General features: G+C 63.0%; 88 protein-coding genes, 1 pseudogene and 2 riboswitches. Of the genes and pseudogenes, 37 read left to right on the top strand and 52 right to left on the bottom strand.

Going from position 1 to position 98,932, the window contains the following annotated elements; translation table 11 throughout:
* The first annotated feature begins 279 nt into the window (after positions 1 to 279).
* Entirely contained in the window at positions 280 to 522 is a 243-nt protein-coding gene (locus tag AC1DFE_RS14480) for a hypothetical protein (protein WP_476906565.1), read from the top strand.
* A gap of 110 nt (positions 523 to 632) precedes the next feature.
* Here the strand turns inward: AC1DFE_RS14480 and AC1DFE_RS14475 are convergent, their stop codons facing one another.
* The 3 genes from AC1DFE_RS14475 to AC1DFE_RS14465 form a co-directional block, all read right to left on the bottom strand.
* A complete protein-coding gene (locus AC1DFE_RS14475) occupies positions 633 to 1,880 on the bottom strand; it encodes an ABC transporter permease (protein ID WP_476906564.1) in 1,248 nt (415 codons plus the stop codon).
* Between the two features lie 4 nt (positions 1,881 to 1,884).
* Positions 1,885 to 2,814 carry an ABC transporter ATP-binding protein gene (locus AC1DFE_RS14470; protein ID WP_476906563.1) on the bottom strand — a complete coding sequence of 310 codons (930 nt, stop codon included), beginning with the start codon at positions 2,812 to 2,814 and terminating at the stop codon, positions 1,885 to 1,887.
* Between the two features lie 62 nt (positions 2,815 to 2,876).
* Positions 2,877 to 3,518, bottom strand: a complete 642-nt coding sequence (locus AC1DFE_RS14465; protein WP_476906562.1) for a GntR family transcriptional regulator — start codon at positions 3,516 to 3,518, stop codon at positions 2,877 to 2,879.
* A gap of 123 nt (positions 3,519 to 3,641) precedes the next feature.
* On the opposite strand from AC1DFE_RS14465, the gene AC1DFE_RS14460 reads away from it, so the two are divergent.
* The 5 genes from AC1DFE_RS14460 to AC1DFE_RS14440 all read left to right on the top strand — a co-directional run bounded on the left by AC1DFE_RS14460 (position 3,642) and on the right by AC1DFE_RS14440 (position 8,189).
* Positions 3,642 to 4,694, top strand: coding sequence for a succinylglutamate desuccinylase/aspartoacylase family protein (locus AC1DFE_RS14460; RefSeq protein ID WP_476906561.1), 1,053 nt, complete (start codon positions 3,642 to 3,644; stop codon positions 4,692 to 4,694).
* Between the two features lies 1 nt (position 4,695).
* Positions 4,696 to 5,637: an ABC transporter substrate-binding protein gene (locus AC1DFE_RS14455; RefSeq protein WP_476906560.1), complete on the top strand. Its 942-nt coding sequence runs from the start codon at positions 4,696 to 4,698 to the stop codon at positions 5,635 to 5,637.
* A 122-nt stretch (positions 5,638 to 5,759) separates the two neighbouring features.
* Positions 5,760 to 6,623: an amino acid ABC transporter permease gene (locus AC1DFE_RS14450; RefSeq protein ID WP_476906571.1), complete on the top strand. Its 864-nt coding sequence runs from the start codon at positions 5,760 to 5,762 to the stop codon at positions 6,621 to 6,623.
* On the top strand, positions 6,620 to 7,423 hold the full coding sequence (locus AC1DFE_RS14445) for an amino acid ABC transporter ATP-binding protein (protein WP_476906559.1): 804 nt from the start codon (positions 6,620 to 6,622) through the stop codon (positions 7,421 to 7,423). The genes AC1DFE_RS14450 and AC1DFE_RS14445 overlap by 4 nt, the downstream gene beginning before the upstream one ends.
* A gap of 334 nt (positions 7,424 to 7,757) precedes the next feature.
* A complete protein-coding gene (locus AC1DFE_RS14440) occupies positions 7,758 to 8,189 on the top strand; it encodes a hypothetical protein (protein WP_476906558.1) in 432 nt (143 codons plus the stop codon).
* Positions 8,190 to 8,285: 96 nt separating this feature from the next.
* Here the strand turns inward: AC1DFE_RS14440 and AC1DFE_RS14435 are convergent, their stop codons facing one another.
* The 7 genes from AC1DFE_RS14435 to AC1DFE_RS14405 form a co-directional block, all read right to left on the bottom strand.
* Entirely contained in the window at positions 8,286 to 8,690 is a 405-nt protein-coding gene (locus tag AC1DFE_RS14435; RefSeq protein ID WP_476906557.1) for a VOC family protein, read from the bottom strand.
* A gap of 175 nt (positions 8,691 to 8,865) precedes the next feature.
* Positions 8,866 to 10,116 (bottom strand): MFS transporter, encoded by a 1,251-nt coding sequence (locus tag AC1DFE_RS14430; RefSeq protein ID WP_476906556.1) that lies wholly within the window; start codon positions 10,114 to 10,116, stop codon positions 8,866 to 8,868.
* Positions 10,117 to 10,165: 49 nt separating this feature from the next.
* Positions 10,166 to 10,534 (bottom strand): fluoride efflux transporter FluC, encoded by a 369-nt coding sequence (locus AC1DFE_RS14425; protein WP_476906570.1) that lies wholly within the window; start codon positions 10,532 to 10,534, stop codon positions 10,166 to 10,168.
* 5 nt (positions 10,535 to 10,539) lie between these two features.
* Positions 10,540 to 11,154 carry a fluoride efflux transporter FluC gene (locus AC1DFE_RS14420; RefSeq protein WP_476906555.1) on the bottom strand — a complete coding sequence of 205 codons (615 nt, stop codon included), beginning with the start codon at positions 11,152 to 11,154 and terminating at the stop codon, positions 10,540 to 10,542.
* Entirely contained in the window at positions 11,154 to 11,705 is a 552-nt protein-coding gene (locus tag AC1DFE_RS14415; RefSeq protein WP_476906554.1) for a universal stress protein, read from the bottom strand. Before AC1DFE_RS14415 ends, AC1DFE_RS14420 begins: the two co-directional genes overlap by 1 nt.
* Positions 11,698 to 11,949, bottom strand: coding sequence for a hypothetical protein (locus tag AC1DFE_RS14410; protein WP_476906553.1), 252 nt, complete (start codon positions 11,947 to 11,949; stop codon positions 11,698 to 11,700). The genes AC1DFE_RS14415 and AC1DFE_RS14410 overlap by 8 nt, the downstream gene beginning before the upstream one ends.
* Positions 11,950 to 11,970: 21 nt before the next feature.
* Positions 11,971 to 12,061, bottom strand: a riboswitch (Fluoride riboswitch).
* 43 nt (positions 12,062 to 12,104) lie between these two features.
* Positions 12,105 to 12,965 carry a hypothetical protein gene (locus tag AC1DFE_RS14405; RefSeq protein ID WP_476906552.1) on the bottom strand — a complete coding sequence of 287 codons (861 nt, stop codon included), beginning with the start codon at positions 12,963 to 12,965 and terminating at the stop codon, positions 12,105 to 12,107.
* A 22-nt stretch (positions 12,966 to 12,987) separates the two neighbouring features.
* Positions 12,988 to 13,069: riboswitch (Fluoride riboswitch) on the bottom strand.
* A 217-nt stretch (positions 13,070 to 13,286) separates the two neighbouring features.
* Between AC1DFE_RS14405 and rox the strand changes: the two genes are divergently transcribed.
* On the top strand, positions 13,287 to 14,777 hold the full coding sequence (gene rox, locus AC1DFE_RS14400) for a rifampin monooxygenase (RefSeq protein WP_476906551.1): 1,491 nt from the start codon (positions 13,287 to 13,289) through the stop codon (positions 14,775 to 14,777).
* Here the strand turns inward: rox and AC1DFE_RS14395 are convergent.
* The 3 genes from AC1DFE_RS14395 to AC1DFE_RS14385 form a co-directional block, all read right to left on the bottom strand.
* Positions 14,750 to 16,084 carry a right-handed parallel beta-helix repeat-containing protein gene (locus tag AC1DFE_RS14395; protein ID WP_476906550.1) on the bottom strand — a complete coding sequence of 445 codons (1,335 nt, stop codon included), beginning with the start codon at positions 16,082 to 16,084 and terminating at the stop codon, positions 14,750 to 14,752. The genes rox and AC1DFE_RS14395 overlap by 28 nt on opposite strands.
* A gap of 277 nt (positions 16,085 to 16,361) precedes the next feature.
* A complete protein-coding gene (locus AC1DFE_RS14390) occupies positions 16,362 to 17,966 on the bottom strand; it encodes an ABC transporter transmembrane domain-containing protein (protein ID WP_476906549.1) in 1,605 nt (534 codons plus the stop codon).
* A 53-nt stretch (positions 17,967 to 18,019) separates the two neighbouring features.
* Positions 18,020 to 19,168, bottom strand: coding sequence for a P-loop NTPase family protein (locus AC1DFE_RS14385; RefSeq protein ID WP_476906548.1), 1,149 nt, complete (start codon positions 19,166 to 19,168; stop codon positions 18,020 to 18,022).
* 120 nt (positions 19,169 to 19,288) lie between these two features.
* Here AC1DFE_RS14385 and AC1DFE_RS14380 point away from each other — a divergent pair, with 120 nt between their 5' ends.
* Complete coding sequence (locus tag AC1DFE_RS14380) at positions 19,289 to 20,773, top strand: sensor histidine kinase (RefSeq protein ID WP_476906547.1); 1,485 nt, start codon at positions 19,289 to 19,291, stop codon at positions 20,771 to 20,773.
* Here AC1DFE_RS14380 and AC1DFE_RS14375 read toward each other — a convergent pair.
* Positions 20,770 to 21,441: a response regulator transcription factor gene (locus AC1DFE_RS14375; RefSeq protein ID WP_476906546.1), complete on the bottom strand. Its 672-nt coding sequence runs from the start codon at positions 21,439 to 21,441 to the stop codon at positions 20,770 to 20,772. The two genes, AC1DFE_RS14380 and AC1DFE_RS14375, sit on opposite strands and share 4 nt — an antisense overlap.
* A 254-nt stretch (positions 21,442 to 21,695) precedes the next feature.
* On the opposite strand from AC1DFE_RS14375, the gene AC1DFE_RS14370 reads away from it, so the two are divergent.
* Together AC1DFE_RS14370 and AC1DFE_RS14365 are read left to right on the top strand one after the other, a co-directional pair.
* Positions 21,696 to 22,802 carry an alkaline phosphatase family protein gene (locus AC1DFE_RS14370; RefSeq protein WP_476906545.1) on the top strand — a complete coding sequence of 369 codons (1,107 nt, stop codon included), beginning with the start codon at positions 21,696 to 21,698 and terminating at the stop codon, positions 22,800 to 22,802.
* An 88-nt stretch (positions 22,803 to 22,890) separates the two neighbouring features.
* A complete protein-coding gene (locus tag AC1DFE_RS14365) occupies positions 22,891 to 23,121 on the top strand; it encodes a hypothetical protein (protein WP_476906544.1) in 231 nt (76 codons plus the stop codon).
* A gap of 96 nt (positions 23,122 to 23,217) precedes the next feature.
* Here AC1DFE_RS14365 and AC1DFE_RS14360 read toward each other — a convergent pair whose 3' ends face one another.
* Positions 23,218 to 24,156 carry an undecaprenyl-diphosphate phosphatase gene (locus tag AC1DFE_RS14360; RefSeq protein ID WP_476906543.1) on the bottom strand — a complete coding sequence of 313 codons (939 nt, stop codon included), beginning with the start codon at positions 24,154 to 24,156 and terminating at the stop codon, positions 23,218 to 23,220.
* Positions 24,157 to 24,337: 181 nt separating this feature from the next.
* Between AC1DFE_RS14360 and AC1DFE_RS14355 the strand changes: the two genes are divergently transcribed.
* Positions 24,338 to 24,769 carry a hypothetical protein gene (locus tag AC1DFE_RS14355; RefSeq protein WP_476906542.1) on the top strand — a complete coding sequence of 144 codons (432 nt, stop codon included), beginning with the start codon at positions 24,338 to 24,340 and terminating at the stop codon, positions 24,767 to 24,769.
* Between the two features lie 153 nt (positions 24,770 to 24,922).
* Positions 24,923 to 26,374 carry a cutinase family protein gene (locus tag AC1DFE_RS14350; protein WP_476906541.1) on the top strand — a complete coding sequence of 484 codons (1,452 nt, stop codon included), beginning with the start codon at positions 24,923 to 24,925 and terminating at the stop codon, positions 26,372 to 26,374.
* Positions 26,375 to 26,541: 167 nt separating this feature from the next.
* Here AC1DFE_RS14350 and AC1DFE_RS14345 read toward each other — a convergent pair whose 3' ends face one another.
* Complete coding sequence (locus AC1DFE_RS14345; protein ID WP_476906540.1) at positions 26,542 to 27,873, bottom strand: S1C family serine protease; 1,332 nt, start codon at positions 27,871 to 27,873, stop codon at positions 26,542 to 26,544.
* Between the two features lie 272 nt (positions 27,874 to 28,145).
* Between AC1DFE_RS14345 and AC1DFE_RS14340 the strand changes: the two genes are divergently transcribed.
* The 3 genes from AC1DFE_RS14340 (at position 28,146) to AC1DFE_RS14330 (ending at position 38,153) form a co-directional block, all read left to right on the top strand.
* Positions 28,146 to 33,356 (top strand): hypothetical protein, encoded by a 5,211-nt coding sequence (locus tag AC1DFE_RS14340; protein ID WP_476906539.1) that lies wholly within the window; start codon positions 28,146 to 28,148, stop codon positions 33,354 to 33,356.
* Positions 33,353 to 36,394, top strand: coding sequence for a hypothetical protein (locus AC1DFE_RS14335; protein ID WP_476906538.1), 3,042 nt, complete (start codon positions 33,353 to 33,355; stop codon positions 36,392 to 36,394). Before AC1DFE_RS14340 ends, AC1DFE_RS14335 begins: the two co-directional genes overlap by 4 nt.
* A 280-nt stretch (positions 36,395 to 36,674) precedes the next feature.
* Positions 36,675 to 38,153 (top strand): hypothetical protein, encoded by a 1,479-nt coding sequence (locus AC1DFE_RS14330; protein ID WP_476906537.1) that lies wholly within the window; start codon positions 36,675 to 36,677, stop codon positions 38,151 to 38,153.
* Here AC1DFE_RS14330 and AC1DFE_RS14325 read toward each other — a convergent pair.
* The 3 genes from AC1DFE_RS14325 to AC1DFE_RS14315 are packed head-to-tail and all read right to left on the bottom strand — an operon-like array spanning position 38,135 to position 40,164.
* Positions 38,135 to 39,550: a purine-cytosine permease family protein gene (locus AC1DFE_RS14325; protein WP_476906536.1), complete on the bottom strand. Its 1,416-nt coding sequence runs from the start codon at positions 39,548 to 39,550 to the stop codon at positions 38,135 to 38,137. The two genes, AC1DFE_RS14330 and AC1DFE_RS14325, sit on opposite strands and share 19 nt — an antisense overlap.
* Positions 39,547 to 39,711 carry a hypothetical protein gene (locus AC1DFE_RS14320; protein WP_476906535.1) on the bottom strand — a complete coding sequence of 55 codons (165 nt, stop codon included), beginning with the start codon at positions 39,709 to 39,711 and terminating at the stop codon, positions 39,547 to 39,549. The genes AC1DFE_RS14325 and AC1DFE_RS14320 overlap by 4 nt, the downstream gene beginning before the upstream one ends.
* A gap of 42 nt (positions 39,712 to 39,753) precedes the next feature.
* A complete protein-coding gene (locus tag AC1DFE_RS14315; protein ID WP_476906534.1) occupies positions 39,754 to 40,164 on the bottom strand; it encodes a cupin domain-containing protein in 411 nt (136 codons plus the stop codon).
* Between the two features lie 448 nt (positions 40,165 to 40,612).
* On the opposite strand from AC1DFE_RS14315, the gene AC1DFE_RS14310 reads away from it, so the two are divergent.
* The 3 genes from AC1DFE_RS14310 to AC1DFE_RS14300 all read left to right on the top strand — a co-directional run bounded on the left by AC1DFE_RS14310 (position 40,613) and on the right by AC1DFE_RS14300 (position 43,302).
* Positions 40,613 to 40,990, top strand: a complete 378-nt coding sequence (locus AC1DFE_RS14310; RefSeq protein WP_476906533.1) for a cupin domain-containing protein — start codon at positions 40,613 to 40,615, stop codon at positions 40,988 to 40,990.
* A gap of 81 nt (positions 40,991 to 41,071) precedes the next feature.
* Positions 41,072 to 42,472: an NAD(P)-binding domain-containing protein gene (locus AC1DFE_RS14305; RefSeq protein WP_476906532.1), complete on the top strand. Its 1,401-nt coding sequence runs from the start codon at positions 41,072 to 41,074 to the stop codon at positions 42,470 to 42,472.
* A gap of 242 nt (positions 42,473 to 42,714) precedes the next feature.
* Positions 42,715 to 43,302: a TetR/AcrR family transcriptional regulator gene (locus AC1DFE_RS14300; protein WP_476906531.1), complete on the top strand. Its 588-nt coding sequence runs from the start codon at positions 42,715 to 42,717 to the stop codon at positions 43,300 to 43,302.
* Positions 43,303 to 43,323: 21 nt separating this feature from the next.
* Here the strand turns inward: AC1DFE_RS14300 and AC1DFE_RS14295 are convergent, their stop codons facing one another.
* From AC1DFE_RS14295 to AC1DFE_RS14285, 3 genes are all read right to left on the bottom strand, one after another.
* Complete coding sequence (locus AC1DFE_RS14295; RefSeq protein ID WP_476906530.1) at positions 43,324 to 43,965, bottom strand: LysE family translocator; 642 nt, start codon at positions 43,963 to 43,965, stop codon at positions 43,324 to 43,326.
* A 215-nt stretch (positions 43,966 to 44,180) separates the two neighbouring features.
* Positions 44,181 to 44,645, bottom strand: coding sequence for a hypothetical protein (locus AC1DFE_RS14290; RefSeq protein WP_476906529.1), 465 nt, complete (start codon positions 44,643 to 44,645; stop codon positions 44,181 to 44,183).
* An 829-nt stretch (positions 44,646 to 45,474) separates the two neighbouring features.
* Positions 45,475 to 46,965 (bottom strand): NCS1 family nucleobase:cation symporter-1, encoded by a 1,491-nt coding sequence (locus AC1DFE_RS14285; protein ID WP_476906528.1) that lies wholly within the window; start codon positions 46,963 to 46,965, stop codon positions 45,475 to 45,477.
* Between the two features lie 273 nt (positions 46,966 to 47,238).
* Between AC1DFE_RS14285 and AC1DFE_RS14280 the strand changes: the two genes are divergently transcribed.
* Together AC1DFE_RS14280 and AC1DFE_RS14275 are read left to right on the top strand one after the other, a co-directional pair.
* Complete coding sequence (locus AC1DFE_RS14280) at positions 47,239 to 48,033, top strand: hypothetical protein (protein ID WP_476906527.1); 795 nt, start codon at positions 47,239 to 47,241, stop codon at positions 48,031 to 48,033.
* Positions 48,034 to 48,052: 19 nt separating this feature from the next.
* Complete coding sequence (locus AC1DFE_RS14275) at positions 48,053 to 48,808, top strand: class I SAM-dependent DNA methyltransferase (protein WP_476906526.1); 756 nt, start codon at positions 48,053 to 48,055, stop codon at positions 48,806 to 48,808.
* Positions 48,809 to 48,957: 149 nt separating this feature from the next.
* On the opposite strand, the gene AC1DFE_RS14270 is transcribed toward AC1DFE_RS14275, so the two are convergent.
* The 14 genes and pseudogenes from AC1DFE_RS14270 to AC1DFE_RS14205 form a co-directional block, all read right to left on the bottom strand.
* Positions 48,958 to 51,189 (bottom strand): S8 family serine peptidase, encoded by a 2,232-nt coding sequence (locus AC1DFE_RS14270; RefSeq protein WP_476906525.1) that lies wholly within the window; start codon positions 51,187 to 51,189, stop codon positions 48,958 to 48,960.
* Between the two features lie 199 nt (positions 51,190 to 51,388).
* A complete protein-coding gene (locus AC1DFE_RS14265; protein WP_476906524.1) occupies positions 51,389 to 51,523 on the bottom strand; it encodes a hypothetical protein in 135 nt (44 codons plus the stop codon).
* A 54-nt stretch (positions 51,524 to 51,577) separates the two neighbouring features.
* On the bottom strand, positions 51,578 to 52,681 hold the full coding sequence (locus AC1DFE_RS14260; RefSeq protein ID WP_476906523.1) for an acyltransferase family protein: 1,104 nt from the start codon (positions 52,679 to 52,681) through the stop codon (positions 51,578 to 51,580).
* Positions 52,682 to 53,071: 390 nt separating this feature from the next.
* Positions 53,072 to 54,316 carry a MinD/ParA family ATP-binding protein gene (locus tag AC1DFE_RS14255; protein ID WP_476906522.1) on the bottom strand — a complete coding sequence of 415 codons (1,245 nt, stop codon included), beginning with the start codon at positions 54,314 to 54,316 and terminating at the stop codon, positions 53,072 to 53,074.
* Positions 54,317 to 54,579: 263 nt separating this feature from the next.
* Complete coding sequence (locus tag AC1DFE_RS14250; protein WP_476906521.1) at positions 54,580 to 54,726, bottom strand: hypothetical protein; 147 nt, start codon at positions 54,724 to 54,726, stop codon at positions 54,580 to 54,582.
* A gap of 193 nt (positions 54,727 to 54,919) precedes the next feature.
* Positions 54,920 to 55,063 (bottom strand): hypothetical protein, encoded by a 144-nt coding sequence (locus AC1DFE_RS14245; protein ID WP_476906520.1) that lies wholly within the window; start codon positions 55,061 to 55,063, stop codon positions 54,920 to 54,922.
* Between the two features lie 90 nt (positions 55,064 to 55,153).
* Positions 55,154 to 55,417 (bottom strand): hypothetical protein, encoded by a 264-nt coding sequence (locus AC1DFE_RS14240; RefSeq protein WP_476906519.1) that lies wholly within the window; start codon positions 55,415 to 55,417, stop codon positions 55,154 to 55,156.
* 93 nt (positions 55,418 to 55,510) lie between these two features.
* Positions 55,511 to 56,326, bottom strand: coding sequence for an MBL fold metallo-hydrolase (locus AC1DFE_RS14235; RefSeq protein WP_476906518.1), 816 nt, complete (start codon positions 56,324 to 56,326; stop codon positions 55,511 to 55,513).
* Positions 56,327 to 56,980: 654 nt separating this feature from the next.
* Positions 56,981 to 57,166, bottom strand: a complete 186-nt coding sequence (locus tag AC1DFE_RS14230; RefSeq protein ID WP_476906572.1) for a hypothetical protein — start codon at positions 57,164 to 57,166, stop codon at positions 56,981 to 56,983.
* A gap of 169 nt (positions 57,167 to 57,335) precedes the next feature.
* Positions 57,336 to 57,416, bottom strand: a pseudogene (locus tag AC1DFE_RS14225) (hypothetical protein); the annotation flags it as partial.
* A gap of 1,318 nt (positions 57,417 to 58,734) precedes the next feature.
* Positions 58,735 to 59,364, bottom strand: a complete 630-nt coding sequence (locus AC1DFE_RS14220; RefSeq protein ID WP_476906569.1) for an SGNH/GDSL hydrolase family protein — start codon at positions 59,362 to 59,364, stop codon at positions 58,735 to 58,737.
* 239 nt (positions 59,365 to 59,603) lie between these two features.
* Positions 59,604 to 61,085 (bottom strand): dihydrolipoamide acetyltransferase family protein, encoded by a 1,482-nt coding sequence (locus tag AC1DFE_RS14215; protein ID WP_476906517.1) that lies wholly within the window; start codon positions 61,083 to 61,085, stop codon positions 59,604 to 59,606.
* A 4-nt stretch (positions 61,086 to 61,089) separates the two neighbouring features.
* Positions 61,090 to 62,196 (bottom strand): alpha-ketoacid dehydrogenase subunit beta, encoded by a 1,107-nt coding sequence (locus AC1DFE_RS14210; RefSeq protein ID WP_476906516.1) that lies wholly within the window; start codon positions 62,194 to 62,196, stop codon positions 61,090 to 61,092.
* A complete protein-coding gene (locus AC1DFE_RS14205; protein WP_476906515.1) occupies positions 62,193 to 63,452 on the bottom strand; it encodes a thiamine pyrophosphate-dependent enzyme in 1,260 nt (419 codons plus the stop codon). The genes AC1DFE_RS14210 and AC1DFE_RS14205 overlap by 4 nt, the downstream gene beginning before the upstream one ends.
* A 159-nt stretch (positions 63,453 to 63,611) precedes the next feature.
* On the opposite strand from AC1DFE_RS14205, the gene AC1DFE_RS14200 reads away from it, so the two are divergent.
* From AC1DFE_RS14200 to AC1DFE_RS14180, 5 genes are all read left to right on the top strand, one after another.
* Positions 63,612 to 64,076 (top strand): Lrp/AsnC family transcriptional regulator, encoded by a 465-nt coding sequence (locus AC1DFE_RS14200; RefSeq protein WP_476906514.1) that lies wholly within the window; start codon positions 63,612 to 63,614, stop codon positions 64,074 to 64,076.
* Positions 64,077 to 64,345: 269 nt separating this feature from the next.
* Complete coding sequence (locus AC1DFE_RS14195) at positions 64,346 to 65,848, top strand: tyrosine-protein kinase domain-containing protein (RefSeq protein WP_476906513.1); 1,503 nt, start codon at positions 64,346 to 64,348, stop codon at positions 65,846 to 65,848.
* A gap of 141 nt (positions 65,849 to 65,989) precedes the next feature.
* Positions 65,990 to 66,499, top strand: coding sequence for an acyltransferase (locus tag AC1DFE_RS14190; protein WP_476906512.1), 510 nt, complete (start codon positions 65,990 to 65,992; stop codon positions 66,497 to 66,499).
* Between the two features lie 118 nt (positions 66,500 to 66,617).
* Positions 66,618 to 67,853: a glycosyltransferase family 4 protein gene (locus tag AC1DFE_RS14185; RefSeq protein ID WP_476906511.1), complete on the top strand. Its 1,236-nt coding sequence runs from the start codon at positions 66,618 to 66,620 to the stop codon at positions 67,851 to 67,853.
* A 2-nt stretch (positions 67,854 to 67,855) separates the two neighbouring features.
* The gene (locus tag AC1DFE_RS14180; RefSeq protein WP_476906510.1) at positions 67,856 to 69,118 is read left to right on the top strand and encodes a glycosyltransferase family 4 protein; all 1,263 of its coding nucleotides are present in this window, start codon (positions 67,856 to 67,858) and stop codon (positions 69,116 to 69,118) included.
* Positions 69,119 to 69,336: 218 nt separating this feature from the next.
* On the opposite strand, the gene AC1DFE_RS14175 is transcribed toward AC1DFE_RS14180, so the two are convergent.
* Positions 69,337 to 69,492: a hypothetical protein gene (locus tag AC1DFE_RS14175; RefSeq protein ID WP_476906509.1), complete on the bottom strand. Its 156-nt coding sequence runs from the start codon at positions 69,490 to 69,492 to the stop codon at positions 69,337 to 69,339.
* A 785-nt stretch (positions 69,493 to 70,277) separates the two neighbouring features.
* Here AC1DFE_RS14175 and AC1DFE_RS14170 point away from each other — a divergent pair.
* Positions 70,278 to 70,649 (top strand): tyrosine-type recombinase/integrase, encoded by a 372-nt coding sequence (locus tag AC1DFE_RS14170; RefSeq protein ID WP_476906508.1) that lies wholly within the window; start codon positions 70,278 to 70,280, stop codon positions 70,647 to 70,649.
* Positions 70,650 to 70,849: 200 nt separating this feature from the next.
* Here the strand turns inward: AC1DFE_RS14170 and AC1DFE_RS14165 are convergent, their stop codons facing one another.
* Positions 70,850 to 71,401, bottom strand: coding sequence for an ATP-binding protein (locus AC1DFE_RS14165; RefSeq protein WP_476906507.1), 552 nt, complete (start codon positions 71,399 to 71,401; stop codon positions 70,850 to 70,852).
* 65 nt (positions 71,402 to 71,466) lie between these two features.
* Here AC1DFE_RS14165 and AC1DFE_RS14160 point away from each other — a divergent pair, with 65 nt between their 5' ends.
* Entirely contained in the window at positions 71,467 to 72,756 is a 1,290-nt protein-coding gene (locus AC1DFE_RS14160; RefSeq protein ID WP_476906506.1) for an ISL3 family transposase, read from the top strand.
* 468 nt (positions 72,757 to 73,224) lie between these two features.
* Here AC1DFE_RS14160 and AC1DFE_RS14155 read toward each other — a convergent pair whose 3' ends face one another.
* Positions 73,225 to 74,574, bottom strand: a complete 1,350-nt coding sequence (locus AC1DFE_RS14155; RefSeq protein WP_476906505.1) for a hypothetical protein — start codon at positions 74,572 to 74,574, stop codon at positions 73,225 to 73,227.
* Positions 74,575 to 74,853: 279 nt separating this feature from the next.
* Between AC1DFE_RS14155 and AC1DFE_RS14150 the strand changes: the two genes are divergently transcribed.
* Complete coding sequence (locus AC1DFE_RS14150; RefSeq protein ID WP_476906568.1) at positions 74,854 to 75,336, top strand: acyltransferase; 483 nt, start codon at positions 74,854 to 74,856, stop codon at positions 75,334 to 75,336.
* Here the strand turns inward: AC1DFE_RS14150 and AC1DFE_RS14145 are convergent.
* From AC1DFE_RS14145 to AC1DFE_RS14135, 3 genes are read right to left on the bottom strand one after another with little or no spacing between them, the layout of a single operon-like run.
* The gene (locus AC1DFE_RS14145; RefSeq protein WP_476906504.1) at positions 75,297 to 76,613 is read right to left on the bottom strand and encodes a lipopolysaccharide biosynthesis protein; all 1,317 of its coding nucleotides are present in this window, start codon (positions 76,611 to 76,613) and stop codon (positions 75,297 to 75,299) included. The genes AC1DFE_RS14150 and AC1DFE_RS14145 overlap by 40 nt on opposite strands.
* Positions 76,600 to 77,694 (bottom strand): glycosyltransferase family 4 protein, encoded by a 1,095-nt coding sequence (locus AC1DFE_RS14140; RefSeq protein WP_476906503.1) that lies wholly within the window; start codon positions 77,692 to 77,694, stop codon positions 76,600 to 76,602. Before AC1DFE_RS14140 ends, AC1DFE_RS14145 begins: the two co-directional genes overlap by 14 nt.
* A gap of 23 nt (positions 77,695 to 77,717) precedes the next feature.
* Positions 77,718 to 78,836 carry a glycosyltransferase gene (locus AC1DFE_RS14135; RefSeq protein WP_476906502.1) on the bottom strand — a complete coding sequence of 373 codons (1,119 nt, stop codon included), beginning with the start codon at positions 78,834 to 78,836 and terminating at the stop codon, positions 77,718 to 77,720.
* Between the two features lie 777 nt (positions 78,837 to 79,613).
* Between AC1DFE_RS14135 and AC1DFE_RS14130 the strand changes: the two genes are divergently transcribed.
* The 7 genes from AC1DFE_RS14130 to AC1DFE_RS14100 all read left to right on the top strand — a co-directional run bounded on the left by AC1DFE_RS14130 (position 79,614) and on the right by AC1DFE_RS14100 (position 88,492).
* Positions 79,614 to 80,912, top strand: coding sequence for a glycosyltransferase (locus tag AC1DFE_RS14130; protein WP_476906567.1), 1,299 nt, complete (start codon positions 79,614 to 79,616; stop codon positions 80,910 to 80,912).
* Positions 80,913 to 80,948: 36 nt separating this feature from the next.
* Positions 80,949 to 81,977: a GDP-mannose 4,6-dehydratase gene (gene gmd, locus AC1DFE_RS14125; RefSeq protein ID WP_476906501.1), complete on the top strand. Its 1,029-nt coding sequence runs from the start codon at positions 80,949 to 80,951 to the stop codon at positions 81,975 to 81,977.
* A complete protein-coding gene (locus AC1DFE_RS14120; RefSeq protein WP_476906500.1) occupies positions 81,977 to 82,951 on the top strand; it encodes a GDP-L-fucose synthase family protein in 975 nt (324 codons plus the stop codon). Before gmd ends, AC1DFE_RS14120 begins: the two co-directional genes overlap by 1 nt.
* Before the next feature lie 55 nt (positions 82,952 to 83,006).
* On the top strand, positions 83,007 to 84,443 hold the full coding sequence (locus AC1DFE_RS14115; protein ID WP_476906499.1) for a sugar transferase: 1,437 nt from the start codon (positions 83,007 to 83,009) through the stop codon (positions 84,441 to 84,443).
* Between the two features lie 48 nt (positions 84,444 to 84,491).
* On the top strand, positions 84,492 to 85,805 hold the full coding sequence (locus AC1DFE_RS14110; RefSeq protein ID WP_476906498.1) for a UDP-glucose dehydrogenase family protein: 1,314 nt from the start codon (positions 84,492 to 84,494) through the stop codon (positions 85,803 to 85,805).
* A gap of 284 nt (positions 85,806 to 86,089) precedes the next feature.
* Entirely contained in the window at positions 86,090 to 87,691 is a 1,602-nt protein-coding gene (locus AC1DFE_RS14105) for a DUF4012 domain-containing protein (protein ID WP_476906497.1), read from the top strand.
* A 168-nt stretch (positions 87,692 to 87,859) separates the two neighbouring features.
* On the top strand, positions 87,860 to 88,492 hold the full coding sequence (locus AC1DFE_RS14100) for an LPXTG cell wall anchor domain-containing protein (RefSeq protein WP_476906496.1): 633 nt from the start codon (positions 87,860 to 87,862) through the stop codon (positions 88,490 to 88,492).
* Between the two features lie 148 nt (positions 88,493 to 88,640).
* Here the strand turns inward: AC1DFE_RS14100 and galU are convergent, their stop codons facing one another.
* Complete coding sequence (gene galU, locus AC1DFE_RS14095; RefSeq protein WP_476906495.1) at positions 88,641 to 89,531, bottom strand: UTP--glucose-1-phosphate uridylyltransferase GalU; 891 nt, start codon at positions 89,529 to 89,531, stop codon at positions 88,641 to 88,643.
* 110 nt (positions 89,532 to 89,641) lie between these two features.
* On the opposite strand from galU, the gene AC1DFE_RS14090 reads away from it, so the two are divergent.
* The gene (locus AC1DFE_RS14090) at positions 89,642 to 90,073 is read left to right on the top strand and encodes a VanZ family protein (RefSeq protein WP_476906494.1); all 432 of its coding nucleotides are present in this window, start codon (positions 89,642 to 89,644) and stop codon (positions 90,071 to 90,073) included.
* Between the two features lie 21 nt (positions 90,074 to 90,094).
* Here AC1DFE_RS14090 and AC1DFE_RS14085 read toward each other — a convergent pair whose 3' ends face one another.
* Genes AC1DFE_RS14085 through paaA form a run of 6 tightly spaced genes read right to left on the bottom strand, consistent with a single transcriptional unit; the run spans position 90,095 to position 95,018 of the window.
* A complete protein-coding gene (locus AC1DFE_RS14085) occupies positions 90,095 to 90,874 on the bottom strand; it encodes an enoyl-CoA hydratase/isomerase family protein (RefSeq protein WP_476906493.1) in 780 nt (259 codons plus the stop codon).
* 35 nt (positions 90,875 to 90,909) lie between these two features.
* Complete coding sequence (gene paaE, locus AC1DFE_RS14080) at positions 90,910 to 92,136, bottom strand: 1,2-phenylacetyl-CoA epoxidase subunit PaaE (RefSeq protein WP_476906492.1); 1,227 nt, start codon at positions 92,134 to 92,136, stop codon at positions 90,910 to 90,912.
* A gap of 11 nt (positions 92,137 to 92,147) precedes the next feature.
* Complete coding sequence (gene paaD, locus AC1DFE_RS14075) at positions 92,148 to 92,684, bottom strand: 1,2-phenylacetyl-CoA epoxidase subunit PaaD (RefSeq protein WP_476906566.1); 537 nt, start codon at positions 92,682 to 92,684, stop codon at positions 92,148 to 92,150.
* Positions 92,685 to 92,686: 2 nt separating this feature from the next.
* Positions 92,687 to 93,616 (bottom strand): 1,2-phenylacetyl-CoA epoxidase subunit PaaC, encoded by a 930-nt coding sequence (gene paaC / locus AC1DFE_RS14070; protein ID WP_476906491.1) that lies wholly within the window; start codon positions 93,614 to 93,616, stop codon positions 92,687 to 92,689.
* Positions 93,613 to 94,002, bottom strand: a complete 390-nt coding sequence (gene paaB / locus AC1DFE_RS14065; RefSeq protein ID WP_476906490.1) for a 1,2-phenylacetyl-CoA epoxidase subunit PaaB — start codon at positions 94,000 to 94,002, stop codon at positions 93,613 to 93,615. Before paaB ends, paaC begins: the two co-directional genes overlap by 4 nt.
* Entirely contained in the window at positions 93,999 to 95,018 is a 1,020-nt protein-coding gene (gene paaA, locus AC1DFE_RS14060; protein ID WP_476906489.1) for a 1,2-phenylacetyl-CoA epoxidase subunit PaaA, read from the bottom strand. Before paaA ends, paaB begins: the two co-directional genes overlap by 4 nt.
* A gap of 236 nt (positions 95,019 to 95,254) precedes the next feature.
* On the opposite strand from paaA, the gene AC1DFE_RS14055 reads away from it, so the two are divergent.
* On the top strand, positions 95,255 to 95,653 hold the full coding sequence (locus tag AC1DFE_RS14055) for a nuclear transport factor 2 family protein (protein WP_476906488.1): 399 nt from the start codon (positions 95,255 to 95,257) through the stop codon (positions 95,651 to 95,653).
* Positions 95,654 to 95,703: 50 nt separating this feature from the next.
* On the opposite strand, the gene AC1DFE_RS14050 is transcribed toward AC1DFE_RS14055, so the two are convergent.
* The 3 genes from AC1DFE_RS14050 to AC1DFE_RS14040 all read right to left on the bottom strand — a co-directional run bounded on the left by AC1DFE_RS14050 (position 95,704) and on the right by AC1DFE_RS14040 (position 98,359).
* Complete coding sequence (locus AC1DFE_RS14050) at positions 95,704 to 96,936, bottom strand: NAD(P)-binding domain-containing protein (RefSeq protein WP_476906487.1); 1,233 nt, start codon at positions 96,934 to 96,936, stop codon at positions 95,704 to 95,706.
* Between the two features lie 333 nt (positions 96,937 to 97,269).
* A complete protein-coding gene (locus AC1DFE_RS14045) occupies positions 97,270 to 97,728 on the bottom strand; it encodes a hypothetical protein (RefSeq protein WP_476906486.1) in 459 nt (152 codons plus the stop codon).
* Positions 97,729 to 98,176: 448 nt separating this feature from the next.
* Positions 98,177 to 98,359 (bottom strand): hypothetical protein, encoded by a 183-nt coding sequence (locus tag AC1DFE_RS14040; RefSeq protein WP_476906485.1) that lies wholly within the window; start codon positions 98,357 to 98,359, stop codon positions 98,177 to 98,179.
* Positions 98,360 to 98,932 lie beyond the last annotated feature (573 nt).

The following is a 98,932-nucleotide window of genomic DNA, read 5'->3' as shown; positions in this document are numbered from 1 at the left end:
GGAAAACACGGCTACGATTAGACACCGGAAGGGTGCTCCTTCGCTCGGCAGAATAACGGTCTCGACAACCACTATTTTCCCAGCTCAGAGCACCCTTCCCCTGTTTAAACACGCACCCAGAAACGCCGCCTCATGAAAAGCCGAGGCTAGAGGAGGACGCCGCTCCACGTGGGGCGGCGCCATTTCCTCCGGTGCCGGGTTCCGGGAGGGTAACGGGCCCGGATGTACAGTGGTGCTGGCGGGCAGATTCCACATGTCCAGTACCGAGAAATCCGGGGTATGAGTGTGAACGAGTACGAGGCTTCACTGATCATCAGGGCCGGAGCAGAGCTGCTGCGCGCGGCTTCGTCTGATCCCCGCTCGGAGGAAGGCTACGATGCCGTCAAGGCCAACATCTCGGAGGCCCTGGAAGGCATAGCGGAAGCCCTTTCGAACTTTGAGGCCGGCTCGGGAGCACCCAGCCGTTCAATCGGCTGGGTTCAGGACCTTCACCGGGTGGCGGACGACATAGTGCAAAGGTAGCGGCCGCCGAAGGACCGGCCGCAGCCCTTTCCCCAGGCCTGGCAGCGCAACCCGTAGCCCAGTTCCGGCTGGACCGCGGGCATTCCCGCGCCGGGCGCCAGGTGCGTCAGCTACTTGGCCGTCAGTTCCTTCCGGCGGAACGTCCCGCCGATGGAGAGCTTGCGGCCGTATTCGATGGAACCGTAGCGGAACAGGTGCACGGCCAGGCGCAGGATCAGGATCCCGACGATAAACACTTCGGCGATCACGATGGCTGATTCGACGGGCCCGAGGGTCCCAAAGCCATTGCGGAGCAGTGCGGTGACGGGGGCGGTGAGCGGGAAGTAGGTGAAGACCTGGACGATCAGGGCGGTTGGGTCGCTGATGATGAGGCTGACGGCGTAGAAGGGAACGAAGATCAGCGCCATCAGCGGCCCGAAGATGGTGCCGGCTTCCTTGGCCGTGGGCATGATCGCGCCGATGGCAACGAGCACACCGGTGAACAGCGTGAACCCGCCCAGCAGCAGCAGCGCCCCGGTGATCATCGGGACGGGCTCGAACACCAGGGAGGACAGGTCGAGGTCGGGCAGGGCCACGGAGTCGCGGAACGCGAAGTAGCCGACGGCGATCGGGGTGAGGAACACCGCCACCTGGAGAAGCCCGACGGCGAACAGGGAGATGATCTTGCCGGTCACCAGGGTGGTGGGGTTCAGGGTGGTCAGGATCATCTCCGTGACCCGGTTTTCCTTTTCCTCCAGCGTGCTGTTGAGCATCTGGTTGGACAGCAGAATCATGCTGACGTAGAAAATGACCAGGAAGATCAGCGGCGGAATTACTGAGCCGATCCCGCCGGAGACGCGGCCGTCCCGGTACGTCTCGGCGTCGAACTTCACTCCCCCGGTCAGTGCGGCGGTGACTTCCGGCGAGTTGACCCGGGACTGGGCTGCGGTGACGAGAAGCTGCTTGGCCACGGCCTCGTACTTGCCGTTCTCGAACATGCCCTTGTCCGCGCCATAGACCTTGACCGGTTCTGTGGCCGGGTTTGCCGGGTAGGCGAAGTAGGCCTCGCTGCTGCCGTTCTTCACCGACTGGAGTGCGGCGCCGGGGTCGGACGTCAGACTCCCGCCGGCGGCCTTGGCCAGGGGTGCCGGGATGAGACCGGAGGCGTCGGTGTAGGCGAAAGTCAATGCCGAGTTCTTCTGGGCGTCGGCGTTCGCGGAGGTGCTGGAGTTGCTGGCGTAAACGAGGGCGAAGATGATCGCGAAGACCACCGGGATGGCCAGGGTGGCGATCACGAACCCGCGCTTCTTGATGGTGCGCATGAATTCGAACCCGACGACGGTGCCCAGGTTGTGCTGTTTGAATGCTGTGCGTGCCATCGTCCTAGACCTCTGCCATTTCGTGCTGTTCCCCGTACACCTGGATGAAGATCTCCTCCAGCGACGCCCGTGCGGTGGCGAAGCTGCGCACCGCGACCCCGGCTCCGATCAGTTCCCGCAGGACCGCTGTTTCGCTGGCCCCGTCGGCCGGGGCCAGCTCGGCCTGCCCGGCGGCGTCGCGCACGACGTTGTAGAGGGCCGAGGCGGGCAGGATCCCGTCGTAGCCCAGCCGGTAGACGGTGCCGCCGAACTGGTCCTGGACTTCGGCGACGGTCCCGTAGGCCCGGGACGTGCCGTCCTTGAGCAGGATGACCCGGTCGCAGAGCCGCTCCACTTCCTCCATCTGGTGCGTGACCATGATGACCGTGGCCCCGGCGAGTTTCTGTTCCTCGATGATGTCCATCAGCAGCCGGCGGTTCACGGGGTCGAAACCCTTCGTGGGCTCGTCGAGGATGAGCAGGTCGGGGTCGTTCATGATGGTCACGCCGAGCTGGACCTTCTGCTGCTGGCCGCCGGAGAGCTTGTCCAGCCGGACGGCGGCCTTGTCGGCGATGCCGACCCGCTCCAGGTAGGTCTGGGACCAGGCGCGGGCCTGGTGTTTGCTCAGGCCCTTGAGCCGGCCGAAGTAGACCATCACGTCCAGGACGTGCTCTTTCTTGTACAGGCCGCGCTCCTCCGGCAGGTACCCCAGCCGCGCCCCGTCCCGGGGCTCGAAGACCTTCCCGCCGATGTGCAGGGTCCCGGCGGTGGGCTGGTAGATGCCCAGCAGCGCCCGCAGCGTGGTGGTCTTCCCGGACCCGTTGCTGCCCAGGAACCCGAAGGTTTCGCCTGCCCGGACATCGAAGGACAGGTCTTTGACGACCGTCGTCTCCCCGAAGTCCATGCGGAAGTTTTTGATGTGCACCAGCGGCTCTACCGCGTCCCCCAACGTCATGGACCCAGCCTAGCTGAAGCGGGTTCGGCTACCCAGGCTCCGGCGGCCCGCGCGTGGGAGCCCTACGGCGAGGTCACGGGGCTGTGGCAGCTGGCCAGGTGCTCGATCAGTTGGTCGGTCTGACCCTTGCGTGCCATGTCCAGGAGGCGGCGGTGCTTGGCCACGACACCAGCGGCCTTGGCTGCATCATTCTTGTATGAGCGGATGATTCGACGCTGCACAGGGTTTTCCCAAATGCCCCGCAGGGACTGCAAAAGGTATTTGTTGGGACATGGCTGCGCCAGCGCCAGGTGGAAGTCGGTGCTGGTGCGGAAGATTGCATCGAAATCGGTGTCCTGGACCGCGTCGGCCTCAGCCAGCGTCATTTCCAGGACGGCCAGCTCCATCGGGGTGTACTTGCCGTTGAAACGGCGGATGGCCAGTGCCTCAATCTCGCGTCGCACCTCGTAGACGTCCACGATCTCCGCTTCGCTGAGGATCTTCACAAAATAGCCGCGGCCGGGGATGAAATCGGCCATGCCCTCGTGGACCAGGCGTGTAAGTACGTCCCTGACCGGCATGCGGGAAACCCCGTACTGTGCGGCCAACTGGTCCTGGACCAGTTGCGCCCCGGGGGTGATGACCTCGTTGATGATGTCGTCACACACCCGCTCGTAGACGCGTTCACCCAATGGCCGGGCGTCGCGGACACCGACACCATTCATGTTTTGTTCCTCCTGGAAACTTGGCCGTCCAGAAGTTTTCCTGAACAACTTTGGGAAAGTGTTGCACTTCACTGTATCCCTTGGCTACGGTGTATCCAATCTCAAAGATTGGATACAGGAGCAATGGAGTCCCTACCCCACACGATCGAACGGATCCGCGGCATCGATTTTGCCGCTACCGGCAAGCAGCTCGGCCACCTGGTGATCGAGCATTCAAACAACGAGTACGACGGCGCCATTATCCCCGTCCCTATTGCCGTATTTGCCGGGTCCAAGGGCCCCACCGTCCTGCTGACGGCCGGCACCCATGGTGATGAGTACGAGGGCCAGCTCCTCCTCCACGAACTCGTCCGCGAGCTCGATGCGGAACGCGTTCAGGGGAGAATAATCGTCCTGCCATCGCTGAATGTGTTGGCGGTTCGCGAAGGCACGCGAGTATCCAAGGTGGACGGGGCGAACCTTAACCGTGCGCTGCCTGGCAGTGCGGCCGGGGGGCCGACCGCTCAGATTGCCCGGATCGTTGACACTGCTTTGTTGCCGCTGGCGGACTTCGCCTTTGACATCCATTCAGGAGGGGCCGTCAACGAATACGTCCCCTCGGCCTTTGTTTATGCCGGACCCAACCAGGATGCATGGGAGCGCAAAGTTGCGGCAGTCGAGGCGTTTGGACAGCCATATTGTGTGGTGGTCAAGTCGGACTTTGTTTCGGGCTCCCTCAGCGGGGCCGCGGACCGGGCGGGTGTCACCATGATCTCCACGGAGCTAGGTGGTCGCGGGACGGTCAATCGCCGGCTGCTCGCCGAGGCCCGTTCGGGCCTCTACCGGCTGTTGGCCCATGTCGGCGTCCTCCGCACCACCGGCGCCGGCGGCGCTCCTGTCAAAGACGTCGAGCTCCGCGAAGACGTCACCTATCTCCAGCTCGGTCCAGATGCGGCTGTCATGGCCCGTGCAGGGGGATTGTTTGAACCCGCCGTCGACCTTGGCCAAAGCGTGGCCGCCGGCGACCTGATCGGCCGTATCCACTTCATCGAGGAGCTGGACCGGCCGGCCCATGAATATCGGGCTCACACCGATGGACTCGTTACAACGCTGCGCCACCCGACCTTAGTACATACCGGCGGCACCCTGGTGAACATCGCCGTTCCCCTGGACTGTCCTTCACGATTGGAAAACTGACATGGCTTCATCACGACCGCACCGCATTGCCTTCACGGCGGCGGTGGCACTGGCGACCTTGCTCGCCGCCACCGGCTGCACCACCGCCTCACAATCCCTCAATAACGGATTGCCCACCCAGTCCGATGCCACCGCCTTCGACCCCTCCTCGGTCTCCAAGGACAATGCACTGGCGGCACTGGTCCCAGAGGCCATCAAAGCCAAGGGCACCCTGATCATCGGCTCGGACACCACCTATGCTCCAGCGGAATTTCTCGGCGGCGCCGACGGGCATACGCCCATGGGATTCGACGTGGACTTCGCCAAGGCGATCGGGGCAACATTGGGGCTGAAGGTGGACTTTCAGACTGCCGGCTTCGCCACGATCTTGCCGGGGCTGGGCACCAAGTATGACCTCGGCATGAGCGCATTTTCCATCACGAAGGAACGCCTGAAGGCAGTCAACTTTGTTGACTACTTCAAGGCCGGCACCATCTGGGCCGTGCAGAAAGGGAACCCGAAAAAGGTCAGCCTGGACGCGCTGTGCGGCCTAAAAATAGGCGTTCAAACCGGCTCAGTCCAGGAGAACCCAGATGTATCGGACCGTTCCAAGGCATGCGTTGCCGCCGGGAAACCCGCCCTCGACGTCATCAGCCTTGCCAACCAGACGGATATCACCACGCGCCTGGTCAACGGCGGTATCGACGCAATGGTCTCTGGCGGAACGACCATCACGTATGCGCTGAGCCAGACCGGCGGCACGCTCGAACTGCTCGGTGACCTGTACAACCCGGACCACAACGGCATCGCGGTGGCCAAGGCTGACATGCCCCTGGCCCGACTCGTCGCAAAGGTGATGAACAAGCTCATTGCAGACGGTGCCTACGCAAAGATCATGGATTACTGGGGCGTCGGAGTCCTCTCGGCTAAGCAGTCCGTTGTTAATCCGACGGTACAGCCATGACCTTCACGAGGCTCAGTACGCCTGAGCTCCGACAACATGGCACAGTCCATCCGCATGATGTGGTTCTGAACAAGGCCGTCCCGGTGAAGCATCCCGGTCGTTGGGTCGGCGCTGCCGTCATCATGCTTGCTATGGCCCTGCTGTTCCAGAGCCTGCTGACAAACACTAATTTCCGCTGGGACATTGTCGGGACCTACCTCTTTGACGTCCTGGTCCTCCGCGGCATCGGCTGGACACTGGTCTTGACGGTGTCCTCGATGGTCATCTCTATTGTGCTGGCGATTGTCCTGGCCCTAATGCGCCAGTCCGAGAACCCGCTGTTCCGGTACGTCTCCTGGGTGTGGGTATGGTTCTTCCGCGGCACCCCCGTCTACACGCAGCTGGTGTTTTGGGGGCTCATCTCGACCCTCTATCCCAAGATTGCTTTGGGCGTGCCGTTTGGACCTGAATGGTTCGCCCTTGACACCGCCACGGTCGTCAACGCCACGGTCGGTGCGATCGTGGGCCTGGGCCTGAACGAATCCGCCTACTTGGCCGAAATCTTCCGGGCCGGGCTGAAGTCCGTGGACAACGGCCAGATGGAAGCCGCCGAAGCCCTGGGCATGCGCCGCTCCAAGGTCATGTGGCGGATCATCTTGCCCCAGGCCATGCGCGTAATCATCCCGCCCACGGGCAATGAAACGATCGGAATGCTCAAAACCACCTCTCTGGTGCTTGCGATCCCCTTCACCCTGGATTTGACGTTCGTGACGAACACGCTTGCAAACCGCACCTACCTGCCCATTCCGCTGCTGATCGTGGCTGCGATTTGGTACCTGGTGATTACCTCGGCGCTCATGGTGGGCCAGTACTTCGTTGAAAAGCACTACGGAAAGGGCGTGGACAACGTCATGAAGGCACCCGTCAAGGCCACGCCAGCGGTGGCCGCGGCACACTCAAAGCCAGTGGACACCGCCGACGGAACCACGGATGGAGTCCAACCATGACGGACGCGGCATCAATCACCAGGCGGGAATTTACCCGCACCAAGCCCCTCGTGGACATCCAAGGCGTGCACAAGTTCTTCGGGGAACACCACGTCCTGAAGGGCATCAACATGACCGTGCGCCAGGGCGAAGTCTCCGTCATCATCGGACCTTCCGGGTCCGGGAAGTCCACGCTGCTGCGCTGCATCAACCTGCTCGAGACCATCAGTGCCGGCCGAATCTACGTCCACGACGACATCATCGGCTACCGCGACGCCAACGGGCGCCTCCAGGATCTGAACACCAAACAGATCGCGGCCCAGCGTCGGGAAATCGGTATGGTGTTCCAGCGCTTCAACCTGTTCCCGCACAAGACCGTGCTGCAAAACGTGATCGAGGCACCCGTCCAGGTTAGGCGAGAATCCAAAGCGGCGGCAAAACTAAAGGCCCTGGAACTGTTGGAGATGGTAGGGCTCAGCGACCGCGCCAACTTCTACCCCTCCCAACTGTCCGGCGGCCAGCAACAGCGCGTGGCGATCGCCCGCGCCTTGGCCATGGAACCGGAACTGATGCTCTTTGACGAGCCCACGTCCGCCCTGGACCCCGAACTGGTTGGTGACGTCCTGGAAGTCATGAAGAACCTCGCTAAGTCCGGCATGACCATGATTGTCGTCACCCACGAGATCGGCTTCGCCCGCGAAGTGGGCGACACACTGACCTTCATGGACGCGGGCGTCGTCGTCGAATCCGGCAACCCCCGCGACATCATCGCCAATCCCCAGCACCACAGGACCCAGGAATTCCTCTCCCGCGTCCTCTAACACCAGACCCAGCGACCAAGTGCCCCTCTGACTGCGTCACGGCCAGCCCGGCCGTGACGCAGTCACCGGCACCCGATCCACGGACACCACCTCATCAACCACACGATGGACAAGGACCTCATGACCACGAGCAACGCCACCCATCTTGAAAATGACCTGGCCGGCAGCCTCTGGATGCCGGCCGGTGCGTACTCTCCCAGCCTCATCATGTTCTCCATATGCCCATGAGTTGAAGCCAGATTCCGTGTGCCCCCGGGCCCTTTCGTTTCAAGCCACGATTTTCCGACCCGGGGAAGGTCTCGTCAGCGCCCGGCCCCGCGAGTACCTTTGTGCCATGACGGAAGACTTTGACCTCGACACGGACCAAACGCAGGAAATCGCGAACGATCCGCGCCGAATCGGGTACTGGTTCTTCAGGGCGCTCCATGACAGGGCAAAGAACCTGGACGACCTGCATGTGATCGTGACACCGGAGTCCCGTCCATTGTGGGGAGCCTTCGAAATCGCCGCAGCGCTGCTGGACTCCATCGAAGACCCCGGCATGCTGCATGAAGCCTTCTACGCTCACGGAGACCCTGATGTCTGCTACATGCGCGTTGTCCGGGAAGCCAAAGAACACGCGGTCTTCACGCCGGCCACGATGCTGGACGACCCGCTGCTGATCACGCTCGTATGGCGCCCAGACCACGGCCGGTGGATGGTTCACCACTTCGGCGACATCATGCACCCGGACAAAGTGCCCCGGGGGCTTGGGCCTTCGAGTTAGTTCCCGTCACTAGCTCACATGTGTCTGCCGCCAGCAGGCCGTGGGTGCCGAGCCGGTCGATCGACTGTCTGGCACTGTTTTTCGGGCACCTCCCGATCAGGATGCCGCGAGCCGCGCCTCGGGAATCGTCGGCTCGAATAGTTCGATCGGATTGCCCGAAGGGTCCTCGATCAATACCTGGTTGCCGCCCACGCCCGTCACGATGTCACTGCGGAACTGCACTCCTGCGCCGCGGAGGGCCTCCACGGTTGCCGCGAGGTCGGACACCTCCAGCGTGAATCGATTCCAGCCGCCCGGCGCGGGACTGGTGCCATCGGGCATACTCTGCCCTCCTCCGCCCTGGCCGCTCGGAGCGCTGAGCAGAAGCCTCAGATCCCCACGGTCCAGCATGGCAAAGGGCGGGGCGGGATGCATGACCAGCGTGAATGCCAGATGGTTGCGGTAGAAGTTGATTGCGGCATCGACATAATCGACGATGTAGCGCACGCTGACGGTGGCCATTTGGAGACCTCCTTGTTCTGCACTCAGAAATACGCCGCACGTCGCAGTCTGTCAACGCGGCGGGGAATCCGGGGTACGCAGTGCGACAATCTTCGGTAAATGCTGAGTAGGTGCGGCACGGCAAGGCTGGAGCCGCCACGGTAATGGCTGGTCGCCGGTCAGTTCTAGTCACCGGCTATACGCCCCGGCCTTGCGCGGGAGCCGGTTTGAGCAGGGGGACGAATGCGATCAACGCGGCAAGCTGGGTTCCGACGATGAAGATGACGAGCCCGCTGAAGGAGGCTGAGTAGAGGGCGCCGATGATGGTGGACCCTCCGAGCCAGGCCAAGCCGTAGATCGCGGTGAAGATCCCGTAACCGGTCCCCCGCCGGGCGGCCGGAACAAGGTCGGCCACCGCGGCCCGGAGCGTGGATTCGTGGATGCCCAGGGCTGCACCCCAGACCGCCGCCCCGGCCCAAACCAGGCCCGGGGATGTGGTGAAGGACAGGAACGGGACGGCAGCGGTCAGCGGCAGGGCAATGAGCAGACCACGCAGCCCGATCCTGTCATACAGCGCACCCGAGGCCAGGGCCGCCAGGGCCGCTGAGCCCATGGAGAGGGCATATGTGACCGGAATCAGCGCCGACGGCATCACCTTCTGGACTTCCAGGTGGTAGGAGATGACGCCGAAGGTGGAGAACCCGAACATGGACACTGCGGTGAACGCGCTGTAGCACCAGAACCTGGCAGGCAAGGGTACCCGCGCCCTGATCTGGCCAGGCGTGGCCACGGGCCCGCTCACAGGCTGTGTGTCATAGCGTGCAGGATCTGGCGCGGCCCGGCGGAGCAGGAGCACGGCAGCGAGGGCGAGGGCGCCGGGAATGGCCAGGACACCAAATCCGAGTTGGTAACCGGACACCGCGATCAGGAACCCGACGAGCAGCGGGCCCAGCAGTGCGCCCGACTGGTCGAGCGCTTCGTGGATGGCGAAGGCCTTCCCTCGTCCCATGCCCGCCCCCGCGTGGGAGAGCATGGTGTCCCGCGCGGGGGTGCGGACGGCTTTGCCGAACCGCTCCACGATGACCAGCGCCGACGCCTGCCACAGGGAGCTGGCGAGGGCCAGGAGCGGGACGGCGGCCACGGTCAGGGCGTATCCGGCGATGGTCAGCGGCCAGTATTTACGGGTCCTGTCGGCCAGTGGCCCGGTGCCCAGGCGCATGACCAGGGCGACGGCTTCGCCGAACCCGGTGATGAAGCCGACCATGACCGCCGACGCGCCGAGCGTAGCTAGGTAGGGCCCGGTGATGGACCGGGCGCCTTCGTAAACGACGTCAGCCAGCATGCTGACCACGCCGAAGGTCAGGACGAACCCCATGGGTCCGAGTTTGTTCGGCCGCGTCTCCTCTGTCCGGTCCGTCCTCACGTGCTTCTGATTCATTTCCGGCATGGACGCCCTCCGTTCCGGTTCGGGAGTGCTGTTCGCTGGCTGGCTCGTCTCATAGGAGGCCTGACAGTGCGAGGCCGGCAGCTGCGGCTCCCACGGCGGCGACGGCGGTGCCGACGCTGTTAAGGAGGGCCAGTCCGGTGCGGCGGGACTGGATGAGCCGTACGGTCTCGAAGCTGGCGGTGCTGAACGTGGTGTATCCGCCCAGGAACCCCGTCCCTGCGATGGTTTGCAGCTCGGCAGGCGCTGCGTGGCTGATCACGACGCCGGCCACCAGTCCCAGAAGAAAGGATCCGGTGACGTTGATGGCGATAGTGCCCACGGGCAGAGCCGAGCGGGTCCTTGAGCGGACCAGCCCGTCGACCACGAATCGGGTTCCGGCACCGAGTCCTCCGGCGACTCCGAGGAACAGAATGGTCAGGGCGTTCACCAGTTGCTCTCCTGCCGGTCAGGGCGGACGGCCGCGTCCTGCCTCCGGGCCGTCATCCTGGTGTGGTGTCCGGCGGACACCCGGATCCCGGTCACCGTTGCCACTGCACCGCCGATCACCGTGGCAGCGACATAGGCAACCGCGTCGGTGGTCCGTCCTGCTCCAAACAGGGTGTTCGTTTCCAGCGCCATGGTGCTGTAGGTCGTGAGGGCGCCCATGAACCCGGTCCCGGCGAGCAGCCGGATCATCCTTAGCCGTCCGGCGTCAGGACCGCGCCGGACCAGGGCCTCCAGCAAAGCGCCGAGCAGGAACGCGCCGGCCAGGTTGATGATCAGGGTCGGCAGCGGCCAGCTTCCCGGTGACGGCAGGACTGTGCTGAGCCCGTAGCGGGCCAAAGCACCGAACACGCCACCGCTGATGACGACCAATACAAACCCGGGGTGCAGGTGCACCGGGCGGTGGCGGCGGGCCTCGCCGAGCGTCCCGGCATCCGCCTCGTCTTCGTTTGTCTCTGCCGGGTCGCTGTCCATGGACAGCTGCCCGGTGCCGGGCGGGTCGGTTCGTTCCGGAGGTCCGGTGGTCGCCGCGGCCTCGGGGGTGGGCGGTTCCATCAGTGGCCCTCCTGTCGGTGGTGTCTGGCATGGGGAGCGAGCGGGACGACCAGGACGGGCCGGTGCTGGCGGTGCGTGAGATGGACCGCGACCGACCCGACGAGCAGCTCCTCGAACCGGGCCCCGAGGCCGCGTTCGCGGGTGCCGACGACGATGACGGAGGCGTCCGCCGACTCGGCCAGCCGCCCGAGGGCCCGGGCGGGGTCACCTGCGAGGGTCACGAACGACCACCGGACCGCACTCCCGTTGAGTGCTTCCTGGAGGCGTTCTTTGATGCCGGCGCTGATTCCTTCGATGTCATCGTCGATCCCGTCCGGATCGATCGGCACGGTTTCGACCCTGCCGTCGGGTTCCTCGGCGAGGTAGCTGGTGACGTCCACGTAAGCGCAGATCAGTTGGACGTTCAGGCTCGAGGCCAGGTCCGCGGCCCGGTGCGCGACTGCCAAGGGCTGGCCAGGAACCACACCCATCAGCACAGGGCCCGTGATCGGGCGCGGAACATACGGTGCCGGCCCGGCGGCGGGACGGGGCTCGTTCTCTGGCTCATTCATGGGCGCTCCTGTTTGGGATCGGCGTCGCTGAGGTAGGTTCCCCGAGGTCAGCGACGAACGTATCATCGGTTTCCCCGGAACGGTGCGAGACCATCGCGCCGAAGCCGCCCTCGGAAGCGGCCGTGAGCGTGTCGAAGGTTTCGCTCACGGTTCCGGCCCGGGTGCGAGTCAGCGTGGAGGTGCAGACGGCGTTCAAGACGCTCCGGCCGTGGCGGAGCAGGAAAAGTGTGCCGGGTGCGGGCATGAGTCACCTACCTTCGTATCAGCAAAGGTAGGAACCATTAGCCGGGAGGCGGTTCGAACGCCCCACACCAAAGGTGCGGGCTGTTCCGGCGGGATCCATCACCGTGAACAGAGACTACAGGGACAGCGACGATTGCCGCCACAGTATGACGTAAGTCAGTCCCTCCGCCCGGCGCCGGCGCCGTCCGGCTTGGGACCCGCTTCCGTGGCGCCCGCGGCCAGGTACAGGGGCAGCCCCCAGCCCGCGAAAATGCCGATGGCCTCGATCCAGGACGCATTTTCCTCGGCCCCAATTGGTGCCCCGTAGTCCGTCATGGATTCGGTCAGGTGCACCATCCGTCCCCGGACGTCCCGCAGCCGCGACGCCACCGCGTGCCGCAGCTGCTCCGGCAAAGGACGGCGTGCCGCCAGATGGAAACGGCACAACAGCACCGGATTACCGGCTGCCACTGCTGTGCCAGGCCCACAGCCGGGACATACCCGGTTCCGCCAAAGCGGGAGTGTTTCCCGGCACCACGCCCCGGTGTGCGCGAGCCCGTTCGCTTCAACGGTCAGGGCTTCGGTGTTGGAGTTCCCGTAGCCCATCCGCAGACCGGGAAGATCAGGAGAGGCCATGTCCTCACAGATCCGGCATGGCCCCACCGGCACCAGCACATCGTCCGGATGCCGGTGCAACAGGTAGGTTCTCTGGTCAAGCCCGTCGGCGACGTGGCCTAGGAGGTCCTCGTAAAGGACCGTGACGTCGAAGGGCTGATGCCCGCCCCGGACGCCCGCACCGGCCTGCCACAGCTCAACCTCGACGACCGCGTAGGCCCATGAATGCCGGGGACACAACCCGAGGGAGGCGCGCAGCAACCGGCGCATGCTTCCGTCCATGATGTCTCCGTGAATGAACGACCACAGTTGGCGCACTTCCTCCACAGACAATTCCAACGGGCCGACGGGCACCAGGACGCCGGTGAGCCTATCCCTGTCCGGCGTTTGAGGGATGCCGGGCCCGCTACGGGTTCCAGTCACGGCGACCATCCTGCCCTTCACAGTAGGGGCAGGAACCATCAGCCACGTCGGCGGTCCAGACCGGCAATCAACCGGTCCCGGTGGGATCCATCACCGTTACAACAAGGCTAAACCCCCGGGTTCATCCGCCACCCGAGTGCGAAAGGCAAGGAGAAACAAACTCCTTGCCACTTTCAGAATATAGGTCGCCGGGGGGCTTGCCGCAAGGCCCCCACCATCGGCCAGAATGGTTGGCTGCGGCCAATACACCTGCGGAAACGGGGACCGCTTCGGGCGGTTCAGCGACAGAGCCGCAGGGCCGAAAGATGATGGGGGTTTCACATGTTTGACGTGATTATTAGCGGCGGCGGGCCGACGGGGATGATGCTGGCCAGCGAGCTGCGGCTGCACGGCGTCGAGGTGCTCGTGCTGGAGAAGGACGCGGAGCCGAGCATGGCGGTCCGCTCGCTCGGCCTGCACCCGCGCAGCATCGAGATCATGGACCAGCGCGGGCTGCTGGACCGGTTCCTCGCGCTCGGGCAGCAGTACCCCGGCGTCGGCCGCTTCGCCGGGATCGACAAACCCCTGCCGGCGGACCTGGACACCGCGCACGCCTACATCCTCGGCATCCCGCAGCCTGTCACCGACCGCCTGCTGGCGGAGCGCGCCGTCGAACTCGGTGCGGAGGTCCGCCGCGGCTGCGAGGTGACCGGCATCGAGCAGGACGCGGACGGTGCCACAGTCGAGCTCGCCGACGGCACCCGGCTGCGGTCGCGCTGGCTGGTCGGGTGCGACGGCGGACGCAGCCTGGTGCGCAGGCAGCTCGGCGTCGGCTTTCCGGGCGACCCCGCCTCGAACGAATGGATCCACAGCGAGATGGAGGTGACTACGCCGGCGGACGAGCTGGCGGAGCTGGTGGACGAGGTCCGCAAGACCCACAGGGGGTTCGGCGTCGGCCCGGCCGGGAATGGGCTGTACCGCGCCGTGGTGCCTTCGGCCACTGTGGCCGAGGACCGCTCGGTCCCGCCGACCCTGGAGGAGCTCCGGACGCAGCTGCGGGCCTTTGCCGGCACCGACTTCGGCGTCCATTCACCGCGCTGGATAACCCGCTTCAGCGACGCCACCCGGCTGGCCGAAGAGTACCGCGCGGGCCGGGTGTTCCTCGCCGGCGACGCGGCGCACATCCACCCGCCGCTGGGCGGGCAGGGTTTGAACCTCGGCATCCAGGACTCGTTCAACCTCGGCTGGAAGCTGGCCGCCGAGGTCAACGGCTGGGCGCCGGACGGGCTGCTGGACACTTACCGCGCCGAGCGCCACCCGGTCGCCGCCGACGTTTTGACCATCACCCGCGCCCAGAGCGAACTGATCTCCCCCGAGCCCGGCCCCCAGGCCGTGCGCCGCCTGCTGGCCGAGCTGATGGAGTTCGACGACGTCGCCCGGTTCCTGGCCGAGAGGATCAGTTCCACCGGGGTCCGGTACGACTTCGGCGAAGGTCCGGAGCTGCTCGGCAGGCGGCTCCGCGACATCCCGCTGTCATGCGGCCGTCTCTACGAGCTCACCCGCGAAGGCCGCGGGCTCCTGCTGGACCAGACCGGCCAGCTCTCCGTGGCAGGTTGGAAGGACCGGATCGATTACGTCGCGGACACCAGCGCGGAACTGGACGCGCCCGCGGTCCTGCTCCGGCCGGATGGCCACGTCGCGTGGATCGGCGAAGACCAGGAAGACCTTCTCCCCCACCTAAAGACATGGTTTGGCGCCGCCTCCGGGATGCGGACCGCAAAGCTGATTGACAGTGAAAGGTGCGCTCAGCAGTTCGGCGAGTCATATTCGTAGGCTCCGGCGTCAGCTGTTGCCGTGCCGTTGCAGTTGCCGTCCTGCGGCACGGGCCGGCCGTCCAGATCCAGGGCGGCGGTGCTCGAGGACGTGAGGTCCACGGCGGCGCTGCCGGCGGTGAGGTGGAAGTCGGTGCCGGTGGTCACGAAACCAGGGCCTGAAGGTACCCGCCGCGAGGTCGGGCTCGGGGTGACATTGATCGGCCCGGTGAACACGTTTTCCTTCTCCGTCCAGCCGGAGCCGTTGATCCACAGCGAGTTCTTGACCCCCACGAGGATGTTCCCGCGGATAACGGTCGAGGAGGGGCACTGGGCGTGGCAGACGATGGCCTGTGACTGGGGACCGGTCAGGTAGACGGTGTTGAATTCGAAAACGGTGCCGTTGGTCGGTCCAAAACCGGTGGTGGGACCGCGGGCGATCAGGCCTTTGGCTTGGGCGCAGTTGGTGCCGCACGTTGAACGGACGAGGTTGTAACGGTAGGTGTTCCCGTCGGCCGTCCCGCTCGAGCGTCCGATTTCGGAAAAGCTGTTGTCGTCCAGTGCGATGTTGTGGTGGATGTTGTTCCGGTTGCCGTTGAAGATCTCGATCGCGCCGCCGTCCACCACAAAGTCGAATGATGCGGCAGCCGAGCCGGAGATGGTGTTGGCGGTGACCTCGTTGTCATTGCCATTAATGAGCACACCAAAGGCGCCGGAATCGTCGCTGCAATTGACGGCCTGGGCGGTTCCGCAGTTGGTTCCCTGCGTGTTCACGTTCTCGATGTTGTTGTTCGTGAGCGTGTTGCCGGTGTATTTGCCGAAGTCGGAGCCGGTGCCGATCTTGATGCCTGCGGCGTTGCTGGACGCGCTCGAGTTCTGCACGGTGTCCCGGTCGCCGGTCATGCTGAAACCCGCGTAGCCGCAGGAAACGGCGCGGAGCCCGTCAACAACCGTGAAGTTGCCGTTGATCCTGACGCAGTTGCCGGACTTGCCGCCGGTGATAACGGGTGCGGCGCCAGTTCCGTACCCGTTAAGCGTGATGGGCGCCGTGGAGGTGCCGCTCTGGCCCGTGACCAGGCCGCCGGTGAAGGTGTCACCCTTGCGGAGGCTGACGGTGTCCCCGGGCTGGAGCACCGCGGTGTTGAGCTTGTTGAGGGTTTTCCAGGGCGTCGTGCTGGACGTCCCGGTGTTGGTGTCGCTGCCCGCGGCGCTGAGGAAGTAGGTCTTGCCTGCTGCTGACGCGGGGGCAGCCATGCCTCCCAAAGCCAGGCTGGCCAATGTGACGGCCATGAATGCGGAGGCATAGGGAGACCTGATGACTTTGCGCATGGAATTCTCCGTACTTATGGGGCGCCCGCCGCGCCCCGGCTGCCCGGATTGTATTATTCCTGCCCTAGAAGAACCCTGCAGAAAACCAATAACCCGGCCGGTGCCGGGGCCTCTCCCCCCATGGAGCGGCGCCCCGTTCAGGGGGTAGCTCAGGAGCAGCTCCGGGGGTAGTATCCGCGGCCTGTTCCTGGCCCTCGCGCTGGAGGGCACAGGTGAAGTGGATGGCAAGCCAATAGAACGCTTCCCGGCGCGAGGTAGTGATCACGGACGGCGAGGGCTAACGCAGGTCCCACTCCCCGTACTCCCGAACCAGCAAGTCCGGATGGTCGGACGCGATGATGGCTACGCCGGGATACGAACTCAGGATCTGCGCCAGAACAGATCGGCCTTCTGCCCCGAGATCAAAGTCGATGTGGTTCAGAAGGAGCATCGGAGGATCCCCCAGGACGGCCCGGGCTATCTGGAGCCGTGCGCGCTCTGACATGCTCAGCGGATCGCCGCCGCGTTTCAGGATGGTGTGCTCAGCTTTCGGTAGTCGGGCCACCGGCACGGTTAGCCCAACCCGCGCCAGGGCTTGGGCCGTAATTTCCGGGGGAAGATCGGGGCGCCGGTAACGCAGTGCCCGGGCGATGGTGCCGCGCTCCATGAACGCTCCCTTGACCGCATAACCCGCCAGGCGCCGGCGCGCGGACGCCGGGGCGGCCGCCAGGTTCTGCCCGTCGACCCAGATATCGAGCCCGGGGCTGGTCCGCACCGCCAGGAGCATCTCAAAAATTTCGGTGGCTTCCCCGGGTTCGGAGGATTTGAGGATAATGCGGTCTCCCGGCATGGCGCACAGGTCCGGCAGCGGCCTGTCCGCGCCGAATCTCAGGCCTGATATGCGCACCATCGAGTCACCGGATTCCGCGCCGGCCACCGCTCCCGTAGCCGCGGTGGCTGAAGGGTGCTGTGGCTGCAGGTCCTCCGCCTCGCCCTCATGGGCGGGCGCCGCCTGAGACAGGGATTGGCCGATCATTATCGTGGCGGCGTTGAACGTTTGCCGGTACTCCGCCACCCGGCCAAGGTCGTTCACGTGCGAGGAGAGCAGGCCAACCACTGACAGTGCCGCAGCGATGGTGGCTGTCCGGACCGAAAGGAAGGATCCTGTGGCTGCCACCATCACCCCGGTCACTGCCCCGCCGACACTTGCCGAACCGCGGATGTATCCGGCTATTTTGGCCCGGTCAATCGCGGCCGCGGCTACTTGGCCCCCCAGCCGCTCGATCTGGCGCACCTCCCGCTGCTCGCCGCCCGCTGCCTTAATTGCCGTGGCTGCCGTCACCGTATCGGATACACGCGCGGCCAGCCGTCCCCTGTTTTTGCGCAATACCCTGGCCCGGGTGAACGCTGGACGTGACAGGGCAGCAATGGCACCGCTTAAAAGGCTCAGCGGAATGGCGACGGCCAGGGCCAGCGGCGGAGACAGAAACCAGAGCGCAATTGTCGTGCCAACAATCATTGGCAGGCCCACAACCAAGGGAGATATCCCCATCGTGATCCAGTTGCGCACGCTGGTTAGGTCATTGGTGATGCGGGCTATGGCGATTCCGGGGGAACTTCCGCCCGGATCCGCGAGAAAGGCAGCCATCAGGCCAGTGCGGAGTTCCTGGACATAATGCTGCCCGAGCCTTTCAGCCAGAACCCGCTCTGCAGCACGACCGGCCCCTATTCCGCAGGCCGCAACTGTCAACGCGGCCACGGCGAGGATGCGGGCATGAGGCTCGACGGCGAGCAGGTGCGCCATCAGGTAGGCGCTGGTTCCCGACAGGGCAGCCAGGACCGCACCGGTTCCGATCAACAGGGCCATGAGCCGGCGGCGCGGCCCGACCAGCAGTTTCGGCAAGACGGCCTGTTTACCTCGCCCCGCCTGGTTCGGCACGGAACACCTGCGGCATTCTAGGCAGCGCGGGGAAGCAGGTCCAAAGCGACTGAGGGCTCGCACAACGAACCGGTCGTCAGGACAGGAATGTCAGTTACCTCTGCGGCTTCCCTGGCCGCCAGCGGGGACGACGTCAGCAGGCCGGATACGGCGCCAACATCAATATTGGCACCGACGAGAACCTGCAGGCCGGCGATCGCGCCCAGCGCATCGGCGGCGGCAAAGATCACGCGGTCCACAACGGCATGGAACAGTGGATCGGCCAGCAGGCGGCGGGTTTCGCTTTGGTACACACCGTCCGCAACTTCAATGACCACAACATCGGTGGGGGTGTCGCTGAGCGCATCTACCAGATCCCTGAATATGCCCCGAATCTGGCTGAAGTCCAGCCGAAACGTGGTGGCGTAGCCGAAGTCGGTGAAATCCAGTACTTTTTCTGCGCCGGCATCCGCGAACATGCCTGGGTCATTTCCGGATCCCGTGCCGGTGGCCTTGCCCGCGGACACAACCAGCCCGGCATCGGTGAGACCCCTTACCAGGCAGCTCACGGCCGTGGTCTTGCCGGAGTTCATGGACGTCCCGAGCACGGCGATGACCGCAGGACGGTGGGGCCGCCCCGGTGCCGCTGCCACCGGTTCCAGTGCGCCTTCCAGCCCGAGCGGAGCCAAACGGGTGAGATTCAGGATGCCGCCGGCGTCGCCGAGCAGACCGACCGGGCAGAGCTGTGTGGGCTGGCCCATCAGGGAATGGCGGGAAGTCACCAAGCCGGCAATGCCTCCCGCCGCAATGAGGTGACACTGGCCCAAATCGGCGGGTACTTCCGCCAGAAACTGGTCCGGGGCGTAGCGGTGCCCGTATGCCACGAGGATTTCGTCCCCCAGGAACAAAAGCTGGCGGCGGGATGCTGGGCTTTCGAGCCTGGGATGCTGGCCAACGCCAACTACCTTCGCCAGCACGACGTCGCCGGGCGCGGGGGCCACTCCCGGTCCGCGGTGTAGGAAATATCCCCGGGCAGACTGGTCCAGACGGTCGGCCAGGAAGCGGGTCGTGTAGGCCTTCTTGGCGCGAATGAGCCGCACCGGCGCGAGAGCCTCCGCGTCGCACCGAACGGTCCGGAGACCGGATAGTGGGTCCGCAACGCCATATGAGCTGAGGGTGGTGGACATCGCCGTTCTCCTGTGGTTGCCGGGTTGATTTCTTCATGGTGCTGCCGGTTACCTGAGAGGAGACTGAGCCGGTGCAGGTCGCCCATTGCATCTGCTCCTTTGAGCCGGAATCCTTGAACCATGGACCAGCCGGCGCCGGTGTCCGATGGTGTTGGACCGGCACAGCCACCAAAGCAACAACCCGCAGCCCGCAAGCGGGTCCTCCGGCGCGGACTCCGGTGGCAGTCCACTGTGGCCGCCGTGGCCGTGGTGGCGGTTGCAATCCTGACGGGCGGTTTGCTGTTGCTGCTGACCCTGCAGTCCGCCCTCGTAGCCGGCACCGACAGCCTGCTGCACACCAAGGTTCAGGATGTGGCCGCCCTGATTCACAGCCAGGACGCGGCGGAGGCCAGCCTGGCCGTCGCCAGCGCAGTGAAGAAGGCACCGGCTGTGCAGATTATCGACTCGACGGGAAAGGTGATCGGGGCTTCGGAGCCGAGGCTCGCCAGGACACCGCTCAGTACGCTCAGGCCGCCGCCGGGTGAAGACGCCACCGCGAAGGTATCGGCGCCCGAACTCCTGGGCGACGCCGACGAGCACTACCTCGTGGTCCTGGGTGTGGACGATGACGGCGACAAGTCCTGGGTCCTGGCCAGCCAGTCTATTCAACCGCAGACTGATGCTGTCCGGACGGTCATGTGGCTCTTTCTCGTGGCCATGCCGTTGCTCCTTGGCGTGGTGGGCTTGGCGGTCCATTTCCTGGTGGGACGGTCATTGCGGCAGGTGGACACGATCCGTGCACAGGTCAGCCACATCGGCGCCGGACGATTGGGCGAGCGCGTGGACGTCCCGGCCACCAGGGACGAGCTGCAGGCCTTGGCCACCACCATGAATTCAATGCTTGCCCGGCTTGAAACGGCCGATCAGAAACAACGCCAGTTCGTCTCCGACGCCAGCCATGAGCTGCGCGGTCCCCTCACCACCCTGCGCACCGGGCTGGACATCGCCACCGCTAATGCCCCTAGCGAGATATGGCAGGGCATGCAGCCCATCCTCGCAGAAGAGACCCAACGGCTGCAGGCTCTGGTAGAGGACCTGCTGTCACTTTCCAAGGCCGACGACGAGGGAGTGGCCGTTCGCCGCGGTGATGTTGATCTTGACGACGTTCTGGCCTCCGAGCTGCGCAGACTCAATGCGACGAGCAAGCACCGGGTTGTCGCGCACATCGTTCCGGTCAAGGTTCAGGGGGACCCGGTACGCCTGGGCCAGGTCTTCCGGAACGTGCTGGACAACGCCGAGCGGCACGCCGCCGGGACAATCGTCGCCGGGCTGACCGTCACGGCAATGGACGTGGTTGTGACCATTGACGACGACGGCCGGCCCGTGCCGGTGGCAGACAGGGAAAGGATCTTCGGCCGTTTTGTCCGGCTGGACGAGAGCCGGGCGCGCCAGCAGGGCGGAAGCGGCCTGGGATTGGCAATAGCCCGCGGCATCACCGAGGCTCACGGTGGGCGGCTCATTTCAACCGAAACCGCGCAGGGCTGGTGCCGCTTCGAAATTTGCCTGCCGCCGCTGGGCCGCCAGCCAACCTCCCAAAGCGAGGACTTACCGGCAGCAAACGCTTAATCGGCGCTGAGTTTGTACCCCATGCCCCGCACAGTCTTCAACGACGTGAGGCCGAACGGCCCATCGATCTTCCTGCGCAGATACCCAACGTAGACCTCGACGACGTTGTCATCGCCGCGGAACACCGGGTCCCAGACGTTGTCCAGGATCTGGGCCTTGGATAAAACCACGTCCGGCTTGCGCATGAAGTAGTGCAGAAGTCCGAACTCCCGGGCCGTCAGGGAGATGTCCTGCCCGTCCCGGCTGACCTGCCGGCTGACCGGATCCAGTCGCAGCGAGCCAACAGCCAACGTGACAGGCCGCTCCGGAGCCCCACGGCGGATGAGTGCCCGGAGGCGCGCAACCAGCACAGGGAAGCTGAACGGTTTGGTCAGGTAATCGTCTGCCCCGAGATCGAAGGCATCGGTCTGGTCATATACGCCGTCCTTGGCCGTCAACATGATCACGGGCACCCAGTTCTGCCGTTCCCGCATCTGCTTCAAGACGGCATAACCGTGCATCCCCGGAAGCAATACATCCAGTACGACGACGTCATAGACGTTCTCCGAGGCGGCCCACAGCCCATCCACGCCGTCATGGACAACGTCCACAACGAAGCCTGCGGCCGTGAGCCCCTGCCGGATCGCCTCAGCCAGGAGTACTTCGTCTTCAACAAGCAGGACCCGCACGGTTGGCACCCTTCATGCATACACTGCAACCCCCAGTTTGCGTCCACGGGACAGTGGAGTCCAGAACTTCCGGACCAGCCCTTCCGGCCGTACTCCGTGGGGGCCGTACCAAGGAAAGGCGCCAGGGGGAGGGACATCCCTGGGCGCGAAGACCTATGCTGATGCAAGCGACTTGTCGGTCTCGAGAGCTAGGCCGTGACCGCGGGGGTGTCGGGCCGCCTCTGCTGCACGCGTCACCAAGAAAGCGGGTCCGTATGAACTCCGGAGCTTCAAAAGGAACGATTGGCCGGTGCCGCGCCCGCCTGCTGGTGCTTGCCGCGGCAACGGTCCTGGCTCTTTCGGGCTGCCAGCCAGGCTCAGCCGCGGGCAGCCAGGCGCCCGCTGCAGGCGCCCAAGCGGCCCGCCCGGGACATGTGTTTGTGATCAACCTCGAGAACCAGGGATTCGACTCCGCTTGGGGCCCTGACTCGGACGCCCCCTACCTGTCGGAGACGCTGCGCTCCAAGGGCGTGCTTCTTTCCAGGTACTACGCCATCGCCCACCACTCCGCCCCCAACTACATCGCACAGATTTCCGGGCAGGCCTCCAACCCCGCCACGCGCAACGATTGCGGCACGTATGAGCAGTTCGTGCCGGCGGGAACCGCGGCGCCAGGGCAGGTGAAAGGCACCGGCTGCGTCTATCCCGCGTCGGTGCCGACCGTCGCGGGGCAGCTCAGTGCTGCCGGCAAGACCTGGAAAGGCTACATGGAGGGGATGAAGAATCCATGCCGGCACCCCGAGCCCGGTGCCGATGACGGCAACCAGGACGCCTCACCGGATGACGAATACGCCACCCGGCACAATCCGTTTGTGTACTTCGCGGCGATCACCTCGTCACCGGAGTGCCAGAAGAACGTGGTGGACTTCACCGAACTTGCGGGCGATCTCAAGTCCGCAGCCACCACCCCGAACCTTGCCTACATCAGCCCCAACCTGTGCAATGACGGGCATGACAGTCCCTGCGCGGACGGCAGGGAAGGCGGCCTGGTCAGCTCAGACGTCTGGCTGCAAAAACAGATCCCGGCCATTCTGGACTCTCCGGCCTACAGGCAGGACGGGGTGCTTGTCATCACCTTTGACGAGGCTGACGGCGCACGCCAAGGCCCCAAGGGCGGCATACCCGGCGGAACAGCCGGGGGACGCGTGGGTGCGCTGGTACTCTCCCCCTTCGTCCGCGGCGGCACAACATCGGACAAGGCGTACAACCACTACAGCCTGCTCGCCACGATCGAAGACATTTTCTCGCTGCCGCGCCTCGGCTATGCGGGCGCAGCCGGTGTGGACGGGTTTGGGTCTGACGTCTTCAACTCGCAGCCCTGACCGGCCCGCCCTGCCTGGTGACGTCGTCGTCGAGCCAGACCCTCACAGCGGGTCCACAGGGGCCGGAAAGCCGCGCCATAGCGGCCACGTGGGTGCCAATGGCGTGACCGAGGCCCTGCTTACCGGTGACACGGCCGCCAAGGTGAAGGCGGCCGCCCTGGCGGCCAACCCGGGAGCCACCGTTGAGCGCGTCGAAAACGACGCCGAAGGAGCCACCTACAAAGCGCACATAGTCAAAGCGGACGGCACCCAGGCCACCGTGAAACTTGATGCCGCATTCAAGGTGACCGCCACGGAAACGGGCGGCCCAGGACACTGACCTGGTAGCACTTGGATGGCTGCGGCCCCCGTCCTCGGACAGGGGCCGCAGCCATCCTGCGAGACGGGGAACCCAGCCAGCGGGACGGGAGGCTATTCAGCCGGTGATCAGCAGGATTACGAAGTAGATGACGCCTCCGGCGACGCAGTACACCGCGAACGGCGTCAGGGTGCGGGTCTCGAAGAACCTGAGAAGGAACTTGGTGGAAAACCATGCCGCGATCGCTGAACAAAGCGCACCGACGAGGAACGTTCCCCGTTCGTCGGCCATGTCGGCGCTGAACAGTTCGGGCAGCTTCAGGACCGCCGCCGCGCCGATGATCGGGGTGGCGAGCAGGAAGCTGAAACGGGCCGCACTTTCGTTGTTCAGGCCCGAAAGCAGCCCGCCCACCATCGATGACCCCGAGCGGGAGATTCCCGGAATCAGGGCCGCGGCCTGCGCGGCCCCCACACCGAGGGCCTGTTTCCAGGACAAGCTGGCGATGTCGGCGTCGGAATGGGCGGCTTCAGCGGGAAGTTGCGCACTCACAGTGGCTCCAGCTGGAGTTATTCCCGCGGACACCGCCGCAGTCCCCGTCGCGGGGACAGCGAGTCCCCTGCGATGGCGAAGCCGTTCTGCCGTGAAGAGGATAAGGCCGTTGACAACCAGGAATCCGGCGGCGACCAGGGGCGAGGCAAACAGCGCCCGGATGGGTTTTTCCAGTGCGAGTCCCAGGATTCCGGCGGGGATGGTGCCTGCCACAAGCAGCCAGCCGAGTTTGGCATAGGCGTCGGACGGATCGATTTTTCGGTCGCGGATCGAACGCCCCAGTCCCTTGAAGATCTGGATCCAGTCCCGGAGGAAGAACAGGAACAGGACGACGGCGGTGGCCAGGTGGGTGGCGATCAGAAACGTCAGGAATGACGGCGCATTCTGGTCCAGGTTCCAGCCGAAGAGCCGCGGAAGGATGACGCTGTGGCCCAGGCTGGAAATGGGAAACAGCTCGGTAATGCCTTGAAGGAGACCAAGAACAGCGGCCTGAAAGGTGTTGATCATGCCCGGAGGATACCGGTGCCACCTGACAGCTGGGTGAACAACGGGATGCTACCGGCGTTTGTTGCCGGGTTGGGGGGCATTCAGTTTGAGGCGGGCCCCGGGTTTCCCCAAGGTGCGTTCCGGAGAATTCGGGGTGTTCGGACGGAGCTCGCGGCTTCCGCGATCGATCAACGGGGGCGCAATGAAGCGATCTGGTAGGGCCTTGATGGCCGTCGCGCTGTTTGCCGGTGTGGCCTTGGTATCTTGCGGCTCCCCGGGGACGCAGCCCTCATCATCGGGGGCCGGCCCCTCCGCGTCGACGGCAGGACCTGTCGACGACGGCGTGCAGCAGCGCGTCAAGAACCTGTGCCTGGATCGGCTCAAGGCCGAGGTCTCGGGTGCCACCGCCACGACGCCTGGCCAGTTGCGCGCCGCACCGAAGGTCACCCTGGTGAGCCTCAAATATCTTGGTGACGTCAGGGAGATCCAGCTGCCCAACAGTGCCTCTGGCTACGAGCTCGGCATCGAATTCGGGTACCAGATGGGGCACGACGATTCCCAAACCGCCACTAAATTCTGCCGGGCAAATTTGACCGACTCCACTGTGGACTGGAAGTGGACCGCGAGCCCCTAGCCAGAATCCGGAGCGTCTGCGTCGGCCGCGGATGGTCACCGTGCCCGGAGGATACCGCCGCCGCGCCGATAATGGGCGGGCCGCGACTGAAAGACCTGACGGCAGGCTCGTTGACGCGCAGCCGGGAAGCTGAGGCCTTGGCCGGCGCCGCGGATGTCCATTCCGGTCCCCCGTCACCCACCAGGTGACTTCCCCGTAATAGTCAGATTTTTATCTGCCAACTATTCGAGCGGGATACCCGTCGTCGTTCTGGGGGCCGCCGGGTCTGGGGAGACAAGTGCTGACTTCGATGGGTTCGGTTCCGAAGCCGGGTTTGGGTTGTCAACGTACGCCCGGCAGATGAATGGGTACCAAGTCGGATATTTCACCGTCGCCTACCCCTCGGCGAGCGCCGACACTCTGCTGGCGAAGAAGACGAGCAAGACCTACTTCGATTCCATTGACCAAGGCGTGACGGCAACCCTGGACTTCCTCTCCCGGCGGGAGCCCGCGTGCCGGTCGGCCGGGGAGCGATACGTCTTCATGGGCTATTCGCAAGGTGCGATGGTCATGCACCGAGTGCTCGCCCAACTCGCCGGCTCCAGCCCCAAGTACGCCGCGTTGGCCGAACAGCTACTCCCCCGTCTGGATGGAGTTCTGGTGATCGGTGACGGTGACCGGGTTGCCAATCAGGGGGGAACGTCCCACGGCACGGCATCAGCCGCAGGATCCGGTATTTGGTGGGCCGGCGCAAAAGCGGGTGCAACAGGCGCGAAGTACAAGCCGGTCGATGGACCGGTCCCCGATCTCCCATCCTGGCCTGCGACGAGGTTTCACTCGTTGTGCTTCGCCGGAGACCTGGTTTGTGATTACAGCACTGGCATGAACTTGACCCAAGCCAGGGATGTCCATGGGAGCTACACCGGCCCTATTGACATGGCGTACATCCAGTCAGCCGCCGAGAGCGTGGCCGCCACATCAAGGGAACTCAATCCAAAGCAGGGACCGACGCTGCCCGCCATTCCTGTCCGCGTCGGTCAAAAGGGCACGGCCATATTGGCTCCCCACGGGAACGACGTCGTCTCGGTGGAGTGGCTTTCCGAACCGATTCCCAACGCGCAGATATCGCCGGGTGTGCCCACCATTCCGGCAACGTTGACGTGGTCGCCCACGGCCCCCGGTGTAGTCACTTACTCAGTGCGGGTCAATTACACTGACGGCACGAGCAAGGATGTGGCAGGGTCGTTGGAAGCCTTTGCGGTCCCGGCGGCATCCCTGTCGGTGCAGAACCTCCAGACGACATATGCGGAGGGATCAGCGGACAGCTACCCGTACTCGACGGTGACCTTCGACATCGTCAAGACCGCGCCCTCGGACACCTCCCCACAGAAGGGCTTCAGCGATCGTGAGGACCCGGCCACGGACTGGTACTACTATGTGGCGGGAGATACGAACGGCGACAACATTCTCGACATAGGTGAAACCTGGTCCTACACGGCGAAGTTCGATTGGGGGCCCTGGGAACCAGGAACGGTCCGCACGCGCACGGTTCTGGTGTACGCCAACGACACCACCGGAGCCGGAGCGTGGAAGGAGACGGAAGTCCCCGTGACGCTGACGCACTAGGGTCAGTGGCCCCGCCCAACCGGGCGGATGGTTTTGAACAGGTGAGGCCGGCACCATTGGTGCCGGCCTCACCTGTTCTACTGTTAGGCGCCGCTCCCCCATGGAGCGGCGCCGGGTCTAGGAGTCAAGTCAGGAGTCCGACGGCGGCTACCGGCTGAGGGGGAAGCTCAGGAGGCCGCGCCCAGGGTGATCTCCGCGGTCTGTTCCTTGCCGTCGCGCTGGAAGGTGATCTTCACGGTGGCTCCGGCCGCCTGCTCGCGGGCCGCGGCCGTCAGCTCGGAGGCGTCGGTCACGGTCCGGCCTGCCAGTCCGGTGACCACGTCGCCGGCCTTCAGCCCGCCCTTGTCCGCTGCGGACCCGGAAGTTACCGAGGCCACCTCGGCGCCGGCGGTGAAGTCCGACGACGACCCCGACGTCTTGTCCTTGACGGACAGTCCCAGCTGGCCATGCGTTGCCTTGCCGGTGGAGATGATCTCCTGCGCCACGCGCTTGGCCTGGTTGATCGGGATGGAGAACCCGACGCCGATGTTCCCGCTCTGGGTCGAGGAGGACGACGACGATCCCGCGGACGCGATGGCCACGTTGACGCCGATGATCTCGCCACGCTCATTGACCAAGGCGCCGCCGGAGTTTCCGGGGTTGATGGCCGCGTCCGTCTGGATGACGTTGATGCTGATCGAATCCTGGGCGGCGGAGGCCGACAGCCCCTGCTGGGAAGAACCGAACGGGTCCTGCGACGAGCTCCCGTCCTGGGACGAGGACCCGCCGGAGGTGGCTGAGGACGCCGTCTCGATGGTGCGGTTCACGGCGGAGACGATGCCGTCCGTGACGGTGCCGCTGAGTCCCAGGGGCGCGCCGATGGCGATGGCTTTGTCGCCGACGTTGACGGCGCCGGAGTCACCGAGCGTTGCCGGGGTCAGCCCCTGGGCGTCGATCTTGATGACGGCCAGGTCGGAAAGCGGGTCAGTGCCCACGATGGTGGCCTTGTAGACCTTCCCGTCGTTGGTGCGGACCTCGACGGCGGCATCCGCCGCTGCCCCATCCAGGGTCACCACGTGCGTGTTGGTCAGGATGTGGCCCTCGGTGTCCAGGATGATGCCGGAGCCGGTGCCCCCGGAACTGCCGGAGCTGACGCTGATGGTCACCACGCTGGGCGAGGCCTTCTGCGCTGCGGCCGTGACGGCGTTGACGCTCTCTGTGTTGTTGACTATGACGGGGCTGATCGTGGTCTGCGCCGTAGTTGTAGTCTGCGCCGGCGCGTCGGGCCACAGGGCAGCAACCCCGGTGGCCGTCCCGCCGCCCAGCAGTCCCGCCGCCACGAGGCACGTGACGAAGACCGCGGGACCAACCCGCTTCTTGTCCCGCGGCCGGACCGGCGGGGCAGGGGGTACGGCGCCGAAAGCCGGATGAAATGCTGCCGGAGGCAGGGTGGGGACAGGGGCGGTCCCCTGCGGAACATCGGTGTGAGGGACAGGATTGTGGCTGTTCTCCGTGTACATGTGTGGCTCCTCGGGGTACCGCTCCGACGGTTCCCGGAGCTTTCCCCCTAATCCTGTCCACGTGGCCTTTGGCCCTTCTGTCCTGTCCCTGTGATGAGGCTGTGAGAGCTGCGGCTTGCGCCGAGGGCAGCTCAAGAAACAGCGCATTGACGCCCGCCCTTACCGGGTTCATCATGTGGGTGTTTACCCGCATCCTGCGGCCTCTTCCAGAAACCGGAAGATTCCAGGAAGCAAAACCTCTTGGGCGCTGTGGCCCAGTTCAAGGAACGCAGATGAATCTCCTCGAAAAACTTGACCAAGAGGGCATCAGCACCGGCATGCTGGTCGATTCCACGGCCGCCGCATTTCTGAGGGCCCTTCCGGCCCCGCCAGCCTTGACGGTGCCAAGCACGGTAACAGTGGCGACTCCGCTGGCATTGCCTGCTGTCCTCGGTTCGACCTTCACGGGCCCTGTAACAATCTCAGCGGCCGCATCCCCTGGCTCCGGGCAGGCCACCGTGACCCTCAAACTGAATGGGCTGGCATTGAGCCTGCCCTCCGCCGTGCGGGCTGCCACCCGGACGGAGACCTCCTCAGGCCAGCGGCGGCGTATCCGCTACGCAGACGCGGGCGGACCTGCCAGCGTGACGGCGACCGGAACCATCAGCATCGTCCTGGCCCAGCATCGCACCCCTGTTATTGATGTTTCGCATCTTTCACTATCCCCACAGCCCCCGTCCTTGCTGCTGCCCGGCGGTATCGGGCTGACTCTGCCGGCAACCTTCACCGCCGAGGGCGGCAGGTTCAAAATGCTGGGAACGGAGTTCGTGCTTCCGGAGTCCGTCCCTGTCGTGGGTGGTGTCGCCTGCGAGGCCGATCTGGAATGCGGCGCTGGTCCCCTAAAGCTGGCTGTCACCCTTAAGCCAGTCCTCGTGGGCGGTGGCGGGAACGCCCCTGCAATCGGGGGCACATTGTCCTGGGATCTGCCCGACGCAGAATCATTCGACCAGATGGTCCCCACCGGCGCCTCTGTGACGCTCGATCTGCCCACCGGCGACGGGCTCCTGGGCGCGGCCGGGCCGGCGGTGGGCACACAGCTGCGGGTCCGCGCCGGGATGTCCCGTCCGCCTGCGGATCCGGGCGCGCTGCATGTGACCGTCACGATGGAGTCGGATGCGCCTGCGGGTCTCATGAGTATTTTCGGTGACAGCCCGGGCGACATCGCGGCCGGCATCACGGCTGCGGTTGCCCCGGCCATCGTTGCCGATTCACCGACCGCTGAAACCGCGGCCCTGTTTGCAACGGCAGCGGTCCTCGGCCGCGAACTGGCGGTCAAGGGTGGCTTCACGCTGCACGGCGTGACTCTGGATGCCTCCGTTCAGCAGTCCGGAAAGGTCATCGCCCTGCTCGACGTCGAGGGCCAGGTCACGGCCGACCTTTGGCGCTGCGGACCACTGGCGGTAGGCATGCGCCCGGACGGGCGCCCGCTGCGCGTGCGCTGGCGGGACGTCGTGGCGGCCGTGGATCCCACTCAGGGCCCGGGTGAGATGCTGACGCTGGACTTCAGCCGGTCGCGGGCCGAGGTGGTCGATCCCGGCGAATGGACGGTCGATACGCCGGGGTCCCTCCTGGATATCGTGGGCACCCGTTCCGGCCACGGCTCCACGTGGTTTGAAGTGGACCTGCGCTTCATCGTGGATCTTGGTCCCGTCCGGATCAGCGGGGCCACGGTGCGCGCCACCTTCGCAAACGGTGACGTCTCGCTCGGATTGCGCGGCCTGATCGCCGGCATGGATGTCCCCGGGCTGATCCGGGGCGAGGGCCAGGTGTCGTTCACACCGGGCGGGTTCGCGGTGGTCCTGGGGGTCGAGGTCCCGCCTGTCGGCGTCGCCGCCCTGGGTTTCCTCCGTTACAGCGACCTTCCCGAGGGCCGAAAGACGGAACTCGGATTCGCCGTCGACCTCCCCGGACCCATACCCCTGGGACCCACCGGGCTCGGGTTGTACGGAGTTCTCGGAACCTTCGGATACAACGCCCGCTCGCAGGCCCTCGATCCCGCCAACCCATTCCGGTCGCTCAGGGAATGGAAGCCTTGGGACGCCCTGGACTTTGGAGCGGGCAACATGACCATCGGCATCGGCGTCAGCATCGGCACCGCGCCGGACAACGGCTTCTTCTTCAGCTCCCTGGGTGTCCTCGGCATCACCGTCCCCGCGTTCGACTTGCGCGTCGGACTGGACGGGAAACTGCTGGGCGAACGAACGACTTTTACCCGCTCGATTCTGGGCCAACTGAAAGACCGTGCAGATCAAGATCCGCCGCCTGGGGGCCCGGCTGAGATCACGGTCTCCGGCGGGATCGCCGCCACAACGGACGCACTCGACATCGCAGTCGCCGGGAAGTTCGAGATTAAGTTCCTGGTCAACGTGGAGGTGCCGCTGGCAGCGCATTTCCCCTTCCGCGGCGCCAACTGGTGGATCAGGACCGGCAGCGACGACGGAATAGTGGCGCCCACAAACCGTCCGCCCGGCCCCATCAGCGCCAAGGTCTTCCCGGGCACACCGTTCGAGTGCAGGGGCTGGGCGTTCCTCATGGTGCACGGCGCCGGTATCAACACGCCGGGCCTGATGGGCGACCCCGCCATGCCGGCGACGACGGGCTACACCATCGGTGTGGGTGCGGGCATCGAGGTGGTCATCGGGGCCAAGGGCATTCTCTGGGCAGAGATCACGTCCCGCCTCGCCGCCCTCATCAGCACCAGGCCCCAACTGGTCCGCGTCAGGGGCAACGTCAGCGGAACGCTGGGGATCGGCCCCTTCCACATCGGACTTTCCGCGGATGTCACCCTGCAGATTTGGACCGACCAGGCAGGCAAAATCCAGTACGCCTACAAGCTGCAGGTCTGCGGCGAGGTCGACCTGTTTTTCGACACCCTCCGCAAATGCATCACCATCAACACCCTAAACGCCGCACCGGCACCATTGGCACCCGTTCCGGGGCCCAATGACTGGCCCTGGCCAGAGGTGTTCCTCGCCGACGGGCTCGGCCGTTCCCTCCCCGCCGTGAACGCAGGCGCCGACGCCGGAGCCGGTTCCCCGCAACGCCCGGCCAGCGGCAACGGCCTAAACCCCGACGGCGGCTGGACCCAGGCGCCGGTGGTCTGGCCCGACGTCGTGCCTCTCCTGGCCTTTCCGATCGCACCTTCTGTGGGGACGGCCAGCATCACCTCACCGGCACCCTCGGTCAACCTCGGCCTGGTCAGCTCCGGGGGCGCAACCATTACCTGGACCCTGCGGGACGTCGTGCTCGAAGATGTGACGAATCCCGGGGCAATCACCACCGTTCCGCTCTACGACACGTCGCGCTGGCAGCCGCCGGCGGACACCGGGACGTGGCCGGCAGGAACGTCCAATGCGCGCGAACTGGTCCTGTTGCGGCGTACGCTGCTGGCGTGGGCGGCGCACATCGCCGGCGACGGAAGCCACCTGAAGCCGATGATGGATCCCGGGCAGCTCATTGGTGGCGCCTGCCTCTGGACTGCGCCGGAAGGGCCGGGGTGGGCCGTCGGCCAGGACGCCGCTCCCCTGAATACGGCGGACTGGCATGTCCCGGCCGAACACTCCGAATGGGATTCGCGCACCCTCCTGACGTTCGCCAACGGCACCGGATTCACCGTCAGCACGGTACGCGTGACAGCCATGGGTGAACCACCCACGCTTCCCCCCGCCACCATTCCGGCCGGCCCCGTTGCCCTCTCCTCAGAAGCGAAGGCGGACGGCCGGCGGTTCGCGAGCGCCCTGCGCCTCACCGGTTCCGTCTTCGTCCAGCCCGAGCATGGGCCGTGGATGCGGACCACCATCACGCTTGACGAGCCCGCCGTGGACGGCCGGCTGCACCTGCTCCTCGCCCTGTCCGGCGAAGAGGCCCCCGACGGCGTCGATCTGGGCGAGGCAGCGGTCCGCACACAGGGCGGTGCGGAGGTGCCGGTACCGCTTGCTGCCGGCGACCCGACGGCAGACGGTTCCGGCGTCGTCGTCACTCTGACCCTGCCATCCTCACCCGATGACCCGATCGCCAGCATCGGCCTGAAACACTACTGGGGGCGGCCGGCATACATCCTCGGCCTGATAGCAACCGCCGCCAAGGACCACGCCGCGGCCAAGCGGGGACGGGACGCGCAGAGGGCCTCAAACGACGCCGATGCGGCGGGCTCAGCCAGCCCCGCGAAGCTCAGCCAACTGCTGACGCCGGGACACCGGTACCGCCTCACCGTCAGCCTCGGCTGGGACAGCGCACTCAACGTCGCAGGCGTTACCGCGGCGCCGGCCAGTTCGGGGCCCGGCCCGTTCACCCGGTCCTGGTACTTCGCCACCGCCGGCAAGGACCCGAACCCGCCACCCAAACCGGCCACGGCACAGCAGGCTTCAGAGCTGGTGAAATCCGGCACCGCCTCCGGGTACTCGTCCAAGTGGAAAGTGATGGAATCCGCTGCCCCGGCCTTTACGGCCACCGGCGCCCAAATCGAGGCCCACCTTGCCGCCTACATCCTGCTGGACACCTTTAAGCCCGCCTACCTGGCCCGTTACGTCAAGGGCTTCACCACCGCAGACCACACCGAATACCTTTTCCCCTCCGACCGTCCCGGAATTGAATTCCTGGCCATGCACATCGTGGAACTGGCCGGACTTTATGACCGCGACGTCGGGCTCCTCCTGCGCCGCGTCGACAAACCGGCGCCGGATATATACACCGTTCCATTCCCCCAGCCGGCAAAATCGAAACCAAAACTGGCCCTGGCGTCAGCAGTTGAAGTGGCAGCCGGGAACGCCGGGTGCCCGGTGCCGCCCACAGAGTCATCCGTGACTATGCAGCAGGACATGGAAAAAGGGGCCAGCTACGAGCTCTCCTGCGTTCTGCCGGAGGCCGGGAACATGCAGCCGGACGTGTGGACGCCCTCCCTCGGCGGCATCACCTTCACCACCTCGAACTACGACGGCCCCGCCGACCTCCTGCACTCCTTCGGCTTCGCCTCAGGTGCGTACGGCACCGCGGCGGCACACGGCGACCTGCAGGTGGTTCCGGTGACGACGGCGGCCGGGCAGTTCCAGGACGACGCCAGACTCGAGCGGTTGGTTGACGCCCTTGGCCTCCCGCCGCTCCGGCCCGTCCGCTCCAACCGTTCCAGCCTGCTCTGGGCGCCGGCCGACGGCGGATGGGCCCTCGCCGGCCTGCTGCTCGAATCGACAGAACCGCTCATCCGCGATGATTCCCGGCGGATGGGACTGGGGGCCGCGAAGCTCTCCGGAACGGAACTGCCGGTCCGCGGGGTGAACAGGTCAGGCACCACAGCACTTTGGCTGGCCGCCACGCCACTGAATGTCAGCGCGCCGGCGAGCCTCGAAGTCCGGGCCACCGACCGGCTGGCCGGCTTCACCTGCGGAGTGGCGGTAACGGCACCGCCGCGCTTCACCACCGCGATCCTGCAAGCTGCGGAGGGGCAATGAGCATCGTCTTCTGCGACCGGGCCACGGCCTTCGGTGACATCGCCTGGCTGTTTGGGGGCGGTACGGATCCGCAGATCCCCGACGGCGTCCACTGGCACGTCACCATGGGCCGGACCGGGGGGCTGCCCGCCGGTCCGACAGTGATCGTGGATTTGGAGATCGACGATGGCAGTTTCCGCGGCGCCAATCTGTCCTGGGCGTCCGGAACAGGTTCACCCGGCGATTGGCAGATCGACGCCGACCAAGGCCACGAGCTCACATTGATCTTCGACAAACCCGCGACGGGACCAGAGGTGCTTGGCTGGGTCCTCATCCAGGGCGAGGATGACCTCACACTGGCGGCTGCCGACCCCCGGCTCACCCGGCAGGGCCTGTGGTCGGCCAACGCAGCCCGGTCCAAGCCCGACCCCGGTGGCTCCGTCAACTGGCGGCTCGCCTCGGCAGATTGCCAGGTGGTCCGCATCACCGGACACGGGAAGGTCATAGAAGCAACGGCATACATGGCTAGCAGCAGTTCCCCCCTCGACCACAACCGCGTGTTCAGCTGGGCATCACTGGCAAACGAAACTGCACAACAGATTCCGTACTATCTCCCCGCCCGCGGGGACAGCGGCAACTGGGAATCCCGGGCCAAGCTTTCCGCGCCCCTCTACCGGTTCCCCTCCGATCCGGAACGCCCGGGCGAGTATGAACCGGACCCGGGCCGCGAGCTCTCCCGGATCCGCTCGATCGCCATGCCCCCGCCGGGGACCGGCATCGTCGGGGTGGAAACATGGTGCCGGGCTGCATACGGAGCCCTCGACAGCGGCGTACGCGGAATCATTAGCGGCGAGGCCGGCGGTACCAGGGTCTCCCAGCCCGCCGACGAGGCCTACCTGCAGGCCTCCGTGGACCCCGGCGTCGCGCGCTGGCAGGGCCTCTCAGGCACGCTCGACCGGGAACCGGACCCGGCCGATGCACCCGGCCGGGCAGGGCTTGCCGCCGCCCTCGTCCCTGTTTTCCGGCGGCTTGGCCCCCGGGAGTTCCTTGTCCCACAGGACGCCGAGGCGGAAAAGTTCTACAACGACGAGATCGGTGGTTTTTTCGACCTGCAACAGACGGCCCGCGACTTTCCCCAGCTGGGGGACGGCAGCCGGTGGGAGCTCACCCTGCTCGCCGTTCCCCTGCCCTACCTGTGCGAATGCCCGCAGGACAAGCCCGAGCCGCCCGCGCTGCTCCCGCTCGGTTCGTCCTGGAACGCCGTCACCACCGGCCAATGGTCGGCAACCGTGGCCATCGACCGGGTGGTGCCCCGCGGCGAGGTCGCCTTCGTTCAAACAGAACCAACGCCTGCCACCCTGCACCCGGGAGATCCAGGGGCGCCCCAGCCGATGATCGCAGGGTACTCCAAGCCGGATGGCCGGCACGTTCTCACCGACGCCGCGATCCCCGGCGAGTACCAATCCGTCAAGGTCGGCGTAAGCCTGCAGGACTGGCTCGGACGATGGGGTGACAGCGGCGAAGCAATACTCGACCGGCCAGCGCGGCCACCCGTTCCCCCGCCGCACGGCAGCACACTCGTCATTCCCGGCATTGTCCCCACCGGCGGTGCACCAGCTTCCTGCGCCACGGTTCGCGCCGACGTCAGAGTGCAATGGCCGGCCGGCCCCGGAGCCGTACCGCTGAGCGGTTTGAGCGTCGCCGTTCCCCGGGAAGCCTCCCCCCGGATGCTTTCCGTCGGCTTCGGCGACGTCGAGGGCGGGAAGATCACCCGCGTGGTCGAATTCGCGGCCGTGGAAACGACGCCGGGCGAAGTTGCCGCTGACACGCTGACGCTCCAGAGCATCGACGCGGACGGCAGAACCTCCTCAGCGGTCACCATCACCGCAACAATCGTTGATCCGCGGCCGGTCCGGGCACCGTTCGCCAGCCCACGGCTCATTGCAACTACGCGCCGCGGCAACGACCCGTCCGTGACGGTGACACTGTCCATAACCGCAGCCCCCAACGCCCGCGCGTACCGCATCCTGATCGCCAGTGAAACAACGCTCAGGAGCGCGTTCGGCCTGCCTGCCCCGGAGCCCTCCGAGCCGCGTGCCGAACGCGCGGCGACCGTCCGGCAGGCCATGGCGGGCCGCGACCAGCGGCGCTTTTACTCGTGGGCATCAACCGAAACACACACAGTCCTGAACGGCGTAGCCAAAGCCACCATCGAGCTGCCCGCCGGTACTGATGGGGTGGTGTTTGCCCGCGCGGTCGCCGTCGCTACGGTCCCCGGAAACCCGCCGACGGAGTCGGTGTCCACCCCGTTCGAGCGGACCCAGCCCGTCGCCGTCGTGGTGCCCCGCAGCGACTTCCCACCCGTGCCGGACATTCAGACGTCCGTCGGCGAAGATGGCACCGCGGCCGTCACCGTCCGCGTCACCCGGCCACCTGCGGCGGCGCTTTCCAGCCTCCGCATCAACGGCGATCCCGAGGTTCACATAGAGGCGCGTCTTGTCGAGTACGTGGCCAGTGCCGAGCCGGTGTTTTGGCCGCAGATCAGCACCCTGGCTTTGAAACCATCCGCCGGGAACCCGGCAGTATTTGAAGGCACCGCTCCTTTGCGGGGACGGCCCTGGCAGCGAACTGCAGTTGCCGCCTGCGTCCGGTACCCGGCGGAGCCGACGCTCGCAGCCGGAGACATTGCCATTGAAAACAGCGAGATCCGTCCCGTCGGGCTGCAGTACGAACACATCCCGTCTCCCTGGGGCCCGTATTCCACCCCGGCGTGGATCGGCATCCGCGGAAACGTGCCCACCATCGAGTACTCACACACCCTCGGCTCCGTGTCCGTCACGGCCAGTGGCCTGCCCGACCTGCCAGCAGGCGCCCCTGCGTGGACAATGCAGCTCCTGCGCGGAACAGCGAGCCTGGCACCGGACCCCGGCCCGTCCGGGGGCCGCGTTCCAGCGTCCGCGGGCCTCACCCTGATTCCGAGGCCCGGCTACAGGTACGCCGTACTGCTCACCGATCCGTTCGGAGGGCAGCACGGACCGGTGCCCTTGCTCCTGATCTGAAGGCGCACGCCTTTGGGGCCCCAACTGTACGTTCGCGCTCGGTGGCCTCTCCCCAGCCGCCGCGGCCCGCCGGACCCCGCCGATCCAAGTGGTACGGGTCCACGGTCAAGAAATTCGAGTACCGGCTACCCTTGTCCGGCCAGCGGTCCCAGGACTACGTTGCCGTGTAGTGGTCCTCGCGGGCCGCCAACTCTCTTCAAATGGTCTCTAGCAGCTTGAACCGTGTGTTCAGCCAGCATTGGGGTGCGGAATGATGAAACGGGTCTTTAAACTTGGCGTTGTGAGCGGTGCCACGGCATCCCTGATTTTGGCGCTGGCGGTGGGAGCCGCCCCGGCGCACGCGGCCGCAACATGCACGCCGGGAACCGCCACACCTACAGATGCCAATCCGGGAACAGCGGTGGTGGCCGACAATTTCGAAAACGGGGCCCTGACCGGCTTCACGCCCACGACGACGGGCACCGGAACCGCTGCGGTCTCCTCGGACCAGGCCCATTCAGGGACGTGCTCCGCGTTCGTGCATGCCACCACTGATGCGGGCTCGGTGGCCAAGATGCAGGCGCCCCTGCCGGCGGGCACAGTCACGTCCTACGCCGATGGCTGGTTCAACATCACCCAGGCCGGCGTGGTGGGCAACGACGTCCCGTACTTCCGGTTTTTCTCCGGCACCTTGAGGGTCGCCGACATCTACCGCTACAACTCCAACGGGCAGCTTTGGCTCCGCGTCACGTCGCCCACCGGAGCTTTCGTCTATACCAAGCTGCTCGGTTCCTCCATTCCCTTGAGCACCTGGCACCACGTGATGATGCGAGTGACCGCGAATGGCCTGGGGACCGACGTGCAGGTGTGGTTCGATGAGACCTCCGTGTACTCCAACAACCAGGTAGCCAGCGCAGCCACCACGCTGACCGCGGCCCAGGTCGGCGCAGAACACGACAGGCAGATGGGCGACAGCTACATTGATGACGTGGTCATCAAGGCCTCCAACCAGACCAGCCCCACTCCCGTCGCTCCTCCGCCCAGCGCCAGTTCGTCCATCCGCAGCGCCGGGGACGTCGTGGCGGCCGATTCCGGCGGCGTGCTGTGGGACTACCAGGCAACCGGCAATGGCAAGTTCCAGCCGCGGCAAGAAATCGGCACCGGCTGGTCCGCTCTGGCCAAGGGGTTCGTGACGGACTGGAACAGCGACGGCGTTTTCGACGTCATCGCGCAGTGGAAGGACGGCCGGCTGAGCTTCTACCCCGGAAAAGCCGGCGGCGGATTCAGCCCGGCCAAGGCCATCGGCACCGGCTGGGGCAGCTACAACATCACCGTGGGCCACTGGCGCACCACCGACCAGTTTCCGGGAATCCTTGCCTACGACGCCGCCGGGACCCTCTGGTACTACGGCAACAACGCCGGAACATCGCTGTCACCCCGCATCAAGACCGGAACCGGCTGGGGAGGCCTGTACCTCACCATGACCGACTTCGATCAGAACGGGACGCAGGACCTCCTCGCCAAGCGCGCTGACGGCGCGCTGGTGCTGTACCGCTCCACCGGCGCCGGCGGCTTCGTCTCCGAGGTTAGGCGCACGGTGGGCACCGGATGGAACGGCATCAACAGCGTCACCAGCCTTTCCGGATTCACCACGGGAAGCTCAGGGCTCATGAGCCGGCTCACCGACGGCCGCCTGGCCAACTACCCCTTCAGCAAGGGCACCTTCGGCGCGAGGACCATCGTCGGCTCAGGCTGGAGCGCCTACAACATCATGCGGTAGGGCGCCTTGCGCTGAAGCCGGGCCAGGAGCACATACACGACGGCAGCGGCCAGCGCTGACGGCAGCGTCGCCGTGGTGAAGGCAAACATGGGTGACGATGCAAACGTGACCGGGTCAAGCAGAAGCAGGTAAACCACCACACCGATTGCCATGCTGGCAAAGCCCGCCACGTTCACGCCCTTCCAGTACCAGTAAGCCGAGCCAGCGCCGTCGTTATACAGCCCGTCCAGGTCCAGGCGCTGCTTCCTGATGATGAAGTAGTCGGCGATCTGCAGCCCGCACAGCGGGCCGAAGACGACGGCTGAGAGGGTGAGGAACGTTCCGAAGTTGGCGTAGAACGGCTCCGCCAGGAACACGATGACCACGGCCACGGTCAGCCCTGCCACTGTCGTCGCCCCTCTCCAGCTGAGGCGGGCGTCGATGGCCGGTTGCTGCTTGAGGGACAGCGCCGCCGTGTAGGTGCCCACCATCGCCGTGCCCACGTTGGCAACGATGATGAACGCGAAGGCCGGCAGGGCCAGCCACACGCCGCCGATTTCCAGCAGCCCGGGCAGCGGGTCTCCGCCGGAATCCGGGAAGACCAGTCCGGTGTACAGGCCGATCAGGCAGATGACCGCGAGCGCCAGGCCAAGTCCCAGCGTCACCGGCAGCACCGACTTCCTGGTGCTCTTGGAGAACCTCGTCATGCCACCTACATACGGCCACCAGGACAGAGCCGTGGCGAGCATGAGTTCGATCGCCGTCGTGTAGTCCAAAAGCTTGTTGCCGCTGGCTTCACTCGGCTTGGCCCCGAGGAGGGCACCCCAGCCCACCTTGCCAATAATCACCACGATGACCATCACCCCGAGCGCCAGGACCGAGCAGGCAACAATCACACCCACCCTTCGAAGAATGCCGGGACCGCGGCTGATGAGCGCCCACACCACCACCAGGCAGACCAGGCTGCTCACCGTCTGGGCGATCGGCGCGTTGGCCTCGCTCACGACGCCGAGAGTCACCAAGAGCAGGGCAGCGGACTTTCCGCTGAAAATCATCAGCGTGGTGCCCCACCCGATCGTAAAGAGAAAGGTCAGTGCCACGGTGAAGAGCGAACCCCGGGTACCGAAGACAGGCCGCGTGGAGCGCACTGCCTCCAGCCCGTACCGCGTTGCCATCGGCACCGTGGCCAGGAACACCAGGAACATTCCCGCCAGCATGGCCGCGATCATCACGATCGACCCCTGCACCGCCGGGAGGTAGAAGGCCACATATCCGCCGATGATGAAGCACCAGGTGGCCACCGCAGCCTGGGCAGAGCTGAAGAACAGCGCCTTGGGGCTCCAGTTCCGCTCGTGGCTCAGCAGGGGAAGCGATCCCTCGGTTCCCGAGGTGGAGATTCCGGTGGTCGTCTGAGTCACAGGAACCACCCCACGATCAAAGCGACAACGGGAAGAGCAATGGTGACGGCCAGGAGCGTCCGCATGTCCGCAAAGCCCGACGGCGGTTCCAGACTGCCGTACTGCCATTCAGCCAGCCTGGCGTTGAGTTCTTCTGCGTACTGCTCTTCGAGTGTGCTCACGGTGTACCCAATTTCAAGGAGTTGGAGTAGGGGCGGTCAGGCTTAGATTTCGGAGTAGCGGAAGGAGTGCGACTCCGCACCTTCGCGGTTGGGGCCGTAAACAGTGACCATGCGCGCGTAGACGGGCGCCCAGTACCGGCCGGTCCGTCCCGGATTGACGCGTGCCGCATCGCCCGGCCTCAGGATGACGGTCTCGCCGTCGCACTCGATATGGAGTTCGCCTTCCAGCACGAAGTTGGTCTCGGTGTGGGGGTGGAAGTCTTCCCAGCCGCAGGCCTCCAGCTCCCATTCCGAGAGGATGAATTCGTCCCAGGGGCCCACGGGATGGGAGTTTATGAACCTGCAGCGCAACCGCTGCCATTCGTCCTTCATGGGTTTCTTGGACTTCGCCGGCCAGAAATCGATCGCTTCCCCCGTCGTCGGCGTCGGGGTCTGAGGGGTGGTTGTGGTCATTGTTCTTACCCGTTTCTGAAGTAGGAATCTGCTTTGCGGGTTTGCTTGGGGAAATCCAAATCAGGGTTGCGTCAATCGTGATCTGCGTCACGGCGCATTCAATACAGTGACAGGGACGCTTGTTCCAGTCAATGGTTCAGAACGAAGAATGTGGAAGGTTACTTCACGTGCAGGGCGGAAGGTCCCCGGGGAAAAACTCATCTTGAACGGTTGACTTGTACAGCTGTTCATGTGAAAGTTTTGGAACACGAAGTACGTGACTGGCATCACACCGGCGAAGCTCGACGAGGAGCCCGCCGGAGCCCTCTGGACACACAGAATGTCGCGTTCGCACACGATCTTTCCCGGACCCCCACCCCGGTTCTGACCTGATCCCAGCGCAGTCCCATCGGCGTGCACCACGCTGCTCAACTCCGAGCAATCCCTTACAACAACACAGGAGAGACCCATGGAAATCCTCGTAGGAACACTCAGCAAGGCCGGATCCATCCACAAGGTAGTTGGCGGCTACGTCGGCCTGCCCTCGATGAACGAGCCCGGGACGGTCGCCGCCATCGGCGACTCCCTCCACAACCCTGAAGGGTCGGTTATGAGCGCCGGATTCTTCGAGCTGAAGGCCTCCGAACCGCTGGTGTACACGTACACCTACGACGAAATGAAGGTGGTCATCAAGGGCGAGTTCATCCTCACCGATGAAACGACGGGCGAAGTGACGCACGCGAAGGAGCGCGACGTGCTGTTCTTCCCCAAAGGCACCACCGTCAAGTTTGAGACCCCCGAGTACGGCCTGGGGTTCTTCGCCGGCGAACGCTCCTTCGCACCGTAAGGACTCCCCCGCGCACGCAGCGCATCCCACAGCGCCGCACGCCGGCGAACCCCAGAAGTTCGATTGGAAGAGGAGAACAACATGGCATTACGAGTAGGAATCATTGGTGCGGGCCCCAGCGGCATGGCACAACTGCGGGCGTTTGAATCAGCACGGCAAAAGGGCGCCGACATCCCCGAGATCCGGTGCTTTGAGAAGCGGGAGGACTGGGGCGGGCAGTGGAACAACAGCTGGCGGATCGGCCTGGACGCCCAGGGCGAGCCGGTCCACTCCAGCATGTACCGCCACCTCTGGTCCAACGGGCCCAAGGAGTGCCTCGAGTTCTCGGACTACTCCTTTGACGAGCACTTTGGCCGCCCCATTTCCTCCTTCCCGCCCCGCGAGGTCCTCTTCGACTACATCAAGGGCCGGGTGGAAAAGTCCGACGTCCGCAAGTACGTCCAGTTCAACAGCGTTGCACGCCACACCAGCTACAACGAGGAAACGCAGGAATTCACGCTGACGGTTGAGGACCTCAAGACCAACCGCACCGAGACCCACGTATTCGACAAGCTCGTGGTTGCCACCGGCCACTTCTCCGTCCCGTCGGTCCCCGAGTTCAAGGGCATCAACACCTTCCCGGGCGAGGTCCTGCACGCGCACGACTTCCGCGGAGCCGAGCGCTTTTACGGCAAGAACCTGCTCATGATCGGCAGCAGCTATTCCGCCGAGGACATCGGCATGCAGTCCCACAAGATGGGTGCCGCGTCCATCACCCTCAGCTACCGCACGGCGCCGATGGGCTATGACTGGCCGGATAACACCGTGGAGCGCCCGCTCGTCACCCACTTCCAGGGGCGCACCGCCTACTTCAGCGATGGCACCCAAGACGAGTTCGACGTCGTCGTGCTTTGCACCGGATACCAGCACAAGTACCCGTTCCTGCCCAGCGGGCTGTCGCTGAAGTCGCCGAACGTGCTGTACCCGGACAACCTCTACAAGGGCGTGGTCTGGCAGCAGAACACCAACCTCTTCTACCTGGGCGCGCAGGACCAGTACTACACGTTCAACATGTTTGACGCGCAGGCGTGGTTTGCCCGCGACGTCATGACCGGCGCGATTGATCTGCCGTCACTTGCAGAGCGCGAGGCGGACATCCAGCTCTGGCTGGAGCGCCAGGCCGCGCTGCCGGACCACGACGCGGAGGCCGACTTCCAGACGGACTACCTGCGGGAGCTCATTGACGCCACGGATTACCCGTCCTTTGACCTGGACGCTGTTTCCCAGCTGTTCAAGGACTGGATGCAGCACAAGCACGATGACATTCTGGGATACCGCGACATGATCCACCGCTCCGTGGTCACCGGCACCATGGCCACCACGCACCACACCCGCTGGCTCAACGCCATGGACGACTCCATGGAGCGGTACCTGAACGGCCCGTCGCAGGACGTGGACACCGGCGCGCCCGCCACCGTCCCTGAGATCGTGGCCGCCAGGTAATTCCGGGCCATGGGCGGCTGACTGTCCGGCACCCTGGATCGCGAACCTTTCCAAGAGGAACGCGGCCAGGGCCGGACAGGCCCCGCGTCGGCTCCTGGCGGGTCCTGTAGAAGCACTCCTCAACGTGACATGACATCTGTTCCAGTCAATTGTTCAGGACAATGATGCGAAACCTTTGTCCAAGCAATAGTCTTAATGGAAATGTCCCTGCCGGGCAGAACCGGGAGACTGGAGAGAGAGCTATGCGGGTATCCTCAGCAGATCGAAAAGACCAGCTAATCGCAGCCACCGTGGAGCTGATGAGGCGTGAGGGCGTCCAGTATGTGACCATGCGGGCCATTGCCAAGGAGGCCAACGCGCCCCTGGCCGCCGCACATTATTGCTTCAGCGACAAGAGCGAGCTCATGGATGCGGCCGCCGAAGCGTGGCTGAAGAACCTCAACCGCTACTCCAGCGACGTCCCGGTCCACCTGGGACTGCGCAAGGCCGTGGAACAAGTGGCGGAAAACTACTGGCGCGCGCTCGAGGAAGAGCCCGGCAGCCTGCTTGCCGAAATCGAACTCATCCTGTGGGCCACGCGCAACGCGGCCTCCAGCCCGCTGGCCGCGAAGATATATCCCGCCTATGAAGTGGAGCTGGGAACCCTGTTTTCCGCCGCCGCCCAGGGCAACGGCGACAAGTCCGGCATAGACGCCGCGACGCTGGTGAGGACCTTCCTGATGATCTACGACGGAGCGGCAATCCAGTACATGACCGACCCGAAGGCCGCCGATCACCGCGCCAATTTCTTCATGGTGCTTGATGCGCTCCTGGTCAAGGCCGGCGTCTAGGACCCGCTACGTGAAACGGAGCTAGCTGCTCGCGCCGGAGGCGATGACGCCGGCACCAAGGGCGGCGATGATGCCGCTGCTGACGCGTTCGACGCCGGTGCTCACCTTGGGGCGCCGCAGCCACCCCATCGCTTTGTAAGCGACGAGCGCCACGGCGGCCAGGTAGGCGAACCCGATGACCGCTTCCACTGAGCCGAGGATCATCGCGGTGCCCATGGTGTCGCCGCCCTGCGGGATGAACTGCGGGACCACCGCCAGGTAGAACAGGCCAACTTTGGGGTTGAGCAGCGTGGACAGTGCTCCCGCGCCCAGGCCGGCGAGCTTGCTGTACCGAAGCGCGCCTCCTTCTTTGCCGCCCTCCACGCCGTCCTTGGCGGCTTTCCGCGTCTTCAGGAACGAGGAAATGCCGAGGTACAGCAGGTAGAGGCCGCCCGCGATCTTGAGCCAGCGGAACACCTCCGCGGACTGTTCCAGGATCGCTGCCAGTCCGACGCCCACCAGGGCTGCCCACGCGATGGCGGCAACCGCCGAGCCCGCCGCAGCCGCAATCCCTGCGCTGGGCCGGTTCAACGCGATGCGCAGCACCAGGAACGTGTCCGGTCCGGGCGTGAGGGACAGTATGAGGCACAGTCCGGCGAAGGCGGCGAGCGAGGCGAGGGTCATGAGGACGATTATCCTTGAAGTGCTTCCCCACGAAAAGTCGCGTACCTGCGGCCCAAGTCCGTGCGTGCTGGTGGATCTGCGCTGAGCTGTTAACGGCAGAAGCGGTCTCCGCAGGCGCGCGGAGACCGCTTCCCTTATTGATTCCGCAGGACCGGTGGTGAGATCGGCCCCGCGGAAACAAACTTTTTGCGCCGCGGCTCGTCCGCTACGCGGGACTACTTATGACCCGGGTACTTGGGCTGGTTGTGCTTGCCCCAATTGCGGTCATGGCCCTTGTGGTCCTTACCGTGCCGGTCGTAACCGTGGTGGTCGTAGCCATGCCGATCGTAACCATGGTGGTCGTAGCCATGCCGATCGTAACCATGGTGGTCGTAGCCATGCCGATCGTAGCCGTGCCGGTCATAGCCATGCCGGTCATAGCCCTGGCGGTCGCAACCATGCCGGTCATAGCCATGCCGGTCATAGCCATGCCGGTCGTAACCGTGCCGGTCGTAACCTTGGCGGTCGTATCCGTCCTTGTCGTAGCCGTGGCTGTCGTACTTACTGTGCTGGGAGGACGAATAGCCCTGGGTCGTAGCCCCGGTGTCCGCCGAAGCGGCTCCGGCCGTGAGTGCCACGCCACCAAGGGTCAGGCCTGCGGCCAGAACAGTGGTGCTGATAACGCGAGATGCTGTATTCATGGAAACTGTTCCTAGCGAAAGTTATTGATAAGAAAACGCAGGGCAGAAAGGGTGTGCGTCATTGCGGCGTGCGTCATTTAGGCGCAGTTATCCTTTGGGCGTTGTCTGCGTTTGTTTATCCAAGCTTGCTAACGGCATCGCTGGCGCTCAATTACGCGCACTTCAACGCCGCACTTGGATATTTTTCCCATGCCCCCATCAAGCGTCAGGCGATAAGATCAAGCCCGCCGTTTTGAAGAGCAATGGTTGCGAGTGAGCACGATCGCGTGCCCGGCGGGGTCTCAGATCAAGAGCATTGGACTCGTTGATACTGACCGAATCCAATGGGGTTGAACGGTACCCCCGCCTTCGGTTTTATTGGGTGAAACCGGCGGTGGGGATTACCCACAGATGAATGCTAAACCTGAGAACGAACGCCGTAAGTTCGCATTCTTCATTCTTTTGCTTTAATTGTGACCGCACTTCATCGTCCAGGATGAAGGGTACGGGATGAGAGGGTACGGATTGGTTTTGTGTTTTTCCGTACCGAGGCTCCCCAGCTGGCCTTGCCGCGACTTATGCCCCTGTGGCTAGAGGACTTCGGGATTTACCTACCCTAAGGCAACAATCAACTCGGGCGCACCTTAAATGGCTACTCGAATTTCGGCCTCGCCCACTACTTGGTTACCCGTACGCGCAGGCATCTGCGTACTGGCCACTGGTGACGGACCCAGAAAAGGTGGCCAAATGCATTGAGGCAAGCAGGCAACCACGGAGCCGTCCAGACGGCGGCGGCGCGTTCAGCAGCGACCTAGCCGCCGCTGCCGCTGCCTGGGTAGCTCCAGGTCGGTCAGAGCCTGCGCCCTGACCGGACCTGTGCCGATGCCGCATCCGGTTCGGCTTCTGCGACGGTTGCGGCCCTGACCGACTCGGCAAGAGTCCTGTCATTGCGCGAGATGATGTAGTGCACCGCGGCAGCAAGAATTGCCCCGACGAACCAGGAAAAGGCGGAGAGGGCGGCAAAGATCGGAGTGAGCGCAACAACTACCGCGGGGACGGCCGAGACGAGGAACGAGACGACGGCTTTGGGGTTCCAGCCGCCCGAGTACGTGTAGTACCCCTGCTCAGTGAATAGGTCGGGAACCAGCACATGCTGCCTGCGGAGCACGTAGTAGTCGGTCATGATGATCCCGAAAAGAGGACCCAGCAACGCACCCAGCCCGCCCAGGAAGAGGTTGATCACCACCGGGCTGTTAAACAGGTTCCAGGGCGTGATGACCAGGGCGACCATTGCCGCGATCAGGCCGCCGCGCCTGAAGTCGATTCGTGAGGGCCACACGTTCGCCAGGTCGTAGGCCGGCGAGACGAAGTTGGCCACCACGTTGATTCCCAACGTCGCGATGGCGAAGGTGACTGCGCCGAGCAGAAGGGCCCAGATGCTGTCGATCCGTCCCACGATCTCGACCGGATCGTAGATGTGCTCACCGTAGACCTTGAACGTTCCGGCGGTGACCACCACGGAGACCACGGAGAAGGCGATGAAGTTCACCGGCAACCCCCACAGGTTCGCCGTGCGGACCGCCCTGCGGGACGGCGCGAAGCGGGAGAAGTCGCAGAAGTTCAGCATCAGCGTGGAGAAGTAGGTCACGGTCAGCGCGACGGCGGCAAAGAAGGCATGCACGGTGCCCCACTGCGCAGTTCCTCCCGGCAGGTCCAGGGACACGTTCCCGCCCGCCCTGATCAGGATGTAAATGACCAGGAGGCCCATCACAACCCAGACTGCCGGACCGGCCCAGTCCTGGAATCTCCTGATGGTCTCCATGCCGTTTCGAAGCAGCAGCAGCTGAAGCGACCACATCAGCAGGAAGGCGAGCCAGCCGAGGGTGGATTCACCCAGGAAGTTGTTTTGCGTCAGTCCCTTCAGATCGGGCCAGATCTTCAGCGCGATGATGATGACGGCGCGGGAAGCGAGCCACGTCTGGATGCCGTACCAGGCGATGGCCACCAGCGCCCGGATCAGGGCCGGCAGGTTGGCGCCGAACGTTCCAAACGAGACCCGCGCGAGCACCGGGTACGGGACGCCGGTCTTTTGCCCCGCGTAGCCGGAGAAATTCATCAGGAAGAAAACAAGGATGATCCCCACAACCAGTGCGAGGAAAACCTGCCATGCCCCGAGGCCCAAGGCGAAGAGGCCGGCGGCGAAGGTGTAACCGCCCAGGGAATGGATGTCGGACATCCACATCGCGAACAGGGAATAGGTACCCCACGTGCGGTGCTCGGCCGGCGCGAGGTCCTTGTTGTACAGGCGCGCACTGGCTCCGGGAGGAATCGTGTGAGTCACGGAATCCTCACCTCCCAACTTCCACATTCTGAAATTAATACTCTGAATGGTTTACAGAAGGGCATCTGTGAGTGCTAATATACTCCGTTTTGTTCCATGGACCGGCGGCGCGGCCGGACGCTCTGATTCACCGCGGCAGTCACAGGATTGGCCTGACCCTGCAGGCCAATGTAACGTTTGTATCACCGGTTGGCGCACACGCCCGCGAAAACATCTGGTTTCCGCTTCGTGTGGTAAGTCCCGTTTCGCACCCCCGAAGAGGATTTTGTTCCCATGCGCAGGAAATCTCTGCTGTCTGTTGCCATGCTCTCGGTTCTGCTTGCCACGTCGGCGTGTACGGCAGGAACCTCCGCTGTGGGATCATTCCCTCGGCCCGCAGGCTCCGCGGGCGCAGCCTTCACGGGTGCAGGCGCCGGCGGCAGCTCCAGTGCCGGAGCTGGTTCCGGCAAGGGGCCGCAAATCGGGGTATCACAGTGGAATGCGGCCGAGGCCGCCAAGACCGCCAACACCGAGGCCACGGCAGCTGCACCAGCGGCCAGGAGCAAACCGGCTGCAGCCGAGGTCAGGTCAGTCGAGGGCAACGCCGGGGCAGCCGCCAAGGCTGGCGCCGCTCAATCCGCGGCAGCCAAGGGGGCATCCGCGGCAATAGCCGAGAAAGCAAGCAAAACCACTGCAGCTAAGAAGGCTGCAAAGGCCGCTGCAGCCGCGAAGGCCGACGCAGCCAAGAAGATCGCGGTTCCGGTTCCGGCAAAGACACCGCCGGTGGGCGCCCACGGCCTGAAGCATGTCACGCCCATCCCTGTTGATCCCAAAGGGGCACCTGCTCCCCTGCAGTCGGCATCTCCGGAAAAGACAGACAGGAAGGCTTTAAACGTCCCTCCCGGCACGCGGTTCCACCTGCCTGACGCCTTCTCCTACTTCGAGGTCGGGGACACCTGTGGCGACGGTGACCATCATGGGGACCGCTCCTGCCACGACGGCCATGATGCACACGGAACAGACTCCACGCCGTCAGTCGATGCTTGGCTCGACGGCCCGAGCCTGGATGGGGACGGCTCCAACGGCTGAGCCGTGAAATAGTGGCGGGATGATCAACCAGCAACGACTGTGGGACGAAGACGCTGCGGCGCAGTACGACACACCAGGGGAGGGAATGTTCTCCCCCGAGGTGCTGGGCCCCACGGTGGAGGTCCTGTCAGAGCTCGCGCGCGGCGGCTCGGCCGTGGAGTTCGCCATTGGCACGGGCCGCGTCGCCATCCCACTTTCAGCGGCCGGAGTCCGGGTCAGCGGTATCGAACTGTCGCACGCGATGATCTCCCGCCTGCGGGAAAAAGTCGGGGAGGACAAAATTCCCGTGGTGCAGGGCGACATGGCGGAGGCCTCGGCCGGGGCTGGCTTCTCGCTCGCGTTCCTGGTGTTTAACACGATCTCGAACCTTTTGACGCAGGACGAGCAGGTCCGGTGTTTCCACAACGCGGCCCGCCACCTTGCCCCCGACGGCCGCTTCGTCGTCGAACTTTGGGTGCCGCAACTGCGATCGCTGCCACCGGGGCACGGCGGAACGGTGGAGGTTAACGAACCCGGCTATCTCCTGGTGGATACCTATGACGTGCTAAACCAGCACGTCATTTCCCACCATGTGCGGTTCGGCACGGAAATCTCGGACGGGCGGGATGCGCGGATCGGACGGACACCTCACCGGTACATCTGGCCCAGCGAGCTCGACCTCATGGCACGGCTGGCCGGGTTCGAGCTGGAATCCAGGTGGGCGGACTGGAACCGCAGCGAATTCGGAGCCGAATCCCGCAGCCACGTGTCCGTGTACCGCCTCACCGCCCGCTGAGCCTGGAGCCGGCGCTGCCTCAGAAGGACCTGAGGACGCGTTGGGTTAAAAGCCGCAGGACGTGAGAGAGCGTCCGCCGAAATGCGGCAGGTACAGATAGAGCGTCGGTCAGAAAGCGGCAGGAAGTGAGAGAGCGTCCGGGTGGAGGCTTAGTCCCAGCCGCTGCCGGCAGCTGTCCGGCCGGAGAACCCGCCCAGCCCGTTGCCCCGGTAGAGCCAGAGCGCGCCGTTGGTGTCCACGGCCAGGACGTCAGCTTTGGCGTCGCCGCTGTAGTCGCCGCGGGCGGTGATGGCGGTCATGGAGTTCCAGCCGCTGCCCACCTGGACCCTGCTGCCGAATCCCCCGCGTCCGTTGCCGGGGTAGCGCCACAGGACGCCGGCAGCGTCGCGCGCCAGCAGGTCGGCCTTGCGGTCGCCGGTCAGGTCGCCGGGGCCGACGACGGCGGTCATGGAGTTCCAGCCCGAGCCCACCTTGACGCGGGCCAGCCAGGCACCGCGGCCGTTGCCCGGGTACAGCCAGAGGACGCCCGTGGTGTCGCGGGCCAGGACGTCGGCTTTCCCGTCGCCGTTGAAGTCACCGGGGCCCACAATGGCCGTGAACCCGTTCCAGCCCGAGCCCACCTTCACGCGGGCCAGCCAGGCGCCGCGTCCGTTGCCCGGGTACAGCCAGAGCACCCCGGAGCCGTCGCGGGCCAGGAGGTCCACGTGGCCGTCGCCGTTGAAGTCGCCCGGAGCCACGAGCGAGGTGAAGCCGTTCCAGCCGGAGCCCACCTGCTGCCGGGCCAGCCAGCCGCCGCGGCCGTTGCCCGGGTAGAGCCACAGGAAGCCCGAGTTCTCCCGGGCCAGGACGTCGGCCTTGCCGTCGCCGGTGAAGTCGCCCGTGGCGAGGACCGTGCTGAAGTGCAGCACGGCGCTGGCGGCGTCCAGCCGGCCGGCGCCGCAGCCCTGCGGGCAGCCGCCGGTCATGGGCCGTGCGGTGCGCTTAAGGCGGGCTTCGACGGCGGCCGGTGTCGCCGTCGGGCCCATCTGGGCCATGAGCAGCGCAGCCGCGCCGGACACGTGCGGTGCCGCGAAGGAGGTGCCTTCGGACCAGTAATAGTTGGTACCTGCCGCGTCAGTGGCCGTCGTTTCGCCGTCGTTCTCCGTAGAGAGGATGCCGTTGGGGTCGCCGCTGCTCGTATCGTCGGGGGAAGTCGGCGTCATGTCACCGCCGGGGGCGGTGATGTCAACGCCGGGACCGAAGTTGGAGTACGGCGCCAAGGCGCCGCTGCGGCCGCTCGCGGCGACGCTGATGACGTTCTTGCAGTTGGCGGGGGTGGAGTCAGAGGCCTGTGCCATTTCGTTGCCGGCCGCCGCCACCACAACCGATCCCCTGGCCGTGGCGGTGTCGATGGCATCTTGAAAGGTTTGAGGGCATGGTTCCGTGCCGCCAAGGCTCAGGTTGATGACGCGGGCAGGATTGAGGTTAAGCGGGGCGTCGGCCACCGGCGCCCCGGAAGCCCAGAGGATGGCGTCGGCGATGTCCGACACCTGGCCACCACACGGCCCCAGCACACGCACCGGGAGGATCTTGGCTCCGGGCGCCACACCGGCCATGCCCACGCCGTTGCCGGTGGCTGCCGCAATGATGCCGGCCACGTGCGTGCCGTGCCAGGAGGAGAACGGCGATCCCGGCGTTCCGTCGCCGCACTGGCCATCGGCCGACCAGTCACCCGGGTCCGTGGCGTCGGCGTCGCGACCATCATGGTCGCCGGACATGGCTGGGTCGGCGATCATGTCATAGCCGTCCAGAACGTTCTCGTCCAAGTCAACGTGGCTGGTTATGCCGGTGTCGATGACGGCCACCACCTGGCCAGTGCCCTTGGTCACGTCCCAGGCCCGGGTGACGCCGATGCCGCCCGTCTCCTGGGACAGATTCCACTGGTCACCGAACGCCGGATCATCCGGATTGGCCACCTTGGCCTGCAGCCTAAAGTCGGGCTCCGCATACGCGACGGCGGGATCGGCGCGCAGGGAGGCGAGCATCTTCTCGGCGTCGCCGTCGCCCAGCTCCTTGCTGGTGCGCACCACGCGGGCCCCGCTGGCCGTGGCGCGGACGTCCTTGGCGGTGGCCCCGAGCTTGGCGGCGGCCCGGCTGAAGGACTGGGCGCGGAGCGCGGAGCCGGCGCGGTCGGAGTCCTTGAACTTCACGATGAACTGGTCCGTGGGCGCGGTGGCCACCGACGGCCGGCGAGGGACGGACGGAAACGAGTCGGCCGGCGTCGGGGTTACGGGGCCGCCAGCCGCCGAAGCGGCGGGCGCTATGAGGGCGGACGCCACCAGGCCGGCGATGCCGGCGGACATGATGGCAGCGGAGAAGCGTGTTCGGCGCGTAAGAGACATCGAGACCATCCTGTGCGGCGCCGCTCAGCCACTGGTGCCGCGACGCAGTTATGAGGCGCGGCCCCCGCCGCGTTGAAGTTGAGTCTAGCGGCAGCGGCGCCGGGCACGGTATCAGGTGACCGTGCCCGCAGAAATAGTTATGCGAGCGCCACCTGGTTACCAACCTCTCCCCAGGCGTTCCGGCGGGAGTGGCAGGCCGTCAGTGGGTGAGTGCCAGCCAAACGACGGCCGCCGTCACCGCGGCCAGGGCTCCCAGTCCTGCGTAGGAAAGCGCCTGCAGCCGGCGATTCCTGGCCTCGCGCCGATGAAGACGGTCAAAATTCGGGTTCCCCATGGCCCAAAGCTATGTGGGAATTCTGGGATTTACCTAGGAAAAGATCTGTGGATCCTACTTGCGCACCAGAGTCTTCTCGGGCTGGGGAGTGTCCGCCACCGGGCCGCCGCGTGAGCTCCTGTTCCGGAGCCGCGCCTCGATGGGGCGTTCGAAGAGGGTGTAGGCGGCGCCGGCAAGCGGGATGGACACCGCAATTCCGACGACGGCGAACACGGCTCGTGCGGTCAGCGTCTCCGGGCCGAGTTCCAAGGCGGTCCGCAGCACGAGCTCGTGGACCAGGTAGAGGGCGAAGGACCACTCCCCCAGTTTCACCATGGCCGGGGCGCTGGCGAAGGTGGGGCGGCCGCCGCTGAGGTCGCGGTTAGCGAAGGCCGCAATCAGGAGGGCGAAGCCCGGGATGCAGAGGGCGCCCGCCAGCGGCCCAGCGGTATGCCACGTCGCGATGCCATCGACGACTTCGAGAATGAGGAAGGAAGCAACGGCGGCGGCAGCACCGACGCCGACGCCGAACCGGGGCTTCCAGCCTTTCCTCATGGCGATGGCCAGGCACACACCCACAATGAACTCCGCGATCCTGAACGCGGGGAACGTATAGAACAGGGCTCCCCAGTCGAAACCGGGCACGACGCCGAGCAGGATGGATATGAGAGAGACAGCGGCGACGAAAACCGTGGCGCCGGTGCGGAAAAGCTTCCGCGGGTCAAGCCGTGACAGCCGTACCGCCAGGAACGGGAACACGGCATAGAAGAACGCTTCGCAGGAGAGCGACCAGGACACCCCGTTGTAGGCGTAGACCCAGTGCTGGTCGCCGAGCCAGCCCTGAACGAGGAAAAGCGAGGCCAAGAGCCGGGGAACCGACTGGTCCCCTTGGGTGACCAGGGCCAGAACGAGGGCGGCAACGGCCGTGAGCGCGTGCAGCGGCCAGATCCGGGCGAAGCGGCGCCAGTAGAACTGCCGTTTGGAGGTGCCGGGATTCATGGACCACGCGAGCACGAAACCGGACAGCATAAAGAAAAACGTCACACCCGTCTGTCCCATGGACACGAGCTGATACATCTCGGGCACCAGCGTCACTGACGCGTGATACAGGACAACGAGCATGGCGGCTATGAACCGCAGTCCTGTCAAAGAATCCAGCCGGGCGCGCGAAACGTTCATCCTTCACTCCATGTACGACGGCGATGAACGGCCCAGTCTACCGGGGGGAACCGAGTGGCTTCCCAGGGCGGCGACGAGCCGGCAAGGGCGTGCCCGCGGAGAGGAGTAGGGCTAGCGCAGGAATCCGGCCCTAGTGCCGGGACCTGTGCCGGATAATCACGGCAGAAATACCGCCTGCTGCAACCAAGGATCCGAGCATTCCTGCCAGTGCTGATGCGTATTCGAAGATAGTCATCGCGGCCACACCTTCCAGTTGTGTTCCGGCGACACTACCCGGACGAATCGGGCCGCTCGGAGAAGGAATCCAGCGTGTTAGGTCAAGATTTGGAAACGCGGTCCGCCCCAGGCAATTGGGCATGAGCAGCAGCCATGCCCACCGCCGGAAGAAACCTACCGGTACCCGTCCACAATCGCGGCAGCGATCTCCTTATAAGCGCGACGCGTCTCGGGCTTCAGGTGGTCGAGGGTCACCAGGTCACCGTCGGCCACCCCCCTGTCGTGAGGTACGGCGATGAGCTCGCGGCACATTCCGGCCAGATGCTCCTCGATCGCGTCCTTGTCCACGCGGTTGGAGACCTCGTCCTTGTCGGTGATGACTACGATCGCGTTGCGCGCCAGGTCCTCGTAGCCGTGGCCGGCGAGCCACTGCAGGGTGCTGCGAGCACGCTTGGCGCCACTCACCGCGTAGCCGGCGGCGATGATCAGATTGTCCGCGGACTGCAGGATGCCACTCATGGCGTTGTGGGTCACGCCGGTGCCGCAGTCCGTCAACGCCACTGAATAGTAGCTGGAGATGAGCTTGCGGATCCGCAGGTACTCCTCGGCAGTGAGCGAGTCGGACACCTCAGGGTCCTGCTCCCCGGCGATGAGGTGCAGCCGGCCCGAATGGTGCATATAACGCGATAGCTCGGTGAGTGAGTTTACCGAGTCTATGTGCTTGAGCAGGTCCGTGATGGTCCGGGGTGTGGCCTTCTGGTAGATACCTTCGCCGAGTGCGCGCTCCACGAGGTCGCCAGAGTCGGGATTCGCGTCGATGGCGCACGGCGGGTCGCCACGGAACTCAGCCAGGGTGAGGCCCACGCCCACCGTGGTGGAAGTCTTGCCGATGCCGCCCTTGAGGCTGAGCACGGCGGTGTTGAAGCTGCCCTGTAGCTGGCGTGAGATCCGGCGGGCGAGCTCGTCCTCTTCCCGCTCGAGTGCGCTGGGGCCAAGATTCCAGGAACCTCCGGTGGCCCGGTACAGGAAACCCCGGAAGCCCTTCTTCGGGCGGGGCTTCTGCTCGCGGACGAACGACGTCGGCAGAGCTGTGGCGTCCGCCGCCGGCGCCTCAGTCTCCGGGATGCTTTCCGGAACGCGCGCAGGCGGCGCCCCCGCCGGCTGGCGGAGCGGTGTCGGCGGCGCATCTGGAGCGGGCGGAGTGTCAGACAGCGCGTCCGCTACCGCGGCCGCCTCCGCCCAGGAGGAGCTGCGGATGGGACGGGCCGGTGCGGTGGGCTCAGGTGTCACGGCGGGGAAGGTTCCTGTCCAAGCGTCGGAGCCGTCGGCATTGTGACGGCGGGAACGGCGGCGACGAAGCTCGGGCTGCTCCTCGTCAATATCGGCCTCGGCTAATCGGTTATCCGCTGGTTCAGGCATGATTCAGTCCCCCTGGACTCGTAGCGGCGTCCCGCTGCGGTGGTCGATTGGCTTGGTTCAAGCATCATTCTAATTGCCCACAGAGGACCACTTGGCCAGCAGCGCTGAAGCGGACCTTCGAACCACCAGAATGCTGCTTTTTCAGCTGTGGGTGAGAGCCGCCACCACAACAGCGGCGGTGATCACCAGCAGGATGCCCAGAGCCACGTAGCCCCACCACTTAGGCCTGCTGCGGTGCGGGTTGATGTCGACGTACGGCACGGCTACTTCAGCCGTCCCGGAGCCGGCGCGGCTGCCGCCGGGGCAACGGCCTTTCGCTTGAGCCGGAGCATCCAGTAGAAGCCCGAGAACGGAATCAACAGGCCACCCAGCAGAACGGACAGCGCGATAACAAAATCAGTGAAAGCCACGGTTGAGACCTCCGTAAGCGGCAGCTCCCTCATGCCACCAAAGCGACTATGCTCTGGGTACAGCAAGGGTGCCGGGAATGGACCCCATTTTTGGGTCGTTCGCCAGCCTACTTAGCAGTTAAGAGCGCTGTCCAATCGGACACGCCCATTCACTGCAACCAGTATTCAACTATTACGCTTCGCGCGCTTCCCCCTATCGCCGGAGAGCCAGCATCACCACCACCACAGTCGCCACCGCCAGAGCCGCGAGCCCGACGCAGGACAGCATCCGGAGCTGACGGCGGCGCACTTCCCGCCGCGAGTCCCGGCCGTACCGGCCTCCCCCACGGAATCCCATGACGGCGACCCTACGGAGGGAAACTCAAGGAAAGCGCAAGCAAACCTCAAGGTTTCATCAAGATCTTCGAGCTTCCGTACCGACCCAGGCTTAGATGCCGTCGCCGCGATGAGTGGCTGCGTTATGGCCGCGCAGCCTCCGCCGCAGGCGCTGCGGAGGCTGGCCGTCGCTGGCGTGGCGGCCCGAAAGCGGCGGCAGGGACTCCACAGGCAGGCCGGCTACGGCTGCTCTGGAGGAATTCTTCACATGGGGCATGTCTTGCTGGTCCAGCCAGGACCGCTCGGACAACGGGTCATCGGCAACTATGTTCTGCTCGATGAAGTGGCGGATGGCTGTGCTGATTCCGGTCTTCATGACCCAAACCTAGGATCGACCGGACGCGCCTCCCAGCGTAATCATTACCTGTCTTTCCGGCCGTCCGTTACCCGGAAGCAGAGAGTACTCGGTTCAGTGCTGAGGCCGTGTCTCCTGAAGCCGCTTGATAAACCAGCGCGACTGCTCCGGCCCGTACGGCAAGACCGGGATGGCCTTGGTGGCATCGGCAGGGGTGTCACGGATGGATTGTCGGGCCTGACGCACTGCCGTGGTCATTGTGTCAGCCATGGTCTTAACGAACCGGTCGCTGCAGGGTTCGCCGTGCCCGGGGACCAAGAACTCGTAGCGGTGGCGCAGAGCGGATAGATGCCGCAGCGCGTCGGCCCACTCTTCCGGATAGGAGTCCTCGAAGGACGGGTGCGAGCCCTGCTCCACCAGGTCGCCTGCGTAGAGCGTCGTGGTTGTGCCGACCAGGAGATCGCCATCGGTGTGTCCGCGACCCAAGTAGAAGAGCGTCACGGACTGCCCACCGAGGTCCACCAGGACCGGCTGGTCGCGGACGATCGCGTTGGGTACGACGAGTTCCACGTTCTCGCCCTCGCCAGCAGCCATCTGGGGCTCCAGCCCAGTCACGGCGGCGCGCTGTGCATCCCCGTTTTCGCCGATCTCCTCGGCGCAGTTCTCATGTGCCCAGAACTCGGTGGATCCCGCTTCTGCGAACACGGCGTTGCCGAAGAAGTGGTCGTAGTGCGCGTGGGTGTTAACTACGACTACAGGGAGCCGGGTCTTCTCCCGTACGGCATCCAGGATTTCCCGGCCCTGCCGCGGCCCGCACCCGGTGTCGATCACCATGGCCCGTTCCGTCCCGATGATGAGCCCGGTGTTGAGCTTCGATCCTTCGGTCACCAGCACATAGTTGTCCGTGCCGACGTCGAGCCATCGTGACATGTTTTCTCCGTACCTCCGAGGATACCTGCGTTAGTCTGGCCTCGATTCTATCTAACTGGCTGGGATTATCAGGGAAGCGGTAACCGATCCGGGCCTTCGGAGATACATGTGGCCGGCCCTGGGCCGCACAGCCTTGATCCTGCCGAAACCTTGAGCCTCTCCACGCTGATATGTAGATCTGGTTGTCAAGAGCGCCTGGATGCGCGGCTCCTGGGTTTGGGGCCCGCGCATCGTGTACCGACCTATTGTGATGCCGTGGGGGCTTGTGGCGAGTCGTTTTCGACTGCGGTGTCAGGCTGACATTCGCGCGGTGGTTACCGCATGACGATTTGTTCGGCTGGAGCGTATCGGTGTCAAGAATCGAGCGTCGGCGCCTAGGCGACGTCTGCTCATAGCGTGTAACTCGAGTTAGCTCCGGGTGCTGCCACCGCCCGCTCCGATCACGTTCGGCGGGCACGTTCGGATCAGGCCGCGTTCGTGCGCGCTCCTTGCTGGAGCGGCGCGGCCAGAGACCAGCACCAGCCGGCGAGTTCGTGCGCGATCGCGGTGTTGGCCTTCACCGACATCTTGCGGCGTTCATCGAAGTGTTCCCACTTGCGGTGCAGCCGGTGGTTCCCTTCCAGGGCCCGGATGCGGGTTGCCGGTGCGACGAGATCAAACCAGCGCAGCAGGCGTTCCCGGGCCGGGCATTTCCGAGAGTCCGAACGCAGTCGTCATCTGGACGCCCCGCAGGCACATCAGCGCGTCGATCACCTGGGCGTAGCGGCAGAGCGCTGCCGTGGCGGCCACCTGTTTGTCGATGCGGGTCAGATGCGCGGCAAGCAGCTCGGCCTGCTCCACATCGGCCGTCGTAAGTGAACTGCAGCGCCGGTTCGTCAAAGCGTTGGCCGTGCAGCCATAGGCGGTGTTCGTGCGTCCATCTGCTGTCCTTGGGATAGCGGATGCCGTGCCCGAGGAGGACGGCGTTGACGTGCTGGCGGGCATGCGAAAGATCCTTCGCCGCGCCGGAGCGCAGCCGGGACAGGCCCCGCAGGGCTTCCTCGTCAGGGTCCGGAATGCGGACCTCGGTGACGGAACCGACGGCGAGCATCTCTGCCAAAACACGTGCGTCCCGCCGGTCGGTTTTCACCCCGTCCCCGGGTGCACGCAGCAGCTTCGAGGACGCCGCGACACAGTTGATGCCAGCGGCCCGCAGGTGCCGGGCCAGGACAAACCCTGACGGACCTCAAAACGACCTTGACGGGCGGCTCGAACCGCCGGACCCACTCCAGGACCAGGGCCGGGTCAGCGGCCATCGTATGGAGACTGAATTCACCAGTGCCGCGTTCAGCGCATGACCGACCACATTGGCCGCGTGAACATCCAGACCAAAGAAAGTATGCTCAAACATTGCCGGGACCTCCCAAACCTCACATGTGGCACAACCATTGCACCCCCAAGAGCCGTGCAGGCCACGGGCACCGCTAATGCAACCCACGGACCCTGTGAAACAGAAGGGCCCGGCCCCCGTGCTCCTGCCTAAACCTGCCCGTCCGGGATAAGGGACATGACCGCCGGCAACAGGTCCAGCAGCGCCCATCCCCTCTCCGGGCCGATGAATCACATCATGCCGGCGCTGCAGGACCGGCTGGCGATAATGGACCGCCCGGGGCCAGGTAACCCGCTTCACTACATATCGTCTGATATGTACAGGGCAAGGACGCAGCGCGGCGTCCCGGTTGACGGCTGACTCGTCCACGGACATGACGGCAGGAGCGGAGAAATTCATCGGTTGGTGACCTCGGATACAAATGAGACCAACAACCCGGGAGACTCTTGCGGTCTGGAATTCGTTTCCTGAGTACTCTCCCGAGGAGGGGCGGCTCGGACTTGTCGCCACTTATGTACGTCACCTTCGTTTCGTATCGACCGCGCTCGTTGCCAGCTCCGTCCTGCACACGAATACTCGAAAAGAGATCATGAGGACGTCCTCGGTTGCCACGAAAAATTCGAGTCCAAGCATCAACCGGACGGACTGACACCTCCGACGCTTGGTAGGACGGCTGCAATAAAGCGGCCAAGGGGCTGGAGTCCTGCCCGAGGCAGTTAAGAGAGGGGGCGCCAGCGCCGTCATCGCCACAGCATCAGCTTTGACCACGTTCACGTGGTCGCGAATACCCTCCCTGTATTGGCCTCCGTCGTCCCCTCGACGACAGAGGCCTCCCCGCCCGCGCCACTGCTTTCACCAAAGCCATTGCAGCCCTCGGCGCGAGACATTGGCGCATGAAACCCCGCAGCCCCTGCCAAGACGGCAAGGTCGAGCGGCAACGGCACCCAGCAGGAAGGTTCCAACTACCACCGCTGCAACGACGGCGCCCTCGAAGGACGGCCACCCACCAGCACATGTACCACGTTCGGCTGAAGTACAGCTAGGGCAAGTCCTTGGGCAGTGCAGAATTGATTCTTTTCGCCAAGAGCTCGTAGCCGGCATCATTCGGATGTACACCGTCGGGACCGATCAGATCGCGTCGACCGGTGAAGGGCTGGCCAATATCGACGTACTGGCCACCAACCCTTGTTACCGCCGCTCTAACCTGCTGTCCAATCGAGGACAATCCTACTGGAGGAGGGTCGTCATCCCACAGCGGGCTTAGGGCAATGATCCTAGTGCCCGGCAGCAATTTGCGGAGGTCAGTGAACGTCCGAGCGATTCCAGCCGCAACTTCTGCTCCAGGGGTTGCGCTGCTTAAGTCGCTACGACCACCCGAAACTATGACTAGACTCGTCTCAGCGTTGGATACACGTTCCGCAAATGCCGATACGCGGTCAGCATAGGACTTCCCACCGTCTACTTGTCCCGCCGTGCCGTATCCGGTGCCTCCGTAGCCGCCATTGATTTCGGCCCAGCCGCGTTTTGACGAGACCAATGCCGTCCACCGCCTATTTCCGACGGACGACCCGATGCCAGCCGCATACGAGTCCCCGAGGAAGCCCGCTAGTGTCTGGAAATCCCGCGTAGGCTCCGGCGCGGGTGTAAACGACGCAACCCGTCCAGACACGGGAGCAGGACCGGGAGTTATTAGCAGGGCCACTGCGGTCACAACCAACGCGATTACGGCCAACGCCGCCAACAATGCATACTTCCAGCGGCCCAAGAATCCCCCACCCAAAAGTCCAATACGGTTCCGCCCAATTCTATGTCTACGCCGCAGCGTCCACGGGACCGGTCACTTTGAGAGGCACAACGGCGTTCGATCCGACGTCAACTCAGCGCCCAGCCCACCGTCGATGCCCACTGTCACGCCAGATCGGAGAGGATGGAAACAGGGTTCTCGATAGCATTCGCAACGTAGCGCAGGAATCCACCCGCCGTGGCGCCGTCACAGACGCGGTGGTCGAAGGTCAGGGCCAGCTCGGTGACCTTGCGGACTGCGAGTTCGCCGTTCACCACCCACGGCCTGTCGATGATCCGGCCCACGCCCAGTATCGCAACCTCCGGATAGTTGATGATCGCTGCCGAACCGTCGACACCGAACACGCCATAGTTGTTCAGCGTGAAGGTGCCGCTGCCCAGCTCGGCTGGCGTCGCCTTGCCGTCGCGTACGACGGCGGTCAACCGACGGATCTCAGTGTCCAGTTCCCGCGCGCTGAGTTTGTCCGCGTTGGGGACGGCTGGGACCATCAGCCCACGGTCCGTCTGAGCGGCAAAGCCCAGGTTGACTCCATCGAAGACTACGATCTCCTGTTGCTCACTGCCCGCGGTGTCCCCTGTACTCACGATCCGAGTGTTCAGTTCGGGGTACTTTTTTAACCCGGCAGTGACAAAACGCGCGATGAAGGCTAGGAGGCCTGGCGTCTTGTTGGCGTCGGTCTTCCGGAGGGCAGCACGGAGCTCCACTAGAGCGGTCGCGTCCACGTCCACCCACACGGTTGCTTCGGGAATTTCGGAACGGCTTCGCGACATGTTGGCGGCGACGACTTTTCGCACGCCCCGGATCGGAGTGCGGCTTGCGATGCCGAGCCCGGTGCGGAGGTCGATGGCGCCACCGGTCGAGCTTGCCGGGGCCCTGGTTTCGACAGGCTCAGCCACCGACTTGGTGATCGCGGCTTCGACGTCGCGGCGCATGATCAGCCCGCTGTCGCCAGATCCCTGGAGGTGCCCGAGATCAACTCCATGTTCCTTGGCCATTCGCCGCACCAGCGGTGAGATGACCGCCCCGAGTTTGCCCGGGACGCGCGTGCGCAGGAGAAGAAGATCGTCGGTGGAGGAGGTGAGTTTGGTTGCGGCGACCTGGGTTTCGACTGGCTCAACCGGCGGAGTGCGGGTTGAGCCTCGCTCAATCAGCGTGGACGACCGCCTTGCCCTCGTCCGACGGGTCTGACCCTGTCCATCTGGTGTTCCGTAGCCGATGAGGACGTTTCCGGATCCTGCTTTTTCTTCCGTGCGGTAGGTCCCGGCAGCCTCGGTCTCCGCGGGATTGATCTCGACAGGCCCGACCTGCTTTTTAGGGGTCTCGACAAGCTCGACCGGCGACCCGGCGGGAGTCACGGAGATCAGGGGCTTGCCGACGTCCAGGGTCTGGCCGGGCTCTCCGTGCAGTTCGGCAACGGTGCCGGCGTACGGGGATGGGACCTCTACTACCGACTTGGCAGTCTCCACTTCCGCGATGGGCTGGTCCACCCGGATCTCGTCGCCCACGGCCACAAGCCAATTCACGAGTTCAGCTTCGGTCAGGCCTTCGCCGAGGTCGGGCAGGAGGAACACTTTGGCATCGGTCATCTGATCAGTCTTCCCACTGGAGGGCGTCAACGGCGTCGAGTATGCGGTCCACGCCGGGCAGGTAGTAGCGCTCGAGTTTCGGTGCGGGATAGGGAACATCGAAGCCGGTGACGCGGCGGATGGGTGCAGCGAGGTGATGGAAGCAGCGTTCCTGGACGCGGGCCACGATTTCGGAGGACACCGACGCGAACCCATGCGCCTCGGCGATGACCACAGCCCGGCCGGTCTTCCGGACGGAGGCGGCCACGGTGTCGTCGTCGAACGGGACGATGGTGCGGATATCGATGACTTCGAGCGAACGCCCTTCTTCGGCGGCCGCGGCTGCGGCGACGAGGGCGGTCGGGACGGACGGTCCGTAGGCGATGAGCGTCGCATCGGTTCCGGAACGGGCGACAGCAGCGCGGCCCTCGGTGCCGGCCCCCGTTTTTCCTTCGTATTCGTCGCGCAACGCTTGCAGATCCACTAGGTCTTTAGACCAATACAGCTTCTTGGGCTCCATGAACATCACGGGGTCGTCCGAGTCGATGGCTTCCCGTAGCATGCGGTAGGCGTCGGCCACCGTGGCCGGCGTGTAGACCTTCAGCCCGGCGGTGTGCGCGTAATAGGACTCGGAGGAGTCGCAGTGGTGCTCCACTCCCCCGATGCCGCCAGCATAGGGAATACGGATGACCATGGGCAGCTTCACCCGACCCTTGGTGCGGTTGTGCATCTTGGCCACGTGGCTGACGATCTGCTCGAAAGCCGGGTAGGCGAAGGCGTCGAACTGCATCTCGATTACCGGCCGCATGCCGTTGATGGCCATACCCACGGCCATCCCAACGATGCCCGACTCAGCCAGCGGCGTGTCGAAGCAGCGCTGTTCACCGAAGGTTTTCATCAGTCCGTCGGTGATGCGGAAGACGCCGCCCAGCAAGCCGACGTCCTCGCCGAAGACGAGGACGGAGTCGTCCGCGTGCATGGCGTCCGCCATGGCGGTATTCAGCGCCTTGGCCATAGTGATCGGTTGTGGTCCGGCCGCCTCGGCGCCGGCCGCAGCGGAGACAGCAGCTCGGGCCGTGGCCTGGCTAAAGTTGCCGCTGGCATCGGAGGAGCTAGCGATGGTCGGGCTCATTCGGTGACCTCCGTATCGGATGCAGAGCCGGCAGCGTCACGGGCGAGCTCGTCGGCAAGCAGCGCCGACTGCTCGATTAGCTGCGGTGTCGGGATTGAGAAGACGTATTTGAACAGATCCTGTGCATCGATGGGAACGTCCTCGCCTAGACCGGCGCGGAGCTGCGCGGCAACCGCTTCCGCCTTTTCGGCGATCCGGCCTTCGCCGCCGTCGTCCAGCAGCGCCCTGTCCGTGAGGAACTTCCGCATTCGTATGATCGGATCCCTGGCCACCCACTGGGCAACCTCGCCGTCCTGACGGTAGCGGGTGGCATCGTCCGCGTTGGTGTGGGCCTGCATGCGGTAGGTATGCGCCTCGACCAGGAGAGGCCCGGAGCCTTCGCGGGCGAGCTTGACCGCGCGGTCCAGCACGGCGAGGAGCGCGACGACGTCGTTGCCGTCCACCCGCTCTCCGGCCATTCCGTATCCCACAGCCTTGTGCGCGAGCGACGGGGCGACGGACTGATGAGCCAGGGGCACGGAGATGGCGTATTGGTTGTTCTGAACGAAAAAAATGACGGGCAGATGGAAGACCGCGGCGAAGTTCAGGGCCTCGTGGAAATCACCCTCGCTGGTGGCGCCGTCGCCGCACATGGCAAGAACGACTGTGTCCTCGCCGCGCAGCTTGGCCGCGTGCGCGACGCCGACGGCGTGAAGCAGCTGCGTGGTGAGCGGTGTGCACTGGATCCCGACTTTATGCTCGAGGGGGTCATAGCCCCCGTGCCAGTCACCGCGGAAGATGGTCATGGCCTCGATCGGGTCCACACCGCGTGCCATGACGGCAACAGCGTCACGGTAGGTGGGAAACATCCAGTCGCCATCGGCGAGACAAAGTGCGGCAGCTGCCTGGCATGCCTCCTGGCCATGGCTGGAGGGATAGACGGCCATGCGGCCCTGACGGACCAGGGCGGAGTTCTGGTCATTGACCCGCCGTCCGACTACGAGCTGCTCGTAGGCCGCGAGGAGTTCCTCGTCGGCGGGTAGCGGATACTCGTGGCCCGGTTCGGCGCCCTGCTCGGAGTGGTGCTTCAGGTTGCCGTTCTGGTCCACCATCTGAATCTGATGGCGGGCCGGAAGCATGTAGTCCTCGGCGGTGATGCCGAACTTACGCGCGGTCTCGGCGGCTGCGCCGGGCAGTTGCGCGTCCTCGGTCTGCACTTCAGCGGGTTTGCCATGTGCAGTCTGCCCCGGCGCAGTGTGGTCTGCGGAGATCGTCATTGGTCCGTCCTTCTGTAGCCACTATTCGCTTTCAGTATGGTCCCGGACGATGTTTCGTATCCAGTCCGGTTAGGGATTGTGGAGAGCTTTGAGCGATTGGCCTAGCCTGAAAGACGAATCGTAAGTGTGAGGTGGATTACCGATGGGAGTACTAGACAAATGGCGCGAGCCGAAATGGAGAAGGGTGTGGTCCCGCTGGATGAAGTGGATCGGAACATCATCACGGAGCTGACGCGGGACGGGCGGATGTCGGTGACCCAAGTGGCCGACAACGTCCATATTTCGCGCGCGCACGCGTACACTCGGATTGCCAGGCTGACGGGCGAGGGCGTGCTGACCAAGTTCACGGCCCTGGTGGATCCGATAAAGGCGGGGCTGAAGTCGTCCGCCTATGTAACGCTGAAGGTGCGCCAGCATTCGTGGCGCGAGCTCCGGGAGCTTTTGCGCGCGATCCCAGAAGTGCACCACATTGCACTGGTGGGCGGGGACTTCGATGTCATCCTGCTGGTTCGCGCCGTCGACAACATCGATTTACGTCGGGTGATTTTTGATCACATCCAGCCCATGTCCGGGGTCTTGGATACCCGGACGTTTCTGGTGTTTGAGGATGTGGACACACGATAGTGCCGAGAAGCCAGACATCGACACCGGCCCCGCCTAATCACGGATGTCGGACAATCGTGAATCCGCAGGTACATCCGTGTCTACCTTTCAGCGTGCGAGGACCGGCATAAAACCGCCGTGAAGGAATCCACGAGCTACACCAACTAACATGGCGTCGAAAGGCTCTCAGCACACGCGCCGGGTACAATCAATGAGACCGCACGAATAATGCCGTTCTGGGGGCGTGCCAAATGGCGGCCCTCTGCACTCAATACAGGGGGACCCCGGTTTTGGATCTTCGCGATAGCTTGCGCACCCTGCGGCGCAATTGGATCTTGATCGTTGCAATGGCACTGGCGGGGATCTTAGCGGGTGGCCTGGCATCTGTTCTCACCAAGCCCACCTACACGGCCGAGACGCAACTCTTTGTGGCCATTCAGAGTTCAGGTTCCGTCCAAGAGTTGCAGCAGGGCAACACGTTCAGTCAGGCGCGCGTGCAGTCTTATGTCAAGACAGTGGACTCGCCGGTGGTGCTGCAGCCGGCAATCGACACCTTGGGGCTCGAGGTTACGGCCGCTGAACTCGCGAGCAAGGTTACGGCTAGCACAGAAGCAAACACCGTACTGATCAACATTTCGGTGGTTGACAACTCCCCGGTTCAGGCTGCAGCCATCGCTCAAGCTGTCGCCACCAGTTTGGTCAATGCTATTGACAAGCTAGAAAGGCCAAAGGCCGGCGGGACTTCGCCGGTCGCCCTTTCAATCATTAAACCCGCTACCGCCCCCGTTTCTCCGTCCTCACCCAATACACGCCTAAACCTAATCTTGGGCCTGATAGTTGGACTGACGCTGGGCTTTGCCTCGTCAGTGCTGCGGACAACTCTGGACAACCGAATCAGAGGTGAAAACGAGCTGCGGCATGTGACAGATGCGCCCATCCTCGGAGGCATCGCATTCGATCAGGACGCCACGAGAAAGCCGCTTCTGACGCAGACCGGACCGCAAAGTCCACGGGCGGAGTCCTTTCGTCAGTTGCGCACCAATTTGCAGTTCGCAAATGTTTCAGGGCGGGCCAAATCCGTACTGGTTACTTCATCACTTCCCAGTGAAGGCAAAAGCACGACGGCTACGAACCTGGCCATAGCTCTAGCTCAGGCTGGCCAGACCGTCTGCCTGATAGACGCTGACCTTCGTCGCCCGATGGTGAGTGAGTATTTGGGTTTGGATCGTAGTGCAGGACTCACGACGGCCCTTGTCGGATCGGCAGACGTGAATGATCTGCTCCAGCCTTGGGGCGAGGACAACCTCTACGTTCTGACGTCGGGCCAGATACCCCCGAATCCGAGCGAATTACTCGGTTCCGACGAAATGAAGCATCTAGTGTCGCGCCTAGAACAAGCCTTCGACACCATAATTATTGACGCCCCGCCTCTCCTGCCCGTTACAGATGCAGCCGTGCTCTCGCAACATGTTGGCGGCGTGTTGCTAGTTGTGGGTGTTCAAAGGCTCAAGCGGCACGATCTTGAAAAATCAGTCAACGCCCTCAATCTCGTTGGCGCTGAACTACTCGGTGTCGTACTGAACCGACTGCCCGTAAAGGGCCCGGACGCGTACGAATACTCGTACTACAGCAATGACTCTGAGTCCGATTTGGGTACCGGCGCTCAGTCAGTTCGCTCCCGGACCCGTAAGAAGGCCGCCGATGACGTCCAACCGCTGACCCATGCCAGTCCGCCTGGTGACTTGGCGGAAGCCGGGAGAGCGGCGCGAAGGTTTCCCCGCGACGACCGTTAGGTTCGGAACGACCGCTGTTCGTGAACATACCGGTTGATGCAGTTGACTGCTGCCCTCGGAACAGGATGACCTCGCGGCGTCCCCGAATCATCGGCACCTTTCGGCGTTTAGAAACCTTGAAGAGCTAATAGAGGAGTGCTTATGTATCATCGGCTTTTGGCGCCTGCGTCGGTAATCGACCGCTTTAGTCAGCAGGCGTACCGCAAGGTAAGTGCGTCGTTGCTGAGACGGTCAGGCATCGCCATCAATGGTTTGCCTCTATGGATCAGTCCAACGACTTTCTGGGACATATCCACTCCGGGCTCCATCGAACTTGGCGATCGCTGTGTCATCAGCCATTACGTCAAAATACTCACGCACGACTTCAGCCTTGATCGCGTCTCTGAACGCATAAGTGGGGACCACTCTACGGAGATTAAGCGCGTTGCCCCCGTAAGAATAGGGAACGCTGCCTTCGTAGGCTTGGGCGTCACGATTCTTCCGGGCGTCACGATCGGAGACGGCGCAATCATCGGCAGTGGGGCAGTGGTTACGCGCTCCGTCCCGGATGACGAAGTCTGGGCAGGAAATCCCGCTCGACGCATTTCCTCGACCGCGGAGTACTGGACGAAGAGCAACCACCTGTACACGCGCCAACCGAGGAGACCCTAGCGGCGATGACCCTGACATGGAACGAAATCGGTCCGGGCCGATCAGACCACCAGGTATTGGTGTGAAGCATGCAAACGTGTCCATCCACTTAGGCAAGCCAACAAAGGACGGCTAATCGATGAAAATAGTAGTAAGCGCCCCATCGAGCCACCCCGCCGTCCGATGGGTGTCGCACGGCTTGGTTGGCAGAGGGCACAGCGTGGATTTTGTCACGTCGTTCGCAGTCCCCGCTGACCAAGATGTCGACCAGCCATTCATAGTCCCCGCAATCCGCCGGGAGCTTGAACGGCGACGACTTCCGGGTGGCTTAGTACGTTCCAACGTTCACAACGCAGGCGTCGCTCACGATATATGTCGCGTTGTCCTCGAACGCACCGACAGACTCGGTCTCAACCTTGCTGTTCATAACAAGATGATCCTCCGGGTTCAAAAAGAAGCTATCCGAAGAATCCAGCGATCCAGGCCAGATTTTGTAATCGCGACCGGGTCGATGAACCCGATGCTGTCCGAATATTGTTTCGCAAACAACATCCCTTTGTTGGTGTATTTACCCCAGCCGGCAATGGGGCTGGTAAGGAAACTGGACCCAACGCAGGTAGATAAGATGCTGCCGGAGGAGCGTGTCAAGGCGTCTGAGTTGTTCAGCGCGACGCATTTTCTTGCGTCAAGCACATTCGTTGCGGAGTCCCTCCGAGATGCAGGTCTTCAGCAACCCATTATCCGTCGGTCACTGGGTTTTCCAGCAATTAGGGGCGGCGAACGAACACGACGATGGGCCGGTGAGGAGAGGTCGGGAGCGTTCCGAATAGTTTTTGCCGGACGTGCCAGTGAGCAGAAGGGTTTGCCTTACTTGCTGGATGGAATTCAGCAACTCAATGAGGCGGGAAAAAGGGTCGAGCTCTTGGCCATATCCCGCGATGTTGAAAAGCTGTCTCAAATGGTCCGCGAAAGGGGCCTCACGGCGCATGTTCGCGTCGTGCCACCAATGCCCCGTGGTGAACTATTTGAGAAGTTTCGTGACCAGGACTTGTTTGTTTTACCAAGCATCTTCGAAGGATACGGGTTAGTCATTGTTGAGGCATTGGCCAATGGTCTCCCTGTGCTCGCAACACCACTAACTGCCGCCTCAGACCTGGACGTTCATGACAAGTGTGGCTTTGTCATACCCGCAAAATCCTCCGACGCGATCGCGTCCTCTATAAGTCGTCTGATAGATTTCCCTGAATTACACAGAGCTTTCTCTGTGAAAGCCGCCGATAGTACTGCACAATTGGACTGGGAGTCATATGCGAAAATGGCTGCAAAGGACGTCGAAGCGGCCATGTCGGAATACCTACAGCGCAAAGAGGAATAACAATGGAGACCTTAGCTTCCGGTGCGCATCTAAGAGTTTCTTTGTCAGTCCCCTACCCCGAGGGGGCAATTCTTCAGCAGTCTCGATATCTATCCGCCATGTCCTTACTTGATGTCGCGATCACACCATCGCGTAAGGGCAATCGGATTGCTGCCAAAGCGGCTGCCCGGATTCCCAGGTTGAAAAATATAGCAGGACGGCTTGACCGAAGTCTCCCCGATTTGCCACAACTCGAAGAGGTTATGCCCTCCCTGGAACTCCGCCGTCTCGTTCACAGATTTTCAGGAAGCGGCGTGAACTTGGGAGTATTCCTTAACCGCTGGAAAGCCGAATTTGACCGCGTTGTCAGTCGTAGGATATCCGCGGAAACGTCAGTTGTCGTCGGCATGCCTGGCGCAAGCTTGGAGACTTTTACTAGGAACCAGCACTTAGTTCGAGTATTCCACGAAGTTGACTCGCACCCTGCCGTGCATAACGAATTACTTTTGCAAGCCTACCCAAAGAGATTGATTGCAGACTATCTTCATTCCCCGGACCACATTTCTCGCATAACTGCAGAAATCGAAGCGGCTGATTATGTCCTGAGCCCTTCCAATTTCGTTTCAAATCAGATGCGCGCTTACGGAAAATCTGATCGACACATCATTCAAGTCCCCTACGGCGTTGATTTGACTCACTTCAGGCCAGGTAATCAACCAAATGAGTCAGTCAAAATTGAGCTCATTTACGCGGGCCAGATGCGATACGGCAAGGGACTACCATTTCTATTTGCTGCCGTGCGCCGACTGCCCAATATTCGTTTGAGCCTAGTTGGCCCGACGGTGCATCCGGCGGTGCTGGAGGATTTGCCCGAGAACTGCAGGTACTTGGGCGTGATGTCGACCAATCGTCTCATTTCATATATGAATGAATCTGACGCCTTCGTGTATCCGAGCCTGGAAGATAACTTTGTTCTGGCAGTACCGGAAGCATTGGCTTGTGGTCTGCCGGTAATCGTCACTGATCATGTTGGAGCAGCCGAGTTCCTGTCCCCCGAGGAGGGACTCGTCGTCCCGGCAGCCAGTGCGAGTTCCCTAGCCAATGCAATCGGATCTCTCTCCAAGTTGACTGTTGAAGCTAGGCGTGCGCGGTCGGAATCTTTCCGTAATCGCGCCACGTCCCCAATCAATCGCCTTGGCTGTTCTTGGGAAGCCTATAGCGCCGAGGTTTGGTCTCAACTTAATGACTTGATCAGTCCGGAAAGCGCTAGCCCCGATTCTTCATAGAGGTGGGCGATGCGTGCTGCTTCGGGCTGGCGGGTTGCTCGGTGGTTGTTTTCTGTTTTCGAGCAGTGTAGTCTGGCCCGTTGGTTCGCCTGGGGGTCGGTGCCGGTTCCACTTCCGGTTGCACGGCTGGTCGACGGGACAGGGATGGGTGCGCGCGTGTCGCTTGCCCGCGATATGGGACCACCGCGTTGCCACGAGTATGGGACCACCTGTGAGTGTTAGTTAGAATTGCCGGTCTCCTTGTTTTCGTCAATGGCGGCGCGCCGGTCCAGGGTCTCGCGTTGGCGCAAGGAGGGGCCTTCGATGATTACGGTGTGAGCGCCCTGGGTGAGCCGGTCGTTTGCGGATTGGGCGAGTAAGGTGTCGCTGGTCATGGCCGCCATTCATCTGAAAGTGGCACACGTTCCTCGCGGGGCATTCGCCCTTTCATCTGCAAGGATGCACTCTTTGCGTGTCTTGCCGAATTATTCGGTGGCGCGGGTGTTTGATAGGTGGCACCTGAATTCTTTTAGTCCAAAGAAGGCGTGCCATGGACCGGCGTGGTTTCCGGGTCGTGCAGGGACAACTTGATGCGGAGAACACGGCCGTGGAGCGGGCAGATCCGCTGGCGTTCCAGGCGGACTGCGTGGCGGCATACGAGGCGTCCTGGATCGCGCGAGGCTTTAGCCCAGTGACGATCGAAAATGGGGTTGGGCTGCTTGGCCGGGCCTTGGACTTGCTTGGCCGGACCGCTTGGGAAGCTGATGTGGATGACATCGACCGCCTGGTGGTGGTCTGGCTGCCGACGGCTTGTCGAGCGCGATCCGGCGCGGATATGTTCAGGCGTTCAAGGGTTTTTACCGGTTTCTTCAGACCCGTAAGGCCTCCCGGATCGAGGCTTCCTTCGGCATCAGGCTCGTGTGTCCCGTTGATGAGTTCAACGCGTCGCGTCATGTCGGTGACGAGGGCCCTGCGCTGTTGCCCCCGCCGACGCCGCAGCGACTGGGGAATTCTTCGCCTTTTTGCGTGGACGGATCCCGACCGCGCGCAAGTACGCGCCGGCGGCAAGGGATTACGCGTTGTTCAGGACGCTGTATCACGCTGGGCTCCGGGCGGACGAGGCAGCCCGGGTCGATACCGGTGACGTCCATTTCGACCCGGTCCTTGTGGCAAGTTGCATGTGCGTTTCGGCAAAGCGGCCCGCACCTCCGGACCCAGGCCTCGGTGGGTGCCGATGCTGGACGGGCTCGATCTGGTCCTGCACTGGTATCTGTCCGATGTCCGCAGCAGGTTCCCCGATTCGCCCGTTTTGTTTGCTGATGAATCCGGAGGCTCGTTGCACCGCGGCACTATCCGCAACAGGCTTCGGCGTCTGATGGAAATTGAAGGGCGGCCACAGACGGACTGGTTCAGCCCCCATGCGATGCGACGGGCCTGCGCGACCCATAACTACGAGCGGGGTGTGGATCTGGTGGCGAGCCCGCAACTGCTCGGACACTGGACGGTCGCGTCCACGATGCGTTACGTGCGGCCCTCGGCCACGTTCATCTAGGACGCGTACCGCCGTGCGGTCAGCGATACCCTGACCAATCTGGCAGAAGGGCACGGAGCACCATGAAAATAAGGTGGAAGCTGCGGATGGCCGCAGCGCAGCGGGAGGTGTGGACAGGCGCGCAACTGCGCAGGTTTCCCACCTCGCCGACCACGTGGACCCTCCCCGCCTGCCCGAACCAGCAGCGAACCCGACCGGTTTCAGCGCCACCTGACATATGTTCGCGCGAACAAGTGCGCTTTGGCCGGTTCGCGGTTGGAGCTGATGATGGTGGATTTGCGCCGGTGGCGTTCAACGACGATTTCGTCGAAGTCATTGGTTTGGGTCGCGTCGAGGGCCTTGATGGCGAGGTCGTCGATGATGAGCAGGTCAACGGCGGTGATCCTGCGCATCTCGGCTTCGAGTGAGTTGTCCAGTCGGGCGGCTCGCAGCCGGGTGAAGAGTTTGTCGGCGCACCAGAACTGCACGCTCATCCGCCGCCGGATCCCGATGTGTCCGAGGGCGGTGGCGAGGTGTGTTTTGCCGACGCCGACGGGTCCGAGGAGCAGGACGGAGTGCCCGGCCTCAGCGAACGCGAGCTTGCTCAGGTCGGAGAACAGCATCCGGTCATAGCTCAGGTCCCCGGCATCGTTCCAGGTTTCCAGCCGCATCGAGGGATCCAGACCGGCGCGCAGCGCGGCGGAGCGGGAATCTCGCCGGTTCAGCGGCTCTTCGTGGTTGGTGGGGAATTGAGTTCGTGTCGTTGAAGACAAGGGGGCCCGTGGCCCTGCTGGGATGAGTGTGTCTAAGCATTCAACCTGGAACAGGACCACGAGCCTTGATCGAGCCTACCGGGGTCGCAGCCGACGCTGCCACCATCCTCTTCAATCTGCCCGACTACCGCGTCATTTCCACCACCATCACAGCCGGCCAGCGGCAGGTCATCGTCGAAACCAATCAGCCGCCGGGGTGCCCGAGCTGCGGCGTCATCGCCTCCCGGCGTAAGGAACGCCGCTTCCAGCGGCTCCGCGATATTCCTGTGGCAGGCCCGGTGGAAGTGCTGTGGTCCAAGTACCGCTGGTACTGCGAAGAGCAGGCCTGCGACCGTCTGTCGTTCTTTGAATCCACGCCTCAAGTTCCGCGCCGTGCCCGTTCCACCACCCGGCTGCGGGACCAGCTTGTGGACGCGGTCATCCGCTCCGGCCGGGCGGTATCGGAAGCAGCCGCCGGCTTCGCCGTGTCCTGGTGGATGGTCCGGGCCGCCGTCACCGAGGCGTACCTGCTGAAGTTGCCAGACGTGGACAAACTCAGCCCGCGGATGCTGGGCATTGATGAGCACCGGTTCCGGTCCGTGCGCTATTTCCAGGACCCGGGAACGAAGGCCTGGACACGCTTCGAGCCGTGGATGACCACCATCGTGGACCTGGACACCGGCCAGGTCCTTGGCGTGGTGGACGGCCGTGACCACAAGGGCGTCGGGGACTGGCTATTCGCCCGGCCCCTGGAATGGCGGCTGGCCGTGCAAGTTGTCGCGATCGACCCCTCCGCGGCGTTCCGGAAGGCGTTGCGCATGTGGCTTCCGCGGACCGCTGTTGCTGTTGATCATTTCCACTTGATCTCGCTGGCCAACCAGGCCATGACCGAGACCCGGCAGAACCTCTCCCAGCAGGTCAAGGGCCGCCGCGGAAGGGCAATCGACAAGGCATGGGCGCACCGCATGCTCCTGCTGCGCGGTGGCGACACCCTCAGCTGCCGGGCCGCCCTCCGGCTTGAGGAGGTGTTCACCTTGGATGATCCGACCGGCATCCTCCGGGCCGTCTGGAAGGTCAAAGAACAACTCCGCGTCCTGCTTCGGACCGGCTCCCTGGAAGACGCTGCGGAGGCCAAGGAGGTACTCGAGGAACTGGTCAAGGCAGCAGCCAGGCCCGAAACGAACAGGCTCTACCGCACGGTCTGCCGGTGGTGGAAAGAGATCGAGGTGCTCATTGTCACCGGTGCCACAACAGGCAGGGTCGAGGCCAACAACACCGCTATCAAGAACATCAAGCGAACCGCCCGCGGGTACCGCAATGCCGCCAACTACAAATCGGTTATTCTCTTGAGAAGTGCCGTCCGGACGGCGGCATGACGCTCATTCCAGGGATTCATTTCCCCACGAACCGCGAAGAGCCGCATTGACAGGCGACGGACAGACAACCCGCACCAAAAAAACAGGTGAGGGTGCACTCACCCTGCCCGTCGTCCACGGCTAAAAAACGCTTGACAAGCGTTAGGGAATCTCTTCGTGGTTGGTAGGGGATTCGAGTTCGAGTCTTTGAAGACAAAGGTGGCCAGGGCCCTGTTGGGATGAGAGTATCTAAGCATCGCCGCGCCCGCTCTACAAGCCGGCTCCGTGACCAGCTCATGGATGCGGTCACCCCGTCAGGCGGGCCAGTGCTACTACCGGGCGATGAAGGCACCCGTGACCCGCGAAACCAATTGAGCGTCCAAGTATCGTCCGATGCCGCCGCGCCCCAGAGACGAACCCCGAGCCCAGAGGTGTGCGTCCTAATGCCGCTGGTCTGAGACGATAACTCTGTAATCCTACATCGCGGCTTCAGCCATCGGTATTGCGGACAAACGACGACGCACCAAGCTGCGAGAACAAGGCTTTGCTCTTCAAGATGGCCAATCCAACTACAACAGCTGCTAAGTACCAGACGATTCTCGATGCATTGCGCACAGGGTACTGGAAGACTGCAGAGGCGAAGAGCAACAGGGAAATGACGGCGACCAAGGTGAGTGTTTGCCTAAGCGCACCATTGAAAGAACAAATAATATTGTCCAATCCGGATACCAAAGCACCAACGCAAAACATAAACATTACAACGTAGAAGACGCCATACGCAAAGAGCTCGCCGAAGGTATTAAATGGTGTCGCTGGCCCCCAGCTAAGCTCACCCAGAATCGAACTCCACTCGGTCAGCCCCCCGGGCAGAGGATTAACGGACGTCCAAAAGTATTGTTGGTCCAGTTTACCGGACATAACAATGTCCCCGGTGAGCGGGACCCCAAATAGTACGTTCCCAACCAACTGCCCGAACCGAACTTCAGATAATCTTTCAGGATTTTCAGTTAGAAGGCGGAAGTACGGCAGCAGCCCAGCACCAACAGCTTCCAGCCTGAAAACAAGCGAGGCATTGAGGAGAGCTACAACGCTGAACATGCTGCCAACCACAGACACTGCTACCCCAAGTTTTCCTGGTTTTCGAAACTCAATGAACAGCCAAAGAAGAATAAGGGGCAATACCGCAACGGCCCGAGAGCCAGTGGCGATCATCACAAGGAAGTAGCCCCCCAGCAGCAACCCCGCAGTTGTTCGCAAGTGCCGCGGGGACTGCCTAACAATAAGAACAATTGAGGCGAGAACCGCTCCGACGGGTCCGAAGATCGAACTGGCGCTAACAACAAGCTGCGGCCCCGCCATTTCCAAGTAATGGCGTCTTTCCATCAAGCCACTAGGTCCGTAGCCAATTACGTACAGAACAAGTGGAATCAGCGACAAAGCAAGCAATTTACCGGCGTGCAGGCCAACCAGCCTTTCGAGCCGATTTGATTCATCCTCCATTTGTCTACCTAGCGGAGGGCGAAGGACAAGCAATCCCCCAAAGAAGATACTCATAATCGATAGAAAAATGACCCCAAAAGCCGCATTGTAGGCCTGCCTCGAAAACGGAATGCGCATCGAAACAAGAGCTTCATTCTCAATGAGCGGGTAGAAGCTATAGCCCAACGCCAGGCAACCACTCAACGCCAATACAACGATCCCGGCTAATGGATACTTCCGCTTGCCCTTAGCCGCGAGAAACCAAAACATACCAAAGGCAGTTGGGACCAAAAACGCCGGAAGAAGTGCATCTTCGTGTAGAAACGTCACGACGGCCGCTGCAAACACTAAAGTGGCCATGCTCATAGTCTTTCCCACTTCAGTCCTCCTTCAGGGTTGAACGGCTATAGGGGGCGCGAATGATGCCTTGGACAGGTGACGTTATCCAGCGCTTGTGCATATGCTCATCTAGGCGAGCACGCGCCACCCCTAGCCAGTGTAGTCTCTCAGTGCCAGTTAACACGCTTAGGTAGTCGGGCTGCGCGCTGCATCACAGCATCCTAGGCGCCTCATGTAAAGGAGAGTTGCTTGAACCTCGAAAGTCTGCTTCTAAAAATTGATAATTATTTACTTCGCGTTATGCCGGGCCGGCTTATAAGGGATCTAAGACAGACAGTTCTTCGAAGGTTGGGCGCTAGTATTGCCGAGTCTGTCTACATCGGCCAAGGCGTGAGAATCATGGGTCCCGCCCGCTTGATACTTGAGGCCGGGGTAGTCATAGCTAGAGACTCGGTACTCGACGCGCGTGGAGGATTAACCTTGCAATCGTCCGCTCTTATCGGTTTTGAATCAATCCTCCTCACACATACGCACCGGTCACCGATCGTTGGCGTGCCGATTCAAGACCAGGGAATGTATGAGAAGCCGATAGTAATTGGGAGACGTGCTTGGCTTGGAACCCGAGTCATCGTCCTTCCCGGTGCCGTTCTAGGTAATGACGTGATCATAGGTTCTGGTTCCGTTGTGACCAAGAATCTGGCCCCCGAGGCAATATATGCTGGCTCCCCGGCCCGACTCATTCGTCAGCGCACATCTCTCGAATCCCCCGTCGCAGATCGATAACCGATTGCACTTCTGATGCCCTCTGTCATCAGTAGGGGAACGGCCTGTGTAGCTGTAAAGAGCGCGGCGCCCCCACTAGTCCCCAAGTCTAGAGAAATTGCGCCGACGATACCCCACAGCACCGTGAGTGGAAATAGCGACCATGATCCCGCGAGCCAGAGTCTTGAATGATTGAGCGAACCCCAAGCAATGGCGAGGTTGATACCAACGCTGCCAATAGAAATTACAATTAGTTCTTGGCTTAGCCCTGAATAATTGGGGCCCAATAACCCAAGTATGAGGTTCGAGGCTGGAATCATGCACAAGACAACTGCAGCGGAACACAGTAGGTAGACCGTCAAAATTCTGGCCATCGCAATGGCCACACTCCGCCTAGAGGTTGCCAGCAGCGCGATTCGCGGAGAGAGCATTTCAAGTACCACGGCGTTCAGAACTGCAAAGACCATGGAAAAACGTGATAGCGCGGCAACTTGCGATACGACAAGGGTGGAGCCAAGAACGCTCAGGACAAATACGACCGACTGACCCCGCAGGACATTTACCAGGTTCATTGGTAGCACCTGAATGAAAGCTTTGCGGAAGGCTAACCGCGCGTCAGGATGATCCATCTTTCCCCAAGCTAAGGAAGCCTGTCCCCTACGGGTTAGAAGGAACGCTTCTAGCCAGTAGGTGGCAGCTGTGCTGAGAAGGAGATAAGGAAGAATTTGCTGCGGAAGGACGACTGCAACCATCACTAGGGCAAGCCGCACAATTGCTGAACCAACGAGAACGTTTTGGGCCTCGTTCGCCCGCAGCTGAAGCCGGAAATACACCTGCCAGATGCCGCGCTGGTATACAGCCTCCAGTGTCACGATCGTAAGTGCCGCTGCCACGAGCATTTCCCACAGAGATGCATGGTTTGCGTTGAATAGGAACAGCAGGCATGCCAGCGCAAAAACCGAGAGCCAAAGGCCGACTCGCCGTCTGAATCTTAGTCCGCTTCTGAACCAAGCTCCCAACTCGTCGGGCCGGTCCCTCACCTTTGCCCCATGAGCCAGCAGCGTGCTGCCAACGCCAGCGTCTGAGAGGCTTGTCATTGCAAATATGAGGCCAATGTAAATGCTATAAAGCGCATATTCCTGGATGCCCAAGATCCGCACAATAACAATTCCAGTAGCAAACCCTAGTACTTGCAGAAGTACATTTCCGCTGACAAAAGATATCCCCTTGCGCACCCATGCCCGCCTCACAGGAATATCCGGCCGGCGGAACAATGCACTAATTTCAACAAATTTCACGCATCACGGTTTCGTAGGCATCCACCATGGATTTTCTATTTCTCGTCTGCAAGTATGCTTCAACGCCCTTGAGATAGTCCAGGGGCTTGTCTGGTGCTGAAGTGATCTCTTCCATCGCCTCCGCAAAGTTCATGATCACTTCCTCATTCGGTTCGACGAGAAGTCCGTAGCCATGGTGGGCGTCCGTAAGACCACTCACGTTCGTGGCGATGACAGGCAGCCCACAGCCCATTCCTTCCAGAGCTACTATCCCAAAAACTTCATCCCACATGGACGGCACACACATGACTCGGGAGTTGTTCAAGACCTCAGCAACACTACGTGGATCGAGCGCGCCAAGAAATCTGACCTTTGAAGAAATATTTAAGTCTGCTGCCAGCTTTTTAAGATTCGCCTCCTCCGGACCGGTTCCGATTACATTCAAAACATAATCTGAACGGATCGGGCTCACTAATGCGAACGCCTCCAAGAGCTGGCGCACACCTTTATCCTCTATCAATCGCGCAACCACAACAAACGCATATTCACGATCGCACCACTCACGTTGGCGAGAGAAAGTCGCTTCATCATATCCATTTGTCACGTATTGTCCCTCACCGCCAAATCGATCGGTGATCTCGAGATTTGGAGTGACGATTCGTGTCGATCTCCTAAGCAGTAGGATCTTAAGTCTCTCGCGCCAAGTGATTTGCCCCTGAGGCGTTTCGAGCCAGATATGTAAGGCGACGACCGTGGGCTTACGCAGCAGCAACGGAAGTATAAGTGTTTTGCTAGAGACGTTGTTCTGTAGCACGACATCGGCTTCGACGAGAAGTCGAAAGTAGCGCCACCACTGTCGGGGCGAATTTAGTTTCATAATCCGAGCAATCGTCCCGTACGCTTCGCGGCTACGCTCACCTGTAACTATGACCAGCTCATGGCCTCGTGCTGTCAGCCCGGCATCAAGTATGGCCGCAACAGTAGAGAGCCCTCCACGGCTTGGCGGCAACCGCTCAGAAGTCATGACAATTTTCATTCGTCTATCCAATCCGGTATTTCCGATCAATGTCAGGGCTGCGGCAGATGCCCTATCAACTGCCATGCCTGTCTCATAGGAGAACCGGCTCAGGCGTTGTAGGCGGTCTCAAGCTGCGTCACAACGGCCCCAATACTGAGTTCCTGTTCAACAGCACGGTAGCCTTGGTGGATCAGCGAACTCCGGTAGCCTTCATCGCGTAGTAGCTTGGCTACTTGGGTCGCTAGTTCCTGGGGGGATCCATCGGTTACTGCCGCCGCCCCGAGTTTCACTAACATTGACGCTAACCCTGAATCCTCCGTTGTTACTACGGGCGTACCTGCAGCAAGTGCCTCCAATATCGTCATAGGAAACACCTCTCCTACGCTTGGTAAAACGAAAACCGCACTGCTCGCTAGCCACTGTACTGATTCTCCAGGCCCTACCGGGCCTTCGTATGTGAGGGTTCGAGACAGACCAAACTCTTGGATATAGTCGCGCAGCGAGGCGAGATCACCCTCATCAGGACCCACGACGTGTGCCGTGAACTGGACCCCCGCCTCGACTAGGTGCCGGCACATTTCAGCGAATGCCATAACGCGCTTTCGGGGGTGAAGCCTCGCCAGAAACAAAATTCTGTTCGTTTGACGCTCAGTTGGCTGGCGCGGAGCCGGGGTAATGCCGTTCGGTATGAGTTCGACTTTCGCGTCACCTCGACAGATGCTGTTGATGCCATTGGCTTCAACAGTTGTGAGGACAAGGACGCGCCGGGCTGACTTGAGGACGCGACGGGTAATAGCCGCATCGAGCAACCGCACGGTAATGGATCGCCTCGGCATAATCATTCCATGAGTTTGAACGACATATGGGATGCGCTTGAGGAACAAAATCCATGCGCTTATTAGGCTTATGGGGTCCCGGCCCAAGTGAACGTGAAAGACATCACGAGGGCTAGGTTTACGCAGTAGCAAGGACCAGAGTTTCGGCGAAACAAGCCCACCGAAACCGGGGCCAATCCGCCGAACGGAGACTAGGGTAACGCGAGCATTTGGAATCCCGACGTCTTGAAACCCGTCCCATCCAGCCAGAAATTCAGCCTCGTGGCCCCGGCGAGCTAACTCAGCGACCTGACCCATAGCGACAGCTACTGGTCCCCCGTAGGCACCATCTTGTGAAACGTATGAGACGAGGTGAGTGATCCTGGACGCTCTTGACGCGACGTTGTTCATCTGAATCGAGGCCCAGTTACGATGCCGGGGTTCCCAGAAATTATGGAATTGGGCGGAAACGATCCCCTGACCACGGTCAGTGGTGTCAACAATGACGACTGTCCAAGTGTGGTTCCACCTTGAACGAGGCACCTAGTAGTTATCCAAGTACCGTCATCCACGGAGATCGGACTCATTATCAGCGCCATATCCCGTCGATGCGCGTGACTACCAGTAGTAAGAATTGTCTCCTGAGAAATGACGACGTCAGAACCAATTACAACTCTGTCTTGATTATGTATCCAGACGCCTTCCCCGATCCACGATCGAGCCCCAACCTCAAGCTTCCAAGGGAACTTAACTCTAGTTCGAGGGCGGAAGATGACGCCGGGCCCGATAGATGCACCGAACATTTTCAGCACAGTAATGCGGACTTTGGAGCTGACCTGAAGTGGGTTCGTAATGAAGATGAGTTCCACGAGGCCCCACACGTATACGTACCAGGACGGACGGTTCCAAGCCTCCCGTTCGCCCGGAGCCTCTGCCAGATTAATCACCCTTGGCTTCCGAGCCAGTTCGGGACGGCCATGCGGTTCCCCCATTTCGTGCTCCATTCCGTGTGTTTCCACGCCAGCTGCTGCAGACAACAGCCATACATAGTGTGTTCCGCGCCGCTCACGGCGCTGTCATCATGTCCGATCGAGGGACGGGCTTCGGCTGCCGTTGGGAAGGCCGTCTACTGACAGACGCGTGTGGCGTCACGACGACGCGAAGAACCTGCCGTCCGTGTCACGATACATGGGGAATCGTAGCCGAATAGAAAGCCAGGGGCCATTGGAGACACCATCAGCAAAAAGTACTGCGAAACTCAGGATCACTATCGTTGGTTTGAACTACTCTCCCGAGCCAACGGGAAATGCCCCTTACACGACTAGCCTGGCAGAGGGCCTTGCTGCCGCCGGGCACGACGTTCAGGTGATTACTGGAGTCCCCCATTACCCAGAGTGGCGTCTGCGAGACGGCTACGGTAGTTGGTCGAGCAATCAAGTGATCAACGGTGTCCGTGTGAAGCGCCTCCGGCATCACGTTCCGCTGAAGCCGACCTCGTTGCACCGAATGCACATGGAGCTGAGCTTTGGCGTTCGCGCAATCTTCTCGAATTGGGCGGACCCCGATTTCTTGCTCCTGGTCAGCCCAGCGCTACTATCCAGCGGATTGGTTGTTCTACGAGCGCGCCTTCAGAAGAACCGCCCGAGCCTAGGGATCTGGGTACAAGACATTTACAGTCGTGGAATCATCGAAACCGGAACCGGCAACAGCCTGTCGGCCAGGGCGATGGCAGGCCTGGAGTCGTGGATTCTCAGGGCTTCGGACGGTGTAGTCGTCATCCACGACCGTTTTGCGAAGTACATCGTCGACACTTTGCGCGTGTCTCCGAACAAGATAAAGGTGATTCGAAACTGGACTCACTTGCCGCCCTCACCAGGCACGGGCCGTGCAGAAATGCGCGCAAAACTCGGATGGAGCAAAAGTGACATCGTTGTTCTCCACGCCGGGAACATGGGCAAGAAGCAAGGCCTCGAGAATGTCATCGATGCAGCCCGTGTTGCGGCTTCGCGAGATAGCCGGGTTCGGTTCGTTTTGATGGGTGATGGCAACCAGCGCCGGCAGTTGGAAACAAGCGCCTACGGCGTTGGTAGGTTGAATTTCGTAGATCCTTTGCCCGGAGAAGAATTCCAGTTAGCCCTCGCCTCGGCAGATATTTTACTCGTTAATGAGCTCCCCGGCGTCCAGGAGATGGCTGTTCCCAGCAAATTAACGTCGTACTTCAACGCGGGACGGCCAGTAATTGCAGCCACGGATGAACAGAGCGTTACGGCCTTCGAATTGGCTGCATCAGGGGGTGGTATCCGCGTGAACCCAGCAGATCCCGGCGCACTCGTGGAAGCAGCTGAAGCTCTCGGGGAGAATCCGCTGGCAGGGGCCAAACTCGGAGAGCTCGGCCTCCGCTATCGACACGAAACATTGTCGGAGCACGTCGCGATTCGCCACTATGATGATTTCATCATGAGTCTGGCACCGTCGCGCAGCCGCTAGGCTGTGCGACTCTTCTTTCTGCACTATGGGGGCACTTTGGCTAAGCGCGCACTTATCACTGGCATCACGGGACAGGACGGCTCATACTTGGCCGAACTGCTGCTCTGCAAAGGCTACGAGGTTCATGGTTTAATCCGTCGGGCATCGACTTTCAACACTGCGAGAGTCGACCACCTTTATGTGGACCCGCACGACCCTCAGGCCCGGCTTTTTCTACACTATGGGGATCTGAGCGACGGAGCCCGACTGGTCACGCTGCTCGCTGAGATTAAGCCTGATGAGGTTTACAATCTGGCCGCACAGTCGCACGTTCGTGTTTCTTTTGATGAGCCTGAGCACACTGCAGACACAACCGGCGTTGGAACAATCCGGCTCCTGGAGGCTGTGCGCATGTCAGGCATTGAAACAAAGTTTTACCAAGCGTCCTCCTCGGAGATGTTTGGAGCTACGCCTCCTCCTCAGACTGAAGAGACACCGTTCTACCCCCGTTCCCCCTACGGTGCAGCCAAGGTCTATAGCTACTGGATCACCAAGAACTACCGTGAGGCGTACGGGATGTTCGCCGTCAACGGAATCCTCTTCAACCACGAATCCCCACGGCGTGGTGAGACGTTCGTGACCCGCAAAATCACGCGTGCTGTCGCCGCGATCAAGGCTGGCAAGCAAGATCTGCTGTACATGGGCAACTTGGATGCGGTGCGCGACTGGGGCTACGCGGCTGAATACGTCGAAGGCATGTGGCGGATGCTCCAAGCTGACGAACCGGACGATTTTGTCCTCGCGACTGGCGGCAACTACACCGTGCGTGACTTCCTCCAGATCTCCTTTGAACACGCTGGGTTGAACTGGGAAGACCACGTTCGCTTTGACAAGCGCTACCTCCGCCCGACCGAAGTAGATGCGCTCGTTGGCGATGCGTCGAAGGCGCAGGAAAAACTGGGTTGGAAGGCATCGGTCCACACGCCGGAGCTGGCGCGAATCATGGTGGACGCCGACATCGAGGCCTTGAAGCACGCCGGCAATCACTGGATTGACAATGTGCACCTCGAAAGCTGGAGAAACTGATGGCTGCGGACTTGTCCTTCGTGCCCGCGCCACTTGATCGTTCGGCGAAGTTCTACGTGGCTGGTCACAGGGGCTTGGTCGGCTCGGCGATCTGGCGAACACTTAAAAATGAAGGTTTCGAAAACCTGGTGGGACGCACATCAACAGACCTCGATCTGAAGAATCGCGACGATGTTCGCACGTTCTTTTCCGAAAACAGGCCGCGATACGTCGTGCTTGCTGCGGCAAAGGTGGGAGGCATCCTCGCCAATAACACCTACCCCGTAGATTTCCTGAGCGATAATCTACGCATCCAGCTCAATGTTCTCGATGCTGCCCGGGAAAACGGGGTTGAGCGGCTGCTGTTCCTCGGCTCCTCGTGCATCTATCCCAAATTTGCGGAGCAGCCGATCCGAGAGGACGCGCTGCTGACCGGGCACTTGGAGCCAACGAACGACGCGTACGCTATAGCGAAGATAGCCGGGATCATGCAGATTCAAGCCATTCGCCGCCAGTATGGACTGCCATGGATATCGGCCATGCCGACAAACCTATACGGGCCGGGGGACAACTTTTCACCAGAAGGGTCCCACGTTCTTCCGGCCTTGATTCGTCGCTACGACGAGGCTGCAAACTCCGGAGCTGAAAGTGTCACAAACTGGGGGACGGGCTCCCCAAGACGAGAGTTGCTCCATGTCGACGATATGGCGGCCGCTTGTCTGCACCTACTGGAGCATTATGATGGCTCCTCGCACATCAACGTGGGAACAGGGAGCGACGTCACCATCCGGGAATTAGCGTCAGTAGTGGCGAGTGCCGTTGGTTATCAGGGGGAAATTGAATGGGATTCCTCCAAACCCGATGGTACGCCCCGAAAGCTGCTCGATGTATCCAAACTCGCCGCTACAGGTTGGACGGCGTCAATCGATCTCGAAGAAGGCATCCGTGGGACCGTCAACTGGTTTCGCGCCAACTCTGCAGCCCTTCGGCAATAGTCGATAATATTCAAACTCGTTATTCTAACGGGCAACTACCAGTGGGGGATTCTTCTTGAGTCGAGACGCGAATTGGCGAATCCGGACGTCCCGTCTCTTGGGCGTCGTCGACGCACTTGTCGTATCTTGGGCCGTCATCGGAGCCTTCGTAGTTCGATTCGGACTCGAACCCAACTTCGTTGCGTCGGGCCAGGAGTTTACCTATGCTTGGCTGTCCGTGCTGTTGGCCGTTGCATGGTGGTTCATGCTGGGAGCTTGGAACAGCAGACAAAGTCGGATCTTAGGAGCCGGTGCGGACGAATATAAGAGAGTCGCAGCCGCCTCGCTCTGGCTCTTTGGGATGGTGGCGATCATCTCGTACGTGATCCGCGTAGATACCGCGCGGGGCTACGTTGGCATCGCCCTTCCCGTAGGACTCGCCGGGCTTCTGGCGGCCCGCTGGCTCCTGCGACAGCACCTGAATGTCAAACGTCAAAGGGGCGGCAGCATGTCCCGACTGCTGCTATTGGGCGGGCCAAGTGCAGTAGCGCACCTAGCAGCTTCTTTGGAGCGCGCCAAACACGCTGGGTACCTCCCAGTTGCCGCCTACACTCCCGGAGCCCATGATGGGCAAGTGGTCGAGCCCGATTCCGGACTCCGCGTCCTCGGCTACAAGCCAGAAACTGCATCCATTCTGGCCGCAATTGATGCTTGCGAGGCCGACGCCGTAGCTGTTTCAGCCGGGGTCCAACTACATCCGCAAACGTTAAGGCATCTGGGCTGGGAACTTGCGTCTAGGAACATCGGCCTCATCATGGCCCCAGCGCTAACCGATATCGCTGGCCCGCGAATTCACACCCAGCAGGTTGCCGGCTTGCCCCTCATTCACGTAACGACGCCAACGCTCGAAGGTGGGCAGCGGGTCGCCAAGCGCCTCTTCGACGTAGTCGTTTCTGCAGTCATGATTGTCTTGTCCTCCCCGGTAATGGTAATTCTGGCCCTCCTCGTAAAATTGGACAGCACTGGCCCAGTCCTTTTCAGGCAGGAGCGCGTGGGGATGGGTGGAGGACATTTTAGAATGTTGAAGTTTCGGTCGATGGTCGTAGACGCCGAGGAACGACTCGCGCAACTTGCGGAACAAAACCAAGGTCATGGCGTTCTCTTCAAACTCAAAAACGACCCGAGGGTAACGAACGTCGGCCGATTTCTGAGGAAGTTCAGCCTGGACGAGCTTCCTCAATTGTTCAATATTTTCGCCGGGTCGATGAGCCTCGTTGGCCCTCGGCCGCCCCTTCCCAGTGAAGTAGAAGCGTACGAACATGACGTGCGCCGCCGGTTATTGGTGAAACCCGGACTCACAGGCCTCTGGCAAGTGAGTGGCCGCTCAAATCTTTCATGGCAAGATTCCGTGCGATTGGACTTGTACTACGTCGAGAACTGGTCTCTGGCAGGAGATCTGATCATTTTGCTGAGAACCATCCGAGCCGTGTTCCGCGGCACAGGCGCGTATTAAATAAAGTCCGATTTGTGAAACCTCCCTCTGTGGGACGAAAGAAGAAACATGCGAATTTCAGTAGTTGGTTGCGGTTACTTGGGCGCGGTCCACGCTGCTTGCATGGCCAAGCTCGGCCATGAAGTGGTCGGCATCGATGTCGACGAGCGCAAGATCGCTGAGCTATCAGCGGCTTCTGCTCCATTTTATGAACCTGGACTGGAAGACCTGCTACGCGATGTTCAAGAAACCGGACGGCTTTCGTTTACGACCGATATGTCAGCCGCGGCCGGGAGCGAAGTGCACTTCATTTGTGTTGGCACACCCCAGAAGAAGGGGGAGAACGGCGCCGATCTGGCCTTTGTCGATGCTGCCACCGCCGCGTTATTGCCCTACCTCGAGCCCGGAAATGTTGTCGTTGGTAAGTCAACCGTCCCGGTTGGTACTGCTAAACGGCTGGAGGCGATGGTCTTGGAACGGGAGCCGAAGGCACACCTAGTTTGGAACCCCGAATTCCTTCGTGAGGGCCATGCCGTTGCTGACACTCTACGGCCTGATCGCCTCGTTTATGGCGTTGCCTCCGGCTCGGAGGATCACGCGTCGGTAACCCTGCTCGACGAGGTTTACGCTTCGACGCTAGAAGCGGGAACTCCCCGGCTGATCACCGATCACCCAACGGCTGAACTGGTCAAAGCCGCCGCCAACTCTTTCCTGGCCACCAAGATCTCCTTTATTAACGCCATGGCGGAGGTATGTGAAGCCGCTGGGGCCGACGTCACACACTTGGCAGACGCAATTGGGATGGACGACCGAATCGGTCGAAAGTTCCTGCACGCTGGTATCGGGTTTGGAGGCGGGTGCCTGCCTAAGGACATTCGTGCATTTATGGCACGTGCTGGCGAACTTGGTGCCGATCAAGCGCTGACCTTCCTTCGCGAAGTAGACGCTATCAACATGAGACGCAGGACACGAGTCGTCGAACTGACTCGCGAGCTTTGCGGTGGAGGGCTTCTCGGCAAGAAGATCACCGTCCTAGGAGCAGCTTTTAAGCCGAATAGCGACGATGTCCGTGATTCTCCCGCCCTCAGCATCGCAGCACAGCTTCAACTGCAAGGAGCAGTTGTGACTGTGACCGATCCTAAGGCGCTCGTAAACGCGGCCAAGCGATTTCCGGAACTTCAATACGAGCCTAACTTAGATACCGCGGTAGCCAGGTCCGACGCATTGCTCCTCTTGACCGAGTGGCAGCGGTACCAGGACATGGATCCCTATGTCCTTCGGACGGCGGTTACTACACCGCGAATTCTCGACGGCCGGAACGTCCTCGATGCAGGGAAATGGCGCGCCGCAGGCTGGACATATCGGGGACTAGGGCGGCCTTGATGAACGGAGGGAATATAAGAGAGAGTGAGACTCCCAGTGTCAACATTCGTCGCACACGAACGGGGGCGACATCGCGCCGTAAACGCAACCGTCGTTTGGTAGTTATCGCCGCTTGGGCCTTAGCAAGCCTTGGTGTGCTTGGCGCCGCGACGGCGTGGTTGGGATTTCAGGCCACGATCATCAGCGCAGAGCTGAAATCGGCCTCACAGTTACTCACTCCCCTCAGGGAAAGTATGCTACGGAATGATGTGAAGGGTGCGACCCTGGCCGTAGATGATCTAAAGATGCATACCGCCAAGGCTCACGCGGCCGCAATGGATCCAGTCTGGACTATTGCAGGATCCGTGCCTTGGTTGGGAAAGAATTTCCAAGCGGCGAGTGAAGTCGCCGCTTCCGCTGATGACATCGCCGGCCTCGCCGCCGTTCCTCTCGTAGGCGCTTTCCAGTCGCTCAATTGGGCGTCCCTGGCCCCCAAGGACGGAAGCATCGACGTGCTTCCGCTGACCCGGGCTGCACCGAAACTATCTATTGCGTCGCATGCAGTTACCCAGTCCCTAGGCCGATTGAACGCAATCAATGCAGACGAACTCTTACCGTCGGTCGCTGCACCGCTCATGGAGGTCAGGAACCAGCTCGCTTCCCTGGGCGATGGCCTCGAAACAGCGGCGGATGCGGCTGCAGTTGCTCCGGGCATGATGGGGGCCGATGGTCCCCGACACTACTTGCTGTTGATTCAGAATAACGCTGAAGCGAGAGCATCTGGCGGCATCCCTGGCGCACTGGCGGTACTCACAGTCGACGGTGGCAAGCTCGCGTTGGGCGAACAAAAAAGTGCCGCCGATCTCGGCGTCATGTCACCCGCTATGGCAGTCAACGCCGAACAGCAGCAGATTTATTCGCCCCGATTGGGCAAATATATGCAGGACGTAAATCTGACCCCGGACTTTCCCACTGCGGCCAGCACCGCTCAAGCGATGTGGAAGAGAAAAACTGGGCAACTAGTTGACGGAGTAGTTTCCATTGACCCGGTTGCACTCGGATACATGTTGGACGCAATGGGCGCAGTCAAAATTAGCAAACCCGAGCTCGTTGCAGCAGCTGGCGGCCGCTTGCCAACTGAGCTTTCTGGCAAGAATGTGGTGGCGACATTACTCTCAGATGTCTATGCCAAGATTGAACAACCTAAGCTTCAAGACGCATACTTCGCGGGCGTGGCGCAGGAAATATTCGCAGCCTTATCAAGCGGCAAGGGCGATCCAAAAGCTCTCGTCGAGGGCATTACGCGGGGGGCAGCAGAGGGCCGCGTACTTCTTTGGTCCAGGTCGGACAAAGAACAGACATTGTTTGCGAAGTATCCGCTGAGCGGATCGATCGCCGGTCCCAGCGTCTCCCCCGCGCAGTTCGGTGTGTACTTCAACGATGGCACAGGCGCAAAAATGGACTATCACGTGAGACGAACTGTGCAGCTCATCGAGGAGTGCCCTGCTGATGGTTACTCTGAGGTGAAGGTGCGGATCACAAGCACCAACGCCGCGCCGAAGGATGCGGCAACGTCCCTACCTGCCTATGTGACGGGAGGGGGCGCGTTTGGCGTTCCGGCGGGTAGCGTGCAAACGAATGTCATCGCGTATGGCCCTGTGCAGTCGAACGTCGAAACAGCGTTACTTGCGGGCACGAAAATTGGCTTCGCCTCTCATAGGCACAGCGGCCGCCCAGTAGGGTCAGTTACCGTCCGCCTCGCCCCTGGCCAAAGCAGCGTCGTCGAGTTCACCTTCGACAAAATAGTGCAGCACAAAGAGCCTCAACTAGCCGTGACACCCACCGCGCAGGCGCTGAAGGACGTGATTTTGCCGACGCAAACCGCAAAGTGCGCTCCGGCGGCATAGCCAACTCATTAACAGTATGTAAAGTGTTTGGATTCACTTTGGAGCCGCCCCAGTTGGGGTGCTAATCTCTCCTTGGGTTAAACCACGAGATTCGCCCCACGGTCACATGGGGATGGGGAATCTCCACAAATATGTGACATCCGTGTAAAAAGGTCTCAGGGGGGACAAATGAAGAAGTCTATTGCTGCGCTTGCGCTTGCAGGAACCATCGCACTAGCTGGTGCCGCGCCGGCACTGGCCACCTACCCGGCACCCGGAACCGGAACCGGAACGGTGTCCGACGGCACCGTAGCACCCGGGGAAGTATTCACCTTCTCGGGAACCGGCTTCCTGGCGGGTGAAACCATCACTATCACCATCACCCTGACCAGTACTCCGCAGGCTCTGGGTGGCGGCTTCTCGGGTGGCGCCAGCATGTCGGTTCCGTCCAAAATCAACGTTCTGGCAGCTCCGCAGAAGATCACCACAACTGCGGCCGCTGACGGTTCCTTCTCCGTCCCGATCCGCTTGGGCAAGCCGGGAACCTACACCCTGACCGCGGTGGGCAATACTTCCGGCCACACCGTGACGCAGAGCGTGACCGTAGTTGCTGGCGCTGACAGGGGCGTCGTCAACGGCTCCGGCAGCCTTGCCAACACTGGTGGCAACGGCGCTAGCCTGGCCAACACCGGCAGCTTGGCCAACACTGGTGCTGACTCCAGCCTGGTGCTGTGGTCGCTCGTTGGTGCGGGTGCACTTGCAGCCGGTGCCGCATCGGTGGTCGTAGTCCGCCGCCGTGCTAACGCTGAGGCATCTGTCTAAGCAGCGAGCTGTACGCTTGAAAGCAAGTGGGTTGTTCCGGACTACCGGAACAACCCACTTTTTTGTTTTCGATTAACAGTGCGAGTTCGTTAAACAGGGAAGCCCCGACAAGCTGTCGGGGCTTCCCAGGTCTTGGCTTCTATCGGGACTAACCGTTGAATTCTTTCATCCAGGCCTTCAAATCTTCGCCGAACTCAGCGCGCTCGGAAGCCAGCGTGATAACTGCCTTCAGATAACTGAGCTTGTCGCCTGTGTCGTAGCGGCGACCGCGGAAGACAACCCCGTAAACGCCGCCCCCGTCGCCGTCCGCCCCAGCGAGGGTTTGAAGCGCATCCGTCAGCTGGATCTCGCCGCCCCGACCGGGCTCTGTCTTCTCGAGGACATCGAAGACGGCCGGGTGCAGCACGTAGCGGCCGATGACAGCCAGGTTGGACGGCGCTTCGTCTACTGACGGCTTTTCCACCAGGCTGTTCACCCGGACATAGCCCTCGCCATCAACTGCTGAGATATCCGCGCAGCCGTAGGCACTGATCTGGGACGGCTCCACCTCGATGAGGGCAATTACGGAACCACCGGTCTTAGCCTGAACGTCAATCATCGTGGTCAGGAGCTCGTCCCGCTCGTCGATGAGGTCATCACCCAGCAACACCGCGAAAGGCTCATCACCGACGTGCTGGCGGCCGCACAGCACGGCATGGCCGAGGCCCTTGGGCTCGCCCTGGCGGACGTAGTGAATGGGTCCCAGGCCAGCGGCATGCTGGACCGCGTCGAGGCGAGCCTGGTCGCCCTTCAGCTCGAGCGTGCGCTCGAGAGCGGGCGCCCGGTCAAAGTGATCTTCCAGTGCGCGCTTGTTGCGCCCGGTGATCATCAGAACGTCGTTCAGGCCGGCGTTAATTGCCTCCTCAACCACGTACTGAATGGCCGGTGCATCCACTACCGGAAGCATCTCCTTCGGCATCGCCTTGGTGGCAGGCAGGAAGCGCGTGCCCAAACCGGCGGCAGGAATAACTGCTTTACGTACTGATTTCCCCAATGTCATGATCGAACCTTACAAATTGACTTGCAAAAAGTGAAATTTCGCTGCCCAGATTTCGGCGTGCAGCATGACTCCCGTAGCTTTTCCTTATGGGGAAATGGAGCCGAGTCGACGTGGCAGGATCTGCGCGTGCCCTGCTGGCTCTGTATCTAACCGCCCTTGCGTTCGTGGCGTTCTGGCCGACCCCCGTGGACCGTCCCGTTGCTGGACGGTTGCAAGCCGTGCTGTTTGCCCTCCACCACTCCGGGCTTCCCGAGCTGATCAATTACAGCTTCGTGGAGTTCGCGTCCAACATCCTGATGTTTGCCCCGATCGGCATGCTTGCAGCCCTCTCTTTCCCGGCGTTTCATCGAGGGCGGATCGTGTTGAGCGCCTTTCTGGCGTCATGCTGCATCGAGCTGGGACAGCAGCTCTTCCTGCACGACCGGTTCCCCAGCGCCATGGACATCGTGGCGAATACTGCAGGGGCGATGGTGGGGGTTTGGGTGCTGGGAGTTGTTGAGGAGTGGCTTCGGGAGCGGAGCGGCAGCGCCAGCCGGCGGTAAGGGCATTTGATTTCGACCGACTCAACCGGCGAACTTCGGTTCCCGCTTTTCCTGGAACGCCTTGAAGCCCTCTGCGTAGTCCTCCGTCTTGCACAGCCGCGCCTGCTCGGCGTTCTCCTCCTGCATTGCGGTCCACAGGCCCAGTCGCTGGTCGCGGATGTGGGCCACCAGCTCCTTGCTGGCCTTGAACGCGCCCGTAGCGCCGGTTGCCACCTTCGCCACAATCGCACGCGTTGAGTCGAGCAGCTCGTCCGCCGGCAGGGCCCGGCTGAACATGCCCTGGGCCACGGCTTCGGTGCCGGAGATCAGCTCCGCCGTGTAGATCAGGTCCAGCGTGCGGTGCATGCCCAGCCGCTCGGTGAAGTACCAGTGCCCGCCCGAATCCAGCGTCGCCCCGAGCTTGGCAAACGGCGAGCCGAACTTCGCGTTCTCCGCCACGTATACGACGTCCGTGGCCAGCAGCAGCCCCAGCCCCACGCCAAGGCAGGCGCCCTGGGCTGCCGCGAAGGTTGGCGTCGCGAAGGCACTCATCTTCTGCAGCAGCGGCTGCACCAGCCCGCCCAGGTACGCCTCGGCGTCGTCGTTCTCCGGCGTGACGCCGGCGATGTCGCGGCCCGCGCAGAAGGCGCGCCCCTCTCCCCTGAGCAGCAGCGCCCGCACCTCACCGCGCGAGGCGGCGGCAGCGGCGTCGTCGTACGCCTGGGACAGCTCCGCCAGCGCCTGCTCGTCCAGCGAGTTCAGCTTGTGCGGGGCATTGAGGACCACTTCGGCGACGCCGTCGGCGATGGAGAGGGAGATCATTGGTTCCTTCTTTCGGGATGCGGCGGGGGTTGCTCTTACACGTCGAAGTCGACGGTGACTTCCTTGCTAGTGGGGTGCGACTGGCACGTCAGGACGTAGCCCTTGTCCAGCTCATCCTGCTCCAGGGCGTAGTTCTCGTCCATGGTCACGGTGCCGGTGACCACCTTGGCGCGGCAGGTGCCGCACACTCCCCCGGCGCACGCGAACGGCACGTCCGGGCGGACCCGCAGCGCGGCGTTGAGGATGGACTCGCGGGCGTGCGTGGGGCTGGACACGTCGCCCTGCAGGCCGTCCAGCTTGAACGTGATCTTGTACGTCTCTTGGGACTCGTCTTCCACGACGGGCCGGCCGGCGTTGCCCTCGGGCCGGTCCGGCTTGCCGGAGGTGAACAGCTCGAACCGGATGTGCTCCGGCTTCACGCCGCGCTCGGCCAGGGTGTCGCGGCACAGCTGCACCAGCTCGAACGGCCCGCACAGGAACCACTCGTCCACGTCGTCCGCGTGGATGGCGGTGCCCAGCAGCGCCCGCAGCTTCTCGGCGTCGATCCGGCCGCTCAGCAGCGGCGCGATCCGCTGCTCCCTGGACAGCACGTGGTGCAGCGCCAGGCGCTGCGGGTACTTGTCCTTCAGGTCGGCGAGCTCCTCGAGGAACATCACGTCCATGGCGGCCTTGTTGGCGTAGATCAGGTCAAACCGGGTGTCCGGGTTGGCGGCCAGCAGCGTCCGGGCGATCGCGATCACCGGCGTGATGCCCGAGCCCGCGGCGATCGCCACGAAGCTGCCTGGCTCCCCCGCCAGGTCCTCCGGATGGTTCATGGAGTTCATGACGTTCTGCTCCACCGCCTGGCCGTCCCGGCCGTGCTTGGACACGAACGCGCCCATGGGGCTCATCACGTCCAAGCTGTCCCCCGCCTTCAGCTCGGCGTTGGCCCACGTGGAGAACAGCCCGCCCAGGTCCTTCTTGATGGCCACCCGGATCTCGCTGCTGCCGTCCACGAAGCTGCGCGGCTCGGCGCAGATGGAGTAGCTGCGGCGGATCTCCTTCGGCTCGCCGGCCTCGTCCGGGAGCGTGGTGCGCAGGGCCACGTACTGGCCCGGCAGGTAGTCGAACTGCCCGGCCAATTCGGCTGGCACCGCGAAGGTCACCTCGATGGCGTCCTCCGTCAGCCGGCGCACCTCCGCGACGGTGAGGGAATGGAAGGACGGACGACGGCGGCCGGCGGCCTGCGCCGATTCGGCTGCGGTCTGGCGGACAACGGGCATGGGCTTTTTCCTTACAGGACTTTGAAGTAGTCGAACGGTTCCTTGCAGTCCTGGCACACGTACAGCGCCTTGCAGGAGGTGGAACCGAAGCGGGTGAGTTCCTTGGTGTTCAGCGACGAGCACTGCGGGCACTTCACGGCCAGGCTCAGCCGGACCGGACCGTTGTGGCCCAGGGCTGCGCGGCCGGTGGGAGGGGCGATGCCGTACTCCCGCAGCTTGGCCTTGCCGGACTCGGTCATCCAGTCCGTGGTCCACGCCGGCGCCAGCACCAGTTCCACGTGCACGCTGGGGTAGCCCTCCTGGTGGAAGGCCTTTTTGAGATCGTCCCGGATGGCGTCCATGGCCGGGCAGCCCGAGTACGTCGGCGTGATGGTGACCTGGACAGCCGGCACCGGCCCGCCGTCGTCGAACAGTTTGACGCTTCTGAGGATCCCGAGGTCCTCGATGGTGAGCACCGGGATCTCGGGGTCGCACACCGTGGCGGCGACGGCCCAGGCCTTCTGCTCGGCGGTTTCCGCTGTCCGCGTCTCGAAGTCGGCGACGTACATGGTCACCAGCCCGCTCCGGGATGCTCCCGGGCCAGTACCTGCATTTCGGCCAGGACGTAGCCCAGGTGCTCCGAGTGCTGCCCGCGGCGGCCGCCGCCCGGCGCTGCCGGGACGTCCGGCACCTCGAGCTCGGCTTCCTGGAAGACTTCGCCGGTGAGGCGGTCAAAGTCAGCCCGCAGGCTGGAAGGCTCGACGGCGGCGCCGGCTTCAGTCAGGCGGGTGGTCAGTGCGTCGTCCGCGAAGAGCTCCCCCACGTACGGCCAGATCAGCTTGAAGCCGTTGATGATGCGGCGGCGGGACTCGTCCGTGCCGCCGGCCAGGCGGAGGACCCACTGGGCGCTGTGGTCGCGGTGGTAGTCCACTTCCTTCACGGCCTTGGCGGCGATGGCGGCGATGGTTGCGTCCGTGGACTCGGTCAGCCGGCGGTACAGCTCGAACTGGTAGTAGCTCACCACGAACTGCCGGGCGATGGTGACGGCGAAGTCCCCGTTGGGCTGCTCGAACAGGTGCGCGGAACGGAACTCGTGCTCGCGGCGGAAGTAGGCGAGGTCATCCTCACTCTTGTCCCAGGCGCCGCCGGCGTAGCTGAGGAGGCTGCGGGCGTGGCCCAGCTGGTCCAGGGCGATGTTGCCCAGGGCCACGTCCTCCTCCAGCTCCGGGGCGCGGGAGATCCAGTGGCCCAGGCGCTGGGCGAGGATCAGGGCGTCGTCACCCAGGCGCAGCGCGTACTCGGCCACGTCCTCGGTGGGCCTGACCAGGCCGGTGCGGACCTCAAGCGCGATGTCCTCCGGTCGGAGCGCGTTGCCCGGCGTGATGCGGGTGGCGCTGGCGCTTCCATCGCCTGAGGCGCCTGCGCCCGCGACGCCGACGGAGATGTCGCGGTGGCCTGTGGTTTCTGTTGTTTCCGGAGTGGTCCTGCTCTCTGATGTCACAGGTGCTTCACGCCTTCGCTCTTGGTGTAGTACGTGGCGTGCCGGTAGTCCTTGCCCTGCGGCGACTCGAAGAACGCGCCCTTGGCATCGGGATCGCTGGAGGCGATGGCGTCCGCCGGGACCACCCAGATGGACACGCCCTCGTTGCGACGGGTGTAGAGGTCGCGGGCGTTGCGCAGGGCCATGGCGGCATCCGGCGCGTGCAGGCTACCGGCGTGCACGTGGGACAGGCCGCGGCTGGACCGGACAAAGACCTCCCACAGGGGCCAGACGCCGCGGTGGGCGGTTTCGGCGCCTGGCGCCGAGGCCACCGGGACCTTTGCAGCGGAGCTTTCTACTGCTCCGGCGGAGCTGGCCGGTACTTCCGGGTTCCCATGGGGCGTCATGCTGCGTATTCCTTCTGCTTGTTAACCTGCTTGGCCGCATAACTGGCGGCTGCCTCGCGGACCCAGGCGCCGTCGTCGTGCGCCTGCCGGCGGCGCTCAAGCCGCTGCGAGTTGCAGGGGCCGCGTCCGGCCAGGACTTCCTTGAATTCGTTCCAGTCCAGCGGGCCGTGTTCCCACTTTTTGGTGTCCTCGTTGAAGCGGACCTCGCTGTCCGGGAGGGTGAGGCCCAGGACCCTGACCTGCTCCACCATCATGCCGACGAACCGCGAGCGCAGCTCGTCGTTGCTGAAGCGCTTGATGTTCCAGGCCATGGACTGTTTGGAGTTGGGGGAATCGTCGTCCGGCGGGCCGAACATCATCAGGGCCGGGGCGTACCAGCGGTTCACGGCGTCCTGGGCCATCTGCTTCTGCGCGGGCGTTCCGTTGGAGAGCTCGAGGAGGATCTCGAAGCCCTGGCGCTGGTGGAAGGACTCTTCCTTGCAGATGCGGACCATGGCCCGGCCGTAGGGTCCGTACGACGCGCGGCACAGGGGCACCTGGTTGCAGATGGCGGCGCCGTCGACGAGCCAGCCGATGGCACCCATGTCCGCCCAGGTCAGAGCCGGGTAGTTGAAGATCGATGAGTAGCGGGCCTTGCCGGCGATGAGGTCGTCCATCATCTGGTCCCTTGACTGGCCCAGCGTCTCGGCGGCCGAGTAGAGGTAGAGCCCGTGGCCGGCCTCGTCCTGGACCTTGGCCATGAGGATGGCCTTGCGCTTCAGGCTGGGTGCGCGGCTGATCCAGTTGGCCTCCGGCTGCATGCCGATGATCTCCGAGTGAGCGTGCTGCGAGATCTGGCGCAGGAGGGTCTTGCGGTAGGCGGCAGGCATCCAGTCTTTGGGCTCGATGCGGGAGTCCTGGGAGATCACGCGGTCAAAATACGCCTGGCCTTCGGCCTCCAGCTGGGCCTGGTCTTCTGTGGTTTCCTGGGGGGCTGCCGGCTGGTCAGGCACTGACTGCAGATTCTGCGCTGCCATGGTTGCTCCTATGCATTCACGTCCGTACTCGGATTATTTACCGACCGTTCGTTCAGGATATGCGGAAGCGGCGAAGGGCGTCAAGCAAGCCCGTGGTGTTTCTGCCTCCGTTGGTGGGCCTACGCCGAGGCCATGTCACGTTCGGGCAGCGGGACCCCGCCGGACTTGTCCCCCAGTTCAACTGTGCCGGGACGAACTCATTGGAGGGGCGGCTGGACCGCGAGTAGATTGACCGGATGACCGACCGAGACGACTTTCTCATCTGGATCAGGACAACGCTGTATCAGGCGGAGCTCGCCCTTCACAATGGCGACGCGGCTCCACGCCGGGCAATCTGGTCCAGCAGCGAGCCTGTCAGCATACTGGGTGCACTGCGTAACGCTTATGGCAAGGACGAAGTGGACGAGGTCTTCACCTTCCTCGAAGGAAGTTTTTCGGACTGCACGTCGTACGCATTCGAGCTCCAAGCGTATGACGTAGTGGGTTCCATGGCCTACACCGCCGGTTTGGAGCACACCGCAACTTCCGTCGACGGTAAGCCGCGCAGTTATACCTTGCGCGCAACCCAGGTCTACCGCCGTGAGGGCGGCGAGTGGAAAGTAGCCCATCGCCACGCCGATACTGTGACCGAGTGATGTGCCGCATCAGCGGCGGGAGCAGCGATTCCGTTGGATTAACTGGCCAGTCATCGGCCCGTGCTTCGATGCATGTGGTGGGCGAGAAATTCGGCGTCTGCGCCGACACCTGAGAGCAGACCCGACTTGAAAGTGTGCATCCAGTGCAGCCCGAGGAAGTACAGGCCCGAGATTGGCGTGACGCCATGTTGTTGGATGGGACGGCCACGGTCGTCGAACACCGGAATTCTGACCCAGTCGAAGTCGTGGGCGTAGCCGGTGGCCCAGATGATCGTGTTGATGCCTAGCCCCGTGAGATCCAGCGAGGCGGCCTCTTCCACCGCGGGAAGACGGATCGGCTCCTGCGGCTCTTCCTGGGCGAGTTCCTCCTCGATCCCTCTACTGACGAACTGACGCGCCGCCACCAAGAAGTCGACGTAGGCTTTGTCGGCCTCATCAAGTACCTGATTCGCGTTGGCCTGGACAGCGAGATTCCTGCCAGCCGTTCCGATGACTCTGCCGATCACCCTGACGCCATCCAGGGCGAGTTGCCGGGCGTTGACGTCGTATCCGCCGTTCACGCCGGTGACGACGGTTGAAGGTGGGTATTGACGAGCGGGAAAGCTGTCGATCGTCTGCGCAAAACGGCCCAGAGCCTCCAGCCACCAGTAAACGTCCTTACCCCTGAAGCGTCTCGGCGCGCGTCGGTGCCGACTCACCGAAAGGTACACGCTGCGCCCAGCGTGCAGGAGTTCGTCGGCGATCTGACAGCCGGAGGCACCGCTGCCCACGACCAGCACGCCTCCTGCCGGCAGCGCCTCCGGGCAACGGTAGTGCGTGGGGTCGGTCTGCATCACCGATGGTGGGACGTCATGCGCGAACTGGGGAATACGTGGAAGCTGGAACGGTCCGGTCGCGATCACTACGCGTTGCGCGTGGATGGAACGTTCAGCCAGGGACACCTCAAAGCCCTTGCCGGTGCTTTGCTCAGCCAGGGTGAGGACTTCTGTGTGCTCCCGCACCGGGGCCCCTGTGCTCACGGCATAGGCCTGCACCAGACCAAGGATCTCGCTGTAGTGGGCGAAACCGTCGGGATCGTTTCCCCGGTACGTGTAGCCCGGCAGTTGAAGTGCCCAGTTCGGAAACTGAAAGCGCAAGGAATCCCACCTTTCGGCGCGCCAGCGTTCGCCGATTCGCCGACGCTCCAAGACGACGTGCTCTCGCCCTCGCTGCTGCAGCACGTTGCTCATCGCGAGCCCGGCTTGGCCGCCCCCGATGACAACGACGTCGTGCTGCTCCTCCATGCTTTACTCCGGTGAACAGGTGATATGTCGAGCGTAGCAGCGGCAGCGTGCAGGTGTGGAGAGAGGCCATCGCCCGAGCCAATCCCCACCGGTCCGCTGAGGAACCGCCTCGACATGGAAAAACCTTGGAGGCACACCCTAAAACGTGGGGGTTAAAACGCTCTCCCACCCTCAGGTCCAGCACGTATTTCCCAATGTGCAGGGCACACACTGGAGTGTCACTGAAGCAGAAGTAGCCGCGAACCGAAGCTTCAGGTCGCCGGGTCCGGTACGCACTCCCCCCGTTTGCACCGGACCCGGCGAACGACTCCCAGTTCACCCGTAAATGTGGGTTCAGGACTCTGACGGTCCCGCAGCAGGGGCAGCCGAGGAACGAGTCTCCTTCACCGGCCCGGCGGCTGCGCAATCAGCACCGTGGCGTTTGGGCGAAAAGTGACCGCGCCGGGACGCTTCCAAGATGACATTGCGGATGTGGGTGGGGAGCTCTCTTTTTACGGCAGCCACGTCGGGGCCGTTGCCATTTTTCAGAACTGCTTCAATATCGCGGCAGTAGGCTGCGAGGCGAACCGCGCCGGCCATCTCGGAACTGGCTCGGAGGCTGACCACTGCGTCCAGTTTCTCGGCCGCATCCCCGCGTTTAAGGGTAGTGAAAATTCTTAATCCCCTTGCGAGCAACTGCAGCAAGTAGTCCTCCATAAATGCCTCGGCCGCAGCTTCGCCAGCGTCCTCCCAGATGTCCTGCAAAGCGCCCTCGTCCAGTACAGGGAAGTCGTCACCCGGCTCGCACCTCATGTCAGAACACCTCCATTTTGGCCCTCGGGTACCGCTGGCCCGGCCGAAGAGATTACCCAGAAGACGCTTGGCCAGGAGGCAACCACCCAGGATCGTCGCCACCGTTCACCCTCATACCAGCCGGACCCGACGCTACTGGGGGGAGCGCTGCCGGGTCCGGCTGCCTGCCCCGCCGCTCGTGCTGGCAGGCTCTCAGCGGCGGGACAAGACCAATACTGAGAGCCAACCCTTGGAAAAAGGTGGGAACTGCGCGATCAAAGTTGCCTCGGGCCACCAATTTGAGGGGGCGGAAAGCACGCCTCATAAAAAGGGGCCCGGCGGGAGGACTTCCAGCACCTTGCCCGCGACGGCTTCCGTCTGGGAGTGTGCATAGCCTGTCACCCGGGCCCTATGGAAAGGTTGCTCACCAGGGAGTATTCAGGCGGCTGATCAGCGAAATCCTCGCTGATCACTCCAACGCCCGCCGGAAACCTGCGATGCCGCCAGCCGAACCATAACTCCCGTTCCGCCCCATAAGCCGGTTGGCCAGCAGCGCCTCCTCGGACACCGCTTGCCCCGCAAAGCTGGCCAGCCACCCCGCAAAGGCCTCCACTGCCCGCTCACGGCGAGTACCGCCGTCGTGCGTGTCCATGACCTCCCCAAACCGCAAGATGCAGTCCGTCCGCGGCCACAGCAATTGACTTAACGTGGGTCTACCGGTGCGGCCGGGCCTATTCGGCTGGGTCCGGTCCAAGTGCGGAGTCTCAAAGAATCCCATCAGCTTGGGGGAACAAGAATGTCCACAGAAATCACCGCACAATCAGTTGGGCGGTCGAGTGATCGCAGCGGGAGCGCTCCTGGCTGTGCTCGGATATATTTGCCCGTTTGGATCAGGTGGTACGGAAGGCCCAGAATTCGGCAACGCGCACATTGGCGTGGTCACCAGACCGGGATTTGATCCATCCATTCACATGCGCGGCAGTCCTACCCGCTGCTCCGGCGCCAGGTTGCGGAACCTGTCAAGATGCATGCGGCCAGTGGGAGGTAGGGCGCATCTCCTAAACGCCGGGCCTAGGCGATGACAGCGGCATGATCGAGCGTTAGTGTGCCTGTCAGTGGAAACTAACGGGATCCAGAAGGGATCTGCGGCCATAGTTCGAGGTCGCCCATGAGGGCACCCCAAGGAAGGGAACCGCGATCATGAAACTGACGACCAACACGCCGC

The sequence above is a fragment of the Arthrobacter sp. 05T423 genome, assembly GCF_056396245.1.
The sequence above is the reverse complement of the archived record's forward strand: the minus strand, read 5'-3'. Positions and strand labels throughout refer to the sequence as shown.

Coding starts and splice junctions, on each gene's coding strand:
- AC1DFE_RS14480 (WP_476906565.1), top strand. CDS start 280: ATGAGTGTGAACGAGTACGAGGCTTCACTGATCATCAGGGCCGGAGCA.
- AC1DFE_RS14475 (WP_476906564.1), bottom strand. CDS start 1,880: ATGGCACGCACAGCATTCAAACAGCACAACCTGGGCACCGTCGTCGGG.
- AC1DFE_RS14470 (WP_476906563.1), bottom strand. CDS start 2,814: ATGACGTTGGGGGACGCGGTAGAGCCGCTGGTGCACATCAAAAACTTC.
- AC1DFE_RS14465 (WP_476906562.1), bottom strand. CDS start 3,518: ATGAATGGTGTCGGTGTCCGCGACGCCCGGCCATTGGGTGAACGCGTC.
- AC1DFE_RS14460 (WP_476906561.1), top strand. CDS start 3,642: ATGGAGTCCCTACCCCACACGATCGAACGGATCCGCGGCATCGATTTT.
- AC1DFE_RS14455 (WP_476906560.1), top strand. CDS start 4,696: ATGGCTTCATCACGACCGCACCGCATTGCCTTCACGGCGGCGGTGGCA.
- AC1DFE_RS14450 (WP_476906571.1), top strand. CDS start 5,760: ATGCTTGCTATGGCCCTGCTGTTCCAGAGCCTGCTGACAAACACTAAT.
- AC1DFE_RS14445 (WP_476906559.1), top strand. CDS start 6,620: ATGACGGACGCGGCATCAATCACCAGGCGGGAATTTACCCGCACCAAG.
- AC1DFE_RS14440 (WP_476906558.1), top strand. CDS start 7,758: ATGACGGAAGACTTTGACCTCGACACGGACCAAACGCAGGAAATCGCG.
- AC1DFE_RS14435 (WP_476906557.1), bottom strand. CDS start 8,690: ATGGCCACCGTCAGCGTGCGCTACATCGTCGATTATGTCGATGCCGCA.
- AC1DFE_RS14430 (WP_476906556.1), bottom strand. CDS start 10,116: ATGCCGGAAATGAATCAGAAGCACGTGAGGACGGACCGGACAGAGGAG.
- AC1DFE_RS14420 (WP_476906555.1), bottom strand. CDS start 11,154: ATGGAACCGCCCACCCCCGAGGCCGCGGCGACCACCGGACCTCCGGAA.
- AC1DFE_RS14415 (WP_476906554.1), bottom strand. CDS start 11,705: ATGAATGAGCCAGAGAACGAGCCCCGTCCCGCCGCCGGGCCGGCACCG.
- AC1DFE_RS14410 (WP_476906553.1), bottom strand. CDS start 11,949: ATGCCCGCACCCGGCACACTTTTCCTGCTCCGCCACGGCCGGAGCGTC.
- rox (WP_476906551.1), top strand. CDS start 13,287: ATGTTTGACGTGATTATTAGCGGCGGCGGGCCGACGGGGATGATGCTG.
- AC1DFE_RS14395 (WP_476906550.1), bottom strand. CDS start 16,084: ATGCGCAAAGTCATCAGGTCTCCCTATGCCTCCGCATTCATGGCCGTC.
- AC1DFE_RS14385 (WP_476906548.1), bottom strand. CDS start 19,168: ATGTCCACCACCCTCAGCTCATATGGCGTTGCGGACCCACTATCCGGT.
- AC1DFE_RS14380 (WP_476906547.1), top strand. CDS start 19,289: ATGGACCAGCCGGCGCCGGTGTCCGATGGTGTTGGACCGGCACAGCCA.
- AC1DFE_RS14370 (WP_476906545.1), top strand. CDS start 21,696: ATGAACTCCGGAGCTTCAAAAGGAACGATTGGCCGGTGCCGCGCCCGC.
- AC1DFE_RS14360 (WP_476906543.1), bottom strand. CDS start 24,156: ATGATCAACACCTTTCAGGCCGCTGTTCTTGGTCTCCTTCAAGGCATT.
- AC1DFE_RS14355 (WP_476906542.1), top strand. CDS start 24,338: ATGAAGCGATCTGGTAGGGCCTTGATGGCCGTCGCGCTGTTTGCCGGT.
- AC1DFE_RS14350 (WP_476906541.1), top strand. CDS start 24,923: ATGTCCATTCCGGTCCCCCGTCACCCACCAGGTGACTTCCCCGTAATA.
- AC1DFE_RS14345 (WP_476906540.1), bottom strand. CDS start 27,873: ATGTACACGGAGAACAGCCACAATCCTGTCCCTCACACCGATGTTCCG.
- AC1DFE_RS14340 (WP_476906539.1), top strand. CDS start 28,146: ATGAATCTCCTCGAAAAACTTGACCAAGAGGGCATCAGCACCGGCATG.
- AC1DFE_RS14335 (WP_476906538.1), top strand. CDS start 33,353: ATGAGCATCGTCTTCTGCGACCGGGCCACGGCCTTCGGTGACATCGCC.
- AC1DFE_RS14315 (WP_476906534.1), bottom strand. CDS start 40,164: ATGACCACAACCACCCCTCAGACCCCGACGCCGACGACGGGGGAAGCG.
- AC1DFE_RS14310 (WP_476906533.1), top strand. CDS start 40,613: ATGGAAATCCTCGTAGGAACACTCAGCAAGGCCGGATCCATCCACAAG.
- AC1DFE_RS14305 (WP_476906532.1), top strand. CDS start 41,072: ATGGCATTACGAGTAGGAATCATTGGTGCGGGCCCCAGCGGCATGGCA.
- AC1DFE_RS14300 (WP_476906531.1), top strand. CDS start 42,715: ATGCGGGTATCCTCAGCAGATCGAAAAGACCAGCTAATCGCAGCCACC.
- AC1DFE_RS14295 (WP_476906530.1), bottom strand. CDS start 43,965: ATGACCCTCGCCTCGCTCGCCGCCTTCGCCGGACTGTGCCTCATACTG.
- AC1DFE_RS14290 (WP_476906529.1), bottom strand. CDS start 44,645: ATGAATACAGCATCTCGCGTTATCAGCACCACTGTTCTGGCCGCAGGC.
- AC1DFE_RS14280 (WP_476906527.1), top strand. CDS start 47,239: ATGCGCAGGAAATCTCTGCTGTCTGTTGCCATGCTCTCGGTTCTGCTT.
- AC1DFE_RS14275 (WP_476906526.1), top strand. CDS start 48,053: ATGATCAACCAGCAACGACTGTGGGACGAAGACGCTGCGGCGCAGTAC.
- AC1DFE_RS14270 (WP_476906525.1), bottom strand. CDS start 51,189: ATGTCTCTTACGCGCCGAACACGCTTCTCCGCTGCCATCATGTCCGCC.
- AC1DFE_RS14265 (WP_476906524.1), bottom strand. CDS start 51,523: ATGGGGAACCCGAATTTTGACCGTCTTCATCGGCGCGAGGCCAGGAAT.
- AC1DFE_RS14260 (WP_476906523.1), bottom strand. CDS start 52,681: ATGAACGTTTCGCGCGCCCGGCTGGATTCTTTGACAGGACTGCGGTTC.
- AC1DFE_RS14255 (WP_476906522.1), bottom strand. CDS start 54,316: ATGCCTGAACCAGCGGATAACCGATTAGCCGAGGCCGATATTGACGAG.
- AC1DFE_RS14245 (WP_476906520.1), bottom strand. CDS start 55,063: ATGGGATTCCGTGGGGGAGGCCGGTACGGCCGGGACTCGCGGCGGGAA.
- AC1DFE_RS14240 (WP_476906519.1), bottom strand. CDS start 55,417: ATGAAGACCGGAATCAGCACAGCCATCCGCCACTTCATCGAGCAGAAC.
- AC1DFE_RS14235 (WP_476906518.1), bottom strand. CDS start 56,326: ATGTCACGATGGCTCGACGTCGGCACGGACAACTATGTGCTGGTGACC.
- AC1DFE_RS14215 (WP_476906517.1), bottom strand. CDS start 61,085: ATGACCGATGCCAAAGTGTTCCTCCTGCCCGACCTCGGCGAAGGCCTG.
- AC1DFE_RS14210 (WP_476906516.1), bottom strand. CDS start 62,196: ATGAGCCCGACCATCGCTAGCTCCTCCGATGCCAGCGGCAACTTTAGC.
- AC1DFE_RS14205 (WP_476906515.1), bottom strand. CDS start 63,452: ATGACGATCTCCGCAGACCACACTGCGCCGGGGCAGACTGCACATGGC.
- AC1DFE_RS14200 (WP_476906514.1), top strand. CDS start 63,612: ATGGCGCGAGCCGAAATGGAGAAGGGTGTGGTCCCGCTGGATGAAGTG.
- AC1DFE_RS14190 (WP_476906512.1), top strand. CDS start 65,990: ATGTATCATCGGCTTTTGGCGCCTGCGTCGGTAATCGACCGCTTTAGT.
- AC1DFE_RS14185 (WP_476906511.1), top strand. CDS start 66,618: ATGAAAATAGTAGTAAGCGCCCCATCGAGCCACCCCGCCGTCCGATGG.
- AC1DFE_RS14180 (WP_476906510.1), top strand. CDS start 67,856: ATGGAGACCTTAGCTTCCGGTGCGCATCTAAGAGTTTCTTTGTCAGTC.
- AC1DFE_RS14175 (WP_476906509.1), bottom strand. CDS start 69,492: ATGACCAGCGACACCTTACTCGCCCAATCCGCAAACGACCGGCTCACC.
- AC1DFE_RS14155 (WP_476906505.1), bottom strand. CDS start 74,574: ATGGCCACTTTAGTGTTTGCAGCGGCCGTCGTGACGTTTCTACACGAA.
- AC1DFE_RS14150 (WP_476906568.1), top strand. CDS start 74,854: ATGCCGGGCCGGCTTATAAGGGATCTAAGACAGACAGTTCTTCGAAGG.
- AC1DFE_RS14140 (WP_476906503.1), bottom strand. CDS start 77,694: ATGGCAGTTGATAGGGCATCTGCCGCAGCCCTGACATTGATCGGAAAT.
- AC1DFE_RS14135 (WP_476906502.1), bottom strand. CDS start 78,836: ATGAACAACGTCGCGTCAAGAGCGTCCAGGATCACTCACCTCGTCTCA.
- AC1DFE_RS14130 (WP_476906567.1), top strand. CDS start 79,614: ATGGGGAATCGTAGCCGAATAGAAAGCCAGGGGCCATTGGAGACACCA.
- AC1DFE_RS14120 (WP_476906500.1), top strand. CDS start 81,977: ATGGCTGCGGACTTGTCCTTCGTGCCCGCGCCACTTGATCGTTCGGCG.
- AC1DFE_RS14110 (WP_476906498.1), top strand. CDS start 84,492: ATGCGAATTTCAGTAGTTGGTTGCGGTTACTTGGGCGCGGTCCACGCT.
- AC1DFE_RS14105 (WP_476906497.1), top strand. CDS start 86,090: ATGCATACCGCCAAGGCTCACGCGGCCGCAATGGATCCAGTCTGGACT.
- AC1DFE_RS14100 (WP_476906496.1), top strand. CDS start 87,860: ATGAAGAAGTCTATTGCTGCGCTTGCGCTTGCAGGAACCATCGCACTA.
- galU (WP_476906495.1), bottom strand. CDS start 89,531: ATGACATTGGGGAAATCAGTACGTAAAGCAGTTATTCCTGCCGCCGGT.
- AC1DFE_RS14085 (WP_476906493.1), bottom strand. CDS start 90,874: ATGATCTCCCTCTCCATCGCCGACGGCGTCGCCGAAGTGGTCCTCAAT.
- paaE (WP_476906492.1), bottom strand. CDS start 92,136: ATGCCCGTTGTCCGCCAGACCGCAGCCGAATCGGCGCAGGCCGCCGGC.
- paaD (WP_476906566.1), bottom strand. CDS start 92,684: ATGTACGTCGCCGACTTCGAGACGCGGACAGCGGAAACCGCCGAGCAG.
- paaB (WP_476906490.1), bottom strand. CDS start 94,002: ATGACGCCCCATGGGAACCCGGAAGTACCGGCCAGCTCCGCCGGAGCA.
- paaA (WP_476906489.1), bottom strand. CDS start 95,018: ATGGCAGCGCAGAATCTGCAGTCAGTGCCTGACCAGCCGGCAGCCCCC.
- AC1DFE_RS14055 (WP_476906488.1), top strand. CDS start 95,255: ATGACCGACCGAGACGACTTTCTCATCTGGATCAGGACAACGCTGTAT.
- AC1DFE_RS14050 (WP_476906487.1), bottom strand. CDS start 96,936: ATGGAGGAGCAGCACGACGTCGTTGTCATCGGGGGCGGCCAAGCCGGG.
- AC1DFE_RS14045 (WP_476906486.1), bottom strand. CDS start 97,728: ATGAGGTGCGAGCCGGGTGACGACTTCCCTGTACTGGACGAGGGCGCT.
- AC1DFE_RS14040 (WP_476906485.1), bottom strand. CDS start 98,359: ATGGACACGCACGACGGCGGTACTCGCCGTGAGCGGGCAGTGGAGGCC.